General features: G+C 36.4%; 98 protein-coding genes, 1 tRNA gene, 1 pseudogene and 1 riboswitch (1 of these 101 running past the window's edge). Of the genes and pseudogenes, 46 read left to right on the top strand and 54 right to left on the bottom strand.

All coding sequences use genetic code 11. The annotated features are described in order from the left end of the window. Positions 1-442: 442 nt before the first annotated feature. The 4 genes from BXY64_RS19620 (at position 443) to BXY64_RS19640 (ending at position 4,680) form a co-directional block, all read left to right on the top strand. Complete coding sequence (locus tag BXY64_RS19620; protein ID WP_245996714.1) at positions 443-1,171, top strand: polyprenol monophosphomannose synthase; 729 nt, start codon at positions 443-445, stop codon at positions 1,169-1,171. Between the two features lie 31 nt (positions 1,172-1,202). Beyond that, positions 1,203-2,543 (top strand): dihydroorotase, encoded by a 1,341-nt coding sequence (locus BXY64_RS19625; protein WP_120241671.1) that lies wholly within the window; start codon positions 1,203-1,205, stop codon positions 2,541-2,543. A 21-nt stretch (positions 2,544-2,564) separates the two neighbouring features. Then, a complete protein-coding gene (locus tag BXY64_RS19630) occupies positions 2,565-3,053 on the top strand; it encodes a hypothetical protein (RefSeq protein WP_120241672.1) in 489 nt (162 codons plus the stop codon). Positions 3,054-3,738: 685 nt separating this feature from the next. Further along, on the top strand, positions 3,739-4,680 hold the full coding sequence (locus tag BXY64_RS19640) for a 2-hydroxyacid dehydrogenase (protein WP_120241674.1): 942 nt from the start codon (positions 3,739-3,741) through the stop codon (positions 4,678-4,680). 59 nt (positions 4,681-4,739) lie between these two features. On the opposite strand, the gene BXY64_RS19645 is transcribed toward BXY64_RS19640, so the two are convergent. The 9 genes from BXY64_RS19645 to BXY64_RS19685 all read right to left on the bottom strand — a co-directional run bounded on the left by BXY64_RS19645 (position 4,740) and on the right by BXY64_RS19685 (position 17,926). Beyond that, entirely contained in the window at positions 4,740-5,378 is a 639-nt protein-coding gene (locus BXY64_RS19645) for a hypothetical protein (protein ID WP_120241675.1), read from the bottom strand. Between the two features lie 145 nt (positions 5,379-5,523). Beyond that, the gene (locus BXY64_RS19650) at positions 5,524-6,063 is read right to left on the bottom strand and encodes a hypothetical protein (protein ID WP_120241676.1); all 540 of its coding nucleotides are present in this window, start codon (positions 6,061-6,063) and stop codon (positions 5,524-5,526) included. A 119-nt stretch (positions 6,064-6,182) separates the two neighbouring features. Then, positions 6,183-7,142, bottom strand: coding sequence for a methylenetetrahydrofolate reductase (locus BXY64_RS19655; RefSeq protein ID WP_120241677.1), 960 nt, complete (start codon positions 7,140-7,142; stop codon positions 6,183-6,185). Between the two features lie 64 nt (positions 7,143-7,206). Next, the gene (gene metH / locus BXY64_RS19660; protein ID WP_120241678.1) at positions 7,207-10,875 is read right to left on the bottom strand and encodes a methionine synthase; all 3,669 of its coding nucleotides are present in this window, start codon (positions 10,873-10,875) and stop codon (positions 7,207-7,209) included. 52 nt (positions 10,876-10,927) lie between these two features. Further along, positions 10,928-12,187, bottom strand: coding sequence for an aspartate kinase (locus tag BXY64_RS19665; RefSeq protein WP_120241679.1), 1,260 nt, complete (start codon positions 12,185-12,187; stop codon positions 10,928-10,930). A gap of 38 nt (positions 12,188-12,225) precedes the next feature. After that, a complete protein-coding gene (locus tag BXY64_RS19670; RefSeq protein WP_120241680.1) occupies positions 12,226-13,416 on the bottom strand; it encodes a homoserine dehydrogenase in 1,191 nt (396 codons plus the stop codon). Next, positions 13,406-14,440 (bottom strand): homoserine O-acetyltransferase family protein, encoded by a 1,035-nt coding sequence (locus tag BXY64_RS19675; protein ID WP_120241681.1) that lies wholly within the window; start codon positions 14,438-14,440, stop codon positions 13,406-13,408. Before BXY64_RS19675 ends, BXY64_RS19670 begins: the two co-directional genes overlap by 11 nt. A gap of 121 nt (positions 14,441-14,561) precedes the next feature. Continuing rightward, positions 14,562-15,881, bottom strand: coding sequence for an O-acetylhomoserine aminocarboxypropyltransferase/cysteine synthase family protein (locus BXY64_RS19680; protein WP_120241682.1), 1,320 nt, complete (start codon positions 15,879-15,881; stop codon positions 14,562-14,564). A gap of 457 nt (positions 15,882-16,338) precedes the next feature. Beyond that, positions 16,339-16,451: riboswitch (SAM riboswitch) on the bottom strand. 218 nt (positions 16,452-16,669) lie between these two features. After that, a complete protein-coding gene (locus tag BXY64_RS19685; protein WP_120241683.1) occupies positions 16,670-17,926 on the bottom strand; it encodes an aspartate kinase in 1,257 nt (418 codons plus the stop codon). A 289-nt stretch (positions 17,927-18,215) separates the two neighbouring features. Here BXY64_RS19685 and fbp point away from each other — a divergent pair, with 289 nt between their 5' ends. Beyond that, positions 18,216-19,238: a class 1 fructose-bisphosphatase gene (fbp, locus tag BXY64_RS19690; RefSeq protein WP_120241684.1), complete on the top strand. Its 1,023-nt coding sequence runs from the start codon at positions 18,216-18,218 to the stop codon at positions 19,236-19,238. A 566-nt stretch (positions 19,239-19,804) separates the two neighbouring features. Here fbp and BXY64_RS19695 read toward each other — a convergent pair. Beyond that, entirely contained in the window at positions 19,805-20,482 is a 678-nt protein-coding gene (locus BXY64_RS19695) for a hypothetical protein (RefSeq protein ID WP_120241685.1), read from the bottom strand. 1,020 nt (positions 20,483-21,502) lie between these two features. On the opposite strand from BXY64_RS19695, the pseudogene BXY64_RS21785 reads away from it, so the two are divergent. Then, positions 21,503-21,592 (top strand): annotated as a pseudogene (locus tag BXY64_RS21785) (hypothetical protein); the annotation flags it as partial. Between the two features lie 184 nt (positions 21,593-21,776). Continuing rightward, entirely contained in the window at positions 21,777-25,127 is a 3,351-nt protein-coding gene (mfd, locus tag BXY64_RS19705) for a transcription-repair coupling factor (protein WP_120241687.1), read from the top strand. Positions 25,128-25,192: 65 nt separating this feature from the next. Here the strand turns inward: mfd and BXY64_RS19710 are convergent, their stop codons facing one another. Then, entirely contained in the window at positions 25,193-26,659 is a 1,467-nt protein-coding gene (locus BXY64_RS19710) for a PAS domain S-box protein (protein WP_120241688.1), read from the bottom strand. Between the two features lie 205 nt (positions 26,660-26,864). On the opposite strand from BXY64_RS19710, the gene BXY64_RS19715 reads away from it, so the two are divergent. From BXY64_RS19715 to BXY64_RS19740, 6 genes are all read left to right on the top strand, one after another. Beyond that, positions 26,865-27,608: a type III pantothenate kinase gene (locus BXY64_RS19715; protein ID WP_170150716.1), complete on the top strand. Its 744-nt coding sequence runs from the start codon at positions 26,865-26,867 to the stop codon at positions 27,606-27,608. 254 nt (positions 27,609-27,862) lie between these two features. Beyond that, the gene (locus BXY64_RS19720; protein WP_120241690.1) at positions 27,863-29,200 is read left to right on the top strand and encodes a tetratricopeptide repeat protein; all 1,338 of its coding nucleotides are present in this window, start codon (positions 27,863-27,865) and stop codon (positions 29,198-29,200) included. Further along, positions 29,193-29,777 carry an LPS export ABC transporter periplasmic protein LptC gene (gene lptC, locus BXY64_RS19725; protein ID WP_120241691.1) on the top strand — a complete coding sequence of 195 codons (585 nt, stop codon included), beginning with the start codon at positions 29,193-29,195 and terminating at the stop codon, positions 29,775-29,777. The genes BXY64_RS19720 and lptC overlap by 8 nt, the downstream gene beginning before the upstream one ends. A 43-nt stretch (positions 29,778-29,820) precedes the next feature. After that, positions 29,821-30,024, top strand: a complete 204-nt coding sequence (locus BXY64_RS19730; RefSeq protein ID WP_120241692.1) for a hypothetical protein — start codon at positions 29,821-29,823, stop codon at positions 30,022-30,024. After that, entirely contained in the window at positions 30,025-31,284 is a 1,260-nt protein-coding gene (locus BXY64_RS19735; RefSeq protein WP_120241693.1) for a hemolysin family protein, read from the top strand. Positions 31,285-31,518: 234 nt separating this feature from the next. Further along, positions 31,519-33,642: a peptidylprolyl isomerase gene (locus BXY64_RS19740; protein ID WP_120241694.1), complete on the top strand. Its 2,124-nt coding sequence runs from the start codon at positions 31,519-31,521 to the stop codon at positions 33,640-33,642. Between the two features lie 416 nt (positions 33,643-34,058). Here the strand turns inward: BXY64_RS19740 and BXY64_RS19750 are convergent, their stop codons facing one another. From BXY64_RS19750 to mraZ, 16 genes are all read right to left on the bottom strand, one after another. Continuing rightward, positions 34,059-34,505 carry a GatB/YqeY domain-containing protein gene (locus BXY64_RS19750; RefSeq protein ID WP_120241696.1) on the bottom strand — a complete coding sequence of 149 codons (447 nt, stop codon included), beginning with the start codon at positions 34,503-34,505 and terminating at the stop codon, positions 34,059-34,061. Positions 34,506-34,575: 70 nt separating this feature from the next. Then, the gene (gene ftsZ / locus BXY64_RS19755) at positions 34,576-35,799 is read right to left on the bottom strand and encodes a cell division protein FtsZ (RefSeq protein WP_120241697.1); all 1,224 of its coding nucleotides are present in this window, start codon (positions 35,797-35,799) and stop codon (positions 34,576-34,578) included. Between the two features lie 53 nt (positions 35,800-35,852). Further along, positions 35,853-37,163: a cell division protein FtsZ gene (ftsZ, locus tag BXY64_RS19760; RefSeq protein ID WP_120241698.1), complete on the bottom strand. Its 1,311-nt coding sequence runs from the start codon at positions 37,161-37,163 to the stop codon at positions 35,853-35,855. 33 nt (positions 37,164-37,196) lie between these two features. Beyond that, positions 37,197-38,459 carry a cell division protein FtsA gene (ftsA, locus tag BXY64_RS19765; RefSeq protein WP_120241699.1) on the bottom strand — a complete coding sequence of 421 codons (1,263 nt, stop codon included), beginning with the start codon at positions 38,457-38,459 and terminating at the stop codon, positions 37,197-37,199. A 1-nt stretch (position 38,460) separates the two neighbouring features. After that, positions 38,461-39,192: a cell division protein FtsQ/DivIB gene (locus tag BXY64_RS19770; protein ID WP_120241700.1), complete on the bottom strand. Its 732-nt coding sequence runs from the start codon at positions 39,190-39,192 to the stop codon at positions 38,461-38,463. Between the two features lie 4 nt (positions 39,193-39,196). Next, on the bottom strand, positions 39,197-40,561 hold the full coding sequence (gene murC, locus BXY64_RS19775) for a UDP-N-acetylmuramate--L-alanine ligase (protein ID WP_120241701.1): 1,365 nt from the start codon (positions 40,559-40,561) through the stop codon (positions 39,197-39,199). Between the two features lies 1 nt (position 40,562). Beyond that, the gene (gene murG / locus BXY64_RS19780) at positions 40,563-41,663 is read right to left on the bottom strand and encodes an undecaprenyldiphospho-muramoylpentapeptide beta-N-acetylglucosaminyltransferase (RefSeq protein WP_120241702.1); all 1,101 of its coding nucleotides are present in this window, start codon (positions 41,661-41,663) and stop codon (positions 40,563-40,565) included. Beyond that, a complete protein-coding gene (locus tag BXY64_RS19785) occupies positions 41,647-42,837 on the bottom strand; it encodes an FtsW/RodA/SpoVE family cell cycle protein (protein WP_245996716.1) in 1,191 nt (396 codons plus the stop codon). Before BXY64_RS19785 ends, murG begins: the two co-directional genes overlap by 17 nt. Positions 42,838-42,852: 15 nt before the next feature. Next, positions 42,853-44,190, bottom strand: a complete 1,338-nt coding sequence (gene murD / locus BXY64_RS19790) for a UDP-N-acetylmuramoyl-L-alanine--D-glutamate ligase (protein ID WP_120241703.1) — start codon at positions 44,188-44,190, stop codon at positions 42,853-42,855. Positions 44,191-44,200: 10 nt separating this feature from the next. Next, positions 44,201-44,566 (bottom strand): four helix bundle protein, encoded by a 366-nt coding sequence (locus BXY64_RS19795; protein WP_120241704.1) that lies wholly within the window; start codon positions 44,564-44,566, stop codon positions 44,201-44,203. A 27-nt stretch (positions 44,567-44,593) separates the two neighbouring features. Further along, complete coding sequence (mraY, locus tag BXY64_RS19800; RefSeq protein WP_110362763.1) at positions 44,594-45,847, bottom strand: phospho-N-acetylmuramoyl-pentapeptide-transferase; 1,254 nt, start codon at positions 45,845-45,847, stop codon at positions 44,594-44,596. A gap of 2 nt (positions 45,848-45,849) precedes the next feature. Next, positions 45,850-47,307 (bottom strand): UDP-N-acetylmuramoyl-L-alanyl-D-glutamate--2,6-diaminopimelate ligase, encoded by a 1,458-nt coding sequence (locus BXY64_RS19805; RefSeq protein ID WP_120241705.1) that lies wholly within the window; start codon positions 47,305-47,307, stop codon positions 45,850-45,852. A 10-nt stretch (positions 47,308-47,317) separates the two neighbouring features. Beyond that, a complete protein-coding gene (locus tag BXY64_RS19810) occupies positions 47,318-49,435 on the bottom strand; it encodes a penicillin-binding protein (protein ID WP_120241706.1) in 2,118 nt (705 codons plus the stop codon). Then, positions 49,435-49,815: an FtsL-like putative cell division protein gene (locus BXY64_RS19815; RefSeq protein ID WP_110362767.1), complete on the bottom strand. Its 381-nt coding sequence runs from the start codon at positions 49,813-49,815 to the stop codon at positions 49,435-49,437. The genes BXY64_RS19810 and BXY64_RS19815 overlap by 1 nt, the downstream gene beginning before the upstream one ends. A 1-nt stretch (position 49,816) precedes the next feature. Next, the gene (rsmH, locus tag BXY64_RS19820) at positions 49,817-50,722 is read right to left on the bottom strand and encodes a 16S rRNA (cytosine(1402)-N(4))-methyltransferase RsmH (protein WP_120241707.1); all 906 of its coding nucleotides are present in this window, start codon (positions 50,720-50,722) and stop codon (positions 49,817-49,819) included. Between the two features lie 64 nt (positions 50,723-50,786). Next, positions 50,787-51,251: a division/cell wall cluster transcriptional repressor MraZ gene (gene mraZ / locus BXY64_RS19825; protein WP_120241708.1), complete on the bottom strand. Its 465-nt coding sequence runs from the start codon at positions 51,249-51,251 to the stop codon at positions 50,787-50,789. A 207-nt stretch (positions 51,252-51,458) separates the two neighbouring features. Between mraZ and BXY64_RS19830 the strand changes: the two genes are divergently transcribed. Both BXY64_RS19830 and BXY64_RS19835 read left to right on the top strand, forming a co-directional pair. Then, on the top strand, positions 51,459-52,289 hold the full coding sequence (locus BXY64_RS19830) for a 1-acyl-sn-glycerol-3-phosphate acyltransferase (RefSeq protein WP_120241709.1): 831 nt from the start codon (positions 51,459-51,461) through the stop codon (positions 52,287-52,289). Between the two features lie 126 nt (positions 52,290-52,415). After that, a complete protein-coding gene (locus BXY64_RS19835) occupies positions 52,416-53,396 on the top strand; it encodes a GNAT family N-acetyltransferase (protein ID WP_120241710.1) in 981 nt (326 codons plus the stop codon). A 67-nt stretch (positions 53,397-53,463) separates the two neighbouring features. On the opposite strand, the gene BXY64_RS19840 is transcribed toward BXY64_RS19835, so the two are convergent. From BXY64_RS19840 to BXY64_RS19850, 3 genes are read right to left on the bottom strand one after another with little or no spacing between them, the layout of a single operon-like run. Further along, the gene (locus BXY64_RS19840) at positions 53,464-55,365 is read right to left on the bottom strand and encodes an amidophosphoribosyltransferase (RefSeq protein WP_120241711.1); all 1,902 of its coding nucleotides are present in this window, start codon (positions 55,363-55,365) and stop codon (positions 53,464-53,466) included. A 37-nt stretch (positions 55,366-55,402) separates the two neighbouring features. Further along, positions 55,403-55,885, bottom strand: a complete 483-nt coding sequence (locus tag BXY64_RS19845; protein ID WP_147376050.1) for a hypothetical protein — start codon at positions 55,883-55,885, stop codon at positions 55,403-55,405. Positions 55,886-55,936: 51 nt separating this feature from the next. Next, positions 55,937-56,773 carry a universal stress protein gene (locus tag BXY64_RS19850; protein WP_120241713.1) on the bottom strand — a complete coding sequence of 279 codons (837 nt, stop codon included), beginning with the start codon at positions 56,771-56,773 and terminating at the stop codon, positions 55,937-55,939. A gap of 410 nt (positions 56,774-57,183) precedes the next feature. Between BXY64_RS19850 and miaB the strand changes: the two genes are divergently transcribed. Continuing rightward, positions 57,184-58,515, top strand: coding sequence for a tRNA (N6-isopentenyl adenosine(37)-C2)-methylthiotransferase MiaB (gene miaB, locus BXY64_RS19855; protein WP_120241714.1), 1,332 nt, complete (start codon positions 57,184-57,186; stop codon positions 58,513-58,515). Between the two features lie 55 nt (positions 58,516-58,570). Beyond that, positions 58,571-59,089 (top strand): GNAT family N-acetyltransferase, encoded by a 519-nt coding sequence (locus BXY64_RS19860; RefSeq protein ID WP_120241779.1) that lies wholly within the window; start codon positions 58,571-58,573, stop codon positions 59,087-59,089. Between the two features lie 5 nt (positions 59,090-59,094). Here BXY64_RS19860 and BXY64_RS19865 read toward each other — a convergent pair whose 3' ends face one another. Further along, entirely contained in the window at positions 59,095-59,406 is a 312-nt protein-coding gene (locus BXY64_RS19865) for an STAS domain-containing protein (RefSeq protein WP_110362788.1), read from the bottom strand. A gap of 346 nt (positions 59,407-59,752) precedes the next feature. On the opposite strand from BXY64_RS19865, the gene BXY64_RS19870 reads away from it, so the two are divergent. The 3 genes from BXY64_RS19870 to BXY64_RS19880 all read left to right on the top strand — a co-directional run bounded on the left by BXY64_RS19870 (position 59,753) and on the right by BXY64_RS19880 (position 65,160). Beyond that, a complete protein-coding gene (locus tag BXY64_RS19870) occupies positions 59,753-62,953 on the top strand; it encodes a S41 family peptidase (RefSeq protein WP_211334563.1) in 3,201 nt (1,066 codons plus the stop codon). A 392-nt stretch (positions 62,954-63,345) separates the two neighbouring features. After that, entirely contained in the window at positions 63,346-64,410 is a 1,065-nt protein-coding gene (locus BXY64_RS19875; RefSeq protein ID WP_120241715.1) for an ATP-grasp domain-containing protein, read from the top strand. A 153-nt stretch (positions 64,411-64,563) separates the two neighbouring features. Continuing rightward, the gene (locus tag BXY64_RS19880; protein ID WP_147376051.1) at positions 64,564-65,160 is read left to right on the top strand and encodes a hypothetical protein; all 597 of its coding nucleotides are present in this window, start codon (positions 64,564-64,566) and stop codon (positions 65,158-65,160) included. Positions 65,161-65,248: 88 nt separating this feature from the next. Here BXY64_RS19880 and BXY64_RS19885 read toward each other — a convergent pair whose 3' ends face one another. From BXY64_RS19885 to BXY64_RS19950, 14 genes are all read right to left on the bottom strand, one after another. Then, complete coding sequence (locus BXY64_RS19885; RefSeq protein WP_120241717.1) at positions 65,249-66,241, bottom strand: electron transfer flavoprotein subunit alpha/FixB family protein; 993 nt, start codon at positions 66,239-66,241, stop codon at positions 65,249-65,251. Positions 66,242-66,250: 9 nt separating this feature from the next. After that, positions 66,251-67,036 (bottom strand): electron transfer flavoprotein subunit beta/FixA family protein, encoded by a 786-nt coding sequence (locus BXY64_RS19890; RefSeq protein ID WP_120241718.1) that lies wholly within the window; start codon positions 67,034-67,036, stop codon positions 66,251-66,253. Positions 67,037-67,068: 32 nt separating this feature from the next. Next, entirely contained in the window at positions 67,069-68,208 is a 1,140-nt protein-coding gene (locus BXY64_RS19895) for an acyl-CoA dehydrogenase (protein WP_120241719.1), read from the bottom strand. Between the two features lie 122 nt (positions 68,209-68,330). Next, the gene (locus BXY64_RS19900; protein WP_120241720.1) at positions 68,331-69,536 is read right to left on the bottom strand and encodes an acetyl-CoA C-acetyltransferase; all 1,206 of its coding nucleotides are present in this window, start codon (positions 69,534-69,536) and stop codon (positions 68,331-68,333) included. Between the two features lie 4 nt (positions 69,537-69,540). Then, positions 69,541-70,203, bottom strand: coding sequence for a 3-oxoacid CoA-transferase subunit B (locus BXY64_RS19905; protein WP_110362825.1), 663 nt, complete (start codon positions 70,201-70,203; stop codon positions 69,541-69,543). A 33-nt stretch (positions 70,204-70,236) separates the two neighbouring features. Continuing rightward, on the bottom strand, positions 70,237-71,025 hold the full coding sequence (gene kamE, locus BXY64_RS19910) for a lysine 5,6-aminomutase subunit beta (protein WP_110362827.1): 789 nt from the start codon (positions 71,023-71,025) through the stop codon (positions 70,237-70,239). A gap of 66 nt (positions 71,026-71,091) precedes the next feature. Continuing rightward, complete coding sequence (kamD, locus tag BXY64_RS19915) at positions 71,092-72,660, bottom strand: lysine 5,6-aminomutase subunit alpha (protein WP_207784708.1); 1,569 nt, start codon at positions 72,658-72,660, stop codon at positions 71,092-71,094. Next, the gene (kamC, locus tag BXY64_RS19920; RefSeq protein WP_120241721.1) at positions 72,660-74,072 is read right to left on the bottom strand and encodes a lysine 5,6-aminomutase reactivase ATPase KamC; all 1,413 of its coding nucleotides are present in this window, start codon (positions 74,070-74,072) and stop codon (positions 72,660-72,662) included. Before kamC ends, kamD begins: the two co-directional genes overlap by 1 nt. Beyond that, positions 74,059-75,087 carry a lysine 5,6-aminomutase reactivase subunit KamB gene (kamB, locus tag BXY64_RS19925; RefSeq protein WP_120241722.1) on the bottom strand — a complete coding sequence of 343 codons (1,029 nt, stop codon included), beginning with the start codon at positions 75,085-75,087 and terminating at the stop codon, positions 74,059-74,061. The genes kamC and kamB overlap by 14 nt, the downstream gene beginning before the upstream one ends. Beyond that, positions 75,074-76,333 carry a lysine 2,3-aminomutase gene (gene kamA, locus BXY64_RS19930; protein ID WP_120241723.1) on the bottom strand — a complete coding sequence of 420 codons (1,260 nt, stop codon included), beginning with the start codon at positions 76,331-76,333 and terminating at the stop codon, positions 75,074-75,076. Before kamA ends, kamB begins: the two co-directional genes overlap by 14 nt. Further along, positions 76,333-77,367, bottom strand: a complete 1,035-nt coding sequence (gene kdd, locus BXY64_RS19935) for an L-erythro-3,5-diaminohexanoate dehydrogenase (RefSeq protein ID WP_211334564.1) — start codon at positions 77,365-77,367, stop codon at positions 76,333-76,335. Before kdd ends, kamA begins: the two co-directional genes overlap by 1 nt. A gap of 77 nt (positions 77,368-77,444) precedes the next feature. Beyond that, positions 77,445-78,269 carry a 3-keto-5-aminohexanoate cleavage enzyme gene (gene kce / locus BXY64_RS19940; RefSeq protein WP_120241725.1) on the bottom strand — a complete coding sequence of 275 codons (825 nt, stop codon included), beginning with the start codon at positions 78,267-78,269 and terminating at the stop codon, positions 77,445-77,447. A gap of 9 nt (positions 78,270-78,278) precedes the next feature. Continuing rightward, positions 78,279-78,662 carry a 3-aminobutyryl-CoA ammonia lyase gene (kal, locus tag BXY64_RS19945; RefSeq protein ID WP_054718840.1) on the bottom strand — a complete coding sequence of 128 codons (384 nt, stop codon included), beginning with the start codon at positions 78,660-78,662 and terminating at the stop codon, positions 78,279-78,281. A gap of 14 nt (positions 78,663-78,676) precedes the next feature. Then, entirely contained in the window at positions 78,677-79,327 is a 651-nt protein-coding gene (locus BXY64_RS19950) for a CoA transferase subunit A (protein WP_120241726.1), read from the bottom strand. 697 nt (positions 79,328-80,024) lie between these two features. Here BXY64_RS19950 and BXY64_RS19955 point away from each other — a divergent pair. Next, on the top strand, positions 80,025-81,605 hold the full coding sequence (locus BXY64_RS19955; RefSeq protein WP_120241727.1) for a M20/M25/M40 family metallo-hydrolase: 1,581 nt from the start codon (positions 80,025-80,027) through the stop codon (positions 81,603-81,605). 172 nt (positions 81,606-81,777) lie between these two features. Here the strand turns inward: BXY64_RS19955 and BXY64_RS19960 are convergent, their stop codons facing one another. Both BXY64_RS19960 and BXY64_RS19965 read right to left on the bottom strand, forming a co-directional pair. Beyond that, positions 81,778-82,215: a hypothetical protein gene (locus BXY64_RS19960; RefSeq protein ID WP_120241728.1), complete on the bottom strand. Its 438-nt coding sequence runs from the start codon at positions 82,213-82,215 to the stop codon at positions 81,778-81,780. A gap of 193 nt (positions 82,216-82,408) precedes the next feature. Beyond that, positions 82,409-83,086, bottom strand: coding sequence for a zinc metallopeptidase (locus BXY64_RS19965; protein WP_120241729.1), 678 nt, complete (start codon positions 83,084-83,086; stop codon positions 82,409-82,411). A gap of 275 nt (positions 83,087-83,361) precedes the next feature. On the opposite strand from BXY64_RS19965, the gene BXY64_RS19970 reads away from it, so the two are divergent. The 4 genes from BXY64_RS19970 (at position 83,362) to BXY64_RS19985 (ending at position 85,755) form a co-directional block, all read left to right on the top strand. Beyond that, positions 83,362-84,531 carry a 1-acyl-sn-glycerol-3-phosphate acyltransferase gene (locus BXY64_RS19970; RefSeq protein ID WP_120241730.1) on the top strand — a complete coding sequence of 390 codons (1,170 nt, stop codon included), beginning with the start codon at positions 83,362-83,364 and terminating at the stop codon, positions 84,529-84,531. Between the two features lie 104 nt (positions 84,532-84,635). Beyond that, the gene (locus tag BXY64_RS19975; RefSeq protein WP_120241731.1) at positions 84,636-84,851 is read left to right on the top strand and encodes a hypothetical protein; all 216 of its coding nucleotides are present in this window, start codon (positions 84,636-84,638) and stop codon (positions 84,849-84,851) included. Positions 84,852-85,017: 166 nt separating this feature from the next. Then, entirely contained in the window at positions 85,018-85,212 is a 195-nt protein-coding gene (locus BXY64_RS19980) for a hypothetical protein (RefSeq protein ID WP_120241781.1), read from the top strand. A gap of 258 nt (positions 85,213-85,470) precedes the next feature. After that, entirely contained in the window at positions 85,471-85,755 is a 285-nt protein-coding gene (locus BXY64_RS19985; protein WP_120241732.1) for a hypothetical protein, read from the top strand. A gap of 58 nt (positions 85,756-85,813) precedes the next feature. Here the strand turns inward: BXY64_RS19985 and aspS are convergent, their stop codons facing one another. Then, on the bottom strand, positions 85,814-87,565 hold the full coding sequence (aspS, locus tag BXY64_RS19990) for an aspartate--tRNA ligase (protein WP_120241733.1): 1,752 nt from the start codon (positions 87,563-87,565) through the stop codon (positions 85,814-85,816). Positions 87,566-87,773: 208 nt separating this feature from the next. Here aspS and BXY64_RS19995 point away from each other — a divergent pair, with 208 nt between their 5' ends. Together BXY64_RS19995 and deoD are read left to right on the top strand one after the other, a co-directional pair. Next, the gene (locus BXY64_RS19995; RefSeq protein ID WP_120241734.1) at positions 87,774-88,235 is read left to right on the top strand and encodes a nucleoside deaminase; all 462 of its coding nucleotides are present in this window, start codon (positions 87,774-87,776) and stop codon (positions 88,233-88,235) included. Positions 88,236-88,488: 253 nt separating this feature from the next. Further along, positions 88,489-89,205 carry a purine-nucleoside phosphorylase gene (gene deoD, locus BXY64_RS20000; RefSeq protein ID WP_120241735.1) on the top strand — a complete coding sequence of 239 codons (717 nt, stop codon included), beginning with the start codon at positions 88,489-88,491 and terminating at the stop codon, positions 89,203-89,205. A 423-nt stretch (positions 89,206-89,628) separates the two neighbouring features. Here deoD and aroA read toward each other — a convergent pair whose 3' ends face one another. Further along, positions 89,629-90,855: a 3-phosphoshikimate 1-carboxyvinyltransferase gene (gene aroA / locus BXY64_RS20005; RefSeq protein ID WP_120241736.1), complete on the bottom strand. Its 1,227-nt coding sequence runs from the start codon at positions 90,853-90,855 to the stop codon at positions 89,629-89,631. Positions 90,856-90,936: 81 nt separating this feature from the next. Continuing rightward, positions 90,937-91,467 carry an adenine phosphoribosyltransferase gene (locus BXY64_RS20010; RefSeq protein ID WP_120241737.1) on the bottom strand — a complete coding sequence of 177 codons (531 nt, stop codon included), beginning with the start codon at positions 91,465-91,467 and terminating at the stop codon, positions 90,937-90,939. A gap of 315 nt (positions 91,468-91,782) precedes the next feature. Here BXY64_RS20010 and BXY64_RS20015 point away from each other — a divergent pair, with 315 nt between their 5' ends. The 10 genes from BXY64_RS20015 to BXY64_RS20060 all read left to right on the top strand — a co-directional run bounded on the left by BXY64_RS20015 (position 91,783) and on the right by BXY64_RS20060 (position 100,108). After that, the gene (locus BXY64_RS20015) at positions 91,783-92,244 is read left to right on the top strand and encodes a hypothetical protein (RefSeq protein ID WP_147376052.1); all 462 of its coding nucleotides are present in this window, start codon (positions 91,783-91,785) and stop codon (positions 92,242-92,244) included. Between the two features lie 62 nt (positions 92,245-92,306). Then, positions 92,307-92,897, top strand: coding sequence for an outer membrane beta-barrel protein (locus tag BXY64_RS20020; protein ID WP_120241739.1), 591 nt, complete (start codon positions 92,307-92,309; stop codon positions 92,895-92,897). Positions 92,898-92,945: 48 nt separating this feature from the next. After that, positions 92,946-94,052, top strand: coding sequence for a DNA-processing protein DprA (dprA, locus tag BXY64_RS20025; RefSeq protein WP_120241740.1), 1,107 nt, complete (start codon positions 92,946-92,948; stop codon positions 94,050-94,052). Positions 94,053-94,256: 204 nt separating this feature from the next. Then, entirely contained in the window at positions 94,257-95,591 is a 1,335-nt protein-coding gene (gdhA, locus tag BXY64_RS20030; RefSeq protein ID WP_120241741.1) for an NADP-specific glutamate dehydrogenase, read from the top strand. A 121-nt stretch (positions 95,592-95,712) separates the two neighbouring features. After that, positions 95,713-96,480 carry a TatD family hydrolase gene (locus tag BXY64_RS20035; protein WP_120241742.1) on the top strand — a complete coding sequence of 256 codons (768 nt, stop codon included), beginning with the start codon at positions 95,713-95,715 and terminating at the stop codon, positions 96,478-96,480. Positions 96,481-96,491: 11 nt separating this feature from the next. Then, complete coding sequence (locus BXY64_RS20040) at positions 96,492-97,526, top strand: asparaginase (RefSeq protein WP_120241743.1); 1,035 nt, start codon at positions 96,492-96,494, stop codon at positions 97,524-97,526. A 214-nt stretch (positions 97,527-97,740) separates the two neighbouring features. After that, entirely contained in the window at positions 97,741-98,553 is an 813-nt protein-coding gene (locus BXY64_RS20045) for a MotA/TolQ/ExbB proton channel family protein (protein ID WP_120241744.1), read from the top strand. 9 nt (positions 98,554-98,562) lie between these two features. Continuing rightward, the gene (locus BXY64_RS20050) at positions 98,563-99,012 is read left to right on the top strand and encodes a hypothetical protein (protein ID WP_120241745.1); all 450 of its coding nucleotides are present in this window, start codon (positions 98,563-98,565) and stop codon (positions 99,010-99,012) included. A gap of 44 nt (positions 99,013-99,056) precedes the next feature. Continuing rightward, positions 99,057-99,635 (top strand): ExbD/TolR family protein, encoded by a 579-nt coding sequence (locus tag BXY64_RS20055; protein ID WP_120241746.1) that lies wholly within the window; start codon positions 99,057-99,059, stop codon positions 99,633-99,635. After that, the gene (locus tag BXY64_RS20060) at positions 99,635-100,108 is read left to right on the top strand and encodes an ExbD/TolR family protein (protein ID WP_120241747.1); all 474 of its coding nucleotides are present in this window, start codon (positions 99,635-99,637) and stop codon (positions 100,106-100,108) included. The genes BXY64_RS20055 and BXY64_RS20060 overlap by 1 nt, the downstream gene beginning before the upstream one ends. A gap of 97 nt (positions 100,109-100,205) precedes the next feature. On the opposite strand, the gene BXY64_RS20065 is transcribed toward BXY64_RS20060, so the two are convergent. Continuing rightward, positions 100,206-100,279 (bottom strand) — tRNA-Arg (locus BXY64_RS20065). A gap of 211 nt (positions 100,280-100,490) precedes the next feature. Between BXY64_RS20065 and leuS the strand changes: the two genes are divergently transcribed. From leuS to BXY64_RS20085, 4 genes are all read left to right on the top strand, one after another. Beyond that, positions 100,491-103,250: a leucine--tRNA ligase gene (leuS, locus tag BXY64_RS20070; RefSeq protein ID WP_120241748.1), complete on the top strand. Its 2,760-nt coding sequence runs from the start codon at positions 100,491-100,493 to the stop codon at positions 103,248-103,250. Positions 103,251-103,342: 92 nt separating this feature from the next. Then, positions 103,343-104,203 (top strand): YitT family protein, encoded by an 861-nt coding sequence (locus BXY64_RS20075; RefSeq protein WP_120241749.1) that lies wholly within the window; start codon positions 103,343-103,345, stop codon positions 104,201-104,203. 11 nt (positions 104,204-104,214) lie between these two features. After that, the gene (locus BXY64_RS20080) at positions 104,215-105,081 is read left to right on the top strand and encodes a YitT family protein (protein ID WP_120241750.1); all 867 of its coding nucleotides are present in this window, start codon (positions 104,215-104,217) and stop codon (positions 105,079-105,081) included. A gap of 96 nt (positions 105,082-105,177) precedes the next feature. Next, entirely contained in the window at positions 105,178-106,491 is a 1,314-nt protein-coding gene (locus tag BXY64_RS20085; RefSeq protein WP_120241751.1) for a M23 family metallopeptidase, read from the top strand. 31 nt (positions 106,492-106,522) lie between these two features. Here the strand turns inward: BXY64_RS20085 and purN are convergent, their stop codons facing one another. Beyond that, positions 106,523-107,083: a phosphoribosylglycinamide formyltransferase gene (purN, locus tag BXY64_RS20090; RefSeq protein ID WP_120241752.1), complete on the bottom strand. Its 561-nt coding sequence runs from the start codon at positions 107,081-107,083 to the stop codon at positions 106,523-106,525. Between the two features lie 197 nt (positions 107,084-107,280). Here purN and BXY64_RS20095 point away from each other — a divergent pair, with 197 nt between their 5' ends. From BXY64_RS20095 to rprY, 5 genes are all read left to right on the top strand, one after another. Further along, positions 107,281-107,517: an acyl carrier protein gene (locus tag BXY64_RS20095; protein WP_054718918.1), complete on the top strand. Its 237-nt coding sequence runs from the start codon at positions 107,281-107,283 to the stop codon at positions 107,515-107,517. Between the two features lie 21 nt (positions 107,518-107,538). Then, positions 107,539-108,792: a beta-ketoacyl-ACP synthase II gene (fabF, locus tag BXY64_RS20100; protein WP_120241753.1), complete on the top strand. Its 1,254-nt coding sequence runs from the start codon at positions 107,539-107,541 to the stop codon at positions 108,790-108,792. Positions 108,793-108,795: 3 nt separating this feature from the next. Beyond that, positions 108,796-109,536, top strand: a complete 741-nt coding sequence (gene rnc, locus BXY64_RS20105; RefSeq protein WP_120241754.1) for a ribonuclease III — start codon at positions 108,796-108,798, stop codon at positions 109,534-109,536. 525 nt (positions 109,537-110,061) lie between these two features. After that, complete coding sequence (locus BXY64_RS20110) at positions 110,062-111,552, top strand: sensor histidine kinase (protein ID WP_120241755.1); 1,491 nt, start codon at positions 110,062-110,064, stop codon at positions 111,550-111,552. 5 nt (positions 111,553-111,557) lie between these two features. Next, a complete protein-coding gene (rprY, locus tag BXY64_RS20115) occupies positions 111,558-112,244 on the top strand; it encodes a response regulator transcription factor RprY (RefSeq protein ID WP_120241756.1) in 687 nt (228 codons plus the stop codon). 483 nt (positions 112,245-112,727) lie between these two features. On the opposite strand, the gene BXY64_RS20120 is transcribed toward rprY, so the two are convergent. Continuing rightward, a complete protein-coding gene (locus tag BXY64_RS20120; protein WP_147376053.1) occupies positions 112,728-113,432 on the bottom strand; it encodes a hypothetical protein in 705 nt (234 codons plus the stop codon). 528 nt (positions 113,433-113,960) lie between these two features. Then, positions 113,961-115,343, bottom strand: partial view of a translation elongation factor 4 gene (lepA, locus tag BXY64_RS20125; protein WP_120241758.1) — the 3' portion only. Its footprint extends 405 nt past the window's final position; only the last 1,383 of its 1,788 coding nucleotides appear in the window; its start codon lies off the right edge, out of view; the stop codon is at positions 113,961-113,963.

Raw genomic sequence — 115,343 nt, forward strand, 5'->3', positions numbered from 1 at the left:
CATCATGCAAAATCGTGGCAAAACCACCCCTCTCCATCATGTCTTCCCTATCGCCATACCGTTGTAAAGCGGGTGCAAAGATAACGCATACTTTCTCACTATTCCAAATGAAAAATGCAAACTTTTTACCGCAAACATGCTAACAAGTTGATAGTCCGAGAGAAAAGATTCAGAAAAAAACATCAGCGAATGTGTTTTTTGATTGTTTTGAATATCTATTCGCTGATTTTTTCATGCACAATCATTCGAAACAATCCGGTAGGGATAGAAGCGGCATCCTTTTTCGAAGTATGAGAAAAAAATATAGCGTATAGCCCGGCCCGAAGGGTACCAGCATAATTAATGATGGTTTTCACTCTTTTTAACGAATGGAAATGACAGTTTTATTACAGATATACTATCTTCGTGCTAATAAATTGTTTTACACATTAATTCTCTGAAGGTGACAGATAGACTTGTTATTATCCCGACCTACAATGAAAAAGAAAATATTGAAGCCATTGTAAGAAAGGTGTTCTCGCTGGAAACAGCTTTTGATATTCTTGTAATTGAAGACAATTCTCCTGATGGAACAGCAGATATTGTAAAAGTTTTGCAGAAAGAGTTTTCTCAACTACACATTATAGAGCGAAAAGGAAAACTTGGCCTGGGTACCGCTTATATTACCGGTTTTAAATGGGCACTAGAAAACAATTACGAATATGTATTTGAAATGGATGCAGATTTTTCGCACAATCCGGAAGATTTGGTTCGTTTATATGATGCTTGCGCTAATCAAGGTGGTGATATGGCCATTGGTTCTCGCTATGTTTCTGGTGTAAATGTTGTAAATTGGCCTATGGGTAGAGTTTTGATGTCGTATTTTGCATCAAAGTACGTTAGAATTGTAACGGGAATGAAGATTCATGATGCAACTGCTGGCTTTAAATGCTACACCAAAAAGGTACTTGAAACCATAAATCTGGATAAAATTAGATTTAAAGGGTATGCTTTTCAGATAGAAATGAAATTTACTACGTGGAAATTTGGCTTTAATATTATTGAAGTTCCTATCATTTTTACAGATAGAACACAGGGAACCTCAAAAATGAGTGGTGGTATTTTTAATGAAGCTGTATGGGGCGTAATTAAAATGAAACTACGCAGCTTTTTTACCAAATACGAAAGATAGATTTTAAAATACTTAGAACTAAACAACCAAAATGTCGACTTATTTAATACAAAATGCCTTAATCATTAATGAGGGCAAGAAATTTGCCGGAAGTGTTCTGGTGAAAGATCAATTGATTGAAGAAATTTATACATCTACTCCTGAAAGGGTTGATTCATCGTGGAAAGTTATTGATGCTGGTGGAAAATTGCTAATTCCAGGTGTGATTGATGACCAGGTACATTTTCGTGATCCTGGAATGCCGCACAAAGGTGATTTGTATACCGAGTCGAGAGCTGCCGTAGCAGGTGGTACTACTTCGTTTATGGATATGCCGAACGTGAAACCACAAACAGTTACTCAAGAGCTACTTGCAGATCGCTACAAGCTTGGTGCTGAAAAATCGTTGGCCAACTATTCGTTCTACATGGGTGCCACCAATGACAATTTGGAGGAGATTTTAAAAACAGATCCTAAATCGGTTTGTGGAATTAAGATATTCATGGGATCATCAACAGGAAATATGTTGGTAGATGATATTGATACGCTTTCGCAGATTTTTGAAAAAGCGCCTCTTTTAATTGCGACGCATTGCGAGGACACTCCGATGATTGAAAAAAACCAGGCTGAATACGTTGAAAAATATGGCGAGGACATTCCAATGGAATACCATGGAGTGATTAGAAGTGCTGAAGCTTGTTACAAATCTTCATCGAAAGCTGTAGAATTGGCTAAAAAATACAACACGCGACTTCACATTCTTCATTTATCGACTGGAATGGAAATGGATTTGTTCGACAATTCGATTCCATCGAGGGATAAAAGAATTACTACTGAGGTTTGTGTGCATCACTTGTGGTTTGACGACAAGGATTATCTGACCAAAAAATCGAGAATACGTTGGAATCCTGCTGTTAAAACCAAGGCAGACCAGGATAAACTTTGGGAAGCTTTACTTGATGACAGGTTGGATGTAATTGCAACAGATCATGCACCACATACTGAAGAGGAGAAAGATGGCAATTATTTGAATTCAGCTGGTGGAGGTCCATTGGTTCAACATTCGCTTGTAGCTATGTTGGAGCAAGCTCGACGCGGCAAGATTAGTCTTGAAAAAGTGATTGAAAAAATGTGTCACACTCCTGCTGAGATTTTCCAGGTTGAAAAAAGAGGCTTTATCCGTAAAGGATATTACGCAGATTTGGTATTGGTTAATGAAGAAGATTGGACTGCCAACAAAGAAAACACATTATATAAGTGTGGTTGGACTCCTTTCGATGGAGAAAAATTTCAATACATGATTGAAAAAACTTTTGTGAATGGTAACTTGGTGTACGACAATGGTAAGTTTGATGAAAGCACGAAAGGCATGCGCTTAAGTTTCGATCGTTAACAAACACATTATATATAGAACATGAAAAAATTCTATTATACCTCTACAGCTCTGATCATTTCAGGGCTGTTTTTGTTTTCCTGCCAAAGTAAACCAGAAAATTCACCTGCAAAAACTAAAGGTGAGCTTATTGCTGATCCAATTACTTACGAGGTGATTGTAAAAAATCCTAATCCGGATGATGAATGGCTGAATGAATGCCTGGAGAATACCAATAGTTCCTACTTAATAGAGCAAGTTTTGAAAGAAGTACAAGTTGGTAATCTAAAAGCGTATGATTATTACGACAATCACGAATTATCCATTAGTGAAATCGAACAAATTATTACAGAAAATGATTTGAATGGGAGAACAGGCAAAATTCAGTTTGAAGAGAATTGGTATTGGGATAAAAATCAGTTACAACTTAAAAAGGAAGTTAAAAAGTTGATGTTTGGCTTCGAAATATTCGATACTACCGGAAAACTGAGAGGTTACAAAGCCAGTTTTGTGGTTGACTTACAAAAGTAGATGTTAAAACAAGTTACTGACTATTTTTTAATATGAAAATCGCTTTGATTTTAATACGAGGCGATTATTGACTTATGCAATGTGTATATATTTTCGTCCGAGGCCATTGTTAATGTATGCAATGGGTTTGTATTTTCATCCGAGCTAATTGCTAACTTGTGCAATGGGCTTGTATTTTCGTCCACACCCCATGTAAGTTACTTACACACCCCTCGTATTTTCGTTCGAGACCATTGTTGAAACATGCAATGGGTGTGTATTTTCATCCGAGCCGATTGCTAACTTGTGCAATGCGCTTGTATTTTCGTCCGAGACTATTGTAGATTACTTACATACCCCTCGGATTTTCGTCCGCACCTCTTGTATGTACGCTAAAGCATCAGTAAAATCAGGAATTTTATTTATAATGCCTAGTTAAATTATATTTATGAATTAGAAAGCGCAGTTCACCACAGCGGTTTGTTATTTCAATTCTCACCAACCATCGATAAAATGCTCTTTTGATCCACTGCAAAAAGTATTAGTTTTTGCTTTTTCCATTTTCTTCCTAAAGTTCGAAAGCATAATCAAGGTGAAAAAAGTACCTTTGCCTAACTTGAGAATTTCATTCTCAACTCCTAATCCATTACTCTCGATAGTAATCGGGACCATATGCATATAAAACGAACATGTAAAGTTTAAACACATGAAAGTACTATTTATAGATTCAACACACCCTCGTTTATTGGAGATGCTTCAAAATGCAGGCTTCGACTGTACTTATGCTCCTGAAAAGAACAAAGAGGAACTACTTGAAATATTTCCAGAATTCGATGGTTTTATCATTCGAAGTAAATTCAAATTGACCAAAACAGAACTTGATATCGCTTCCAATCTAAAATTTATTGGTAGAGTTGGTGCAGGCCTGGAAAATATTGATGTGGAATATGCAGAAAGCAAAGGCATAAGATGTTTTAATGCTCCGGAAGGAAACCGAGATGCCGTTGGTGAACATGCCGTAGGAATGCTTTTAACTCTTTTCAATAATTTGTGCCGCTGCAATTGGGAAGTTCGCAATGGAATGTGGAGACGAGAAGAAAACCGCGGCATTGAAATCATGGGCAAGACCGTAGGGATTATTGGATATGGAAACATGGGTGGAGCCTTTGCGCAAAGACTAAAAGGATTTGGCTGTAATGTAATTGCCTACGATAAATACAAGTTTGACTATACCGATAAATATTGCCAAGAAAAGCAATTAGAAGATTTGTTTGAACAATGCGATATTTTGAGTTTGCATGTTCCGCAAACCGACGAAACCATGTTTATGGTGAATGATCAATTTCTAAATCAATTTAAAAAACCAATTTTCTTGATTAATACTGCACGTGGAAAAGTGGTTCGTATTGCTGATTTGGTAAAGAATCTAAAATCAGGACAAGTTAAAGGAGCTTGTTTGGACGTATTGGAATATGAAAAAACTTCTTTCGAAGATTTGCATGCATCAGAACTTCCTGCTGAATTTCAATATTTAATTGAAGCTGAAAATGTTTTATTGAGTCCACATGTTGGTGGATGGACCCATGAATCGAACATTAAACTTTCTGAAGTTACTGCACAAAAAATAATTGATGAATTTGCATCATAAAAATCAAAAGCCTCAAGTCTAAAGATTTGAGGCTCTCTCTTATTATTTATAAGTCTAATTCAAAATTGTGCAACCAAATCCGGTTCTCTCATAAAAACTGATTGCTTTTGCAATTGCTCTGCCAAATCATACAAAATTTCAATCTCCGATGAATTGGTAAACCAATTCTGACTTGTATATATTCCTATATACGATCTACCTTTTAACTCTGGCATAAAATCAAGATTTAGCATGTTTATCCCAACTCTTAGTCTAGCATCAAAATCAAAAACTTTTAAGATCAAATTCTGAATCTTGTCATTGGTAAAAATCTTATTAGTACCAATTGCTGTAAACTCATCGAACACTACCTGAGAATCAAACGAATCAACACCTGTTTTGTAGTATTGTTTTTTCCCAAACAGACTCATTTTATCGAACATGTGTTTTTTTCGAACACATATTTTTGTCTCATTTGAAACATCAATAGGAAAAAAAACACCACTATATACTGAATAATTATCCAATTTACGAGAATCTTCAAAACAAGCGAAAAAGACTCTTTTGTAATCATTATCAGGTATGCTTACAAATCTTCGGTGGAAACTTACAGGGTGTAGTGCATTAGAAGGATACGCTTTCTCGCTAAAATCAATTTTACGATGCGTTTTAAGAGCAAAATCTTTTAATTTTTCAATAACAGATTTTTCTTTTTCCATGTGGTAGCTGTGGTTTTAAAGATTAAAATTTATCTAGACATTAATATACTTCAATTTCAATTCAGAATCAAAACACATTATTAACAGACTATTAGCAACATTTCAAAAATGTAATATTTAAACCCAAGCTCCACAATTTTTCCATCTAAAATCCATACGCCATTCCAACTCCAAAATAATGATAAGCCTCATCGGTTAACTCAATTTCCGATTCTATTATTAAGGACCAACCATTACCAACAGAAACTCTTATTCCTAATGGTATCCAAAGAGGAATTTTGGTTTCATTTCCAAAAACAATATCCATATCCAAACCCGTAATCAATTTGGTTCCTCGTGCCAATGGTACGGTAACATTTGCCGTGCCATCCAATGCAAAATCGTGAAAGTGGTGAGCTCCTGCTGATAATGAAAGTGTTTTACTGAAAAAAAATTCAATATCTCCTCCATAATAATTCTCATCTCCAAAAACTCCGAATTTTGCTCCCAAGTCAATATTCTGTCCTAATCCAACACCTGCATGAAAAAACATCATGAATTCCGTTTCTCCATCGTATACTAAAAGAGATGGTTCAAATCCAATAGCAGCCTCTCCACTTTTTAAAATTCCAGAAGTATTAAATACCTGCGCTTTTGCAAAAAACGCCCCACTCATCAGTAACAATAGAATAATTGCCTTTCTCATATCTTCATTAATTATCAATTCTATTTTTAAACTGAGAGAAACTGCCTTTTATTGCAGTTTATGCATAAAAAAATCCCTCTTCAGAATTGAAAAGGGATGTTGATTTATATTATAAATCATTAATAAATTGCCTTTGCGATGTCTCTCACACAATTAGAAGCCATTAATGTATAAAAGTGTAAAGATGGTACACCATGTTGAATCAACTCTTTGCTCTGCTGAATTCCCCACTCTACTCCCACTTGCTTCACCTCATCGTTACTTTTACATTTTCGAACCTCAGCTGCCAAAGCTTCCGGAATTTCAGTTTTAAAAATTTGCGGAAGAACATTTAATTGTGAAAGAGCTGAAATAGGTTTTATTCCAGGAACAATGGGAACTGTGATTCCAGCTTCACGCACTCTTTTCTCAAAATCGAAGAATTTCTGGTTATCGAAAAACATTTGCGTTACGATATAATCTGCTCCGGCATCCACTTTTTTCTTCAGCCAATATAAGTCCGATTCCATATTTGGAGCATTTTCGTGTTTCTCAGGGTATCCTGCAGTACCATAAGAAAATGGTGTTTCAAATGGCTCAACATGAGTTCCATCCAGAAAGTTTCCTTTATTGATGCCATTCACCTGTCCAATTAAATCAATAGCAAATTTGTGCTCTCCTTCACTCGGAATGAAGTCGTGACGTGGTGATTTATCCCCTTGCAAAAGCAATAAATCATGAATACCCAGGAAATTCAGATCCAACAATGCATTTTCAGTTTCTTCAGGAGTAAATCCGCTACAGATTACATGAGGAACAACTGTAAGTTTGTATTTATTCTGAATGGCAGCCGCTACTGCAACAGTACCCGGACGCTTGCGAGTGATTTTTTTCTCGAATCCTCCATTTGGGGATTCCACGAATACCACCTCATCGCGGTGTGCCGTAATATTAATGTACTTGGGATCGAATCCCCGAAGTTTTTCGATGGTATTAAATACCTTATATATACTATTACCCCTTAATGGAGGTAATAGCTCAAAAGAGAAATGTGTGGTTTTATTCTCAATTGCTTGATTTAAATGTTCGATTACTTTCATTGGTTAATTTTAAATGTGAGATTTTATTAAATCTCAAAGATCGTATTCTAATAATTTGATGTTTTTACAAAATTGCCGTCAATAGTTTCTTGGCTTCCTTTTCTGATATCCCCTTTCGTTCAGCATAATCTTTTACCTGATCTTCCTTGATCTTATCAATCGAAAAATAAATTGCATCGGGATGAGCCAATACCAAACCACTTACCGAAGCTGCCGGATACATGGCATAACTTTCGGTTAAAGTTGCACCAATATTCTCTTCAACTTTTAAGAAATCCCATAACACTTTCTTTTCGGAATGTTCAGGCAATGAAGGATATCCAAAGGCTGGACGAATCCCTTGATATTTTTCGCGCAACATTTCTTCAACGCTCAGGTCTTCACCATTTGCATAGGCCCAATCTTCCTTACGGATTTGCTCATGTAATAACTCTGTGTAAGCTTCTGCCAATCGATCTGCCAAAATCTTAATCATGATGCTGTTGTAATCATCATTTTGCTCAGCATATTTTTGCAGGCTCGCTTCTATTCCAAGTCCGGCTGTTACTACAAATGCTCCTACATAATCAATTTTTCCAGATTCAATTGGAGCCACAAAATCGCTCAAACACAAATTACTTAATCCTTTTGAGAATTTCTCCTGCTGGCGAATTTGAGTGAATCGCTTCAATTCCGAACTTCTTGCCTCATCAGAATAAATCACAATATCATCGCCCACTGCATTTGCAGGGAACAATCCATAAACAGCACTCGCTTCCAAAAGATTCTCTTTCTCAATTTGGTCGAGCATTTTATTGGCATCCTCAAAAAGTTTCTTTGCCTCATCCTTGTAATCCGGATCTTCCATGATTTCAGGATACATGCACTTCAACTCCCAAGCTACAAAGAAGAAAGTCCAATCGATATATTTTCTAATTTCACTGATAGAGAAATTATTCTGTACCTGCAAACCTGTTTTCTTTGGTTTATATATTGGTGATTTTATCCAATCAATTGCCTCTGCATTTTCTCTTGCTTCTTCCAAAGAATAGTATTCAGCCGATTTCTGTTTGGCATGATTCTCTCTCACCTTTTGATATTGTTCTTTCACGCTATCCAGGTAATTGCCACGTTTGTTTTTATCACACAATTTCTTGAAAATACCTACCGACTGAGAAGCATCACTCACATGAACAACGCCATTCTTATAATTGGGTTCAATTTTCACTGCCGTATGCAATTCCGATGTTGTTGCTCCTCCTACTACCAAAGGAATATCGAATCCTTCGCGTTGCATCTCTTCGGCAACAAAACACATCTCTTCTAAAGATGGTGTAATCAAACCACTCAATCCTATGGCATCAACATTTTCCTGTTTGGCCACTTCAAGAATTTTCGAGCATGGAACCATTACACCTAGATCGATTACCTCGAAATTGTTACAGCCCAGTACAACATCAACAATATTTTTACCAATATCGTGAACATCTCCTTTTACTGTTGCCATTAATATCTTGCCCGCATTCCTGGCATCGGCAGCATTGCTTTTTTCTTCTTCGATAAATGGCTGAAGATAGGCTACTGCTTTTTTCATTACCCTGGCAGATTTCACCACCTGAGGAAGGAACATTTTCCCATCTCCAAACAGCTCTCCCACTACATTCATCCCATCCATTAAAGGTTTTTCGATTACCTCTAATGCCTTCGTATAATTTTGACGTGCCTCTTCTGCATCCTCTTCTATATAATCAGTAATTCCTTTTACCAATGAGTAAGACAATCTCTCATTTACAGATTTTTCTCTCCAGGTATCAGTTTTTACCTGAGTAGTTCCTGCCGATTTTAATCCTTCAGCAAATTCTATCAGGATTTCGGTTGCTTCAGGCTTTCTGTTTAGCACCACATCTTCAACCTTCTCTAGTAATTCCGGTTCAATTTCATCGTAAATCTGCAACATTCCAGGATTTACAATTCCCATATCCAAACCTTCTTTTATGGCATGATACAAGAATACGGAATGCATTGCTTCACGAACCACATTGTTCCCTCGGAAAGAGAAGGACAGATTACTGATTCCCCCACTGATTTTTGCATGTGGAAGATTCGCTTTGATCCACTTTACTGTCTTGATAAAATCAACAGCATAATTGTTGTGCTCTTCAATTCCAGTTGCAATTGCCAGTACATTAGGATCGAAGATGATATCTTCTGGCGGGAAGCCTACTTTTTCTGTTAGTGTTTTATAAGCTCTTCCACAAATTTCAATTCTGCGTTCATAAGTATCGGCCTGACCTTTTTCATCGAAAGCCATTACCACTGCGGCAGCTCCATACCTTTTTATTTGGGTAGCATATTTAATAAATTCCTCTTCGCCCTCTTTCAAAGAAATGGAATTCACCACGCTTTTTCCTTGCACACACTTTAAACCAGCTTCCAAAACAGACCATTTCGAAGAATCAATCATGACAGGAACGCGAGAAATTTCAGGTTCTGAAACCAATAGCTTCAAGAATACATCCATTTCTTTTTCGGCATCCAACATGGCATCATCCATGTTCACATCTATGATTTGAGCTCCATTTTCAACCTGAGAACGAGCTATTGATAAGGCTTCCTCATATTTTTCCTCACGGATTAATCTTGCAAATTTACGTGAACCTGCTACGTTGGTACGTTCGCCAACATTCACAAAATTGCTTAAAGAATTAATTCGCAACATCTCTAATCCGCTCAAGCGAGTTTCAGTTTCCACAACTGGAATTTCTCTAGGTTCAGCATCTTTAACAGAATTGGCAATAGCAGCAATATGATCTGGTCTTGTACCACAACATCCTCCTACTATATTTACCTTCTTGTTCTCCAGCAACTCCTTTAAATCACTAACCATAGTTGCAGGAGTTTCGTCATATTCTCCCAATTCGTTTGGCAAACCAGCATTAGGATATACACTTACATATACAGGCAATAATGTATCCAATTGTTGAATAAATGGAATCAAATCTTTTGCACCAAAAGCGCAATTCAAACCGATACTCAACAATCTGTCACATTTCATCGAAGTTACAAAGGCTTCCAATGTCTGCCCCGATAAGGTTCTTCCACTGTTATCGGTAATTGTTCCCGAAATCATAATAGGCAGATCCAATCCTCTCTCTTCCAAAAGTTGATCTGCAGCATAAACAGCAGCTTTTGCATTAAGTGTATCGAAAATTGTTTCTATCAATAAGGCATCAACACCACCATCAAGCAAAGCTTTAATTTGTTCGGTGTAGATTTCAACCAAATCATCAAAACTTACATCTCTATAACCTGGATCTTCCACTTTTGGGGACATAGAGGTTGTTTTGTTGGTTGGACCAATGGCACCAGCAATCCACCTTGGAGTATGTGGATCCATTTTCTGAATTTCATCAATTGCTCTGCGAGCATTCTTCACCGCTTCCAGATTCAATTCATAAGCAAGCTCTTCCAATTGGTAATCAATCAAAGAAATGGCATTTGCATTAAAAGTATTGGTCTCGATGATATTGGCACCTGCTTTTAAAAATTCCAGGTGAATATTCTTAATAATTTCAGGCTGAGTCAAGGTCAACAAATCATTGTGACCTTTTTGATCGGCTGAAATATTAGCAAATCTTTCTCCTCTATAATCCGATTCAACTAATTGATATGATTGAATCATGGTTCCCATTGCTCCATCAAGAACCAAAATCTGATTTTTTAATGCCTCTCTTATCGTAAAATTTTGCTCCATATTATAATAGCTATTAGCCTTTAGCAACTAGCTGTTAGTGTTTTTAATAATATCAATTTGCTACTGTCAGGTAGATTGCCGTGTTGCTATTTTTTTGCTCTACCAAAACATGATGCTTGTTTTGAATTTCCTCAATCGTAGCTGGTGTGTAATGTCTAACGGTTATCAGTTCCAAATCTTCACTCAGGTCTACATCATATTTTTTACTCAGTTCGCCAATTAGCTCCTCGATATTTCTTGCTGAACTATTGGCACAAAATGCAAAACTAACAGCGGTGTTTTGAGTAAAATTAAGCTTAATTCTAAACTTTGTCACGAGTGAAAAGATAAAAACCAGATCTTTTTCGCCTATAAATGAAAAATTTAAAGGTTTCAAGTTCACCATCACCTGTTTTTTCTTCACGATATAGTTTGGCAACAAGGGTTGAGCTTGCTCTCCCTTTGTAATCAAGGTTCCTTTTTGCGATGGATCGATAAATGATTTTACCCAAAGAGGAATTTGTTTTGCCTGCAATGGCTTTATGGTTTTGGGATGAATTACCCTTGCCCCATAATACGACAACTCTATTGCTTCATGATATGGAATTAAATCCAATTTGGTTGTTGTATCAAAATAATCAGGATCTGCATTTAATATTCCCAACACATCTTTCCAAATGATCATTTTATCAGCGCCAAGCAAATGAGCAAGGATTGCAGCCGTATAATCTGAACCTTCTCGCCCCAGAGAGGTTGTAAATCCTTTCTCATCACGAGCTATAAAGCCTTGAGTGATGTATAGCGCTTGCGAATCATCAACAAATTTTGCATTTGCTTTTTCCTTTGATGATTCCCAATTGATATTGGCATCAACGTAATTGTCATCCGAATCCAAACAAGTTCTAATATCAACCCATTGATTCTTTTGTCCAGTTTCATTCAAATAACCAGAAATTATGCTTGTTGAAAGTAACTCGCCAAAACCAATCACCTGATCGTATTCAAAATTGAACTGATCAGATGATGGTTTTGAAATTTTGGTTTCCAGCTCGACGAAAAGAGCGTTTACTTCCGAGGCAATTTGCACTGGCACTTCTTCGAATAAATCGTTGAGTACTGAAATGTGGTTCTTTTTCAGTATCTCGAAGTGTTTACAGGCATCATCACTTCCGGAAAAATATGCATCTACCAGTTCTTCAAGCAGGTTTGTGGTTGAACCTATTGCCGAAATCACAACAGTAAGGGGTCGCTTTACCTTAGTTATTATCTGGCAGATGTTTCGTATGGCAGCAGCATCTTTAACAGATACACCACCGAATTTGTATATTATCATGTTACTTCTTGATCTTAGGTGTGATTTTTCACGAGCAATTATTCGTCTCCCAAATAGGCAAGGAAAATATCTCTCCCTTTAATTTGCTGACGAATTTTTATCAATTGGGAAAGATTCAATGTTCCAATCACATAATTGAATTCTTTTCCTGTAAGAGATTCTCTAATTTCTTTGAACTCAAACAAAGCCAAATCGTCTTTGTTCGTATATCTCAAATAAACTTCAACCTCCATATCGTTGGTATACTCTAGGCCTCCGTAATATTTCAGCTTTTTGTACTCATACTTGTAATCGTAAGCCAAAGCTGTAATATCAGACAATACGGCTGATCCTGTTGGATGAGCTCCTGCTCCTTTTCCATACATGAATTGGTTATCGTAGAAATTTCCTTGAATCAACACACCATTGTAATGACTCTCTACTGTATAAGCATGCTCTTCGGGTTTCACAAACTTAGGGGCAACCAAAAGGTTCACATGGTTTCCATTTACCTTGGTTACTTTCCCTAACAATCTGATTTTATACCCTTTCTGCGATGCCAATTCGATATCCTTTGGCGATAGATTCGATATTCCAAAATTGAATACCTGGTCAGGATGAACGAAAAGTCCAAAACCATGCACAGTAAGAATGATTAACTTATATAAGGTATCAAATCCATCAACATCGGATGTTGGATCGCTTTCTGCAAAACCTAGATCTTGAGCTTGCTTTAAGGCAATATCATAATCCAAATTTTCATTAAAAATCTTCGTAAGGATATAATTCGATGAACCATTCAGGATTCCACTTACCGATTGCAACAAATCATTATCGTAGTATTCTTCCAGATTTCTGATAATTGGAATACTACCGCAAGCAGATGCTTCATATACAAATGAAACTTTATGCTGCCATTGCAATTGAATCAGTTCCTCTATATGGTAAGCCAACATTTTTTTATTGGCTGAAACAACATGTTTGCCATTTTGCAAAGCTGTTTTCACAATCTGATACGCGGCATCAGCATCATCAATCAATTCCGCAACAACATTAATTTCAGGATCATTTAAAATATCATCAGGGTTCGTGGTTAAAACTGCTGAATCTAAATCTCTCTCTTTTTCACCATCTCTTACACATACCTTTACAATAGAGGCATCCAAGCCTTTGCTATTTTTCAGAACGTGGGCCAATCCGGAACCAACAACTCCGTATCCAAATACACCTATTTTAAGTTTATTGCTCATTGATTTTGTTTTCGATTAAAAATGATTGTAATACTTTGGTTAATTGTTCTTGTTCTAAAAGGAATCCATCGTGACCATACAGCGAATGGATTTCCAGATATTGAGCTTGCGGAATATTGTCCGCAATAAATTTTTGTTCGTTAATTGGGAAAATCTGATCAGAATCGACTCCAATAACAAGTGTTCTTGATTTGATTCCATTGAGAGCATTGCCTAATCCACCTCTATTTCTTCCCACATCATGGCTGTCCATGATTTTTGACAAGTGCCAATAAGAGTAAGCATTAAATCGACGAGCTAGCTTTTCCCCCTGGTATCTTTGATAAGAGCTTGCCCGATAATCATCCGTCTTATCATTTTCATTCTCTTGTTGTGAATGATCGTAAGTTGCATAGGTTCTGTAACTCAAAAGTGCTATAGATCGAGCCACTCGCATACCATTCAACCCGGCCTCATCATTCGATTCCTTCCAGGTCGGATCCACTTCTATCGACATTCTTTGCGATTCGTTAAAGGCAATCCCCCAAGGTGAGTGCTTGGCATTCGATGCCAAAACCACCAAATTGTCTAACTTGCCATTCAACAAGTAAGCCCACTCCAAGGCTTGCATGCCTCCCAGTGAGCTCCCAATCATCATATGAATGCGCTTAATATTTAAATGTTTTCGTAAAATTTCGTGTGCCGCCACCAAGTCGCGTACGGTCAGTTGCGGAAAATCGTGATAGTAAGCTTGTCCGTTTTCCGGATTTTGAGAAAGAGGTCCCGTAGTTCCATAGCATGAACCAAGAAAATTGGCACATACGATAAAATAATCTTTAGGATTAAAAAAATCATTCTCTCCAAAAAGCCCTGCCCACCAATCAAAAACATCGGAATTGGCAGTAAGTGCATGACAAACCCAAATCACATTGTTTCGCGAAGGATCGTACTCCCCATAGGTGTGATAAGCAATGGTCAACTTTTCCAGGCATTCGCCCGATTCAAGTTGTAAACCTTCTTTATGGATGTAACAATTTGGATTCACTGGTTAAAAATTTTGTTTATTGCTGATTTTGTTTTTTTGATTTCCTCGTTTGTGGTAATGAGGTTAAGAGTATCTCGATCGAAATTCATCTATTAAATTCCGATCGAGATTGCTATAAGAACTAATTAATTGTCTCTACATTTATTGCCTTTTCAACCGCTTGTTTGATGTCTGCCTTAATATCTTCAATGTGTTCAATACCCACTGAAATTCTTAGCAAACCGGGTTCAACGCCCGATGCCTTTTGCTCTTCCAAAGTCAATTGCTCATGAGTTGTTGAACTTGGATGAATGATCAAAGTTTTTGCATCTCCAAGGTTGGCTACATGAGAAAGTAACTCAACTCCATCTACCAATTTATCGGCAACTTCTTTTCCGCCTTTCACTTTGAAAGTAAGTACCGAACCAGCACCTTTTTTGAAATATTTCTTTGCTCTTTCGTAGTATGGACTCGATGGCAAGCCAGGGTAATTTACCTGTTCCACCCAATCTTGTTCTTGCAACCACTCGGCTAATGATAAAGTATTTTCGACATGACGATCCAAACGAAGCGAAAGAGTTTCCAATCCTTGCAGTAGCAAAAATGAATTGAATGGGCTCTGGCTACATCCGTAATCTCTCAACCCTTCAACTCTTGCACGAATTGCAAAGGCGATGTTTCCAAAAGGTCCATCTACTCCAAACACATCAGAGAAAACCAAACCATGATATCCTTCAGATGGCTCAGAAAACTGAGGGAATTTTCCATTGCCCCAATTGTAATTTCCACCATCAACAAGCACACCGCCAACTGCAGTACCATGGCCACAAATCCATTTGGTTGCCGATTCAACAACAACATTTGCTCCATGTTCCAATGGACGGAACAAATATCCTCCAGCTCCCAGAGTATTGTCAACAATTAGTGGCAAATCGTGTTCTTTTGCAATTGCTGATACCTTCTCGAAATCAGGAATTGAGAACTTTGGGTTTGGCAATGCCTCCACGTAAATCGCTTTTGTATTTTCATCGATTAGAGGAAGAATGGTTTCAGGATGATCGATATCAACAAACTTACACTGAATACCCAAACGCTTAAACTGTACCTTAAACTGGTTGTAAGTTCCTCCGTAAATTTGTGAAGCACTAATGAAATTATCTCCTGCTTCCAAAATATTGGTCAATGCCAAAAATTGAGCTGCTTGACCTGATCCGGTTGCAACAGCTGCAACTCCACCTTCCAATGCGGCAATTCTCTTTTCGAAAACATCATTGGTTGGATTCATTAATCGAGTATAAATGTTACCAAACGCTTTCAAGCCAAACAAATCGGCTGCATGTTTCGAGTCATTAAAAGTGTAAGCTGTAGTTTGGTACAAAGGAACTGCTCGTGAATTTGTTGTTGCTTCAACTTCTTGTCCTGCGTGTATCTGTAGTGTTTCGTATCTTAAATTATTTGACATGGCGATTCTATTTTATAGCTGCCAGCCGCAATCTCCTGATAGCTTATCGGGATTGCATATTGTTGTAGCAGCTTAGGATTTAATCCTTGATTTAAAATTTGATTAATTTGGTATTAGAAGCAAAGGCTTCTGATGGTCGCAAATTCTGTATTTATCTTATGTACAAGCAGACTGAACAGTTAGATGGATTCAGTTTTGATTGCATCAATTCCTATTTCTGAAAATCAGAAACCATTGAAAAAATAATTTAGAATTTGAATTCCCTGGTTCGGAGTTATTTTATACGCACCAGCATCTAAAAAATAGGGAAAAAATTTAGACAGAATGCGTTACAGCATACGCATCATTCGCTGCATTCGCATCATAGTGGTAATAGATGCCAAAGTTTGCAACTGAATGTTTTGCTCTGGTTGAGCCTGCTTTTGAATGTGAATTTCTGTCTTCTTCATGATCGTTTAATTTATATTCACCAAATTAAATGGTCAGGATTTGACACCTTTCAGCTTTTGGTTTTTGCCGGGGTTGTCAGAAGGTCATCGAGCCTGTTCTCTCACTTCTTCTGTATAAATTAATGATATCCTCCTGCGAGTATTACCTTAAATATCTGCAACAAATATAGGCATGATTTTTTAATCTCCAAATAAAAGAGGCGATACTCTTAAATTTTATCTCCTGAAAATGTGCTAACTATACCTTATATATGCAAAGGGTATTTTTCTGTGAAAAAAAATTAAAAAAGAAAACCCCGGGTTAAAACCCAGGGCAAGTTATAATGAATTTCTATCTGTTTATACAATCACGAATTGAGCTGTATCTCTGCTTCGTTGTTCCAACAAAATTTCTCTTCCGGCAGTCATTCTTTCCACCGCCTCATCATCGTGATGACGAATGGTAATTAGTTCTACATCATCGTTGTATTTCACTTCAAAATCCTGCGAAATTTCATCCAACAAATTATTCAATCTTCTTTCCGATTTATCGACACATACCGAAAAGCTAATTGCCGAATTTTGAGTTAAATTCACCTTCATTCGATGCTTTGCAAAAAGAGCGAACAAGGAACTTAAATTTTCCTCCAAAATGAAAGAAAAATCAGTTGGTCGAATGGATAGTAACACCTGATCTTGTTTGCGAATATAAACAGGCAATTGCTTTTCCATCTGCTTTGATGCTGTACTAATTAAAGTACCCGATTCGCTATAGTTGATAAATGATCGTACCTGCAAAGGAATCTTCTTTCGCTTGATAGGCTGAATGGTTTTTGGATGAATTACTTTTGCTCCATAAAATGCCAATTCAATGGCTTCCTGGTACGAAATTCTATCCAGCTTCTGAGCATCATCCAACCATTTCGGATCTGCATTCATAATTCCAGGAACATCTTTCCAGATTGATAATTTATCCACATCTAAAATGTAGGATAGAATTGCTGCTGTATAGTCCGATCCTTCGCGACCTAAAGTTGTGGTTTGATTGGTAGTTGTACCGCCCAAAAACCCCTGAGTAACATACACAAAAGTGCTGTTAAAGCTAAAGGTTTGATGCACCAACTTATGCGAAAGATCCCAATCAACTTTTCCTTCTCGGTAGCTATTATCTGTTTTTAAACAAGTTCTGATGTCAATCCATTTATTTGGCGATCCACTTTTGCGCAGATATTCCGATACAATGGAAGTTGAAATTAACTCACCAAACGAAACGATCTGATCGTAATCAAAATCGTAATCCAAAGTTGGTTCTCCTTGCAAATAGGCATGTAGTTGCTCGAATAATCGATTTACTTTTTCATAAATCGCATCTTCCTTATTTGCAAACAACTCATTAATGATGTCAAAATGATAAGACTTTATCTCACGAAACTTTGATTCTACCATATCTGATTTTGCACAAAAATCATTGGTAATATGCTCTAAAGCATTGGTAGTTTTACCCATTGCCGAAAGAACAATTATGGTTTCGTCTTTATAAGATTGAACAATCTTTACAAAATTTTTGACACCTTCGGCACTGTTTACCGAAGCACCACCAAATTTAAATATGTTCATGGAAAATTACTTAAGTTTTATTGTTTTTGGCTTTCGCCACTTTTAATAAAAATTGAAGGTACTAAATAAAGCTTGAGCAAAGCAAAAATATTTTTCAACATTTTGCTTTTTTTACATTTTTTAAGATAAGAAAACACTGTATAGTAGCTCAAAAATGATTTAACCGTAAAAAGCACTATTTTGATTTTAAAAAAACTTTTCTGTCAACGTTTGAAATAAGGGTTTGGCATTAAATAAAAAAGCATAACTTTATGCCACCAAATGAATGTAAACCAAAAGCCTTTTTAAAATGACTGAACACAATAATGTTCAAACCCTGAATCAATTTATTATTGAGCGTCAGTCTGATCATCCGGGAGCAAAAGGAGAGTTATCTCGTTTGCTTCATCACGTAGAAATTGCTGCCAAAATTGTAAACCGTGCTGTAAACAAAGCCGGGTTGGTAGATATTCTAGGCGAGCACGGCGATCAGAATGTTCAGGGGGAAGATCAGCAAAAGCTAGATGTTTTTGCCGATACACACTTTATTGATGCCTTAAGAGCAAGTGGCGAATGTGCTGCTGTAGCTTCGGAAGAGAACGAAGACATTATTATTTTCGAAGATGAGATGTGCAAAAACGGAAAGTATGTTTTCTGTATGGATCCATTGGATGGTTCTTCGAATATTGATGTAAATGTTTCCATTGGAACCATTTTCTCGATTTTTGAACGTATTACTCCACGCGGACAAGTTGCCAACATGGAAGACTTCTTACAAGAAGGAACCAAACAGGTTGCTGCGGGATACATAATCTACGGATCATCAACCATGTTGGTATATACCACAGGTAATGGTGTAAACGGATTTACCCTCGATCCATCAATCGGAGAATTCTGTTTGTCGCATCCAAACATTAAAACACCAAAATCGGGAACCATTTATTCCATTAACGAAGGGAACTACATTAATTTCCCACAAGGAGTAAAAAAATACATTAAGTATTGCCAGGAGAAAGATGCTCGCAGCAAACGACCATTTACTTCGCGATACATTGGTTCTTTGGTAGCCGATTTTCACCGCAATTTGTTAAAAGGAGGTATTTTTATTTACCCACAAACCAATAAAAATCCTGATGGCAAGCTGCGATTGATGTATGAATGTAACCCTGTAGCATTTATTGCTGAACAAGCAGGTGGCCTGGCTACCGATGGAAATGGCAGAATCATGGAAATTACTCCTGATTCGTTACACCAACGTGTGCCTTTCTATACGGGTTCGACCAATATGGTGAAAAAAACAGAAGAGTTTCTACACTTCTTCAACAATATTTGATTTCAACAACTAACCAGAAATCCAAAATGAAAAGCCACTTCTCAATTGAGAAGTGGCTTTGATTTTTTCTGCATTTGATACTCCACTTGGCAATCTATGTATTTCTTCATTCAAAATGAAAGGATACGTAAAGCCAGCATTAATGCTGGCTCTACAAGAATTGTTTTTTATAACTGTGAGTTTAAGGCAATGCTTTTCTCATCTTACATTATTGATACTCTCCCATTAGAGTGAAAGCTTCAAAAACATGTCATCTTTATCTCATTATTTCGATAAAATTGCCTTTACAAACCAACATTGCACCCCACAAAACTATGATGCACCATTTACATGTGTTTAATGCTTACATATAAATTTTCCTGAGCCATTTGCAAGCATGCAACTCTTACTTTTTCCTTTTTGGCTGATGTTTGCATGCCTATACTTTTTACAATTTTTTAATCCTGTACAATTTGCAAGCCTGCAAACAAGGTTCAATTCTTTTCTTGTACCCTTTGCAGACTTGTTGCTTTCAGTTCAAAAAAATAATGTGGTGTATGCAAGCATGCAATGCCTGCATCAACAATTTATGCCTCGCTTTGTTCGGTTGGAACCTCTGGCTCTTCTTCTTTTTTAACCTTAGCTGCTGCCTTAGGGAACAATCTGTCGGCATATTTCTTGCCAAACATTTTTGCAGCATCGTGATAGTTGTACTCATACTGCTTTCTCAATTCAGCCTGTGCACCTTCTTCGTCGGCAATTGCCGTTTTTACTTTTGTATCCTGCACATCCAAGCCATTTATGCTATTGCGTACATTAGCAATGGCAGTGTTTAATGGAGCAAGGCTAGAGTTCAACTCATGTTCAGCACCCAAATTTTCGATACGCTTGGCAATCTGTTCGGCCATTTTCATTTCTTTTGCAATTGGCGCACGAACAATATCGGAATATTTACCATCGGGAAATAGGAGTTGATAAACTGGTCTGCCAGGATTTTTTCTGTCAAACAATTTTGCCTCATCCGATACATTTCGAATTGCATCATCCAAAAGAGCATCGTTATAGATAACATCATCCTGTGCTGCATCCCTCAACTCTTTTTGCTTTTCGGTTTCCAGCTTTTTTGCTTTTAAAGCATCAATCGAAGGCTGAATGTTTGTAACTAATTGATCGGCTCCTTGTGTACGGTTGCACAATCTTACATGACGAGTTCCTTTACTTAGGTGAGTTTGCGACGACATATTGTCATTCAAAAGTGTTGCCATCTTCTTAATTTTTTAAAATTAAACATGTATTATTTGGGTTAGTCAATTTCAATTTGTTTATCAATCATAAACCCCTATCCGCACTCAACCCCAGCAAACATCAATCATTCAACAACAAAACTCCTATATATTTTTTTATGATTCAATTATGAATTTAACATTTATTTTTAAATCAAACATGAAAACCTATGTTTTTTTGATTAAAAAATCCTTTTATCAGGATTATAAAAGCTTTTATCAGGAATTTAAAGCTGTTTAATCCCACTCTAGATAGTTGTAGGTTAAGTGTATAATCACGCACTCTCTATGCGAAAAACAATCAAAAATATTGATTTACCCTTTAGGCAAAAATCAAGAACCAGCACAATCAGTTTGGAAATAATACCGATTCCTATTCAAATTGTGTTATTGACATCCCCCTCACTTTGTTGTAATTTAGCTACACCAATCTCACACCTTCTTATAGCATACCATTTTCACTTAAAATCCTATAGAAATGAAATCGATATGTTTACTATTGGTATTACTTTATTTTGCAATGCCAGCCCAATCGCAAGAAGAAAAGGTAATCATCAACAACATTGAGTTGAACCAAAGTCAAATTGAAGAATTTGAAAAGTATTATGGTACCAAGCCTCTTCCGGGTAATTACTGGTACGATAAAACCAGCGGTTTATATGGGGTTGTTGGCTATGCTTCATTTGGTTTTATGCTGCCCAACCATGACTTGGGCCACTTAAAGCGTGATGCCTCGAAAGGACAAACCAATGTGATTGTAAATGGCAGGGAATTGCCACAAAACGAATGGCTGGTTTGGAGCTATGTATTGGGCTATTACATTCAGCCGGGAAATTACTGGTTTGATCATTTGGGAAATGCAGGCTATATCGGAAATCCAATTCCTACCGTAAATTTATACCTGGCCGCACAACAAAATGGATACAGCGGCAAAGGAAGTGGTGGCGATAATTTTTGGTCGACTCGATTTAGTGCGGGCAATTACGATCAAGGCAATACCAGAGGTTATGTGAGTGTGCCGGGGCATGGACCTGTTGGGTATGGATTTTAGTAAAATCAAATTTCCAAATCATAAAATCCAAACCATTCTAACATTGTGATTTGAGCATTGCAGCTTGGTTTCTGAAACTTTTCCCTAAATTTGCCTTTCAATCAATAAAAAGGGAATCATTGGAACTGTACCGATTATCATTTGTAATATCCATTTAGTACACTGTGTTTCTAAACGGTTTTCAAATGTATATCGGCATAATACCTGCATAATTTAGGGAGATAAATGGTATTAAAAGAACTTAAAAACATTTTTGCTGAACATCCGGCACGATTCAGCATTGAAAAACAATTACATGGCAACAGCAATTTTCACCTACACTTGCGTGGATTGGTAGGATCGGCTTTGCCCGTGATGGTTTCATCATTAGAAAGCCAGGCAAAACCTCAACTGTTCATTTTAAATGATAAAGAGGAAGCTGCCTATTTTTATAATGATTTGTGCAATTTGATTGACGAAAGTTCGGTTCTTTTTTTTCCATCATCCTACAAGCGTTCGGTACAATACGAAAAAACGGATAACTCCAACATTATTCTACGTGCCGAAACTTTAAACAAATTAAATTCTAATCATCAAGCAAGCTACATTGTTACTTTTCCTGAGGCAATTGTTGAGAAAGTAATCAGCCAGGATCAACTAACCGAAAATACCCTTAAAATTAAGATTGGGGAAAAACTCTCGCCTGAATTTGTAGAGGAAGTTTTGGTGGATTATGAATTCGAGCGTGCCGACTTTGTAGTTGAGCCGGGCCAGTTTTCGATTCGTGGGAGTATTATCGATATCTTTTCTTTTTCGGATGAACATCCATACAGAATTGATTTCTTTGGTGAAGAAGTGGAATCCATTCGTGTGTTCAATGTGGAAAATCAACTTTCGATTAAAAAGCTGGATACGGTAGATATCATTCCAAACATTCAGGAAAATCTTTTAAAAAATTCCAGAATCTCATTCCTGAACTTTGCCCCAGACCAATCGGTTTTTTGGTGTAAAAATGTGCAGTTTATCAGCGATAGAATTCAGGCAATCTACGAAAATACCATAGAGAAAGTTCCTACTTTGGAATTGGGGGAAGATACGGTTGCTACAAAAGATTACCTGATAAAAGGTTTGGATTTTATCGATCAGCTGAATCAATATTCGTGTATTGAATTTGGGCAAAAATTCTTTTTCCCTACCGAGAACGAAATTCAGTTCAATCAAGCACCCCAACCTGCTTTCAACAAGAACTTCGATTTGTTGGGCGAGCACTTGCTGAATAACAATGCCAGAGCCGAAAGCAATTACATTCTATCTGATAATGCCAAGCAGATTGAGCGTATTCAAAATATTTTCGATGACAAAGGAATAGAAGTAGAGTTTCAATCTGTGGATCAAACCTTACACGAAGGTTTTTCCGACAGAGATTTGAGAATCTCCTTATTTACCGATCATCAAATCTTCGATCGTTATCACAAGTTCCGATTAAAAACAACTACGGTACACAAGGCCAAGGAATCGGTTACCTTAAAAGAAATCAACCGACTTCATCCGGGAGATTATATCGTGCATGCCGATCATGGTATTGGCCGATTTGGTGGTTTGCAGAAGGTTGATGTGAATGGGAAAGATCAGGAAGCAATCCGTTTGGTATACAAAGACAACGACATACTGTTTGTGAGTTTGCACTCGCTACACAAAATTTCGAAATACAAAGGCAAAGACGGCTCTGCCCCGAAAATTTACAAATTGGGAACCGGAGCATGGCAAAAACTGAAAGAGAAAACCAAGAGCAAGGTTAAAGACATTGCCAAAGAATTGATCGCCCTATATGCAAAACGTAAGGCCGAAAGAGGTTTTCAGTTCAGTCCCGATTCGTATATGCAACAAGAATTGGAAGCTTCATTTATATACGAAGATACCCCAGACCAGGTAAAAGCTACAAAGGCTACCAAAGAAGGAATGGAATCGCCTTTCCCAATGGACCGGTTGGTTTGTGGTGATGTTGGTTTCGGGAAAACCGAAATTGCCATTCGTGCTGCTTTTAAAGCAGTGGCCGATAACAAACAGGTTGCTGTTTTGGTTCCAACAACCATTCTAGCCTTCCAACATTTTAAAACTTTCAGCGATCGTTTAAAGAATTTCCCATGTCGTGTTGATTACATCAGCCGCATGCGAAAAGCAAAAGATCAAAGAGAAATATTAAAAGATTTAAAGGCTGGACAAATCGACATTTTAATCGGAACCCACCGAATTATTGGAAAAGATATCGACTTTAAGGATTTGGGATTACTGATTGTTGATGAAGAGCAAAAGTTTGGTGTAACTGTTAAGGAAAAGTTGAAGCAGATGAAAGTAAATGTAGATACCTTGACGCTTACAGCAACACCTATTCCAAGAACACTGCAATTCTCATTAATGGGTGCTCGCGATTTGTCAATCATCAATACGCCGCCGCCAAACCGATATCCAATTGTAACCGAAGTTCACAATTTTAACGAAGACATTATTCGCGAAGCCATTTCTTACGAGGTGGAACGCAACGGCCAGGTATTCTTTATCCACAATAGGGTTCAGAATATTAAAGAAGTTCAAGATATGATTCACAGAACGGTTCCTGGAGTTTCAACTGTTGTGGCCCATGGTCAGATGGATGGACCAAAGTTGGAGAAAATCATGCTCGAGTTTATTCGCGGCGATTACGATGTGTTGATTGCAACAACCATTATCGAATCGGGCTTGGATATTCCGAATGCCAACACCATTATTATTAACAATGGTCAGAATTTTGGATTGAGTGAATTGCATCAGTTAAGAGGTCGTGTTGGTCGTTCAAACAAAAAGGCATTCTGTTACCTGTTGACTCCTCCTATGGAATCGATGACCCAGGAAGCAAGACAAAGACTACAGGCCATCGAAAACTTCTCTGAACTGGGAAGCGGGTTCAACATTGCCATGCAAGATTTGGACATTCGTGGAGCTGGAAACTTGCTGGGGGGAGAGCAATCTGGTTTCATTACTGACATTGGTTACGAAACCTATCAACGAATTTTGAACGAAGCAATGCTTGAGTTGAAGGAAAATGAATTCAAAGATGTTTTTGCTGACGAAAAGAAAGAGGAAGAAAAAGAGGTCATCCGTTTTATTAACGATTGTCAGATTGATACCGATCTTGAAATTTTATTCCCTGAAGAATATGTAGAAAGTATTTCGGAGAGAGTTCGTCTGTATCGTGAATTGGATAATATCCAAACTGAAGAGGAAATCGAAAAATTCGAAGACCAACTAAAAGATCGTTTTGGCGATTTGCCTGAACCAAGTATTGAATTGCTAAACGTGGTTCGTTTAAGATGGTTGGCTCTTGACCTGGGAATTGAAAAGCTGATTTTAAAAAGCAACAAGCTGGTTCTGTATTTCATTTCCGATCAGGATTCTCCTTTCTATCAATCGACACAATTCAGCAAAGTGCTTCAATTCTTACAAGCCCAAACAATTCCTTGTAAAATGAAAGAAGCAAAAAACAGACTGAGCTTAAGCTTCGAAAAAGTTTCGAATATTGTAGCTGCTACCGATATCCTTATGAAAATAAATCAGGATTAATGATAAAAAAAAGATCGCTCAGGTTAATACTAAGCGATCTTTTAAATATTTTATTGGTGTAAAGTTTAATCTTCAGGTATTTCTCTCACCAAAACCAAAACCTTATCATTTCCCAGGTTGGTAATGCGAGCTTCGTACCAATGTTCACCTTTTGTTGTTTTCATTTCGTATTTGAATTTCTCCATAAACCCAACACTCAAAACTTTCTCTATTTTCGCTTCAGCCAACTGTAAAGCTTCTCCTGAAAATACTTTCTTTAAATGGGCACCAATTATTTCATCTTTAGGAAGAGCTAAAAAAGATTCATCTTCCATTTTATAATCCTCAAAAATGCCTTCTTTATTCACAACAAAAATTAAATCAGGAATGGCATTGATTAAATCTTTGTTTCTGCGTTCGCTTTCCTCAAGCATCAACTGACTTTTCTTACGAACCGTTACATCCCTTACATAGCAAACTATTCCTTTATCGATTCCCTTCTCGTTTTTTAGCATCGAAGAGTATAGCTTTAGATAAGTTTCTTTACCATCGATATCAAATAATAGTTCCACTTCGTAATTGCTATTTTTTTCAGTTGGAATCAACAAATCTTCAGCAAATGATTTTTCTCTGCCCGATAAGGATAAATCGCTATAAGGCTTGCCAATGATTTCATTTTCCTTTTTACCAAATATTCTTTCGCATCCTTTGTTCCATGATTTAACCCTTCCATTTAAATCGAAGGTTACCACTCCATCATGAAAATGATTGATAATATCTGCTTTTTCAGCCAACATCTCTCGATAAGAATATTCCTGGGTAATATCACGAATAATAAATTGAAGATTGTTCTTTCCGTTAAACTCAATATGAGCAGCAGTTAAGCCAACATCAAACGGATCGCCATGAATGGTTTTAAATTTTAAGTGAGTATATTCTATTCCCTGCCCCATTTGAACAGCTCGATCGAACTTTTCTTTAAATTCCTCTTGATACTCTTCACTGATATAGGAAAGAAGTTGAAGTCCCATAAGGTCTTCAATATATGCGGTCCTGAATAATTTTAATCCCAAACAATTTAGATATTCAATTCCACCGGCTTCATTTATAACCAAAATTGCCTCTGGCGAATCTGTAATAAAATTACGAAATCGCTTCTCTCTCATTTTTTGATCCAAATCGAACTGATGTTTATAAAACGCCAATTCAATTGATATTCCCAACTCTTTTTTATCGATTGGTTTTACCAGATATCCATAAGAATGGGTATTGATTACTCTTTGGATGGTAGATTCTTCAGTATCGCTGGAAAGGAAAATAACCGGAATATCAAATTTAGATTTTATCAATTCTGTTGTTTGAATACCATCCAGATCTCCTCCCAAATGAACATCCATAAGAACAATATCCGGATTTAATTTTTCACACAAACGAATGGCTTCTTTACCATCTTCAACAATTCCTAACAAATCGTAACCTAATTCCTTTAAGAACATTCGGAATATTGTCGAAATTAAGTTGTCGTCCTCAACGATTAAAATCTTTTTTTTCATTAAGCAGTAATTGAAAATTTTACCGATACTAATACAATTTAATACCTAGAGCATGGGTTATTCACCTTTAAAATAAACAAAGTGGATTAATCTTCATTAATTCCTTTTGAAAAACCTGTGGGGCACCTAATTTATATGCCTAAAGTTTACTAATTTTAAGCGATTTTACAAGCTATTTATAATAATACACATCAATTATTTTCCATTGAATCTTATAATTGACATAGGCAACACAAAAATTAAAGCTAGTATTTTCCTAAAAGGAGAATTAAATACTACCAAAGCTTCTGAAAAAGTGGATGTCGAATTTGCAAAAGAATTACTAGGTGAATTTACCACAATAGAAAAAGTAATCATCGCTTCGGTTCGTGAATATCCAGATAATTTGATCAGTTTTCTTAAAACAAAAATCCAACATGTTTTCTTCTTTGATTCTAAACTTCCTATACCATTAGAAAACTTATATGAATCAAAAAAGACATTGGGTTACGATAGGTTAGCTGCCTGCATTGGAGCCTATGCAATGGATCCCAATCAGAATATTTTGGTAATTGATGCCGGAACTGCCATCACTTTCGACTTTGTGAATAAACACGGACAGTACCTTGGGGGATGTATTTCTCCTGGTTTAAGTATGCGATATAAAGCTTTAAACCATTTCACAAAGAAACTCCCTCTACTTTCTGTAAATGAAAATTATTCCTTAATTGGAAAAAATACCAAGGAAGCAATAACTGGTGGAGTGCAAAATGGAATTGTATTTGAGATAGATTCATATATCAATCAATTGAAACAGAAATATGCTGATCTAAAAGTAATACTAACAGGTGGCGACGCTCCCTTTTTATACAAGAATATTACCAATCCAGCAACTCTTGAAATGAATGTACTGGCAATTGGGCTAAACCATATCCTTGAATTTAATATTTTGGAACGCTCTAATAATTAACAAAGTTTTTGTTGATTTCCAATTTATTTATAGTTTTGCAAGAAGCTAATTTTTGAGCTTTCAAATGGTTATTTAGAACAAATTCAAAACTTATACTGAAACTTTGGTATGAGTTTTGCAGTTTTAGTTCCAACAAAACTAAAACTTTCGTTATATTTATTCTGACTTAATAGATATGACATTTTTCAGGATATCCTAAAGCCCATTTTTATAGTTTTGCAACAATTAAACTTGATTATAAAAAATTTAATAACATGAAAACAAGATTTACAATCGCAACTGTGGTTCTTTTGCTTTCAAGTATGTTTACCCTTAAGGCACAGACTTTGGAATCAAAATATGGATTGGATAGTGCCCAGACTGTATTGAACGCCTCTCTATATGTTGAGATGGTGAAACAAAAAAATTACGAAGAGGCTCTTCCTGGTTGGAGATACGTTTACAATAATGCTCCAGCTTACGGAAAAACAGCTTACATTAAAGGTGTAACAATTATGCGTGGAATGCTTCGCAAAACCAAAAACCCAAAGTATATTGATACTTTGATGATGGTTTACGATCAGCGTATCAAATATTTTGGAAAAGATCGTAAATATCCTGAAGGTTGGATTCTAGGCCGTAAGGGTGGAGATTTATTCAAGTATAAGAAAAAACACATCCCATCGGTTAAAGAAGCTTACAGTATTTTGAAGAAATCTATCGAAATGCAACAATTAAAATCAGAAGCTACTGTAATTAATTACACAATGGAAGCTTCAGGTATTTTGGTTAAAGCTGGTGAAATTGAGCCAGAAGAAGTAATCGATAACTACCTTCTTTTCATGGATATGGCTAAAAAGCAAATTGATGCTGAAACCAAAGAATCTAAAAAAGAAAACCTTGATAATGCTCGTAAAAATGTAGAGCAAATCTTCTTCAAAGCTGGTGTTGCTGACTGCGAAACATTAAGCAATATCTTTACAGCAAAATTTGAAGCAAACAAAGACGATATGGTTTTGATCAACAAAATCCTTCGTATGTTGAATCGTCAGGAATGTGAAGATGGTGCTTTATATGCAATGGTTGCTGAAAGAAAATATGAGTTAGAACCAAATGCCGATGCTGCTCACAACTTGGCTAAAATGTTTATCAAGAAAAAAGAGTTTGGCAAGAGTAAAAATTACTTAGAGCAAGCAATCGAATTGGAAGAAGATGCTGAAATCAAAGCTGATTTACATTACAAATTGGCTTCTATCCAATTTCTGCAAGGTCAATTAAGCGCTTCTAAATCAAACGCTTTAAAAGCTGCTAAATTGAAACAAAATTGGGGATTGCCATATATTTTAATTGGAAAAACATATGCTTCATACAGTCAAAAGTATGGTTCGTCTGCTCTTGATCACAAAAAAGTATTTTGGGTTGCTGTGGATAAATTTAAAAAAGCAAAAGCTATTGATCCAGAATGCGCTGCAGATGCTCAAAAACTTATCTCTGATTACTCAAAACATTTTCCTGGAAAAGAGGAAGCTTTCTTTGAAGGAATTAAGAACGGTGACGTTGTGAAAATTGGTGATTGGATTAACGAAACTACAAAGGCTAGACTAAATGAATAGTACGCCAAAAAATAAATACAATATTATCAAAAGCATTGTAATCCTTTCGGGGATTGCGATGCTTTTGTCTTGTGAGAACAGCATGAAAGAGGTGCAAAGTCTCACAACTAACGAGAATCTTCCTTTGCAACAAGGCAGAGAAGTTGAGTTTATATTCACCGATTCAACTAAAATTCAATATCGAGCTTTTGCCGTAGAATTTATTGAAACTGATTCGGAAGAAAAAGAAATGCTACAAGAATTTCCTAAAGGTGGTAAAATCATTTCGTACGATAAGGGTGAAAGTGTAGCTTGGGAAATTAAAGCAAACTATGCAAAACACTATCCTAAGGAGGAACTTTGGGAACTAAGAAATGATGTGGTTGCCAAAAGTGCAGATGGCAAAACAATTAGTTCTGAACTGATGTTTTGGGATCACACCAAACAGTTAATTTATTCAAATCAGTACACCAGAATTATTACATCTGATGGTCAGGTATTGGAAGGTTCCAGCTTTTCAATTGATGAAGACATGAATGATTTAAGACTGAAACAAGGCTCAGGAAAAGTATATTTTGAGGATAAAAACGAGCAATAATCAATAAAGCTTATTATCTTGCATACAACAAAACCTGATTAAAGTGAATCAAAAACTACCATTTGTATTGGAAATAGTTTGGTTGATTGTAATGATTAGCAGTGCTAGTCTTGCGGTATACAGAACCATGCAAACCAATTTCTCCGAGAATATTTTATTGTATATTATTGCAATACTAGCTGCATTAATGTATACTTCGCGTAGATACCTTAGACGAACCCGAGAGAAAAACCAACCCAAGAAATAGATGAATGATCTGATCATCATTTTTGCCATGCTTGCGCTTTCCGCCTTTTTTTCAGGAATGGAAATTGCCTTTATTGCTGCCAATAAACTTCGCATGGAACTGGATAGGAATAAAAATACCGTTTCATCCAGAATTATATCCATCTTTTCTCGATATCCAGGTCACTACATAAGTACAATGTTGGTTGGAAATAACATTGCGCTGGTAGTGTATGGTATTATTATGGCAAAAATGCTTGAACCTTCCATCGAGCTTTGGGTTGATTCAGAATCGCTGGTACTTACCATTCAAACTATAATCTCAACCATTTTGATTTTGGTGACAGCTGAGTTCATTCCAAAAACATTGTTTAGGCTTAATCCTAATTTTGCGCTAAACCTTTTTGCTCTTCCAGTAATGTTCTTTTATATCGTTTTTTATCCGGTTACAATAATAACCATGATGCTATCGAAGAACATTATTCACAAACTATTCAACACCAAAATTACAGAAGACGAGGAAACACAGGCTTTTGGTAAAGTTGACCTAGATCATTTTGTACAGGAAGGACAGGATACTCAAGCCATTTCTGAAGATGAATTGCATGATATCAAGATTTTTCGAAATGCACTTGATTTTTCTAAGGTTAAACTGCGTGAGTGTATCGTTCCAAGGAATGAAATAGAGGCCATGGAATTACATGGTGAACTTGAAGATTTAACTCAACGATTTATTGAAACAGGCTATTCACGAATCTTGATTTACAAAGAATCTATTGACAACATTATTGGATATGTTCATTCTTCGGTAATTTTTAAAAAGCCACTAAGTATAAAATCTGCGCTCAGCCGAATTATATTTGTTCCGGAAACTATGGCAGCACATAAATTGCTAAACCTATTTACCAAAGAGCAAAAAAGCATTGCCGTTGTTGTTGATGAATTTGGTGGAACTGCCGGAATGGTAACCATTGAGGATATTATGGAAGAGATATTTGGTGAAATCGAAGATGAACACGACAATATTGATTTGGAAGAAGAAGTTTTATCTGATAATGAATATATGTTCTCTGGCAGATTAGAAATTGACTATCTAAACGATAAATATGATTTAAATTTACCTGAATCTGAAGATTTCGAAACCTTGAATGGATTCATTCTATTTAGTCATGAAAGTATTCCAAAATACAATGAAACCATAAGAATTGAGAACTTTAATTTTAAGATTGTGGAAGTTAGCAATACCCGAGTTGAAAAAATTAAGCTCACCATTATTACTTAGTTATTTATTTCTCATTTACTGAACATTACATATCAATAAAATCTCAAAATAGGGATTACTAGTGCTATGCTACACTGTTCAGAATACCCCCCTTCTGAACTTCATTTTTCAAACATTCATCAAGTAAATTTTACTTTACTATAAAAGACACCAAACTGATAGCTGTAAAAGGCAATCATTTCCCATTTTTTTGTATATTCGTAGCCTAATTAAGAAATATTTAAATCTTTTTCGATGGCAACATTACAGAAAATAAGAAACCGTGGTGTGTTTATTGGGATCATCATTGGGGGAGCTTTGTTTGCATTTATTGCAGGTGACGCTCTAAAATCGGGTGGTTCCTTATTGACGAATTCACGAAATGAAATGGCAGAAATTGCAGGTGAATCAGTGAATATTCGTGATTTTCAGAATCGATTCAACCATAATATTGAAGTAGCAAAAATGATGTCTGGTCAATCTTCTATTCCATCAGAACAAATGGATAGATTAAGAGAGCAGACTTGGCAACAAATGGTTCAAGAAATGGTAATGAATGTTGAATATGATGAATTAGGAATTTCAGTAACTTCTGATGAATTATTCGACATGGTTCAAGGTAGAAATATCGATCCTACAATTCGCCAAATGTTCCAAGGCCAAGACGGAACTTTTAACAAAGAACAAGTAGTTGCAACTCTTCAACAGTTAATTAACGCTCCTAAGGGAACGCCACAAAAGAACTATTGGTTGAACATCGAAAATGCGATGACTACTCAAAGAACTTTAGCCAAGTACAATTCTTTAATTCAGAAAGGTTTGTACATGCCAAATGCAATGGTTAAAGATCTTGCTACCAAAGGAAGCAAAAAAGTAGATATCAATTTCATCGTTAAAAATTACAATTTGATTCCAGATAGCACAATTACTGTAAGCGATTCTGAAATCAAAGAGTACTACAACGAACACAAAGATTTATTCGAACAAACTGAATCAAGAAGAATTGATTACGTTCCTTTTTTGGTTGAGCCATCAACTGATGATTATAAAGCTACTGAAAAATGGGTTGCTGATTTAAAATCGGATTTTGCTGCTGAAAACAACAATGTTCAGTTTGTAGAATTAAATGCTGATACAGATTTCAATCCTTTATATTTGAAAAAAGAAGACATCACAAATGCAGAGTTAGCAGAATTTGCATTCTCAGCTAAGAAAGGTGATGTTACTGATGTATATTCAGAAGGTGATTCATACAAATTGGCTAAAATCAACGAAGTTAAAATGCTTCCTGATTCTGTTAAAGCACGTCACATCTTAATTCGTCCGGTAAACGGTGATTATGCTTCTGCACAAGCTAAAGCAGATAGCTTAAAAACATTACTTAACAAAGGTGCTCGTTTCGATGACTTAGCAAAAGCTAATTCTGATGATCAAGGCTCAGCAGTTAACGGTGGTGATCTTGGATGGTTTAAACAAGGACAAATGGTTCTTCCATTTAGTGAAGCAGCTTTCGATTCTAAGAAAAATGAAATTAAGGTTGTTTTAACTCAATTTGGTGCTCACGTTCTACAAGTAACCAACAAAGGGAAATCTGTTAAGAAAGTGCAGTTGGCAATTGTTGACCGTAAAGTTGAAGCTAGTAATAAAACCATTCAGACTGCTTACGCTAAAGCTCGTACTTTTGCTGGTAACAACCTAAGCAAAGAAGCTTTCTTAAAAGCCGTATCTGAACAAAACTTACAAAGAAGAACTGCTAACCTAAGAAGAGATACCAAGAACATTCCTGGTCTTGAAAACTCAAGAGAATTGGTTAGAGCAGCATATCAAACTGAAGACATGGAAAATGTTTTAATGAACAACGACCAGTCAGCAGTATTCGAATTCGGTGATAAATTTGTTGTTGCAGTTCTTTCTGATATCAAAGAAGAAGGTTTTGCTTTGGTGAATGATGTTGCTTCTACAATCAGACGTGAGATTAGAAAAGAAAAGAAAGCTGAGCAAATGATTGCTGAGTTGAATAAAAACAGCCAGGGAGCACAATCACTTCTATCTGTTGCACAGAAAGAAAATCTTGAAGTAAAGAATGCAACTGGTGTTAGTTTCTCTTCATTCCAGATTCCTGGTGCAGGTATTGAACCAAATGTAATCAGCACTGCTTCTCTTCTTGAAAAAGGAAAAATTTCTGCTCCAATTGAAGGTAACCAAGGTGTTTACATGGTATTAGTTACCAACGAAACAACTGATGAAGTTACTGATAATACAGTTGAAGCTTTCAAAGCAAGATTAGAACAAGGATATCAATATCGTACAAACTATCAAGCATTCCAGGCATTAAGAGAAAATGCTAATGTTGTTGATAAAAGATATAAGTTTTACTAGACAATAGTAAACACAAAAAGAAAGCGAGATGATTCATTCATCTCGCTTTTTTTTTTGTGCAAAATTGTTGATGTATCTACATGGTGTATTTTTCTTGCTGCAGACTGCAGCATGCTTTTTACATACTGTATTTTTCTTCCTGCAGCCCGCAGTACGATTTTTACACACTGTATTTTCTTTCCTGCAGCTTGCAGGAAAGATTTTCAGGGGTGCATTTTTGCTCCTGCAGCCTGCAGGAAGAAAAATACACCTTTGGGTAAAAGATTGTATTAACCTGAGTTTGCCGAAAGTTCATCATGAAATTTAAATGGGATTATTGGTAATCTCACTTAAAGAGAGAGAGTCCCAAGTGGAAGAACAAAAAAAAGAGCTGTCAACAAATGACAACTCTTTTCAATATCGTGCAATAAAAGAATTTACGAAAGTAAAGCTTTTACCTTATCAGCAACAGCTTTTCCATCGGCTTTACCTGCCAATTGTTTTGTGGCCATTCCCATTACTTTTCCCATTTCTTTCATTGATGAAGCTCCAGTATCAGCAATGATTTTTTGAACAGCTGCAGTTAGTTCCTCATCGCTCATTTGAGCTGGTAGATACACTTCAAGGAAACTCATTTCAAGCAATTCCTTTTCAGCCAAATCTTCTCTTCCACCACCCTTATAGGTATCAGCCGCATCTTTACGTTGCTTCACCAATTTCTGAATGATCTTAACTGCTGCCGCATCTTCAATTTCCGAAGCTCCTGTTTTAGTCATTTCAAGTGTAAGAGCAGTTTTTGCAGATCTTATTGCCTGTAACTTATCTTTTTCTTTTGCTTTCATTGCAGATTTCATATCTGCATTAATTTGTTCAAGTAAGCTCATATTGTATATTTTAATGCTTTCAGCTGTTGGCTATCAACAAACAGCTTTTTTATTCCCTTATCATGCAAAATTACTCGTCATCCAGAGTAAATTTAATCACATTTCCTGAATGGTAACGTTTTTGATCTAGTTTCTGTTGTTTTCTTTTATAGGCAGGAATACTTTCAAGCTCATCAATTTCTGCATCTTTGAGATCTGTAAGAACCACCTTTTTTTCTTCTACTTTCGGATCCTCTTCCAAAGCCATTTTAGTTTGTTGAGCTGTGCCTCTCCCACCTCTAAACACAGTAGCTTTAGGTTTTTCTACCTCTTCGGTTATTCCACCATTTTCGAATCCTGTAGCAATAATGGTAACAGAGACTCTATTTCCTAGAGCCAAATCCTGACCTGTTCCCCAAATAATAGATGCACTGTCACCAACGGCTTCTTGAACGTAATCGGTAATTTGACCAACCTCATCCATGGTAACTTCCTCTTCTCCCGAACTAATATTCAGAAGAATATTTCGTGCTCCTCGAACATCATTGCTATTCAACAACGGAGAAGTAAGAGCTTCGCGAATGGCATTTACTGATCGGTCCTCACCTTCTGCCGAAGCTGATCCCATTACCGCGACACCACTATCGGTCATTACGGTTTTCACATCTTCGAAATCCACGTTAATGTATCCGTGCAAGGTAATAATTTCGGCAATCCCCTTGGCTGCTGTAGCCAATACATCATCTGCCTTGGCAAAAGCCGTAGAGAGCTTTAAATCTCCGTATATTTCACTCAGTTTCTCATTATTAATTACCAATAATGAGTCTACATTTTCTTTTAATTTATTAATCCCCTCAATTGCTTGATTTAACCTTTGGCGGCCTTCGAAACGGAAAGGAATGGTAACAATTCCCACGGTTAATATTCCTTGCTCTTTTGCAGCTTTAGCAATTACAGGTGCAGCACCAGTTCCTGTACCACCACCCATTCCGGCGGTAATGAAAACCATTTTGGTATTATCGGCTAAAACCTCATTAACATCATCAATATTTTCAATAGCCGATTGTGCTCCACGTTCAGGTTTATTTCCAGCTCCTCTTCCTTCGGTTAACGATTCGCCCAATTGTATTTTAACAGGTATTTCGCTATTCTCCAAAGCTTGTGCATCAGTATTGCAAATAACGAAATCTACATCCTTAATGCCTTGCTGAAACATGTAATTTACAGCATTACCACCACCACCGCCAACACCAATTACCTTTATAATTGATGATTCATTCTCGGGTAAGCTAAAATCAATTAAATCTTCTGCCATTTTTTATACTTCTAATCTCTCCTAACCAGTAATCATGTTTTCATGATATGATCTTACATGGGAGTATCCTTGTTATCAAATATATTTGAGAAACTTTTTTTGAACCACCCATTCAAACTATCATGTTCCTCCTCATCTTCTTCAACCTGCTTGCTTTCAGCCTCAGGTTCAGGTTTGGATTTTGTGTTGATATTATTGGTTTCTATCTCAAAAATTTCCTCTTCTTTTTCTTCTTCGGAGCGTTTACGCATTAATTCTTCGCGTCGCTGAGTTTCTTCTCTTCTTTTTGCTGCGGCTTTTTCCTCTTCTGCAGCCGGATTTTCAATGATTAGTTCCAACTTTGGAGCATCCTCTTCTCTCTTTCTTGGTTCAATCATTAATTCAGGAATAGGATTTTCAGAAAATCCTGTTGCAATAATGGTAACACTTAATTCGTCACCCATTTTCTCATTGTAACCATTTCCCCAAATCACACTCACATCATCTCCTACAACATCCTGAACGTAATCGGTAATCTGGCTCACCTCTTGCATGGTAACTTCCTCATCACCCGAAATGATATTCAAAAGAATATTTCGAGCACCAACAATATTATTGCTATTTAAAAGAGGTGATGTTAAAGCCTCATCAATGGCTCGAATTGATCTATCCGGACCTGAAGCAGTAGCTGATCCCATTACAGCAACACCACTATTTCTCATTACAGTTTCAACATCTGCAAAATCGACATTTACATATCCAGCAACAGTTATGATTTCAGCAATACTTTTTGCGGCTACCGAAAGAACATTATCAGCTTCAGCAAACGCATCGGAAAGTTTTAAATCTCCATACATTAACCTCAACTTTTCATTGTTGATAATCAATAATGCATCAACATGCTTTTCAAGGTTTTCAATTCCTTCCATAGCCTGTTGAATTCTTTTCTTCCCTTCAAATCTAAAAGGTATTGTAACAATCCCTACCGTAAGCACATCCTGCTGGCGAGCCGCTTCTGCAATAATTGGTGCAGCACCAGTTCCGGTTCCTCCACCCATTCCAGCAGTTACGAAAACCATTTTGGTTTTTTCACTCAAAACCTTATTGATATCGTCTAAACTTTCGATTGCAGATTCTCTTCCTCGTTCAGGCTTATTTCCTGCTCCTCTTCCTTCGGTTAGCGATTTTCCCAACTGAACTTTAATGGGTACAGGACTATTTTCGAGTGCTTGTGAATCAGTATTACAAATTACAAAATCAACCCCCGTAATTCCTTCTTTTAACATGTGGTTGACAGCGTTTCCTCCTCCGCCACCCACACCAATTACTTTTATTATGGATTTTTCTTTTGGTTCAAAATTAACCGGTAATAATTCGTCAATCATGATCTCACAGTATTAGGGTTACAATATCTTTTTTTACATATCCACATCTTGGGTATCAAATAAAGATCCAAGGAATGCTGTAAATCCTTTTTTCTTTTTTGGTTTATTTCCATTTAAATTGGTCTTTTCTACAGGCTTTGTTTTGGGTTTTTCCATGCCTTTTAATAAAAGACCAATAGAGGTTGAGTACATTGGATGATCAATATTTTCTTCCAAATTGACTTTTGAGTTTCTAGGGAAACCAATTCTTACATCCAAATTCGTTCTTTGCTGTGTTAAAATATCTAGGTTGGTGAGTAGACCTCCACCTCCGGTTAACACAATTCCAGCACCAATTTTATCTTTCAAACCTGTTGATTCAACCTGAAATTTCACAGAATCTATGATTTCCTCCATTCGACACTGAATAATTTGAGCAAGAAACTTAAAGGATATGTCCTTCTCGTCCCATCCTCCGGTTGCAGGAATAGTAACTACTTTATCGTCCGAAGTCATATCAGCAACAGCTTCACCAAATTGCACTTTCAATGCCTCGGCCTGTCTTAAAAATACCGAACATGCTTCTTTTATATCTTTGGTTACATGGTCACCACCAAAAGGAATAACCGAAGTATGTTTTAAAACGCCATCAAAATAAACGGTTACATCAGTGGTTCCTCCGCCTATATCAACAAGTACAACTCCTGCCTCTTTCTCTTCCTTAGTTAAAACTGCCAAGGATGATGCCAAGGGTTCAAGAACCAATTCTTCCACATCCAAACCAACTTCACGAACACATTTTTCGATATTTCTGGCTGAAGCGGTTCTACCAATAATAATATTGAAATGACCATCTAGCCTACGTCCTGCCATCCCAAGAGGGTTCTTTATTCCAACCTCTTTATCAACAACAAATTCTTGAGGAATTACATGTAAGATTTGCTCACCAATTTCAACAGGATGTTTGTAATTCTCATTGGTAATTTGCTCAATATCCTCCTTTGTAATTTCTTCAACCGAATTTTCTATATACTTAAACTTCCTCTCTTTAACTATACGAATATGCTGTCCGGCAATTCCCACATAAACTGTAGAAAATTCCTTATTGGTTTTCTCTTTCAAACGAGCCACAGCTTCATTAATAGCCTCGATAGTAAGTTCAATATCATGAATTACTCCACGCTTTACACCTTTAGAAACAGTACGCTCCATACCCAAAATATTAAGCTTTCCATCATTGGAAATCTCACCAAGTATGGCAACAATTTTTGTTGTTCCTATATCAATTGCGGCTATTATATTATTCGTCCCAACCATTCTAGTTCTTTTTTGTACAAACCACCTGATTTTCGTATTTCAGGTTGATTTTTTTGTATCTGTTCCACCCGGTTTTTGTAAATCCATCAGTGTACAAAGCATACAATTTTTCGAATTTCTTCTGATAATTTTCAATGCTTCCCAACTCAATTTTATGTGCTCCTACACGAGGTACTAAAACATACTCTTTTCCGCGTGTAACATGTATTTGAGTTATTTGCGACTTCCAAAATTCATCATTTGTAATAAATTTTACCAAATCAAAAAGCTCTTCTTTTATCAACTGCTCATTTACTGCCCCCGAAACCACCAAAACCCTTGATGTAAATTTAGGGGACAATGGCATTTTCTTTCCTTCCTCATCAATATAATATCCTCTTCCCTGTAAAATACGAACAATTGGATTTCTCTGATGTATCTCAACAATCAGATTTCCTGAAAGCGAAGAATAGATTTCTGACTTTTTCACATATGGAACCCGATTGATCTTATCCTCTAAAACTTCCTTATTTATCGCATAAACAGAGTTTCCTTCCCAGTCTGGATACTGTTTTTTTACAATCTTCTCAACATCCTTATTACTAACAAAACCACTGTCGATGCTATCTTTCACCTTAACTTTTATATCGTTTAGGATAATAGCATCTCTCTTATCACCTACAAACGAGAAGCTTACCAGCAAATATCCAAGTAACGATATCCAAATTAATATGACAGTAATTTTCTTAAGCATGCTTTTATTTTTCTATCAACATATTTTTGATTGGTTCAACCAATTTATCTATATCCCCGGCACCCAAGGTCAAAAGAACTTCCAAATCTTTTTGATCCAACAAATCAATCAACTCTTCTTTTGAGCAAGTGCACACAGGAACTGTAATATTTTTCATGATCATCTCAGAGCTTACCCCTTCGATTGGTAATTCACGTGCAGGATATATATCCAGCAGGATTACTTCATCCAACAGGCTTAAACTTTCCGCAAAACCATCTGCAAAATCTCTGGTCCTGGTATACAAATGCGGCTGAAAAACTCCCGTAATTTTCTTATTCGGATAAATGTCTCTAACCGATGATATACTTTCTTTCAACTCTTTTGGATGATGCGCATAATCATCTATAAAAACCAAATTGTCTTTTCTGATTTGATAATCGAATCTTCTTCTGACCCCTTCAAATGATGACAATGCAGCTCTGATTTCTTCTTCCTTCACTCCTCCTAGAATAGCGACACTACAAGCTCCTATTGCATTTTCCACATTTATTTTCCCTGGATAAGAGAATTTTAACTTTTCAAATACTCCTTTCGGATGAACCAAATCAAACTCATAGAATCCTTCTACAAGTGTTAAGTTTTTAGCATAAAAGTCCGCAACTTCATCAAGAGAATAAGTATACTTTTCAACTTTTATATTTTCGAGATGTAAACCTTTTTTATGCACTAATATTCCATCCTGCTTTATTTGACCAGCATATTCCTGAAAACTCTTTTCAAGTTCAGATTTATCACCATAAATATCCAAATGGTCGGCATCCATTGATGTAATCAATGCAATTTTAGGATGCAACTGCAAAAATGATCGATCAAACTCGTCGGCTTCCAGAATTACCCATGGACTATCTTTACTCAATAAAAGATTAGACTGATAGTTTCTGGAGATCCCTCCCAAAAAAGCATTACAACCCATTTTTGAATTGTAAAAAATATGAGCTGTTATGGTTGAAACCGTAGTTTTCCCGTGAGTACCTGCAATTCCAATTCCATTTAAATCATCCGAAAGCAAACCCAAAACCTGAGATCGTTTCATAATGGTATAGCTATTCAATTTAAAATAGCTCAATTGCTGATGATCTTTTGGAATAGCAGGTGTAAACACCACCAAAGTATTTTCCTTAATCAGAAATTCATTTGGGATGGTATCCAAATCATCTTCGAAAGTAATCTTAATACCTTCTTCCAGAAGCTCACCTGTTAGTTTGGTGGATGTCCTGTCATATCCAAACACATTCTTACCAATGGAATGGAAGTAACGTGCAATTGCACTCATTCCTATTCCTCCAATACCAACGAAATAAATATTTTTAAAATCTTCTAACTTCATATTATATCATTGCAAGAATGTGTTCTGCTATATCATCTGCTGCATCAGGTTTGGCAAGCAACTTACAATTTTTTGCCAACTGAGCACATCTTTCTTCCTTATTGATTAAGTCTAAAGCTTGTGGAATTAAATTCACTTCTGCTTCAGCATCCTTTACCATCACCGCAGCATCTTTATTTACCAATGCCATTGCATTTTTGGTTTGATGATCTTCCGAAACATTAGGCGAAGGCACCAAAATACATGCTTTCTCCACCAAGCACAATTCAGAAATGGTTCCTGCTCCTGCTCTTGAAATTACAATGTCAGCAGCAGCATAAGCCAAATCCATACGGCTCAAAAAATCAGTAAACTTTAAATTAGGCAAATCCCAATTTTCAAGCTCTTTTTTTACTTTTTCTATATAAAACTTTCCTGTTTGCCAAATCACCTGAACTCCTGATTGAGAAATAGCATCAAGTGAATTTAAAACACTATTGTTTATGGTTCTTGCACCCAGACTACCTCCAACAATCAAGATTGTTTTTTTATCAGACTTCAAGTCAAAATGCTTTAAGGCTTCCTCTCTTTTCGATTCAATTTCCATCAAATCCTTACGAACAGGATTCCCTGTCATCACAATCTTCTCCTTTGGAAAGAATCGCTCCATTCCTTCGTAGGCAACACAAATTTTCTTAGCCTTTTTAGCTAGTAATTTATTGGTGATCCCGGCATAGGAGTTTTGTTCCTGAATTAATGCAGGCACACCTAGTTTTGCAGCTACATGTAATAATGGTCCGCTGGCATAACCTCCAACACCAACAACAGCATCAGGTTCAAAGCCCTTCACAATTGCTTTTGCTTTCCATATACTTTTTAACAAACGAGGGAAAAACTTTAAATTCTCCTTCGATAAACTTCTTTGTAAACCGCGAATAGGCAATCCAACTATATCATATCCAGCAGCAGGAACTTTTTCCATTTCCATTTTTCCTTCGGCACCTACAAACAAAATTTCACAATCCTGATGCTTTTGTTTTAAAGCATTGGCAATAGAAATGGCCGGATAGATATGTCCTCCGGTTCCTCCGCCGCTAACTATTATTTTAATTTTCTGCTTCATTTAATCTTTTTTCTTCTTCGTTTGCCCAATTGCTAATACTTAGTATCATCCCCAAAGCGGCACTGGTAAATATCAAGGATGTTCCTCCCATACTTACCAAAGGCAATGGCTGACCTGTTACCGGAATTAAATTCACCGAAACAGCCATATTTGTCAAAGCCTGAAAAACGATACTTAAGGTTAAACCTATGACCAAAAATGCGGGAAATGTTCTACTACATTTCCGAACTATTATTCCAGCCCGATACAGTAAGAACAGATATAAGGCAAGAATTCCAAATCCTCCAACCCATCCCATTTCTTCGAGTATAATGGCATAAATAAAATCGGAATATGGATGTGGTAAAAAATTACGTTGTGTACTATTGCCCGGCATTTTACCAAAAATACCCCCCGAAACAACTGCAATTTTTGCTTGTTCCACCTGGTAGTTTTGATTATTATTTATACTTCGTTCCTCATCAAAAAAGTTCTCGATTCTACTTCGAACCGTTTGAACACGCCCTAAACTCGGAATTACCGGAGCCAATGCAATTAACAACACCAAAACCAGCAATACAGCAGCAATACTACCAAACAAATATTTATAAGCTACACGACCTATAAACATCAAAATATAACAGATACCTCCTAATAATACAGAGGTAGAAAAGTCATCTAAAAATATCAGAAAGCACACTATTCCTATTGGAATAATCAGATGAATAAAAGCTTCTTTACTACATCCGAGCTTTCCTTGAAACCTCGATAAAGTCCTGGAAACATGCAATATCAAAGCCAGCTTTGCCAATTCAGAGGGTTGGAAATTAAATCCAATTCCTGGAATTGTTATCCATCGGGAAGCATCATTCAAATTCGTTCCAATTAATTTGGCCAATATTAGCATCCCAACCGATATTACCAGAATGATGTTTGCAAAACTGGAATAATATCGATGTGGCATGGCATGTACAAAATACATTATAACAAAACATCCACCCAATAAAACCAACTGCTTTATCAAGAAATAAGATGTGTTTCCTCCACGAACTTTATAAGCCAATGTTCCCGTTGAGCTATAAACCACCAGCAACGAAACCAAAGACAATAGTAAAATGACAATCCAAATTACTTTATCGCCTCTTAGTTTAGGATTCTTAATCCAGTTCCACATTCTTGCCAGCCAGTTCTGCATAAACTATTCCTCTTTTTACAGATTTCTTACTTCTTCTTTAAATTGATCCCCTCGGTCTTCATACGATTTAAACAAATCGAAACTTGCACATGCAGGTGATAACAATACTACCTCATCCTTATTAGCAATTTCATAGGATAATTTCACCGCTTTTTCCATCGAATTAGCATCTACTATGGTCTTTACTCTTCCATCAAAAGCTTTATGAATTTTTTCATTATCAACACCTAAACACACAATTCCCTTCACTTTCTCATCAACCAAGTCATAAAGCACGGAGTAATCATTTCCCTTATCAACACCACCAACAATCCATACAACAGGCTCTTCCATGCTTTCCAAGGCATACCAGGTTGAATTAATGTTTGTAGCTTTTGAATCATTGATAAACTGAATGCCACGCACTTTCACAACTTTTTCCAATCGGTGATTTACACCCTGAAAATCACTTAGACTCTCACGTATTGCATCTTTTCTAATGCCTAATACACTTCCGGCAATTCCTGATGCCAATGAGTTATATACGTTGTGTATTCCAGGTAATGATAAATCCTTTTTATCCATAGATATTTTGTATTCGTTACAATCAATTGTTAACAATTCTTTCTCAAGCCATCCACCTGTTTTCAGTTCTTTTTTAACTGAAAAAGGAAATAGTTGAGCTTTAGAGTTCCAATTCTCCATTTCTTTGCTGATGATTTCATCATCGCAACAATACACAAAAGCATCACTTTCTGTAAGGTTCTGTATAATGCGAAACTTCGAATCGACATAGTTCTGCATTTTATAATCGTACCGATCTAAATGATCAGGTGTAATATTCAATAAGATCGCGATATCCGCTTTGAACTGATACATTCCATCCAGCTGAAAACTGCTCAATTCAAGCACATAGTAATCAAAATTTTTCTCGGCAACTTGCCAAGCTAAACTTTCGCCAACATTACCTGCCAAACCAACATTTAAGCCTGCTTTTTTTAGCATATGATAAAGCACTAATGTTGTAGTGGTTTTGCCGTTACTACCCGTAATGCAAATCATCTTTGCATCACTATATCTTCCCGCAAATTCAATTTCAGAGATTACAGGAATACCTTTACCCTTCAGCTTTAAAATTAAAGGCGCCTTATCTGGAATTCCTGGGCTTTTCACTACTTCAGTAGCTGAAAGTATTTTGCCTTCGCTATGTTCTCCCTCTTCAAAATCTATTTTATACTCTTGAAGAGCTTTTTTGTACTTATCACTGATTTTTCCAAGATCAGATACAAACACATCAAATCCTTTCGCCTGAGCAAGAACTGCTGCTCCAACTCCACTTTCTCCTGCACCTAATATGACAATTCTCTTATTCAATGTATAATGCTTAGTTATTAATGTTTAATGATGCTTTAGCAGATTTAATAATACTTGTAATTAGTTTAATGATCTCCACCGCATCTTTATTTATATTTTCATATTGATCCAAACTCAAGTAATCTGTTTCTTTTAAAAGTTCCAACCAATACATTGTTTCATTAATCTCTTTCTGTCCGATAGCCATTTTATGGATAAAATCCTTCTTTGTTTCTGCAAATTCAGCTTCTCTAATCATTGCTCCAACGCTAGTTCCTGATCTTAAAAGTTGCTTCGATAGTATAAATTCCTTTTTCTCTTCGTTCAAGTACCTAAACATTTTCACTATTCGAATTGCAAAAACAAAACTTTTATCTTTTATGGCATTCTCTTTCATTGACCATTAAACCTTAATCATTAAAAATTATCTTATTTTAAGCGTTACAATCGTGATCACCGCAAGGAAAATTCCGATAATCCAGAAACGTGTTACAATTTTTGGTTCCGGATATCCCTTCATTTGGTAGTGATGATGTAAGGGAGCCATTCTAAATATTCTTCGGCCTTCGCCATACTTCTTCCTGGTATATTTAAACCATGAAACCTGCATCATTACCGAAATATTCTCTACCAGGAAGATTCCACATAAAATAGGAATCAGCAATTCTTTATGAATGATAATTGCAAATACTGCAATAATTCCACCAAGTGATAACGAACCTGTATCTCCCATAAATACTTGTGCAGGGAATGAATTGTACCACATAAATCCAATGGTTGCACCAATAAATGCAGCTATAAATACTACCAACTCACCAGAATTTGGAATATACATGATATTCAAATAATCAGCATAAACAACGTGCCCCGACACATAAGCCAGAATCCCCAATGTAGCTCCAATAATTGCTGATGATCCTGTTGCTAAACCATCTAATCCATCGGTAATATTTGCACCATTGGAAACTGCTGTTACAATAAATATTGTGATAATTATAAACACCAACCAAGCCAATTTTGGAGCATGTTCTCCCGCAAAACTTACAAGATATTCATAGTCAAACTCGTTATTTTTAAAGAATGGGATAGTGGTTTTTGTTGACTTCACATCAGTTGTAAGTCTGGTAGCTCCTGGTTCTTCTGAAGTAAATCCTTCATCTACCAACTCTGTTTTTACACCAATTTCGTCAATATCCGCTTTTTCACGAACTACAACATCATCACTCAAATAAAGAGTAAGACCAACAATTAAACCAAGTCCAATCTGACCTGCTACCTTAAACCTTCCCTTTAATCCTTCTTTGTCTTTCTTGAATACTTTAATGTAATCATCAACAAAGCCAATAAAACCAAGCCAAACTGTGGTTATTACCATTAATATGATGTAGGTATTTTCCAATTTGGCAAAAAGTAGAACAGGAATCAAAATCGAAATGATAATGATAATTCCTCCCATTGTAGGAGTACCTTTTTTCTCAAGCTGACCAGCTAAACCCAAATCACGAACTATCTCCCCAATTTGTTGTTTTTGAAGTAATAAAATGATTTTCTTCCCAAATACCGTTGAAATAAACAAGGACAACATAATTGCCATTGACGCACGAAATGAAATGTAATCGAACATTCCAGCACCCGGAAAATCTAACTGATTTAAATATCTGAACAAATAATAAAACATACCTACAGTTTAAAAATTTCTTGTATTACTTCTTTATCATCAAAATGATGTTTCACTCCTTTTATTTCCTGGTAATCCTCGTGACCTTTTCCTGCCACCAGGATGATATCTCCTTTTTGTGCCAACATGTAAGCTGTACGAATGGCCTCTTTTCTATCGGTAATTGCTAAAACTTTTCTCAAGTCACTAGCATCAACACCTTCTTTCATATCCAAAATAATCTGATCAGGTTCTTCCGACCTTGGATTATCCGACGTCAAAATCACCTTATCGCTTAAATTCGCACTAATTTTTGCCATTGTTGGTCGCTTGGTTTTATCTCTATCTCCACCACATCCAACAACAGTTATCACTTGCTCGTTTCTGGTTCGCAATGCCTCTATGGTTTCTAAAACATTTTTCAAAGCATCAGGAGTATGGGCATAATCAACAATAGCCATTATTCCTTCCGGTGATATAATACTCTCAAATCTTCCGTCCACCGAAGTTAGTTCGCTAATTCCACGAAGTACTTCCTCCTTCTCCTGATTTAATAATCTGGCTGCTGCATATACGGCCAATAAATTGTGTGCATTAAAGTCACCAATAAAATTGGTCCAGGTTTCAACACCATCAATCTCCATCAACATTCCGGTAAAGTGCTTTTCCAAAATCTTACATCTGAAATCAGCAAAAGAACGCGATGAATACAAAAACTTATGTGCTTTTGTATTTTGCAGCATCAATTTTCCATTCTTGTCGTCAGCATTGGTAATGGCAAAAGATGTTTTACCTAGATCATCAAAAAAGCGTTTCTTCACTTTTAGGTACACATCAAATGTTTTGTGATAATCCAAGTGATCATGCGTAATATTGGTAAATATTCCTCCTTTAAATTGCAATGCACCAATTCGTTTTTGATCAATTGCATGCGAACTTACTTCCATAAAACAGAACTCACACCCTTCAGCAACCATATCTGCAAGCAATGCATTTAATTGCAATGGATCAGGAGTGGTATGAGTAGCAGCAATTTCTTTCTCATCCACATAATTTCTTACCGTTGACAACAATCCCACTTTGTACCCTAACTTTTTGAAAAGTCGATACAATAAAGTAGCAATTGTTGTTTTTCCATTTGTACCGGTAACACCAACCAGTTGAATATCATGTGTTGGTTTTCCGTAGTAATTGTGTGCCAATTCAGACAATACAGTCAATGAATCTTCAACAATGATATATGTAATTTCAGAGTTGGTAACTTTTGGCAATTCTTCACAAACAATAACTTTTACACCTTTCTCTTCTACTGATGCAATATACTTATGCCCATCACTCACAGTTCCCCTGCAAGCTACAAACAGGTCTCCTTCCTCTACCTTTCGGGAATCAAAATGAATGTTGTTGATCTCAACATCACTCATCCCCTTTAGGCTTTCTATTTTAACCGAACTAAAAAGTTCATTAATATTCACACTCATATCTTATTCTTTAAGATAAATCAATCGTTATTCTATCTCCCGAACGGAAATTGCTACCAGGACGCAAAGATTGTTTGGAAACAGAACCAACCCCACGTACTTGAACTCTCAACCCTACATTTTCCAATATATATAGTGCGTCTTGCACTCCCATTCCTTTTACATTCGGAACCAAAAAGTTCTTTACTCTTCTGTATTTGTATTCAATAACCGAGTCTTTACGAGATGTAACGACCCATTCTGTTTGAATTTTCGGGTTTGTGATATCAATATTCAAATCATCAAAAACCAAATCTAAATCTTCTTTGCTCCCGTTAAGGGAAATTGGCACTTTAGGTCCTTCCTCTTCTTCATTTTTTCTTTCCGGATGCATGGAATAGCTCATTGCATAAACCTTATCAGCAATTGATTTAAAAACCGGACCAGCAACCTGATTCCCATAAAACCCTTTCGTTTTATTTGGACGATTGATCACTACTACACAAGAATACATAGGATCATCAGCAGGAAAATAGCCCACAAATGAAGCTTGATAAACTTTATGACCATAGCCTTTTTTACCATCTGCAATTTGCGCCGTTCCAGTTTTACCTGCAATCTTATAGTTTGAATTTCTCAAGTTCCTGGCAGTTCCTCTCAAAACTACACCTTCCAACATATTCTGAATGGTTTCCAATGTTTGTCCAGAACAAATTTTTGATTTTAAAACTTCTTCATCAAACTTTGAGATCACTTCACCATGATATCTAATCTCCTTTACAAACTTCGGTTTCATCATTTTACCATCATTGGCAATTGCATTGTAAAAAGTTAGCGTTTGTAATGGAGTTTGATGCACCGAATATCCTATGGACATCCATGGCAATGAAATTCCGGACCAGGTTGGATCATCAGGATATTTTATTTTTGGTGTACCTTCACCTCTAATTTCCAGTCCAAGAGGTTCATTTAAACGAAAATCGTACAATCGATTAATAAATTCTCTTGGTTTATTTTTATAGTGCTCATCTACCAATCTCGAAATCCCAACATTCGAAGATTTTTCAAAAGCTTCCTGAACCGTTATCTTTCCATATCCTCCATGATGAGAATCTCTCATTTTTGCATTGTAAAAACGGTAAATTCCGTTACCTGTATCAACCGAATCCATTGGACCAACATAACCATCCTCCAACAACGCCATCATAGATGCCAGCTTAAAGGTTGAACCTGGTTCGGTTGCCTCCCCAATAGCATAGTTATACAACTCGCGATACTCTTTTTTCTTCTCATCATAGCCAATATTGGCGATGGCTTTAATGGCTCCTGTTTTCACTTCCATTAAAATAGCTGATCCATGATGCGCATTATATTTGACCAATTGATGATATAAAGCCGACTCGGCCACATCCTGATAATTGACATCAATGGTTGTAATCAGATCATTTCCATCCTTGGGTTCCACCATGTTTACAGGCAACCATCTTCCCGACATTTTTTGCATGATACTAACACCATCAACTCCTTTCAGCTCACTTTCAAATGCACCCTCCATGCCAACTCTACCAATCAACTTGTTGTTATCCTCTTTATTCAGGTAACCAATCGTTCTTGTAGCCAGATTTCTGTGAGGCTGTTGTCGTTTATTTTCTTGTTCACAAATTAAACCGCCTTTGTTTTTGCCCAATCGGAACAATGGAAAAGTTTTAATCACCTTAAGTTCATTGTAGTTTACCTTACGGCGATTAATCAGGACATATCGGTTGGATTTTTTCTTGTATTTTGAATTCCATAAGAATCGACGATATTCATTCTTCGATTTATCATTGAAAAATCTTGACAAACGAAGAGCCAACGAATCAACTTTCGATTTAAATACTTCATCGGTTAAACCTGAAGCTCTAAAGTCCATTCTTATTTGATAATATGGCAAAGAAGTAGCTAAAATACGTCCGTCTTCAGCACAAATATCTCCTCTATTGGCACGAACAATCACATCTCGTTGTGAGATTTTTTGAGCCTTTCCTCTCCAATAATCTCCTTCGAACAATTGTAAGGTCACAACGCGTCCTACAATCATTAATGCAAAAAACATTACAACTGCATACACCAAACCAACTCGCCATATGATATCTTTTTTTATTGGCACTATTTATCAATGTAAATTTTCACAGGAGGTTCCGTTGATTCAGTCAAACCCAAACCTTCCTTTTGAACTCGTTTTAAAACTTCCGATTGTTTACTCATATACATTAAATCCGAAGCCGTTGTAATCGACTCGAATCTTAGATCTTTCAATTCCTTTTCAAGGCTAACCATATCTCTATAAACCTTTTCTGATTTATATCGATTACTGATATAGAAAATACCAAGGCAAACCAAAAAAAGCACAAATGGCAATTGCTGAACAACTGCCGATTTAGTCAAAATACTACCGTCGATAAAATCCTTTACCGAAGCACTGGAAATCTCTTTCTGTTCTTTGGTAGGACTTACAAAATCGTTGTATTTTTTTCTAAATCTAAACATGCTATTTCAAATTTGGTTTTGCAATTCGAAGCTTGGCACTTCTTGCTCTGCCATTTCTTTCAATTTCTTCTTCGCCTGGCAAAATCACTTTTCTATTTACACTTGTCAGTGGTGTTTGAACATTGCCAAAGAAATCTTTCTCAGCTCCTCCTTCAAACTTGCCATCACGTATGTAATTTTTCACCAGTCGATCCTCCAACGAGTGATAAGTTATCACTACCAATCTACCTTCAGGCTTCAATACATCCGCACACTGCTCCAGCATTTCCTTGAGAACATCCATTTCCTTGTTCACCTCAATTCTTAGTGCTTGAAACACCTGAGCCAAATATTTATGATCTTTAAACTTTGGCACACATGGAGCGATCACCTCTTTAAACTGCTGAATGGTTTCAAAATTGTTCTCTTTGCGATAATTTTCAATCAATTTCACCAACTTACCAGGATTCTTCACTTCTCCATACATTTTGAAAATCTTAAACAAATCTTCAACATCGTAATCATTAAGAATATCAGCTGCCGTAAAATCTGAACTCTGGTTCATCCTCATATCCAAATCACCATCGAAACGGAAAGAAAAACCACGCTCTGCAACATCAAATTCGTGAGAAGAAACTCCTAAATCAGCTAAAATTCCATCGATCTTCTCATACCCCAGGTACTTTACAAAGTTTTTGAAGTATCTGAAATTGTGACGAACGAAAATAAAATTTTCATCATCCGGAACATTGGCTTCAGCATCTTCATCCTGATCAAAACCGATCAATTTTCCAGTAGTTAAATGCTTCAATATTTCTCGTGAGTGACCACCTCCTCCAAAGGTTAAATCCACATAGATTCCCTCAGGATTGATTTTCAATCCCTCAATACATTCATCCAACAAAACTGGTATATGATATTCACTCATTTCTAATCTTTTAATCACTATTTAAATCAAGCGCGAAGAAAGCCAATGTTTTTCTCAAAATCAATTATAATTCAGGATTAATACTCCCTCCTAAAATCTCATTTGCCAGACTGCTAAAATCATCGTCTGACAGTGCTGGTTTTTCGTAGGCTTCAGTATCCCAAATTTCGATCTTATCATCCTGCCCGGCTAAAGTGATATCCTTTCTAAAACCCGCAAACTCAAAAAACTTTTTGGGAATTAAGATTCTTCCATTACTATCAATCTGCACCTCTGCAGTACCTCTGTAAAATTCACGCATAAAAGCTGCATGTCTTTTATTGAAGGTATTTACTCTGGCTCTAACCATCTCAATTTGCCTTTCCCATTCTTTCATCGGATACAAATCAAGACACTTATCATGTAGGTTTTTTCTAAGTACACAACGATTCTCCGAATCTCCATTTAGAAGCTTCCGAAACGCTGAAGGCAACAACACACGACCTTTTGCGTCTAATTTGCATTTATAATCACCTATGAATGTTTGCATTAAAAAAACCGATTTACAATTGTAAAATTAGAGAAAAAAACTCCCACTTTCAACCACATAGTCCCACTTTTATTGTATTGTTGATAACTTTTCTTTGCTACAACAATTATTTATTATGCAGGATGCTCTATTATGTCCCTAAAATTAGACTAACAATGCAATAAATTTGCGATATTTGCAGGTCTAAATAATCTATGCTAAACTTTTATGGAAAGTAATTCAGATAATTATTTGAAAATTGATATAGAAAAAGTATTTGCAAGCAAAAGCGAAAAACTAGCAAAGCTTCTTCCTGGTTTTATTGTGAGATATTTAAAACGTATCATTCATCAAGATGAAATCAACGATTTTCTATCTAGAAATTATCAAAAACAGGGCATTGAATTTGCCGATAGCGTTTTGGAAGAACTTGATATCAAATTCAAAGTTGTAGGGCTTGAGAATATTGATAAAAACGGAAGATATTTATTTGCATCCAATCATCCACTTGGAGGTCCTGATGGAATTATTCTAATTAGCATATTTGGAAAAGAATTTAGCAATATTAGGTTCTTGGTAAACGACATCTTAATGAATATCAAAAATCTAAGCGATATATTTATTCCAATAAACAAACATGGAGGACAAGCAAAAGCTGCTGCAATTTTATTAGAGAGTGCATATCAATCCGATTCTACTATTCTAACATTTCCTGCAGGTTTAGTTTCACGAAAACAAAAGGGGAAAATTGAGGATTTAGAATGGAAGAAAAGTTTCATTGCAAAAGCAATAAAGCACAAAAGAGACATTGTACCCATACACATGGATGGCAGAAACTCTAACTTTTTCTACAATTTAGCCAATTTGAGAAAATTCTTTGGATTAAAATCTAATTTGGAAATGTTATATTTGCCAAACGAACTATTTAAGCAAAGAGGTAAAACCTTTACAGTCAGAATTGGAAAGCCTGTTTCTTATAAAACTTTTGATAAGAGCTTATCGTATGATAAGTGGGCCGACAAAATGAAAAGAGAATCATACAAACTTGCAGATCACTAAAAACGAAAATTACTTTTATCAAAAAATAAATAACATTAATATTATTTGTTTCGATTAGTGATTAATTTCGTTGCCCATTAATACCAAAAATAAAACCATCCTACTTAGGATTAACACCACTTTAAAATGAAAGAAATTATACCCCCTGTACCAAGAGAAGAGCTTGAAAAGGAGCTAACAGAAGAGAGATTTGTGCGCAAGACCAACAAGGGGTCTAATGAAATCTATTGCTTTACTCATCATGATTCGCCTAACTTAATGAAAGAAGTTGGTCGACTAAGAGAAATTACTTTTAGAAAAGCTGGTGGTGGAACCGGAAAAGAACTTGATATCGATAAATTCGACATTGATGAAAAACCGTATCACCAATTAATCGTTTGGGATCCTAAAGCCAAAGAAATTTTAGGTGGTTATCGTTATATTTTGTGTAGCGAAGCTCCTGTTGATGAAAATGGAGATACCTATTTGGCAACATCGAGACTTTTTAACTTCTCAGATGATTTTAAAAAGAACTATATACCACACATGATTGAGCTTGGCCGCTCTTTTGTTCAGCCGGATTATCAATCAATAAAAAAAGGCAGAAAAAGCTTATATGCTTTAGACAATTTGTGGGATGGACTTGGTGCTTTAATTGTTGATTATCCTGAAATTAAATATTTCTTTGGCAAGGTTACCATGTATCCTGATTACAATAGAGATGCAAGAAATCACATTCTGTATTTCATGAACAAAATGTTTAATGATGTAGAAAAATTGGCTTGGCCAACTACTCCGCTTCAAACAAACATGGATGAAGAACAATTGGCGAAAGATTTTTGCGGTGAAACTTTCGATGAGAATTATAAAATCTTATCACAAAATGTAAGAAAAAACGGGGAAAATATTCCTCCGCTTATCAATGCTTACATGGGTTTATCACCAACAATGAAATGTTTTGGCACTGCAGTAAACAAACACTTTGGCGATGTTGAAGAAACAGGAATCATGATTACGATTGCAGATGTTTACGATCAGAAGATAGACAGACACACATCGTCATATTTATCGTTTCTAAAGATCAAATTACCTAAGAAACCAAATCTGAATATCTTCAAGAAAAAATAAAACTAAGTGTTATAAAATAAAAAAGCCGATCGATTTGATCGGCTTTTCTTTTCTATTTTTTTTCTTATTAATAAGATCTCTTATCGTTTCCTTCCACGTAGTTAATGAATGAAGTATTCACAACTTTGTTTCCTCCTGGAGTTGGATAGTTTCCAGTAAAATACCAGTCACCATTATTCTCAGGACAAGCTTCATGAAGATTTTCTATTGATTGATACACAATCTGTACTTCAGCTTCAATACCTTCCGGCGTAAGTAATTCTGCAATTTTCGCTGAAATTTCCTCTGCAGTAAAAGGCTTGTAAATTTCCTTTACGTAATTCACAATCTCTTCTTTTGGAAGATTTTCCTGAGCTTTACACTTTTTGTAAGTCTCCTCAATAATATGCTCCATTCCACGCTCTTTAAGCATAGCAATGGTTGCGTTAAAGGCAATAAATTCACCCATTCTTGTCATATCTATACCATAACAGTCAGGGTAACGAATTTGCGGAGCCGAAGAAACAATAACAATCTTTTTAGGATGTAAGCGATCTAAAATTCTTAAAATACTTTTCTTAAGCGTAGTACCACGAACAATAGAGTCATCAATCACAACAAGATTATCTTCCTGATTCTTCACAACTCCATAGGTTACATCATAAACATGACCAACCAAATCATCTCTTCCTTCGTCGTTGGTAATAAAAGTTCTAAGCTTAACATCCTTAATTGCAATCTTCTCAACACGAGGCTCTACAGAAATAATTTCCTGTAATTTCTCTTCAGTCCAACTGCCATTTAAGTCGTGAATCTGCTCTTTTTTCTCTTCCATTAACTTCTGACGAACCCCTTCCATCATACCATAAAAGGCAGTTTCAGCAGTGTTTGGAATAAAAGAAAATACTGTATTCTTAATATCATGATCTACCGAATCAAGAATAGCAGGAGTCAACAATTGACCTAATTTCTTTCTTTCCAAATAGATATCCTTATCGCTACCTCTCGAGAAATAAATTCTTTCGAATGAACAAGATCTTCTTTTCTGAGGCACACGAACTGGAACCTCTTCTATCTTACCATCTTTCTTGATGATAACCGCATTACCAGGAGCAATTTCCTTAATTGTATTGGCACGAACATTAAATGTTGTTTGAATTACTGGTCTTTCCGAGGCAACAACAACAACTTCATCATCCTGATAATAAAATGCTGGACGAATTCCCCAAGGATCGCGCATTACAAATGAATCGCCATGACCAAACATACCTCCAACTGCATAACCTCCATCCCAGGATCTACTTGCACTTGAAAGAATTTTTTGAATATCAATACTGTCTTCAATTAAAGGAGAAATTTCTCTATTTGAATATCCATCATTTTTATACTGACGGAACAACATTTGATTTTCTTCATCCAGATAGTGACCAACTTTTTCTAAGATTGTAACTGTATCGGTATAATCTTTAGGATGCTGTCCCAAATCAACCAAAAGATTAAAAAGTTCATCAACATTGGTTAGGTTAAAATTCCCTGCCAACACTAAATTTCTCGACTTCCAGTTGTTTTCACGCATAACAGGATGAACAAAATCAATACTGTTACGCCCAAAAGTTCCGTATCTCAAATGCCCCAAATACAATTCACCTGCAAATGGTAAGTTTTCCTTCGCCCACACAGGATCTTTAAAGCTTTCAGGATTATTCTTTTCTCCTTCACGCAATCTTCCATAAATGTTTTCGAAAACTTCTTTAATAGGTTGGTTCCCACAAGATCTTTCTCTGGAAATGTACTTTTCTCCAGGAGTTTGATCTAACTTCAAACCAACAACACCTGCACCTTCTTGTCCTCTATTGTGTTGTTTTTCCATCAACAAATAAAGCTTTTGAATACCATATTGCCAGGATCCATATTTTTCCTTGTAGTATTCAAGAGGTTTAAGCAGTCGGATCATTGCTATCCCGCACTCATGCTTTAATTGGTCACTCATTCTTTTATTCTTAAATGGTTATTTAGTATGTATTTTGCTATTCTATATTGTCATCAACAATTAGCTCTTTCTCTTCTTTTAATGGTTCCATTTCAGAAAACATTATCTCCGTTTTCACCGGATAACAATTTGGGTAAAATTCAGCACATGCTTTATACAATTCTATTGATTCAAGTTTTGTTCTAAAATTACCAACACGCACTCTAAAATCAGGAGCTGTATACACTACATAAGCTCTTTCTTCTGGAAATAATTCCAAAAACTCATCTTTTATTTGGAAAGCCTTTTCTCTATCGGTACTCCCTCCAAAAAATATCTGAATTCTATATCCTGTGAAACTTTGTTTCTGAGAATTAATGATACTATCAGTTTCAAGCAATTGATCAATTCTTTCATCTTGAAGAATATTAACTGTCCCAATTGAATCACTCTTCGTTTCAACACTTTCATAATTCTGAGCTTTCGCAGAACCTCCAATCAACATGAAAACAAAAATTGCTATAAACCAACAGTACTTCATACATTGTATATTTAAAAATTATAAATAGCTTCTACATCTATAACCAATTGTCTATTTCCAATTCGGAACAGAAAGAATTGGCACTTCCGATTTATTAACCATTTGCTCTGCATAAGATCCAAAAAACATGCTAAAAGTTGTTTCGGCCTGTTCAGTCATAATGGCAATTAAATCTGCATTAATTTCTCTTGCATACTCAAGAGCGGTTGTGGTATTATTATCTCCTTTACGGATATCTTTTACCACTTCTATATTTTTCTCATTCAAATATTCTTCAGCCTGTCTCATATAGTGCTCAATCTTTCCAACAATGGCAGTGTCGGATGATTCATGAACACCTAAAACATGAACTTTTGCTTTACAAGCTTCAGCCAATTCAGCTACATAAGGGATTTTCTTTCTGGTTTCATTACTGGCATCAAATGGCATTAAAATCGTAGCAACCCCACTCTTCGACAATTCTTCGCGAACCGTAATCACAGGACAACTTGCATTGCTTACCACCTTAAAAGCATTGCTTCCAATAAAAAACTCTTCAAATCCCGATGCACCATAAGCTCCCATCACAATCAAGTAAGAATCGCCATACTTTGCCTGGTTAACGATCTCTCTATACACACTACCGGTTCTTATTTTAAAATCAAAAACTCCATTCTCTACTTGGTAAGCAGGCGAATGAAGTTCTATCAGTTTTTCAAAATATTCTTGAACGGTATGCACTATTTGATCCTCAAATTCATTAAAGTGAAATGGAATCTCAAATTTCTTTGATTTTTTCACATGAATCATTCTCAAATCCGTACCGAGATGGTTTGCCAAATTAAGCGCAAACTTCAAAGCCTTGAGCGAATCACCGGAAAAATCTACTGGAACCAAAATACGTTTCATCTTTCTTAGTTTTTCATTATTCTGTGATACAAATACAGTTCCCAACTTCAATTTACATAAACAAAATTGGCAACAACGAGAGAATTCATTTCTAAACCCACTCAATATCAAGGCCTTTTAAAAAGCTGAATTTGCGGGATAAAAATACACAAAATTATTTAGCAACAAACACAATTTTCAATCCAAGACATTCTTAAAAAAAGAACAAATTGAATTGGAGAAGAATAAAAGCCAGCACCATTAAATTTACAAATTTATCGGGGAACAAAAGACATCTATTTTTCTAACTCAAACTCAATTAATTCCCAAGCAATAGTGTTTTTAAAACAATTCTAAATGATCGCACTACCTCTTGTTAATCAATTGAGATAATGTACCTTTGCACGAAATTTTAAACTGAGGATATCAGAATGAGCGAAATTAGCAAGAAATTGTTTTTGGAGACTTACGGATGCCAAATGAATGTGGCAGACAGTGAAGTGGTTGCTGCTATTATGCAACACGATGGATTTGAGATTACCAAAACAAGAGAAGAAGCAGATGTAATTCTAGTTAATACATGTTCGGTACGTGAAAATGCTGAGCAGAGAGTTAGAGGAAGAGTTCAGGGATTTTCGGAACTTAAGAAAAAGAACCCTAAACTATTGGTAGGAGTTATTGGCTGCATGGCAGAACGTTTAGGTGATAAACTTTTTGAACAAGAGAAAAATGTAAATATTGTGGTTGGCCCTGATGCTTATATGGATCTACCTATGTTGGTAAAAAAAGCAGAAACTGGAGAAAAAGCCATAAATATAGAATTGTCGCTAACCGAAACCTACAAAGACATCTGTCCTTCAAGAATTGATGAAACTGCTATTTCAGGATTCGTTTCAATTATGCGTGGTTGTAATAATTTCTGTACCTATTGTATTGTTCCATACACAAGAGGTAGAGAAAGAAGCCGTAACCCGGAAAGCATTATAAAAGAGGTTAGAGATTTGGCTGAGAAAGGTTACAAAGAAGTTACCTTACTTGGACAAAATGTAAACTCATTCAAATTTAAAAACTCGGTTTCAGAAATCAGCTTTCCTGAATTATTGGAAATGGTTGCCAAGGCAGAACCTAACATGAGAATTCGTTTTGCAACTTCGCATCCAAAAGATATGAGTGATGATACCCTAAGAGTAATTGCGAAATATCCAAATATCTGCAAACACATTCACTTGCCGGTACAATCTGGTAGCGATTCGGTTCTTAAAGACATGCGTAGAAAATATACTCGCGAATGGTACATGAACAGAATTGAAGCCATTCGTGAAATTGTACCGGATTGTGGTATTTCTACTGATATTTTCTGTGGTTTCCACAAGGAAAGTGAAGAAGATTTTACACAAACTTTAGACCTAATGAAATGGGCAAAATACGATTTGGCCTTCATGTTTAAATACTCTGAAAGACCAGGAACATTTGCTTATAAAAATCTGGAAGACAACATTCCTGAAGATGTTAAAAGTGAGCGTTTAACTCAAATGATAGAACTTCAGAATCAATTATCATTGGAAAGTAACCAAAAAGATATTGGACAAGTTTTCGAAGTTTTAGTTGAAGGTGTTTCTAAAAAATCTGAAGAAGAACTTTTTGGAAGAAGCTCTCAAAATAAAGTTATTGTATTCCCAAGAAAGGATTATAAAGTTGGTGATTTTGTTCAGGTAAAAGTCACCGATTGTACTCAAGCAACATTAAGAGGAGAATCAGTATAATTCCATTGAGCCATGCAAAATGTATGGCTCATTTTTTATTTTCAAAACATCTACAATGAAAATCTCTATCCGTCCGGAAAATAAAAATGACTACTCTACAATATCAATGGTAAATGATATGGCTTTTGGTCAGGAAGCAGAAGGCAAATTGATAGAGAAATTAAGAAAGAATAAAAAGTTTATAAAAGATTTGTCATTAGTAGCCTGTATGGGCAACGAAATCATTGGCCACATTCTTTTCTTTCCAATTACAATTAAGGGAAATGAACAAGAATTCAACACTTTGGCATTAGCGCCAATGTCGGTTATTCCAGAATTACAAGGCTTGGGAATTGGAAGCCAATTGGTTGAAAAGGGTATTGCCAAAGCAAAAAAACTAGGTCACGAATCCATAATCGTATTAGGTCACGAAAATTACTATCCTAAATTTGGTTTTAAACCAGCTAATACATTTAATATCAGCGCGCCATTCGATGTTCCCGAAAATGTATTTATGGCTTTGGAAATGGTCAAAGGTGCTTTGTCAACAGTTGAAGGAACCGTTGAATATCCAAAAGAATTTGATGAAGTTTAGCAGCTTCAGTTCTTGCCAATAGCGAATGATTCTTTCATTCCAACAAGATCTACCAATTCAATAACATCATCGGAAAGGTTCGCTAAAGAAAACAATTTCTCATTGGCTTTGGCTAGCTCTGCAATGGCTTTTAATGCCGAAAATCCTTGCGAATCAATAAAGCTTACCCCATTTAAATCCAGCACAACTTGTTTTCCGGATTTTTCAATAAAATCAATGATTTCTTTCTTCACCATTTCCGAAATCATACTATTAATTCTGCGCGTTCCTTCTAAAGATGCAATTACAGATTGTTCTTGTATTCGAAAATTTAACATTGCAATTCTAATTGATGTTTAACTATATCGTATCAAAGAAAACGGAATTTCTCTAAAATCCAATTTTATCATTCTTAACGTGAGTACGATTCCAATAGCATAGTACGATACCGAACATGATTTTGTTCACATTCGAACAACTTTTTTTTTCAAAACAATATTTTAATCAATAATTCACCTAATAATCACTTCATTATGTTTTTTGGTATAGTATCTGATAAGAATGCTTTGTCAAAAATATATCAAGTCACAATTTAGAGTTTTTAAACTAGACCAATTCGTTATGATTAAAAAACTGTTTTTTCTTACAACCTTTTTAATTGCGCTAGCAAAAAGTTTACTCGGAATGGATACACCTTTATGGCTTAGGTATCCGGCAATCTCTCCAAATGGTGAAACCATTGTTTTCGAATACGGTGGCGATCTATTTACTGTTTCGGCTGAAGGTGGTGTTGCATACCCACTAACAACTAACACAGCATACGATTACAAACCAGTATGGTCACCTGATGGTTCTACCATTGCTTTTGCATCGAACAGATTTGGGAATTTCGACATTTACAAAGTTGGCGTTAATGGAGGTACTCCTGAAAGGCTAACATTTTATTCTGGTAGCGAATCTCCATCTTCTTTTACTCCTGATGGCAAGCACATTTTATTCTCAGCATTAATTAGCGATGATACAAAAAATGTAATGTTCCCATCTGGTGCTTTATCTGAACTTTATAGCGTACCTAGCAATGGTGGAAAAATATCACAAATTCTTACCACTCCGGCATTGGATGCCAAGTACAGCAACAATATGGAATATATTCTATATCGCGACAGTAAAGGATATGAAGATCACTGGAGAAAACATCATACATCTGCGGTAACAAGAGACATTTGGTTGTACAATACCAAAACTCAAAAGCACAGCATGTTCTCTGAATTTAATGGCGAGGATTTGTATCCGGTATTTAGTGCTGATAACAATGAGATTTACTACTTATCAGAAAAGTCAGGTAGTTTTAATGTTTGGAAAGCTCCTGTTGATAATAAATCTGAATTGACTCAAATATCAAATTTCGATAAGCACCCTGTTAGATTCCTAAGTATTTCAAACAATAACAAACTATGTTATTCCTACAATGGTGAGATTTACACTCAGGAAAAAGGCAAAGATCCTGTCAAGCTGAAAGTAAGTTTAGCTACAGATAATAAAGAGAATGCCGTTAATTTCGAAAGGTTAAGTGGCGGAGCCAGAGAAATGAGCGTATCTCCAAATGGCAAAGAAGTTGCTTTTATTGTGAGAGGTGAAGTATTTGTAACCTCTGTAGAATACGGAACTACCAAAAGAATTACCAATACTCCTGAACAAGAAAGATCAGTTAGCTTTAGTCCCGATGGCAAAGCATTATTATACGCATCGGAACGAAATGGAAGTTGGAACCTATATCAAACCAAATTGGTTCGTGAGGGAGAAACTCAATTCTCAAATGCAACTACACTAAAAGAAGAAGTGATTTTAGAATCTCCTGCTGCAACTTTCCAACCTAAATTCTCTCCAGATGGAAAAGAGGTAGCTTTCCTCGAAGAAAGAGTAATTCTTAAAGTGATAAATCTGAAAACAAAGAAAGTTCGCGAAATTTTAGGCAAAAAATACAACTACTCCTACTCTGATGGAGATCAGCATTACGAATGGTCGAACGATGGAAAATGGTTCTTGGTTGACTTTTATCCTCACACCATTTTTATGTCGGATGTAGCAATTGTAGATGCTCAAGGCAATGGCAAGATGATCAATATTACCGAAAGTGGTTATAGCGATTCAAATGCGAAATGGTCGCTTAAAGGCAATGCAATGATATGGTTCACCGACCGAAGAGGCTATCGTTCTCATGGTAGTTGGGGTTCTCAATCAGATGTTTACATTCAGTTCTTCAATCAGGAAGCAATAGATGATTTCAAACTTTCGAAAGAAGAGAAGGAACTAGAGAAAGAGGAAGAAAAAGCGAAAAAGGAAAGTAAAAAAGAAGAAGAGTCTGATAAAAAAGACAAGAAGGATAAGAAAGACAAAAAAGATAAGAAGGATGATGAAAAGACTCCACTTGATATTGAATTCTCAGGAATGGAGGATCGTCAGATTTGTCTAACCATAAATCCTTCGAATTTATCGGATGCAATTTTAACTCCTGATGGTAAAAAATTATTCTACCTAAGTAAATTCGAAGATGGATATGACCTTTGGGTTAACGATTTGGAAGAAAAATCAACTAAAAAGGTACTAGATTTGAAAGGTGGCGGTGGAGCTATGCAGTTCGATAAAGATGCGAAGAATTTATTCTTAATGTCAGGCAGAAGCATTATTAAAGTAGATGTTGCTTCTAATAAGCGCAAAAACATCAGTTACGCTGCCGAGATGTATCTTGATAAATCAAAGGAAAGAGAATACATGTTCAACCATGTTTGGACAACCATGAAGAAAAAATTCTACGATCCGGAGATGCATCAGCTTGACTGGGAATTTTACAAGTCGGAATATGAAAAGTTTTTACCACACATTAATAACAATTTCGATTTTGCAGAAATGCTAAGTGAATTGTTGGGAGAATTAAATGCCTCTCATACAGGTTCTGGCTATCGTCATAACTCAAAAAATGCAGATAGAACTGCAAAACTAGGTGCATTCTACGATTGGAATTATGAAGGTGATGGATTAAGAATTGCTGAAATCCTTGAAAAAGGTCCTTTAAACCAAGCTGATTCTAAAATTAAGCCAGGTGTAATCATCGAAAAAATTGATGGTATTGCAATCACAAAGGATAAGAGTCATTACCCAATGCTTAACCACAAAGCTGGTAAAAAGGTATTATTGAGCTTATATAGTCCTTATACAAAAGAGCGCTGGGAAGAAGTTGTAAAACCTATTTCAAGTGTTAGGACTTTGCTTTACGAACGTTGGGTAAAAAGCCGTCAAGAAGAGGTTAAACGCTTATCTGATGGTAAAATTGGATATGTTCATGTTCAAGGTATGAACTCTCCAAGCTATCGCAAAATCTACTCTGAAATGTTGGGCAAATATGGTACTTGCGATGCAATTATCGTTGACACTAGATTTAACGGTGGAGGATGGTTGCACGATGACCTTGTTACCTTATTGAGTGGTCAAATCTATTCAACTTTATCACCTCGAGGACAAGACTTTGGTACAGAGCCAATGTTCAAATGGAAGAAACCATCAGCTGTTTTAACCGGTGAAGGCAATTACTCTGATGCATGTGCATTCCCATACGCATATCAAACTTTAAAAATTGGTAAGTTAATTGGTATGCCTGTACCAGGTACAATGACTGCTGTTTGGTGGGAAACTTTACAAGACAGAAGCTTGTATTTTGGAATGCCTATGGTTGGTGTAAAAGATATGAAAGGAAAATATATCGAGAACCAACAAATTGAACCTGACATTAAAGTTCGTAACGATTACGAAATGGTTATTCAAGGACGTGACCAGCAACTTGAAAAAGCTGTGGAACATTTGCTTGAAGAGGTTAAAAAGAATAATTAGTCTGTGTAGTCAAGATACCCCGCAAAGCACAGCTCACAATGAGTTTGTGCTTTCGGGAAATCTTAATTGCCTGCAAAAAATAAGAGGCAAAGCTCAATACTTCTCATTTCACCTCAAATGATTTGAGCTTTGTCCTCGCTTTAAATGAACAATAACAAACATACCCCCTTCCAAAGATAACTCACTTTGGAAGAGTCTGTTCCTCCCTCCTCTTCTATACATTGAACGGACAAAATAAAACCGAAAATTGCACAGCATAGGGGCACCGCAATTTTCGGTTTTTTATCTATACAACATCAGTATTAAAAACAGCTCTCTATTAGCATCGTCACATCTGGATTTCTCTTTGAGCTTTGCGGATTTCTGTGATATTTACTAACTTAACTAATAAGATGACCACTAACGTATTATTAATAGATGATTATGGAGGCCCAAATTTATTGGACACCATTCGCTGCCTGAGTTATGAACAGGCTGTTAATATCTTTGTGGTTTCTCCCGAAAGGAAAACTTATTTTAATACCATTCCCTATTCGAAATATGTATCAAAATATCAATATCTAAAGTCTTCAGATCCCCAAAAGATCATTCAAGAAATAAGTGCATTGGAAAAAGAATGGGATATCAATCTTATTTTACCCGTAAAGTACTCCAACTATCAATTCATAACGAAATATAGAGCACTATTCAATGGTTCGGTTTTTCCACCAATGCCTACCCAAAGTACATTTGCTACCGTTACCAATAAGCTTTTTCTTGCAGAGTTTTTAGTAAACAATTCTTTTCCAAGTCCTAAAACTAAAGAAATATCAGCCGACAATATTCAGCAGTTTAATTTTCCATTACTTCTTAAACCCAGAACTGATTACGAGGAAAACAGAATTATGGAATGTAAGTCGAGAGAAGAATACGAAGAAAAAATCAGCAATCTTGATTTTAAAGCAGATCAATATGTGATTCAGGAAAAGTTGAACGGAGAAGATATCGATATCAGTTTCATTGCTGAAAATGGCGAAATTCTAGCCTATACCATCCAAAAAGGTTTGGTACGCGAAGCCTTTTCTTTTGCTACTGGGATAGAGTTCCTGGAAAACCAAAAACTATTGGATGAGACAAAGGCCATAGTCAATAAACTTAAATGGAGTGGTATTGCGCACCTCGATTTTATTTACCGAAAGGAAACAGATTCCTATTTGCTTATTGACTTCAATCCAAGAGTGTGGAGTACAATGATTGGTTCATTGTATGCCGGAGTTAATTTTCCCGGCTTAATGATTTCCCGGGCAAATCATAAAGAAATTAATTTTGAAGGATACCAAAAGACCAAATTTTACCTGGCCAAAGCAGCTCTACAAAGCAAAAGTTTCTCTGCTCTTAAAACTTCATCCTGGCCATACATTCTAAAAGATCCATTGCCAGAAATTGCAAAGATCATTGGTAAATTCAAATCAAGGTGAAAACTTCTTAATCTCTTCTTCTATTTAAAATTATCACAAAATAATAAAACACTCTAAATTACTAATAATCAAAACTTATTTCATTACCTTTATGATAGACTAAACCTTTTAAAATAATTTAGAAAAATACTTACAATTACTACTCATAAAGCTATGCGCAAAGATCTCCTAAGCCTATTGGATGGTAAATCGAATCTCTGGAAGAGGTTAATGTTAGATTACCCAGCTAAACTTGAAAAGGAATTAACAGAGGAAGATGAAGAATTACAAGTATTTCTTTACTATAGCGTAATGGCTTTGGATACCTGCTTTGAGCCATCGGGAGAAGAAAAACTTTTCGATCTGGATGTCTATCAAATTGATCCTGTAGACTTAATGTTTTCATTTAGAGATATAGTTGAATCCTTAATGTGTTTTTATTTTTTCCAACACGGTTATCATCCCTATTTGGTTAAAAGATATGTAGAGATCAGAAGTAAAATACACCCAGGAAATGGAGGTGAAAACTACATTAAAAGTATGTTTGAAAATGCTTCAACTATTGGTAGTATTACCAGAGATTGCTTTTTGAATCTTTCTGAATATTTTGACATTCCCCAAACAGATGAAAAAGTTATGCAATTGTTTTGCATTCTACAAACCTATTACGATCAAATAAAAAAGGGACTTAAAAAAAATGATAAAAGCTCAACTAAAGGTCTTTATCTGATAAAGTATGCATATGATATGGACAACAATTCATCCTGCTAAATGATTTTATTATTTGCAAAGCAAAAAAAGACCTGCCAGAATGATTCTAAGCAGGTCTTTCAACTTTTAGTTAGTGGTTACCCCAAAATTACTTTTCCAATCGCTCGGTAAGCTTTTTGATGATTTGTTTAGCATCCCCCACGATACCCAAATCTGCTACCTGGAAAATTGGTGCATCCTTATCTTTGTTCACTGCGATAATCAAATCTGATTCTTCCATACCAGCAACGTGCTGAATAGCTCCAGAAATACCAAAAGCGAAATACAAGTCAGGACGTACAGTTTTACCTGTTTGACCTACCTGACGCTCGTGTCCGATATAACCAGCATCAACCATTGCACGAGAAGCTGAAACTTCTGCTTCCAATGTCTGAGCCAATCCGTCCATTGCTTTGAAACCTTCCTCGTTTCCGATTCCACGACCACCCGAAACCAAAATTCTAGCTTCGGTAATGTCGATCAAATCGGTATCTTTTTTTACAGTTTCCAACAACTTCACTTTGAACTTAGCAGTGTTGAATTTCACTTCGTAGTTCACAACTTCACCAGTACGGTTTTCGTCAGCATCCATTGCAAACAATACTCCCGGACGAACAGTACCCATTTGTGGACGGTGGTTCTTACATGCAATAGTTGCCATTAGGTTACCTCCGAAAGCAGGACGAGTCATTAACAACTCTCCTTTTTTACCAATTTCAATCTTAGTACAATCTGCTGTTAAACCAGTTGCTGCACGAGCTGATACTCTTGGTCCCAAATCACGACCTAAAGTCGTAGCACCGATCAACATCGATTCTGGTTTTCTGTCTTCAATAATCTGGCAAATTGCCTGTGTATATGGTTCTGTAGTATACTCTGCCAATTCAGGAGCATCAACAACAATCACCTCATCAGCACCACTTGCAATTAAGCTCTGTGCCTGATCAGCAATATTGTGTCCCAATAACATTGCATACACTTTGTCGTTCAACTCATCAGCTAATTTTCTAGCCTGTCCTAACAACTCTAAAGCTACATTCTGAATAACACCTTCACGTTGTTCAATGAAAACGTAAATCCCTTTGTAATCTTCTAAATTCATGGCTATATATTAGTTAAGAATGAATTTCTCTTTTAATTTCTTGATGATGATTCCTACTGCCTCATCAGTCTCTACCTCGTACAATTCACCTGCTGGTTTCAAACCACGTGCAAATGCTTTGTGTACACTTGTTGGAGAACCTTTCAATCCAAGGTTTTTCTCATCAACTTCAATTTCGTTGAATCCCCAAACTTCTACTTCCTTCTGGTAAGCATCAACAATACCTCCAACGTTCATGTAACGTGGGTTGTTAGCCGATGAAAGAACAGTTACCACACAAGGTGCTTCTACCTCTAGCATTTGGTAACCTTCTTCGATATGACGCTTCATGGTGAAAGTCTTGTCACCGTCGAATTTCAAATCTTCCAAATATGATACCTGTGGTAAATCAAGGTGTTCAGCAATCTGAGGACCTACCTGTGCAGTATCACCATCAATCGCCTGACGACCTGTGATCAATAGATCAAAATCGATCTTTCTTAATGCACCTGCCAATGCGTGTGAAGTAGCCAAAGTATCTGCTCCGGCAAATTTTCTATCTGTCAAGTGGATCGCACGATCAACTCCCATAGCATAAGCCTCACGAAGAATCAAATCAGCCTGAGGAGGTCCCATGGTAATTACTGTTACGTGAGCTCCTTTTTCATCTTTCAATTGAAGTGCCATCTCCAAACCACTCTTATCATCCGGGTTCATGATACTTGGCACACCATCACGGATCAAAGTTCCCGTTTTTGGATCTATTTTAATTTCGGTAGTATCCGGTACCTGCTTAATACAGACAACTATTTTCATTTCTTTTATTATTTACGTAATAATAGCCTTAATTACTTCAGCATATTCGCTGAAATTACCATTCTCTGAACTTCTGAAGTTCCTTCGTAGATCTCAGTGATCTTCGCATCACGCATCATACGCTCAACAGGATATTCTCTTGTATATCCGTATCCACCGTGAAGTTGAACTGCTTTGTTGGTAACTTCCATTGCTGTTTCAGCAGCGTAAAGCTTACACATTGCAGCATCAACTGAGTAAGGAACTTTTTGATCCTTCTTGTTGGCAGCTTTGCGAACCAACATACGAGAAGCTTCAGTTTTGGTATTCATGTCTGCCAACTGGAACTGAGTGTTCTGGAAACCAGAAATTGGACGACCGAACTGCTTTCTTTCCTTTACGTAACGAACAGTTTCGTTGATCGCTCCTTGTGCAATACCCAATGCCTGTGCAGCGATACCAATACGACCACCATCCAAAGTTTTCATTGCAATACCGAACCCTTTGTTCAATTTTCCTAACATGTTCTCTTTTGGAAGAACTACATTTTCGAAAATCAACTCACAAGTTGCCGATCCACGGATACCCATTTTCTTCTCTTTCTTACCGATTGAGAAACCTGGAGTTCCTTTTTCAATGATAAAAGCAGTAATACCACGAGTACCTTTCGACTTGTCAGTCATTGCAAAAATCACATAAACATGAGCGTATTCAGCATTGGTAATAAAGATTTTACTACCATTAATGATATAGTTGTCTCCCTCTTCAACAGCAGTAGTTTGCTGACCTGCAGCATCGGTACCTGCGTTAGGCTCTGTTAAACCAAAAGCACCAATCCACTCACCTGAAGCCAATTTTGGAAGGTATTTTTGTTTTTGTGCTTCTGTACCATTCTCCATAATAGGAGCAGCACACAATGAAGTATGAGCTGATACAATTACACCAGTGGTAGCACAAACAGCTGATAATTCTTCAACAGCCATAGAGTACATTACATTGTTACCACCAGCTCCACCATATTGTTTAGGAATTGGAATCCCCATAATTCCAATTTTTGCCATTTTCTCTACAGTTTCGATAGGAAAACGTTCCTGCTCATCAACCTCAGCAGCTAAAGGCTTTACCTCTCTCTCAGCAAAATCTTTAATCATTTGCTGAAACAACACTTGTTCTTTTGTTAAGCTAAAATCCATATTTTTTATTAGATGTTAGTAGGTTTAATGCAATTCACCCCTATTCTCATCTCAAAAATGCCCATAAACAGGGCATTTGAGATAAGATATTTTTTTACTGCGCTTTACCTACTCAGTACTAATTACACGTTTTTCAAAATTAATGCGGTACCCATACCACCACCGATACAAAGTGAAGCCAAACCGTACTCTTTACCAGTACGCTTCATTTCGTGAATCAAACTTACAGTGATACGTGTTCCTGAAGCACCAATTGGGTGGCCCAAAGCGATTGCACCACCGTTCACATTACATCTCTCTTTGAAGAAATCCATGTCAACTTTGTGATCTTCGCACAATTGCTTCACAACTCCTAATGACTGAGCAGCAAAAGCTTCATTTAATTCAAGAACTTCCATTTGTTCAAGAGTCATATCAGCTTTCTTCAATACATTAGCAACAGCAGGAACTGGTCCCATACCCATAATTGCAGGATCTACACCACCTTGACCAGTAGCTACGATTTCCGCCAATGGAGTTAAACCATGCTCTTTAACTGCCTCTTCTGATGCAACCAATACAAAAGCAGCACCATCGTTAATACCCGATGCATTACCAGCAGTTACAGTTCCATCTTTCTTAAATGCAGGACGTAAACCAGCTAATTTTTCTTCGGATGTTCTTCTGTTGATAAATTCATCAGCATCAAATACAATTGTTTCTCTGCGAGATTTGATCTCAACAGGAACAATTTCATTCTTGAAGTTACCATTGTCTTGAGCCGCAACTGCTTTTTGCTGAGAAGCAAAAGCAAAAGCATCCTGCTCTTCGCGAGTCAAGTTATATTTATCAGCAATATTTTCTGCTGTAATACCCATGTGATATCCTTCGAAAGCATCAGTTAAACCATCAAATACCATGTGGTCAACCGCTTTCAAATCCATCATTTTGTGTCCGCCACGAACTTGTCCAGGCATCACAAAACCGGAACCAGACATAGATTCTGTACCACCGGCAAGAATCATATTTGCTTCACCTGCCTTGATATTTGCATAAGCCAAGTTTATGGTTTTCATACCAGAACCACAAATCATGTTGATTCCATAAGCAGGAATTTCTTGAGGAATACCCGCTTTGATAGAAGCTTGACGAGCAATTCCCTGGCCTTGACCAGCCATAAGGATGTTACCTACCACAACTTCATCTAAGTTTGCGGGGTCAATTTTAGTTTCCTCAACAATATTTTTAATTACTGTAGCAGCTAAATCAGCAGCTTTTACAGGAGTTAATGTTCCTAAAAATTTTCCAACTGCAGTACGTTTTGCTGCAACAATATATACTTTGCTCATATCTTTAGTTTTTACGCATTTCAATTAAATCTTCAGCAATAATCAATTTTGCATCAGTAGCTTCCTGAATTTGCTCCAAGGTAAATAAAGGGTTGTATTCCTTAAGTACGATACCTTCAGGTACAACTTCCATTACTCCCATTTCAGTAATAATCATATTAACCTGACCGGCAGCTGTTAATGGAAGATTACACTCTTTTAAGATTTTGTGTCTTCCCTTAGCCGTGTGCTCCATTGCAAGAATTACACGCTTAGCACCCACAATTAGGTCCATAGCACCACCCATTCCAGGTGTTAATCTTCCAGGAATGATCCAGTTGGCAAGGTTACCTTGCTCGTCAACCTGAAGAGCTCCCAAAATTGTTACATCAACATGACCTCCTCTAATGATTCCAAAAGAAACAGAGCTATCGAAGCTACTAGCTCCTTCTTTGCAAGTAATGTATCCACCACCAGCATTTACAAAATCAGGATCTTCTTCTCCCTCAGCAGGAGCAGCACCCATACCAAGCATTCCGTTTTCCGATTGTAAAGTCACGTTAACATCTGCCGAAACATAGTTAGGGATTATTGTAGGCAAACCAATTCCTAGATTTACCACATCACCGTCGTTTAATTCGAGAGCAGCTCTTTTAGCAATTACCTCTCTGATTTCTTTTTTATCCATGTTTTATTAGTTATTGGTCAGTTTGACGATATACTATCCATTCAATCTTCTGCTTAATTCCTGAGCAGCATAAGATGCTACATCATCAGCATACTTGTTCATTCCGAAACCTGCATCGTAACCAAGTTCTTTTGCAAGTTCGTGTGAGATACGTGGGCCTCCGCAAATCAAGATTACTTTTTCACGCAATCCTTCTGCTTCTAAAAGCTCCACAAGTTCAGTTAGGTTTTTGATATGAACATCCTTTTGAGTAACTGTTTGCGATACCAAAAGAACATCTGCTTCCATCTCGATTGCTTTCGCGATGAACTCTTCGTTTGGCACCTGGCTACCCATATTTAAGGCTTCCATCATGTCATATCTTTCCAAGCCATAATGACCTGCAAAACCTTTCATATTCATAATTGCGTCGATTCCTACTGTGTGTGCATCAGTACCAGTACTTGCACCAACCACTCGAATCGGACGTCCAATATTTTCTTTTACAAACTCATCAGTTTCATGCATATCCATAGTAGTCGATTCTACTTTTGGAACATGAATACTTGTGTAATCAACAGTGTGAGTACAGTTACCGTAGCAATTGAAGAAAGTAAATCCTTCCATCAACTCCTGAACCATTACCACCTGAGGATTTTCAAAACCCATTTTACGCATCATTTGCTTGGCAGCTTCAATGGCTTCTTCGCCCTTTGCAACAGGAAGCGTAAAACTAACCTGAGTTTTACCATCATTCATGGTATCGCCGTAAGGCTTGATCTTGCTTAGATCTAACGTTTTATCAAAATCGTTGGAATCAGTTGAATAAAGACCTCCACTCATTTTATTGTCTCCTTTATTTAAGAAGTATCAAATTAGATGTTCGATACTTTGTACTTTCTAATTAATTTATTTCTTATGCAAAATCTCGATAAATGGATTGAAGTAGTTGCTTCCTTTTTCCACAACACCATCTAAACCTTTACCACCATCTAAAGGACGCTTGATGTCAGCGAAAATTCCTTTTTCAAGAGCGGTAAACAATCCTTCTTTCTCAATCTTTTCAACCAATTCAGTTGCATCATCAAGAACCTTGGCAGCTCTCTGACGGATGATACCACCTTCTTTGAATTCCATTTCATCGCCAATGCTCTTCATGTTGCTGAAGATGTACTTGGCATTTTCAATAGAAAGGTATCTGTCAGACATGAAAGGAGTGTGAATTGCTTCTGTTAGCATACCAAGCAATTGAATTCCTTGTCCTGTCCAAATTGAAATCTGGTTGAACAATGCATCCTGAACATTTCCTTTGAAAATGTTACCAGTCATAAATTTCGTTGGAGGCATATATTTTAGAGGAGCTTTCGGGAAGATCTCTCTAATCATTTGTGCTTGCGCAAGCTCATAAAGGAAACCATTCTCCAAATCAGGAGTCATTTCGAATGCGTGCCCAAGTCCCATTTGTTCTTCAGGTAAACCTGCTACCAATGCCAACTGCTCGTTAATAAAGTCAGAAGCCAATACAGTGTGAGCCTCATCAAAAGCATCTGCAGTAGTCAGGTAGTTATCTTCACCAGTGTTAATGATTACACCAGCAAAACCATTTAATAATCTTGAGAAGTACTGGTCAACAATTGTACGCTGCATGTTGATATCGCGGAAAAGGATTCCGTAAAGTGCATCGTTCAACATTACATCCAAACCTTCCAAAGCACCCATTGCTGCAATTTCAGGCATACACAATCCAGAACAGTAGTTACACAAACGGATGTATTTGCCTTCTTCCTCACCTACCTTATCAAGCGCTGCACGCATGATACGGAAGTTTTCCTGAGTAGCAACAGTACCACCGAAACCTTCAGTAGTCGCACCGTAAGGAACGTAGTCAAGTAATGACTGACCAGTTGTACGGATTACAGCGATAATATCAGCTCCCTGGCGTGCTGCAGCTTCAGCCTGAATAACATCTTCGTAAATGTTACCGGTTGCTACAATTACATACAAGTAAGGTTTTGGACCTTCACCAATTGTATTAAGGTAATTATCTCTCTTCGCTTTACGTTCTCTGATTTTTGTGATATTCTCATCAACAAATGGCTGAATCGCATTCTTAATATCTTCAGCAGGACGAACCGGAAGAGTAGTGATATCCAATTCTCCTTCAGCAATCTTTTCAGCAATTTGCTGTGGATTCAAGCCTGTTTCAAGAACAGCATTACCAATGAAGAACATTACCCCTTCACTTAATACTCCTTTATCCTTGATAGAATCAACCACCACGTTTGGAAGTGGCACCTCGTTGTTATCAACTCCATCGATTCCTAACAAACGACACAAAGTACGCTCAACAGCAACGGTTGAGTAGTTGTCTACGAATTTCTGAACATCGTCTGCAATTCGTTTAGACACCTCTTTGGCGTGTCCAACTTTTTCAAAGTCAAGACCTAGTTTACTCCTTTGCATATTCAATTTATCCATTATAAAATTTCTTCCTTGCTAGCCTTCTTATTCAATTGGTTTTGTGCTCCTTCAACAATCTCTTTGCTGATTCCCAGTAAAGAGGCAATTCGCAGCGCTTCGTGAGGAACTTCCCCTGTATTATCCTCCACCAATGAATAATCCATGTAACTGTTTATATTCTTTTGGGTAATGATTTTATCACCCAAATCCTTATCCAGACCTTTCACCCGTAGTTTTCTGAAATAAGAATTTAATCCACTATAGTGAGTGGTAATCACACTTCTGATATTGTTCTGATAGAAGATATCAGCAACGGCATTCACAATTGCCAAGCCTTCTACCGGATTTGTTGTTCTCGCCAGTTCATCAACCAGAATCAACACATTGCTGTGCTTTTTCGATTCCTCAACCATTTTGCTCACGTTCATCATTTCTGATGCAAAAGATGATAAGCCACTTAGTTCTGATTGCTCATCGCCTACCGAAAGTAATACCTGGTCTACCAAACTGATTTGCGCTGATGTGGCAGGAACAAAGAACCCAAATTGACACAGATACTGGCAAAGAGTCAATGTTTTTAACACGACTGTTTTGCCTGCCATATTCGCACCTGTAATCAAACAAACAGATTTCTGCAACTCAATGTCAATTGCCTGATATTGCTTGTTCTGTTTTTCAAGTTCATGCTTAACCATTGGGTGAAACATCCCAATGTAGCTTGTGCTTTCTTTGACCAATTCCGGTCTGTTAAAATTCAGTTGAATTGCCTGCATTGCCTTTGCAATCAACAAGTCCAAATGAGCAAGTTTTTTGATGGCAATCTCCAAATCGCTTGCAAAGCTTCGAATCTTGGTACAGATTTCTTCACGAACTTTCGACTCAATTTCCTGAGCTTTGCAGAACAAGTCTTCCAACTTGATGTCTGAATCTCCGTTCGTTGATTTGGCAACTCTCAATTCTTTTCTTGCTTCTGCCAGTTCCAATGAATAATCATCGTAGATGTAGAAAGAAGGGATTCCGGTATTTTGCGGGTCAAGAATTTCAATTAAACCACTAAGGTTTGGCAATTCAATCACCACCTGTTTCAATTCCTTTTGCAGATTTAAAACCCCGTGACAATTCATTGCAAATGATTTGATTTCAAACAACTCAACATCATCTAAAACCAGGTTACTTTTCAAATTGTCAACACTACCACGAATCTCTCTCAGGTGAGACTGTTTGGATTGAATATCTGAGATTACCCTTTGATCGGCCTTTACAGCTTGTATGATTTGATCAAGCAAGCCATACTCAATATTCAGTTCAGCTTCGGAACAGAACATATCAGTATCCATGAGAAATCTTTTTCCCATTGGTGATTTCAAATCCAACTCTTCAGCCAGATATTGTAATCCTTTAATTTCTGATATTGCTTTACGAAACTGCATCTGCTCCAACTATTTTCTTTACATCGTAAACCGGCACTTGTAGTTTTGATTCCAAAGCCAGTTGTAATTCTTCTGAATTTAACTTGTAACCATCTGGCGAAACCGGATTAATGGTAATCGCCAACAAATTGGTTTTATCTAACACCTGAATTCTACCACCTCTTTTTACAAAGGCATAGTAGGTTTCAGGATTTGCAAAGACTCTTGTAAAGTCCCTGGTAATTAATTTGATTTCACTTACCTGCTTTTGATTTTTCAGGAAATCCAAAAACTGATCAGTTATTGCTCCACTCACAAAAAAATCGGTACCATACTGAAACAGTTGGTCCTTTCTATTTTTGATCATCATTACAGAGGCAATACCTGTATCCTTTATCTCTCCTTCTTCATCTATGGCCCAAATGCCATTTTCAATGCCTCTCAGTTTTGTTTTCAAGTCGGATTCAATTTCAGGTAACTGAATCAAATCATACACATATTGTGTTTTGAACACCAACTGGGGAATATTTGCCGATAAGGCTGCTCCAGTTGCCAGAATCATGGCCTCTGTAACAGCAGGAGATCCCAAACTCTTGCGCGATAATGCACCGTCTACAATCGTAAGGTCAACACCCTTTGTTTTCAAATCAGCAATCAACCTGATAATCTCAGTATTGTTTGCAGGTCCTGACAACATCACTTTCCCGGGATGAATTGCTTTTGCCGTCACCAATCTTCCCAAACTTGTGGTTTGGTTGGAAACATCAACAACTTCTGAAAACAGTCTGCGTTTGGCATAGTGAATTTCGGAAGTTACGAACATCATTCCTTCGCTTAGTTCTATCTCAGGCTTATGTGTTTGTGTGACTTGATCACGGTTTTCACCGTCGATACCAATGGAAGTCAAAGCAATTTGTTTATGGCTGTCCCTTAATCGGGACAGCACATAATTCAAACACTCGGTTTTCCCGGTATTCTTTTCAAGTCCAACAATCGAAAGACTTTTATATTTTTTTATGTCCTTAAGAAAGGGCATCTTCCTTTTTGTTTCTTTCTTTTCTTGCCAGGTGATCTGGTTCTATCGATAATTTCTCACCATGTAATAATGAGGCAACACCTTCACGTTTATCATTCAAACATTCCGGACAAGTACAATTACCTTCATAGTGAGTAGGCTCAGTATAGGTTGTAATTACCCCTTCGAAGTTTCTCAACACCACTTTACCAGGACTTTGTGAAACTACATATTGAGGCATTACTGGAGTTTTACCTCCTCCACCTGGAGCATCAACAACGAAAGTTGGCACAGCAAAACCAGAAGTATGACCACGAAGGTTCTCAATAATCTCGATACCTTTCGACACTGGTGTTCTAAAGTGCTCTAATCCCATTGAAAGGTCGCACTGGTAAATATAGTATGGACGAATTCGGTTCAACACCAGTTTGTGCATTAATTTTTTCATTACATGAACACAATCGTTTACACCTCTCAATAATACTGATTGATTACCCAATGGCACACCTGCATTTGCCAAACGTGCAACAGCTTCTTCCGCCTCAGGAGTAATTTCATTTGAATGATTAAAGTGAGTATTCAACCAAACTGGATGATACTTCTTCAACATATTCACTAAACCATCAGTAATACGTTGTGGCAATACAACAGGTGTACGACTACCAATACGGATAATTTCAACATGAGGAATATCTCTCAAACGGCTAATGATGTATTCTAATTTATCATCGCTGATCAATAAAGCATCACCACCAGAAAGAACAACATCACGAACTTGTGGAGTATTTGCAATGTATTCAATTGCTTTCTCGATATTATCTTGTGGAGTTGAAGCATCTGACTGACCTGCAAAACGACGACGAGTACAGTGACGACAATACATTGAACACATATCAGTAATCAAGAACAACACACGATCCGGATAACGGTGAGTCAATCCTGGAACTGGTGAGTCCTCATCCTCATGTAATGGATCCAATAGATCAGCATCTGCCTTATGAACCTCTGCTGCAGTAGGAATCGCTTGCTTACGAACAGGACAATTTGGATTTTCAGGATCAATCAAAGTCAAATAGTATGGTGTAATTGCCATACGCAAAGTTGCCAATGATTTTTTAACTCCTTCTTCTTCTTCCTCTGTAAGGTGAACATATTTCTTTAGTTGCTCTAAAGTTTCAATACGGTTTCTCACCTGCCATTTCCAATCGTTCCACTGAATGTCGGTTACCTCTGGAAATAATTCTTTTCTTCTACTGTTGTTAGCCATTACACGTATAATTTTTCGAACAACTCTCTAATTCCTTCTGATTTTCTAATAATATCTAAAGTTAGGTCGGCATGCCCAATTGCATATCCATTACCTACAATCATGTCAACATCTTTACCAACACCTTCAGCTCCTAAAGCAGCCTTAGTAAATGATGTAGCCATTGAGAAGAAGTAAACGCACCCTCTGTCTTTAGTGATCAAGATTGATGACATCTCGGTTGAAGCAACATTCACGTTGTTAATTACAACATCACATCCTTCTTCACCAGCAATTTCAGTAACTCTTGTGTAAACATCCATTACATCCGTTGCATCACCAACAAGTACTTCGTGAGCCAATCCAAGATCCTTAATACGCTGTGCATTCTCTTCAGAATACTCTACAACGATAACTTTTCCTTTAGGACCAACTTTTTCCATAGCCTGGTAGCAGCAAAGCACACCCGATTTACCACCACCACCGATGATACAAACCGTGTCGCCTTCCTTAACCAAACGATCAACCTGAGCAGGAGCACCAGCAACATCTAAAGCTGCCAAAGCTAATTTTTCAGGAATATCAGTTGGAAGAACTGCATACAAACCACTCTCGAATAAAATTGCTTCTGCATCAACATCAACCTGATCATTAGAAACATTAATATTCTTGATTTTATTAATTTTTAAAGGAGTTAATGAAAGAGATACCAAAGTTGCAATCTTATCACCAACCTTTAAATTCTGATTTGGGAAATTAGGGCCAACCTCTTTGATGGTACCAATCAACATTCCACCAGAACCTGTAACAGGGTTTTGCATTTTACCTCTCTCGCCAACAATAGAAAGAATCATTTCTTCCATTTTAGCGGTATCAGCATCGCAAGCACCTTTGATCTGAGTAAAACTTGCAGAATCAATATTCAAAGTCTGAACATCAATCAACAATTCATTGTCGTAAATCGACATTGTGTTATCCAACTTTTGAGCTGGCTGTGGAAGAGTACCTTTTGGTTCAAGTACCCTGTGAGTTCCGTATTTATTTCCTTTGTTCATTTTTATATTATAAAAGCTCTTGGCAGTTAGCCATTAATTATTTACATCATATAAATCGCTAAAAGCCATGGGCATTTTTATCTTTGTTTCAATCCTAAAATTTCTCTTGCCTCAGTTGGATTAGCAATTTCGCGACCTAATTCTTTAGCCAAACGAACCACTTTCTCAACCAATTGACCATTCGATTCTGCAACTTGACCTTTAGCAATCATTGTATTGTCTTCGAATCCTACACGAACGTGACCTCCATCGATGATAGCAGCAACAGCCAATGGGAATTCAAAACGTCCAATTCCTGCAACAGTATATGTAGCATCCGCAGGGATACTTTCACGCAAGAAAACAAAATCACGAAGTGTACCGGAAATACCTCCATTTACACCCATTACAAAATCAAAATGCATTGGCGACTGAATGAATCCCTTCTTGTGTAGACGAAGTGCCATATCAATCATTGATTTATCGAACACTTCCAACTCAGGCTTAATGCCTCTTTCGATCATCTTTTCACCGAAGTATTTGATTGTATTTTCGGTATTTTCGAAAATTTCATCTCCACCAAAATTCAATGTACCGCAATCCAAAGTTGCCATTTCCGGATTTAACTCTGTTGGCTGCAATCTTTCATCATTGCTCATCCCAACAGCTCCACCAGTTGATGGCTGAATGATTACATCTGGATATTTAGCATGAATTGCATCCATAACCGCTTTAAAGCGATCTTTACTTTGAGTAGGCGTACCATCATCTTCACGAACATGAAGGTGAATAATACTTGCACCAGCTTCGTAAGCTAAACCTGCTTCACGAACACATTCTTCAATAGTATAAGGCACATTAGGATTGTGCTCTTTGGTAACTTCAGCGCCGCAAATAGCAGCCGTGATGATCAATTTTTCCATGGCAATATATTATTTACGTTGACAATTTTTAGGAGTAACACATGTTCCTGTAGCACGACATACTACTACTGGTTCTTCAAGAAAATCTGCTGCCGATTCAGAGATATCAGTTCTAGGAACGATCACCTTGCGAGCTTCGAAAGTCATTTTACGACTTGAATTTCCTTCTTTAATGATTTCACCAACTGCTTCGATGTAATCACCAGCATATACAGGAGCTAAAAACTCTACATTTTCGTAACCTGCGAATAATCCTTCGTCACCATCACGACGGATTAATAATTCTGTTGCTACATCACCAAATAACTGAAGCATTTTTGCTCCATCAACAAGATTTCCACCATAATGTGCGTCATGAGAACTCATACGCATTCTAATCATTGCCTTTTCCATTTGTCTATATTAGTTTAGTTGTTGTTAACGATATAATCCACAAAAATTGAAGGAGTTCTCACCTGCTCAGGGCTAATCTCTCCAACTTCAACCATTTTTTCTGCCTCTGCAATTACCAGGTCAGCTGCCGTAGCCATCAACGGATTAAAGTTTTGAGTTGTTCCTTTGTAAATCAAGTTTCCTTGCTTATCACTAATGCTTGCACCAATCAATGCGATATCAGCACGTAAAGGTTTCTCAAGCAAATACTCCTTGCCATCTACGATTACAACTTCTTTTCCTTCAGCTATAATAGTACCTAAACCAGTAGGCGTAAGCACACCTCCCAGGCCAGATCCACCTGAACGAACACGTTCTGCAAGCGTTCCTTGAGGGCTAAACTCAACCTCAATATCACCATTATTCATCTGCTCGATAGTTGCAGGATTGGTACCAATATGAGAAGTGATTACCTTCTTCACTTGCTTATTAGCAATCAATTTACCAAGACCTTTATCTGCAAAAGCAGTATCATTACATATGATAGTTAAATTTTTAACACCAGCTTTTACCAGCTGATCAACCATATTATTTGCAGTTCCTACCGACATAAAGCCTCCAATCATAAGAGTCATTTCGTCTTTTACTTTCGATACTGCTTCGTTAATTGAGATTATCTTGTTCATCGAAATAATTTTTTGGAAGACCTCCTCAATTCCCTAATGTTTTAAGGAAAATCAGAAATCACATTGATTAATTCAATGACAAAGATAACGGAATATTCATTTCTTGAAAACGATTGCAAATCTTCATATTAAGACTGATTCTAAACGGAAAAATCAAGAAACACCCCTTGCGTAAAACCATTCTAAACAAGATCAAAAACGAACGATTTTTCGTTAAAAAACTCAATTATCTTGTTATATTTTTAACTATTAATCTATAATTATAACAACTAATCATAGGTATTCGGAAAAATTAACTGCTGTAAAACATGCAATACAAAATCATTCTAAGCCTATGTTATAGAGCAGGAAGCATCAAAACAGGAAAATCAAACTCATTTTTCAAAATCTGATCGAACACTCCACTGTTGCTCTCAGTGTTCCTCCATACTTCTTTTTTTAACCACAGAGGAACACAGAGATAATTTTATTTTCAAATGGTAAGCTATTCAAGTACAGAACAACTAAAAAAGTACAAAAATCAAATACTCCACTGTGTTACTCTGTGGTTATATTTTTAAGCACGCAGAACACAGAGTTAAAAACAATCACATCAAGTTGCCATTCAACATATTTGAAAATCACATCAACTCGGTTGTTTTAACTACTTTTAATGCTCACAATTCAACCTTAAATTAAACAAGCAAAACACACTTTTATGAAACGTAAGCTAAAACTCATCCTCATTGCCATTTTCATCCTGGCAGTTCACAATTCCTATGCGCAAAAAGATCCTGTGGTAAAAAAAATTATCGAGATTGGAAAAACCAACAACCAGTGCATGGATCACCTGGATATCCTGAGCAACCGCTTCGGAGGCAGACTAATTGGTTCGAATGCCTATGACAATTCTGCTGCATGGGCAGCAAGCAAATTCAAAGAATGGGGCATGGAAGTGATCATGGATGAAGTTGGCAGTCTACCCGTAGGCTTTAATCGTGGTCCATGGTTCGGAAGAATGCTTGGCGGAGACAACATGCACCTGCACTTTGCAACTCCTTCCTACACAGTGGGAACAAAGGGTGTACAAAAAGGGCATGTGCTGTTAGAACCCAAAACTCAACGTCAATTCGATCGCATGAAGGGCAAACTAAAAGGTGCCTGGGTGCTTATTGGTGGACAAAACAAAGGGTGGCCAATCGATTATTCGGAAAAAGCAGAAGAACGCAGAGCAGAAATTCGTGCAGAAAATGCAAAAATTGAGAAGAAAAACGACAGCATCAGAAGAATTAACTGGAGAAACAGACATGGAGAACAAGTTGAATTGATTCCCCTAAAAGAAGAGCCAGCTTTATTCTACAAACAAATGGTAGATGCTGGTATTCTTGGAATTATTCAGTCGGCTAAACTTCCAATTGCTGCCATGTACGACAGAAAGAACCTGATGGATATGACTTTCGAGACGCTTCCCGAGATTCCGGACATCAAACTAAATGAACATCAATACAAAACCATTGCCCAAATGACAAAAGAACGCCAGCGATTTGAACTGGAGTTCGACATTCGCAATCATTTTAGAATGGGACCTGTGAAATACCATAGTGTAATTGGTGTCATCAAGGGAAGCAAATACCCAAATGAGTATGTAATTATGGGTGGACACCTTGATGCTTTCGATATTGCTACAGGAGGTGTTGATAATGGGTCGGGAGTTAGCCCTGCCATGGAAGCTGCCCGCCTGATCATAAAAGCAGGAGGAAAACCAAAGAGAACGATTTTGGTTTGCCTTTGGGCCGGTGAAGAATTTGGCTTACTGGGTGCAAAGCACTGGATCAAAACCAACCCAGAAAAGTTGGATAAAATTGCCAACATGTTTAATCGCGACAGCGGTCCAACAGCTACCACCAGCCTGAGCGTTACGGAGGCCATGTGGGACGATATGGAGAAGATCTGTAAACCACTCTCAACCATTAACCCGGACATTCCATTTACACTGAAAAAGCGCCAGGCAACAAAACGTCCAAAAACACCATGGGGAACTGATAGTGGTCCGTTTGCAGTAGCAGGCGTTCCTACAATGGAATTTGGAAAAACCGATCATTTTGGATATGATTTCAGCTACAGGGAAATCTGGCATACCGAGAGAGATTTGTACAACATGAGTATTGCAGAATACCAAGAACACTCATCAATCGTAACAGCCGTTGTGGTATATGGAATTGCGAACCTGAATCATCTTCTCTCCCGTGAAGGATATTATATAGAAGAAGGGGATAAGAAGGAGATGACGGAGAAGTGAATGAGTAAATAGGTGAATGTATATAGAACTCATTTCACCCTTTTACCAAAAGAGAGAAAAAACAAAACAAGCCAGGGTAAGAAATCTGATAAACTTCAACCCTGGCTTTGTATTTTCAAATCAATATCACTGCCACTTGCAAGGACATCATCCTCAATTTCATTACTTTTCCTTACAGGTCCTTATAAATTTTAACTTGCCTGAAACCAAGAACAAAAAGAGCAAGTAACTTGATCACTTCCATTACTATATACATTAAATGAACCGAGCTTTTTTCGGCCTGCATTCCTTGTACGATTAGTTGTGTGTGCTCATTAAGTTCTGGCAGGAGATAACCCGATTGTGCCACAATAAATGTAAAGATTGTGATCCCTGTCACCACTACCACCTTATCGGTATAATATACAAACAGGTACACCAGCATAATGGCGGTAAAAATCCGCTCAACAAAATTCAATGCCCCAAACACATACATTCCTACCTCTAAAGCCGTTGGAGTATCTAGTGATTCTGCACGAAATTTAACCCAGGCCTCCATAAAACTAATGGCAAGAACAAAACCTGCCCAAATAAAAGTGACTACAAAACCGTATTTTATAAATTTACTCATATTTTATTATTTTGAATGAATAAAAATAAGAAAAGAATCATTAGCTCAAACAAAAAAAGAAGTACCGATTCAAAAAAGTCATTGAGAATCCGAACTCCAGTCAAAGTCTCAAACTGCTAAAATTTAAATCCGTACAAATTCACAAAAAAGGCCTCATTAAAAATGAAGCCTCTCCTTTATCTTATAAAAATCATTAATCTCTTCTACCCATGTACATCATCACGTAATACATTAGCGTAGCCAAAGAAGATAATGCAGCAACAATGTATGTATATGCTGCCCATCGCAATGCATCATTTGCACTTTTTTGCGACTCATAAGTTGTAATGCCTGTTGTCTTCAACCATTTTAGCGCCCTGTTACTGGCATCAATCTCAACTGGCAAGGTAATGAAGCTAAACAATGTTGTTGCAGCAAACATTACAATACCTGCAAGCAATAGCTGAGGAAAAGAATTAATCATGATGATACCAGCCAATAATATCCACTGCACCCATTTCGAACTAAAACTCACCACTGGCACCAAAGCCGATCGCATTTGCAACCACGAATAAGCCTGTGCATGTTGAATTGCATGACCTGTTTCGTGAGCAGCAACTGCTGCAGCTGCCACATTTCGTCCATGATAAACTTCCTGGCTCAAATTAATTGTTTTCTCAGCCGGATTGTAATGATCTGACAACTGCCCACTCACCGATCCGATCCTAACTCCTGTTACCCCATGATCCCTCAACATTTGCTCTACCACCTCTTTTCCACTCATTCCATTTGAGGTAGGAATTTGAGAGTATTTTTGAAATCGTGACTTCAACTGATGACTCACCAGCCAACTCAATAAAGTAAATCCTATAAAAACTATCCAAATACTCATATTCTCTCATTTTATTATTTCAATTCAAGGGGATCAAATTCTTTGCCAATATATAATCATTTCATATTAGTGCCGATTTGTCAGTCACAACTTTGAGCACATGCTGTTTGTATCACTATCAAAATCACACCCCTAAACCTGTTATCCTAAAATCCAAATCTTTGAATTTCAGACAGATTTAAGAGCTTGAAATCCAAAAAATCGCTACATTTTCTTAGATTTACACATATAATGCTTATTTTTGCCACTCCTTAAAAAACTAATTCAACCAAAGAATGATCACCGAATCAGATTTTGATGACATAAGACCATATAACGATTCAGAGGTAGTTGAAGTAATTAATCGTCTTCTTCAAGAAGAAGCGTTTATTAAGTTTGCGCAGCAACTTTTTCCTGGTTTCACAAAAGAAATGATAGAAAAAGCCTTGAGCGAAGTGAAAACCATCAAGGAATTTCAGGGTAATTTTATTATCCGATTGGCGCAACACATTATCGACAACACAACCAAAGGAATCACAATTGACGGATTGGAAAACTTAGACCCTAACGAAAGTTATCTATTCATTTCTGATCATCGTGATATTATCCTTGATTCAGCATTGCTTAATGTAATGATGCATCACCATGGTTTTGAAACTACTGAAATTGCAATTGGAAGCAACTTATTAATTCAGCCTTGGATTGCTGATTTAGTAAAGCTGAACAAAAGTTTTGTCGTAAACAGAAATGTAACCGTTCGCCAAATGTTGGAAAGTTCAAAACAACTTTCCAATTACATTAACTTTGCCTTAAACACCAAGAAATCTTCAATTTGGATTGCTCAGCGTGAAGGTAGAACAAAAGATGGTGATGACAGAACCCAACAAAGTCTTTTAAAAATGCTACAAATGAGTGGCGGAAAAGAATTTTGTTCTCACTTTAAAAACCTAAGAATTGTTCCTGTTGCCATTTCTTATGAATATGAACCTTGCGATGCAATGAAAACGCTTGAGGTTCATTTAAAAGAAACTGAATCTGGGTATCAAAAAACTGCGAAAGACGACTTAAGAAGTATGATTCGCGGAATGATCAACGAAAAAGGTCGTGTTCACTTCAATATTGGCAATCCAATATCGCAAATGTTGGATACCATTGAAGATATGGATGAAAGCAAAGATAAATTCAAAGCTCTTGCTGATTTAATTGATTACAGAATTCACAAAAACTACAAATTGTGGCCTGATAATTATATTGCTTACGACATTGTTAACAACAGCAAAGAGTTTCTTGACAAATATACCATTGAAGAAAAGGAATTGTTCCTTAAACACATGGAAAAGAAAATTGCTACAATCGAAGATCGTGCAGAAAACATGGAAAGATTACACCAGATCTTCTTTGAGATTTACGCGAACCCTGTAAAAAACAGGCTAGAATTAACAAAACCAGAATTTGTTGAAGATTAAATAACTCAAAAGGCTTTCATAACGAAAGCCTTTTTTATTGCTTTTTCTTTTTATTGAACGAGAATTTTAATAATTTCGGTCAACGAAAAATCAACTATACAATTATGAAATTGATAAAGTTTCTTCTGATCATGTCTACCTTTTTAATAATGGTAGCCGCAATTTTTAATCTTTTAAATGCTAATGCAGAAGCGCCGGATAGAACAGGTGTTTACATCGAACTTGTTGTAATGTTCGTTCTTACGCTTACGATGGTATTATTGAACAACGTAGAAAAAAAGATGAAAAAATTGGAAAACAAACAGGATCAGGAGCTTTAATAGCTCCTTTTTTTATGCCTAAAACTTGCAAATTACAGACATTCAGAAACCATAAAAATTGAGTTACCCAAATCCTAAATAATGTTAAGGCTTGTTAATGCTTTCAATATTTCAATAAAGATTTTGTTATATTCGAATGCAGGCTCAAAACAAAAAGAAAAAAGTAATGCTTGAACAAACAAAAATTGTACTAGCTAATGTCAGCTTTGACTTAGGCTTATTTCGAAAAGAACTTATTAAGGCTCTTAAATGGTTACAACCATCAGAAGTTGCCGCTCTTAAAAACTGGTGTTCGGAAAATTTTTCAGGAAGGTTCGATGAAATCGCAACTGAAGTTCTCCACCCACAATTATCTTTATAATATTAAAACAAGCAATAATACGGAGAGGTGCAACACACCTCTCTTTTTTTTGTGTTTGTAATACCGATTATTAATTAATATGAGCCTTTTGTTCGCATTACTCCAAAAGACTAACTAATTATATATCGGCATTTCAATTTAATATTCCACAGTTTCGCTAAAGCTCACTCTGAAATTTAAATGGTATAATTTACTATCAGTGACCTATTTCCAATTCGAAAAATTAGCTTAACTTCGCAGCTGATAAAATTTAAAAGGATGATAAAGTTTAAACGTCATATTAAAGTTGATGATCAGGTATTCGAAACCTGGTTTGGGATGGACATTAAGAAAAAAGGTGGAAAGCCTAATGTGAGTATATTTTACTATACCGATGATCCAAACGAAGAATTAAGTGTTCACCAACTAATTAAAGGGAATTTTACAAGCAAAGATGAAGCTGTAAAATACGGTACCAGATTCATGAGAAGAATGTACCAAGACATGATAAAAAGAGAAGCTTCTTCTTCTAGTGAAGAAAACGAAGAAGAAACAACACTATAAATTACCTCATAAAAAAACCCGATCAATTGATCGGGTTTTTCTTTATCTGAATTTTAAATTATTCTTTTCTGTAATCAAGGCCTAACTCCACCATTTGCTCATCAGCAATGGTTGAAGGTGAATCAATCATCACATCGCGACCTGAATTGTTTTTTGGGAATGCAATTACATCACGAATTGACTCAATTCCTGCAAACAAGGATGCCAAACGGTCGAAACCAAAAGCAATACCACCATGAGGAGGTGCACCATACTGGAATGCATCCATCAAGAAACCAAACTGAGCTTTTGCTTCCTCATCGGTAAATCCAAGATGCTTGAACATTTGAGCTTGCAAATCGGTATCGTGAATACGGATAGAACCACCACCAATTTCAACACCATTAATAACAAGGTCGTAAGCATTTGCACGAACTTTTCCTGGTTCTGTTTCCAACATGTGGAAATCCTCTGCCTTAGGAGAAGTAAATGGATGGTGCATTGCGTGATATCTTTGAGAATCCTCATCCCACTCCAAAAGAGGGAAATCAACAACCCACATTGGTTTGAATACATTATTATCGCGTAAACCCAGTTGTGTACCCATTTCCAAACGCAGCTCACAAAGTTGAGATAAGGTTGATTTCTTATCACCAACCAAAATCAGCATCAAATCACCTGGTTTTGCATTACAAGCTTCGGCCCACTTTTGTAAATCTTCAGCACTGTAGAACTTATCTACCGATGACTTAAATGAACCATCTTCGTTGTATTTCACGTAAACCAATCCTTTAGCTCCAATTTGTGGACGCTTTACAAAATCGGTTAATTTATCCAATTGCTTACGAGTATAGTTTGCACATCCTTCGGCGCAAACTGCCCCAATATATTCTGCTTCGTCGAATACTTTAAAGTCATTTCCTTTTGCAATAACGCTTAAGTCAACGAACTCCATACCGAAACGGATATCTGGCTTATCGCTACCGTATTTTTCCATTGCTGTAGCGTAATCCATGCGTGGGAAATCGTAATCGATATCCACATTCTTCAATTTCTTGAATAAGTTTTTGGTCAATCCTTCGAAAGTATTCAAGATATCATCTTGCTCAACGAATGCCATCTCGCAATCAATCTGAGTAAACTCAGGCTGACGGTCGGCACGTAAATCCTCATCGCGGAAACATTTTACAATTTGATAATAACGGTCGAAACCAGAAATCATCAACAATTGCTTAAATACCTGTGGCGATTGTGGCAATGCATAAAACTCCCCCGGATTCATTCTCGATGGAACAATAAAGTCACGGGCTCCTTCAGGAGTAGATTTAATCAATACAGGAGTTTCTGTTTCGATAAAATTCAATTGATCAAGATAGTTGCGAACCTCGATACCCATTTTGTGACGCATCACAAGATTTTCGCGAACACAAGAACGACGCAAATCAAGGTAACGATATTTCATTCTTAACTCATCACCACCATCGGTATCATCTTCAATTGTGAATGGAGGCAAAGCCGATTTGCTCAACACCTCAAGTTTTTCAGCAATAATTTCTACATCGCCAGTAGACATTTTACTGTTTTTGCTTTCTCTTTCTGCAACTTTACCTGTAATGGCAACAACGAACTCACGTCCTAGCTTACGAGCTTGCTCACACAATTCAGCATTTGTTTCCATATTGAAAACAAATTGTGTAATGCCATAACGATCTCGAAGATCGACAAAAGTCATTCCACCCAAATCGCGTGCTTTTTGCACCCAACCACTTAATGTTACCGTTTCGTTTACATTCTCAATTCTTAATTCTCCGCAAGTATGAGTTCTGTACATCTTTTACCAATTAATTGAATTAAACTAGCTTTTAGCCTTTAGCTATTAGCTCTTAGCTTTTAAAATTCCTCACCAGAACATCCAAATCACACCATCAATTCTAAAATGGAATTCATTCTTTGTTACTGGTTTTGTTAACTTTGCGAAAATACTAACAATTTGTGAAACAGAATAGCTTTCATTAACAGATTTATAAAAAAGATTATTTATGAATTCGAACGATACAATTACTCCCTTCTCCGATGAATATTTTATGAAACAAGCCATACAGGAAGCCTACAAAGCTTTCGAAGAAGATGAGATTCCTGTGGGTGCTGTAATCGTTAGTAACAATAGAATAATTGCCCGTTCGCACAATTTAACCGAACGATTGAACGATGTAACTGCACATGCCGAAATGCAAGCCATTACTTCGGCCGCAAATTATTTGGGCGGAAAGTATTTAAAAGATTGCACCCTTTACGTTACTTTGGAGCCTTGCAACATGTGCGCAGGCGCTTTGGCCTGGTCGCAAATTACCAGAATTGTTTATGGTGCTGGCGACGAAAAAAGAGGCTTCACAAGATTTACGCCTTCTCCTCTTCACCCAAGAACCGAAGTGGTATCTGGAATATTAGAAGAGGAAAGCTCAGAACTTATTAAAAGCTTTTTCGCAAAAAAAAGAAACTAGCTTTAAAAAAATCAAATCAGAATTACTTATTTACAAAAAAAGATTACTTTTGTGCTCGGCTTTAAATTTTTAAGCAGATTGTGTTAGAGATAATTTCATCTGCTTTAAAATCAAAAAGCATACTACCGTCCAATCCATTTTATAATCCATTCTCTTTTTTTAGAAAGCGAGTAAAGCGCAATATTAATTGCGGTATGATTCATTTTATACGTAAAACGATTATCTTTATTAGTAATTTTTAAAAAAGGATACCATGAGTGCACACAACGAAGCAAAAATGGGCGAAATTGCCGAAACTATACTTTTACCAGGCGATCCACTAAGAGCAAAATACATTGCTGATAATTTTCTGGAAGATGTAGTATGCTACAACCAAGTAAGAAACATGCTTGGATTTACCGGAACTTACAAAGGAAAAAGAGTTTCGGTTCAAGGAACAGGAATGGGAGTTCCATCAATCTCTATTTACACTCATGAGTTAATCAACCAATATGGTGTAAAAAACTTGATTAGAATTGGAACTTGTGGTTCATTCAACAAAGATGTTCACGTACGCGACGTAATTTTATCGATGACATCATGTACCGATTCTTCAATTAACAAGAATTTATTTAGAGGAATGGATTATGCTCCATGTGCTGATTTTGGCTTGTTAAGTGATGCGCACAAAGCTGCTGTTGAAAAAGGTGTGAATGTAAAAGTTGGATCAACTTTAACTTCTGATATTTTCTATCACGACCTTGACAACAATCCTGAACCATTTAAACTATGGGCAGATTATGGAGTATTAGCTGTAGAAATGGAAGCTACTGCTTTGTACACTCTAGCTGCTCGTCATAACGCAAAAGCACTAGCAATTATGACTGTAAGTGATCACATCCTTACAGGAGAAGAAACAAGTGCTGATGAGCGTCAAACCACTTTAAACACAATGATTGAAATTGGTTTGGAAACTGCAATTAGGCAATAATTTAGATCAGATACATTTTTAATGTACGGAATGGAGGGGCTATCGGGGCTCCTCTTTCTTTTTGTGAAAATTCTAAAATGGCCTTATTTATTCCTCAAGTTTTTTTTTTAATACAGTAACAAGGCGAAAAAACACTTTCCAACTCTTTTGAAAACTTTCGAACATTGTGGTTTTCACCTCCCAGTTTTTTTTGAACAAAACAAAAAAGCACGAAAGCATAACTTAAACCTTTTGAAAGCCATCAACAAAACAGGAAAGCTGTTTTTTATTTTATTTAGCCTCACCAACACCTAACAATTGGACTTGTGAACTTTTTTGAAGCCCATTCCAGCTGACGGCTTTGCATTCAAAAGATTTAAAACACTTTTCCATCAAGTGTTAGTGAGTATAAAAAAAGCTCGGAATCAAACCGAGCTTCTAATATTATATTTCTTTTACCTCAAAGTTTAGAGACTTTAACTGTTCCCAAAACTCAGGGTAAGATTTTTTCACTACTTGCGGATCGTCAATCAAAACATCGTTTCGTAAGATGGCAACCGGAGCAAATGCCATGGCCATTCTATGATCGTGATAGGTTTCGATCACAATTTTCTCATCCTCCTCTTTTCGTTCGCCATCCCAGGCCAACTCTCCTTCTGCTGGCTCATGAAGCACATATCCCAATTTGCCCAACTCGGTAATTAAAGCATGAATTCTATCGGTTTCTTTAATCTTTAAAGTTTCTAATCCTTTAAAGTGAAATGGAATTCCTTTTAAACAGGAACACACGGCAAAAGTCTGAGCCAAATCGGGCATTTGCAAGAAATCATACACCAACTTTTTACAATCGCTCTCCTTCTTCTCTATAAACATGCCTCGCTTCGAGAATTGTGTTTTCGCACCCAACTTTTCGAACACAGGCACCAAACCCGAATCTCCCTGGAAACTTCTTCTTCTCAATCCATCCAAATACAATTTTCCTTCACTGGCCAAAGCCATAAACGACCACCAGTATGATGCACCCGACCAATCGCCTTCAACCGTATACGGAATTCTTTGGTAAGCTTGTTTGGCAACAAATATCTCCTGTCCTTTAAATTCCGATTTCACACCAAACTCTTCCATAATATTCAGAGTCATTTCGATGTAGGATCGTGAAACTACATCCCCTTTTAATTTAATGCGCAATCCATTTTCCAGAGTTGGTGCAATTAATAAAAGTGCCGATATGTATTGTGAACTGGTATCACCTTTCAGCTCTACTTCTTTACCAGTGATATTTGATCCAAAAATCTTTAAAGGCGGATATCCTTCTTTCTCCAGGTAAGAAATTTGAGCTCCCAATGAATTTAATGCATCCACCAATACACCAATGGGACGTTCTTTCATTCTATCAGATCCTGTCAAAGTCCATTCTCCAACAATTTTCGACAAGTAGGCAGTCAAAAAACGCATGGTTGTTCCGGCATGCCCCACATCAAAAGTATTGGTATTCGAGAATAAAATATTTTGCATTGCTCTCGAATCATCACAATCAGATAGATTTTTAATGGGTTCAAAACTATTGCTCAAAGCATTAATTATCTGAACTCGATTCGAAATACTTTTCGACGATGGAAGTACAACTCTTCCTTCCAGAACTTTATTGGTTTTAGAAATGGAATATTGCATGGTCTATTGATTTTGTATTACAAAAATAGGCCAACAATTAAGAATGATTGTTGGCCGACATATCATTAAAAGTAAAACTCTTTAAAAGTGGAATAAAGAATCTACTTCGAAATTCGTATTTAGCTTATCGCGACCTTTTAAAAAGTCAAGCTCCACAAGGAAATTTACAAAAGCCTTGTTCACACCACATTTAGCAAGTAGCTTGATAGAAGCTGCTGCTGTACCTCCTGTTGCCAACAAATCGTCATGCAACAAAATAACATCATCTTCATTTAAAGCATCCTGATGAATGTGAATTTCATCCTCGCCATACTCTAATGTATATTTTTCAGAATAAGTTGCAGCAGGCAATTTACCTGGTTTACGAATTGGTACAAATCCAGCATTTAATTTGTAAGCCAACACTGTTCCCAAAATAAAACCTCTACTCTCTAATCCTACTACCTTGGTAATTCCTTTGTCTTTATATTGCTCGTATAATGTTTCTACCAATGTTGCCAAATGCTTTTCATCTTTCAACATTGTAGTAATATCCTTAAAAACGATTCCTTCCTTTGGGAAGTCAATCACATCTCTGATTGAATCTTTTGCTTCTTGAAGTCTTGCTTCCATTATTAATTTATTTTTCCAGGTGTAAAAAACACAAATCCGAGTTGGCTAAAAGGCGCAGCAAATCGGAAGAAGTGGAATATTCACCCCCTCATCACTTAATTATTCAAAATATTTACTTGATAAAGTGTGGGATAATTCCGGGTAAAAATAAAAAAGTTGGTTTAAATAAACACTCTAAATTGCAAAAATTGCACAATCTTTTTACAGATATTTAAATAAAGACTATCAACAACATTTGGAAAGATATTTTCGATCAGTTGTTGTCGAATATATCCATTAGTTTTTACCTTTGATATGGAATTTTACACACATGCCATGACAATAAACAATCAAAATCGCGCAAGCTGGATTAAACTAGCCTACTATTTATTAATATTCCTTTTTTTAGCTTCTGTTATTCTTTTGTTGTATTTAAATATCAACAAACCATACCAGGTAATCGGAATAATAAGTGCATCTGTTATTTCGGTAATTATCTTTTCCTTTCATTTGAATTTTAATTTCATCATATATAAGGAAGGAGATGATAAAATCATTCTTCGATACTATCCTCTTCATCCCTTTCATGATAATTTTAAATCCATTGAAATTCCTAAAAATTGCCTTGCCAAATACGATTTGGAGACAAAAACATTTGGACTTAAACCAATTGTTACACTATATCAATTAACCGAAAAAGGGATTGCAAAATATCCATCGGTTTGTTTGTCTGCACTTTCCAAAACTGAAAGAAAGAAATTAATTGAATCTTTATCCCGAAACAGCCTGAATAAATAATTAAGAGCATACTATAATTATATATTAAGCGTTAGCCATACCATTAACAAATACTATTAGGAATGAAAATTAAAACTCTAGTAGCAATATTGCTATGCACATTATCTTTAAATACACTTGCTCAAAACAACGATTTAAGTCTTAATATAGGAATCCCTTTAGGCAAGTATGGCAAGTTCGATCACAACTTTGCAGGATCTAATGAAACCAACCATCCTTCAATACTAATACAACTTGAAAAAGAATGGCAGGACAATTTAAGCATAGGTGCATACATTGGTTATGCCGGACAGAAACATGAATACGATTTTGGCCATAGCGAAATCAATTACAATTATTACAGATTGGGAAGTGTACTTACTTATGAATTGAACGATTGGCTATCGGATATGAATATCTCAACAGGTTATGATGTTGACCTGTACACTTCGGTAAAAGCAGGTATTTCTTTGGAGCACAAGAAATATGAAAACACAAGCCCCAATGCCAGTTCAAATCCAGTATATTCTCACAACTCATCAAATGATTTGTTGTTTGATTTAGGAATTGTGCTAGGTGCACGCTATCATTTTTCAAATCAATTTGGGTTATTTACAGAATTAGGTTGGGCTAATGCCGGATTTTTAACCATTGGAACCACATTTACTTTATAAATCTTTTGTAAATTCATATCCATATTGTGGTACTCCTATTAATAAGGTATGAATAGAATTTACAAAATCGCTTTAAGTTTTATAAATGGCTTTGGACCTGTAAATCTTAAAAAGTCTATTGCCTATACTGGCAGCCTGGAGGCTTTCTTCACAGAGAAAAAGCAAAACCTTACAAAAATTCCTGGCATAGGCCAGGCATTCATCCAAAAATTAGACAGAAAATCAGCTCTTCTTCAAGCCGAAGAGGAGCTCAAATTCATCGAGCAGAATGAAATTCAAATAGCATTCTACTTAGATGCCGATTATCCACAAAGACTACTTAATTGTTCCGATTCTCCTTGCACGCTATATTATAAAGGCAATGCTGATTTCAATGCCAGCAGAAATATCAGCATAGTTGGCACAAGAAATGCCAGCGATTACGGGAAAGAACAATGCAACAAATTGGTTAAGGATTTATCAGAAAAATCGATAAAAACAACCATAATTAGTGGTCTGGCTTATGGTATTGACATTTGTGCACACAAAGCTGCCATGCAATATCAACTTCCTACAATTGCCGCTATTGGTCATGGTTTTCAGCAAATGTATCCTGCTCAACACAGAAACTATGCCGAGGAAATCATCCATAAAGGTGGAGCAATTGTTAGTGAATTCACATCAAACAGCAAGTTTGATCCAAAAAACTTTGTCCGACGCAACAGAATAATTGCTGGTATGTCCGATGCAACCATAGTAATAGAATCTGCCAGAAAGGGCGGTTCATTGGTAACCGCCGACATTGCTAATTCATACCATAGAGATGTATTTGCTTTTCCTGGAAGAATTAGCGATAAATATTCCGAAGGTTGTAATTTTCTAATCAAAACCAATCAAGCTAACTTAATAGAAAACGTCTCAGACTTGGAGTATATCTTAGGTTGGGACGATCAAACTCAAAAAACAAAGGAAATTCAAACGAAACTTTTTGTAGAGCTAACAAATGAGGAAGAACAAATAATATCGGCACTTCGAGATTTAGAAAAAACACCGATAGATTTGATTTGTTTGAAGAGTTCATTTCCGATGAGTAAGGTGTCAAGTTTGCTCTTAAAATTAGAATTTGATGGCATGGTGAAGTCACATCCGGGAAAAATCTACTCCCTAAATTCCTGAAAATTGTCAATTTTTATGGTTTCATGTTGTAGAACAGAAACCACGCCTTTGTATCTGTCTGATTCCCTGCATTTTAATTTTTACGAAAACGTTGTAAAAAAAATCAGCTTTTAATTTGTGATTATGAAAATTTGTATACATTTGACACCAAGAACTAATAATTAAAACACAACAAACAATTTTAATTTCATAACAAGTTTGGATATGGAAGCAAAAATAATTGAATTCATGGATAGCCTTAAGGCTAAAACTCCAGGTGAAGCTGAGTTCCATCAGGCAGTACAAGAAGTAGTAGAAACAGTTTGGGATACTTATGATGCAAATCCTAAGTATAAAGCTGCAAAGATTCTTGAAAAAATGTGTGAGCCTGAGCGCGTAATCATGTTCCGCGTACCATGGATCAACGATAACGGTGAAGTTGAAATCAACCGTGGTTACCGCGTTGAATTCAATAGTGCAATTGGACCTTACAAAGGTGGTTTACGTTTCCACCCTTCTGTAACGTTAAGTGCATTAAAATTCTTAGGTTTCGAGCAAACTTTCAAGAATTCATTAACTACTCTACCTATGGGTGGTGGTAAAGGTGGTTCTGACTTCAACGCTAAAGGAAGATCAGATAACGAAATCATGCGCTTCTGCCAAAGCTTTATGACTGAGCTTTGCAAGCACATTGGTCCTAACACTGACGTACCAGCAGGTGATATAGGTGTAGGTGGTCGCGAGATCGGATACCTATTCGGACAATACAAGAGAATCCGTAACGAATTTACTGGTGTATTAACTGGTAAAGGTCTTGAGTACGGTGGATCATTAATTCGTCCTGAAGCTACTGGTTTTGGTGCTGTATACTTCGCTCAACACATGTTGGCTGAAAACAACGAAGATTTCAAAGGAAAAACTGTTGCTCTTTCAGGATTCGGTAACGTAACTTGGGGTGCTGCTCTTAAATTGGTTGAGCTAGGTGCTAAAGTTGTTACAGTTTCAGGTCCTGACGGATATGTATACGACAAAGAAGGTTTAGATGCTGAAAAGATTGAATACTTATTGGATCTTAGAGCTTCTAACAACGACGTTGTTGCTCCTTACGCTGAAAAATTCGGTGCTGAGTTCTTCCCTGGTAAAAAACCTTGGGAATGTAAAGTTGACCTAGCTTTCCCTTGTGCAATTCAAAACGAATTGAACGAAGAAGATGCTAAGCTATTGGTTGAAAACGGATGTAAGTATGTAGTAGAAACTTCTAACATGGGTTGTACTGCTGAAGCTATGATCTACTTGGTAGAGAATTGTGCATTCGCTCCTGGTAAAGCTGCTAATGCTGGTGGTGTAGCTGTTTCTGGTTTAGAAATGTCTCAGAACTCTATGCGTTACAACTGGTCAGCTGAAGAAGTTGATGAAAAATTGGGTCGTATCATGAAAGACATTCACGATACTTGTGTACGTTTCGGTAAAGAAAACGGTCATATCAACTACGTTAAAGGTGCTAACGTTGGTGGATTCGTTAAAGTTGCTGAAGCTATGCTAGCTCAAGGTTGCGTTTAATATACAATCACGCCTAATATATAAAAAGCCGGCTCTGCCGGCTTTTTTTTTAACTAATTTCTGTTCTAATTCCTTTTGTATTCCTATTGCGATTCAATAAGTTTGCACAAAAAGTAAAAACATGAATCTAATCGATACGCATTCACATATTTATTCCGAAGATTTTAATGGTGACATTAATCAAATCATTGAAAATTCGAAAGAGGCTGGAGTTGAAAAAATACTTTTGCCAAACATCGATTCTCAATCAATTGATCCAATGCATTCTTTGGAAAAAATGTTTCCGGGATATTGTATTCCCATGATGGGATTACACCCTACATCGGTAAAGGAGAATTATCAGAATGAATTAGACATTTGCAAAAATTGGTTAGACTCAAGAAAATATTGTGCAATTGGTGAAATTGGAATTGATTTATATTGGGATAAAACATTTGTAAAAGAACAACAAATTGCTTTTGAGACTCAAATTAATTGGGCTTTAAAATTCAACCTGCCAATCGTAATTCATTCCAGAGAATCTTTCGATGAAATATTCGAGATATTAGAGAATTATAAGAATACTAACCTAAAGGGAGTATTTCATAGTTTCTCAGGAAATCTTGAGCAAGCAAATAAAGCAATGGAATTGGGTTTTTTACTTGGTATAAATGGCATTGTAACTTTTAAAAATTCAGGTTTAGATAAAACCGTTGCTGAAGTACCTCTTGAAAAGTTAATTTTAGAAACTGATGCCCCTTACCTGGCTCCTGTTCCAAAAAGAGGAAAACGAAACGAAAGCTCATACGTAAAGTACACCGCACAAAAAATTGCAGAAATTTATCAAACCAAAACAGAAACAGTGGCAGAAATAACTAGCCACAATGCAAGAAATTTGTTCAACTTATAATACCTCTCTCAATGGACAAAAAACAAACTTCTATTCTTATATTATATACCGGAGGTACAATCGGTATGGTAAACGACCCTGAAACAGGTTCGTTAATTCCATTTGATTTTGATCATATCCTAAAACAAGTTCCAGAATTAAAAGAATTTGGATACGAACTTACTTCCATTGCCTTTGATCCATTAATCGATTCTTCTAATTTAAATCCTGAAGTTTGGGTAAAAATTTCAAAACTGATTAAGGAAAACTATAATAACTATGACGGATTTGTTGTACTTCACGGAACAGATACAATGTCTTTTACTGCATCTGCATTAAGCTTCATGCTTGATAATTTGCAAAAGCCAGTAATATTAACTGGATCGCAACTTCCAATTGGAACCTTAAGAACTGATGGGAAAGAAAATCTAATCACAGCTATTGAAATTGCTGCGGCATATAAAAATGGACAAGCAATGGTACCGGAGGTTTGTATTGTTTTCGAAAACCAATTGTTCAGAGGAAACAGAACCACAAAACACAATGCAGAACATTTTAACGCATTTTATTCCTACAACTATCCTGATTTGGCAAAAATCGGAATCAATATTAATTACAATTATTCCGCAATCCATTATCCAAGTCAAACAAAACAACTTGAAATAAGTACCGAATTTGATACCAATATTGCAATTTTAAAAATCTTTCCAGGAATCAATAAACAAGTAGTAGATTCCATTTTAAATATTGAAGGATTAAAAGGAGTAGTAATGGAAACTTATGGTGCAGGAAATGCTCCAACCGACAAATGGTTTATCGACTCCATTAAGGAGGCAATCAGCAGAGGAATAATAATATACAATATTACTCAATGTGCAGCGGGAAGTGTTGAAATGGGCCTATATGAGACAAGTTTAGAGTTACTTAACGCAGGCGTAGTAAGCGGACACGACATCACTACAGAGGCTGCCATTGGCAAACTCATGTTTATCCTTGGTAAGAAGTTAAACATAGAACAAACCAAATTGCTTTTAAATAAATCTTTAAAGGGCGAATTAAGCCATTAGAATATTTGTTTTTCACATTTTTTTTGTAATTTGGTGCACTGTTTAAAGCTTTCTATATTACATAAATCCAAAAACAAGGACCTTTAAAAGCATTGAAAACAGAATAGTTTTAAAGAATAATACACAAACAACTAAGGAATTAGTTGTTTATGAGATCGCAATCGTTTAATTTTGTAAAAAATAATTTCGTTAATTAAAATTTGAAAAACAGACTATGAAAAAGTTATTTGCATTTATAGCAGTTATCGGGATGCTAAGCTTAGGAGCATCATCTTACGCAGTTGCTCAGGATGAGACAGCAGAAACTACCGTAGACACAACTCAGGTTGCAGAAGAAACTACTGTTGAAGAGCCTGCAGCTCCAGTTATGGAAGAAGAAGCTATCGAAAGCACATCTTTCCACAAAGTTGTTAAGAAGCAATTCATCCAAGGTGGTGCAATGTTTATGAGCTTCGTATTGCTAGCTCTTATCTTAGGTCTTGCTTTGTCTATTGAAAGAATCATTTACTTGAACCTTTCAACTACAAACACTAAGAAATTAATTGCTAACCTTGAAGATGCATTGAACAACGGTGGTGTTGAAGCTGCTAAAGAAGTTTGTAGAAATACTCGTGGTCCTATCGCAAGCATTTTCTACCAAGGTCTTGACCGTATCGACGAAGGTATTGAAGTAGTAGAAAAATCAGTTGTTTCTTACGGATCTGTTCAAATGGGTCTTTTAGAAAAAGGTCTTTCTTGGATTGGTTTGATGATCGGTTTGGCTCCTATGTTAGGATTTATGGGTACTGTAATCGGTATGATTGACGCTTTCGACTCGATTCAGTCTATGGGTACTATTTCTCCAGCAGCAGTAGCAGGTGGTATTAAAATCGCTTTGATTACAACTGTATCTGGTTTGATCGTAGCAATGATCCTTCAAGTATTCTACAACTACTGTACTGCTAAAGTTGACAGTATTGTAAACAACATGGAAGATGCTTCTATCTCTCTTCTTGATATCCTTGTAAAATACAACATGAAAAAATAATTATAGACTATGTCAAATACATTGAGTAAATATTTAAATATTCTTACCTATGTAATGATTGGTCTAACAGCTATTTTTGTGATCATGTTTTACTTAGGTGGAGAAATCCCAAACCAAGCACACACAACTCCAGTTTACACTGATCTTTTGATCAACTGGGCTAAAGTATTGTTTATTGCATCTGCTGCATTATCAATTCTTTTCCCAATCATTCAGATCGTTGTTAACCCTAAAGGAGCACTTAAAGGTTTGATGGGATTAGTAGTACTTGGATTAGTAATCCTTGTATCATACAGTATGTCAGATGCTACTTTGTTAAACCTTCCAGGTTACACAGGTACTGACAACAACCCTGCTTCACTTCAATTTGCTGATACAGTACTTTACACTATGTACATCTTAGGTATAGGAACTGTAGCTTCAATTGTAGTTACTGAAATTATTAGAAGATTACGTTAAGAATATGATCCGAATTTAAGGATTCGGATCGCAATACCTTTATTATGGCAAGAAAAACACCAGAGATTAACTCAAGTTCGATGGCCGATATTGCATTCTTGTTGCTGATTTTCTTCTTGGTATCGACTACGATGGATGTGGATACTGGTATCTATAAAAAGTTACCTCCTATCCCTGAAACGGATCAACCTGATGAAGAAATTAAGGTAAAAAAACGTAATGTTTTAGCGATATTGGTAAACCGTAACGATGAGTTGTTGGTGAATGGAGAACTTTTAGACATTTCACAATTGCGTGAAAAGACCAAAGAGTTTATCTTGAATCCAAACAATAGTGAAGACCTTCCTGAAAAACATGTTAAAACTGTTCCATATTTTGGAGATGTTATGGTTTCGAAAGGATTGGTTTCATTGCAGAACGACCGCGGTACGAGTTACGAAATGTATATTAGAGTACAGGATGAGCTAGCCATTGCTGCACGTGAATTAAAAGACGAAAAAGCAATGTCGAAATGGGGGAAGGTTTACAGCGAGTTGGACAAAGAACAACAAGATGCTGTAAAGAAATATGTCCCAATGGCAATATCCGAGGCTGAACCTAAAAACGTAGGAGGGAAAAGATAATGTCAAAATTTAGAAAAGACGGAGGCAAAGACACTCCGGAAATTTCAACAGCGTCACTTCCTGATATCGTATTTATGCTTCTGTTCTTCTTTATGGTATCAACTACCATGCGTGATGTAGAATTGAACGTAAGCTATGTACAGCCACAAGCTAAGGAATTGACAAAGCTTGAAAAAAAGGATTTGGTAAGTAACATCCATGTTGGTGTTCCTTTGAGAAAATACCAAAAAACTTTTGGTACTGAATCAAGAATCCAATTAAATGACAAATTTGCGACTGTTGATGATATTCAAGCTTTCATTGCTTCTGAAAGAGAAGCAAGAAAAGAAGAATTACGTAACAAGTTGACAACATCTCTAAAAGTTGACAGATACACTAAAATGGGTATCATTGTTGACATTAAACAAGAGTTAAGAAAAGCAAGTGCTTTGAAGCTGAACTATTCAGCTCTTCAAGGTGCTGATGAAAACTAAGAATTTTCGCGCTTAAAATATAAAAGGAGTCCATTAGGGCTCCTTTTTTTATGCAATAAATCGTATAAAAAAAGCTTGGAAATACATCCAAGCTTTGTGACCCGTACAGGATTCAAACCTGTGACCTTCAGAACCGGAATCTGATGTTCTATTCAGCTAAACTAACGGGCCAATGTGTTCACAAATTTAAAAAATTATTTTATTCTCTTTTCCTACTCCAACATTCAATCTATAATTGATTTTCAATAACTCTTCTAATCCTCTATTAACCAATTTTTAATAATAACATCAGTTCACTCAAAAACAACCCTTTTATTTATAAATTTTACTAATTTTGCGGACTGAATACATTGAAATAACCATATTTTATCAAAATATTACAATGGAGTACACATTTAAAGAAATAGAACAAAAATGGCAGAAGTACTGGAACGACAATAAAACCTATAAGGTTGATGTCAATGCAGACAAACCAAAATTTTATGTGCTTGATATGTTCCCATACCCATCAGGAGCGGGATTACATGTTGGTCACCCACTAGGTTATATTGCGTCTGATATCTATTCTCGTTACAAAACCCTCAAAGGTTTTAATGTACTCCACCCAATGGGATACGATGCATATGGATTGCCTGCTGAGCAATATGCTATTCAAACAGGGCAACACCCAGCAATTACCACTGAGCAAAACATTACACGATATAGAGAACAATTGGATAAAATTGGATTTTCATTCGATTGGGACAGAGAAGTGCGCACTTGTAATCCTGAATATTATAAATGGACACAATGGGCATTCATTCAAATGTTCAACCACTATTTCGATAACGAAACTGAAAAAGCTCAACCAATTTCAGCATTGGTAGCAAAATTCGAAACAGAAGGAAATGCAAAAATCAATGCTGCTTGTTCTGAAACGGAAATATTCACAGCTGAACAATGGAAAGCTCTATCAAATACAGCACAGCAGGAAATTCTTTTAAATTATCGCTTGGCCTACCTTGCAGATACAATGGTAAACTGGTGTCCTGAATTAGGAACCGTTTTAGCCAATGATGAAGTAAAAGATGGTTTATCTGAACGCGGTGGGCATCCTGTTGTACAAAAGAAAATGCGTCAATGGTCACTTCGAGTATCTGCTTATGCAAAAAGATTATTGGATGGTCTTGACAATTTGGAATGGACAGATTCTTTGAAGGAAATTCAGAAGAACTGGATTGGCCGTTCTGTTGGTGCAGAGGTGAATTTTGGAGTGAAAGATTCTGATATCAAAATGGAAATCTTCACCACTCGCCCTGACACAATCTTTGGAGTTACTTTTATGGTATTGGCACCAGAAAGTGAATTGGTTGATAATTTAACCACTACTGAGTGCAGAGAAAAAGTTGATGCATATATTGAAGCTACCAAGAAAAGAACCGAAAGAGAACGTTTGGCTGATGTAAAAACCGTTAGCGGTGAATTCACAGGTGCTTATGCAATTCACCCATTCACAGGTGAAGAAATTCCAATTTGGGTAAGCGATTACGTACTAGCAGGATATGGAACTGGAGCAATTATGGCTGTACCTGCTCATGATAGCCGTGACTACGCTTTTGCGAAACATTTTGATTTGCCAATTATCCAGGTTGTTTCTGATGGTGATATTTCTGAGGAATCATATGATGCCAAGGAGGGAAAATCGATGAACTCTGATTTCCTAAACGGATTAGATGTTAAAGATGCTATTGTAAAAGCAAATGAAGAGGTAGAAGCAAGAGGCTTAGGAAAGAAAAAAATCAACTATAGATTGAGAGATGCTATTTTCTCTCGTCAGAGATATTGGGGTGAACCATTCCCAGTGTATTTCAAAGAAAACATGCCATACATGATGGAAATGGACCAGTTGCCTTTGGAATTACCTGAAATTGACAAGTACTTGCCAACTGAAAGTGGTGAACCACCATTGGGACGTGCTAAAGATTGGAAAACAGCAGATGGTCACCCAATTGAATTGAATACAATGCCTGGTTTTGCAGGATCATCGGCATATTATTTGCGTTATATGGATCCACGCAATAACGATGCGTTAGTTTCTAAGGAAGCAAATGAATACTGGCAAGATGTTGATTTGTATATCGGAGGAACCGAGCATGCAACTGGTCACTTGATTTATTCACGTTTCTGGAACAAATTCTTATTCGATATCAACGAAGTTTGCAAAGATGAGCCTTTCAAGAAATTGATCAACCAAGGAATGATTCAAGGTCGTTCGAACTTTGTTTACAGAGTTAAGAACACCAATAAATTTATTTCTTATGGATTGAGAAAAGAGCACGATACCACTGCAATTCACGTTGATGTAAACATCGTGAAGAATGATGTATTGGATACAGAAGCTTTCAAAGCCTGGAGACCAGAATTTAAGGATGCTGAATTTATTCTTGAAGATGACAAATACATTTGTGGTTGGGCTGTTGAAAAAATGTCGAAATCGATGTTCAACGTTGTTAACCCGGATGTAATTGTAGAAGAATATGGTGCTGATACACTTCGTTTGTACGAAATGTTCCTTGGACCATTGGAAGCTCACAAGCCTTGGGATACTAATGGTATTGATGGTGTTCACAAATTCTTAAAGAAACTTTGGAGATTATTCTACAAAAGTGAAAACTTTGAAGTTTCTGATGCTGAACCTACAAAAGATGAATTAAAAGTTCTTCACAAAACCATCAAGAAAATTCAGGATGATATCGAAAGGTTTTCTTTCAACACATCAATTTCGGCTTTCATGATTTGTGTGAACGAATTAAGTAGCTTAAAATGTAACAATAAGGCTGTACTAGAAGACCTATTAAAACTTCTTGCTCCTTTCGCACCACATATTTCTGAAGAATTGTGGAACAAATGTGGTAACAAGGATAGTATAACCAAAGCAAGTTTCCCTGAATTCAATGAAAGCTTTGTTGCTGAAGATACTCACTCATACCCAGTGTCATTTAATGGTAAAATGAGGTTTAAGCTAGAGCTATCATTAAGTATGAGTAAGGATGAAATTGAACAGGAAGTCCTGAATTGTGAACAGGCTCAAAAATGGATTGATGGAAAAACACCTAAGAAGGTGATTATCGTTCCTAAAAAAATCATCAACATAGTAGTATAAAGTAGAAAACAATAAGCACAATTTATAATCAGGCTTCGTTTTTCTAATAAACGGAGCCTTTTTTCTTCACATTGAATTATTTTTAAATTACAATGAAATTCTCTATTAATGAATTAAAATCATATGCTATTATTACACTTGGCTTGTGTGTTTATAGCTTTGGATGGACTGCATTTTTGATTCCTTCAGAAATTGTAGCAGGAGGTGCCGGTGGTATTGGAACCCTTATTTATTACGCATCAGGTGAAACAATTCCTGTTGGGTACTCCTATCTTGTAATTAATGTTTTTTTAATTTTAATTGCTTTACGTGTACTTGGAAGCAAATTCGGGATAAAAACCATATTTGGAATTGTTGTAGGTTCCCTTTTATTAACATTGCAACAAAGAGTATTTTCAGAACCTCTGGTAGATGACAAATTTATGGCAACCATTATTGGAGGAATCCTAGGCGGTGCTGGTATTGGAATCACTTTTACACAAGGAGGAAGTACAGGAGGAACTGACATTATTGCAATGATGGTAAACAAATATTACAATATCAGTCCTGGCAGAATCATTCTCTATTTAGATATTTTTATCATTGCATCTTCCTATTTTCTTTTTAAAGATATTTCTACCATTGTATATGGATACGTAGTAATGGGCGTTGCTGCTTATACCATAGATATGATGATTTCCGGTTCAAAACAATCGGCTCAGCTTTTTATTATTTCTAAAAACTACGAAGAAGTTGCAGCTAAATTAAGCGAAGAAACCGGACGTGGACTCTCGATGGTACATACAACAGGTTGGTATACTCGTGAGGAAACCAAGATGTTAATGCTTGTAATTAGGAAGCATGAAACGCAGCACGTATTTAAAGTAATTAAGGAAGTAGATCCACAAGCATTTATCTCCATGGGAAGTGTAATGGGCGTTTACGGATTAGGTTTTGAAGAAATTAGAGCATAAAAAAAGAAATAATGGCTACTCAGAAAATCAGTTTATCAGAAAACATTCGTTCCTATTTAATTATTACCATAGGATTGCTTATTGGTTCTTTGGCATGGACCGGTTTTATTATACCATCTGGAATTGTAGGATCGGGCGTAAGTGGAATTGCAACCATGATATATTTTGTAACCGGAATAAAGGTTGGTTATAGTGTATTTTTAATCAATACAGTATTTCTACTGATATCATTACGTGTACTTGGCTTCTCTTTTGGAATAAAAACATTGTATGGAATTACCGTAATTTCATTTTTCCTATGGTTGTTTCAATCCATTATCACCGAACCTCTGGTTTCCGACAGGTTTATGTGTGCTATTATTGGAGGTATTATGGCTGGAGCTGGTGCAGGAATGATTTTATCGCGTGGTGGAAGCACAGGCGGCACCGACATTCTTGCCATGATGATCAACAAGTACAAGAACTACAGTCCAGGCCAGTTGCTTTTAACTATCGACGTAATAATAATATCATCTTCTTATTTTTTGGAGAATTCGATAGAACAGGTCGTATACGGATTTGTTACCATGGGAGTAAGTGCTTATTGTGTAGATATGATTATTGAAGGAAGCAAGCAGTCTGTTCAAATAATAATATTTACTCAAAAACCTGAATTAATTCGCAAGGAAGCAATTTACAATTTAGATCAAGGACTTACTGTAATAAATGCCACTGGAGGTTATAGTAATGAGGATGTAAAAATCCTGATGCTTCTGGCTAAAAAACGTGATTCACAGACCATTTTAAATATGATAAAGCATGTAGACCCAGATGCATTCATATCTATGGGCAGTGTAATGGGGGTTTACGGTCAAGGTTTCGACAAGATCAAATCTTAAAACTTAAAAAAGCTTAAATCCTATAATCATTAGATTATCCAGTTGTGTGACTATAAAAATAGTTATACCTTTAGGCTCGAATTCAAAATTTCCCAAATGAAAAAGTTCTTCAACTATAAAACTCTAATTATTGCAGCGCTTGTAATGGTTGGTCTATTGCTTTTTAAAAACTTTAAATCGGATGTACCCGAAGAAGTAAAAAGCGATAGTCATGAATTGATTGATTCAACAGCATTAGAGCCTATCAATTTAAAATATGGATTTCCGATTGATGATTTTGAACATGAAGAAGGCAAAGTAAAAAGAAATCAGAGTTTGTCTACAATACTAAGACAATACGATGTTTCATACGCTGCAATCGATAAAATTGCCAAAAAAGCCAAAAAAGTTTTTAATGTAAGACGAATTAAATCGGGACGCGAATATTCGGTTTTATTCTCTAAGGATAGCTTAAGAACTCCTGAATACTTTGTATACGAAAACACACCAGTAGAGTATATTGTTTTTGATTTACGAGATACTTTGCATGTATACAAAGGGGAAAAAGAGATTATTTATAAGCGTAAACAAATCAAAGGAACCATTGAAAGTTCGCTTTGGAATGCCATGGTTGAAGCTAATGCAGATCCTGTTTTATCTATCGAATTGTCTGAAATCTATGCCTGGACAATAGATTTTTTTGGAATTGGTAAAGGCGATGAGTTCAATATCATTTATGAAGAAGCTTTTGTAGATGATAAACCAATAAGTGATATCAAAGTACTGGCTGCGAACTTTATTCATCACAAATCAGATAATTATGCATTTGCTTTTAAAGAAGGTGATAAAGATGGATTTTTCGATGAAGAAGGAAAAAGCTTACAAAAAGCATTCTTAAAAGCTCCTTTGCGTTATTCCAGAATCAGTTCCAGATTTTCTAACCGAAGATACCACCCTGTTTTAAAAAGATACAGATCACATCATGGGGTTGATTATGCTGCACCAACGGGAACTCCGGTTCACACAATTGGAGATGGAGTGATTATTAAGAAAGGCTACCAAAAAAGAGGCGGTGGAAGATATTTAAAAATAAAACACAACAGTGTATACACCACAACCTATATGCATTTATCTCGTTTTGCCAAAGGAATGAACACAGGTGTTAGGGTAAAACAAGGGCAAATCATTGCTTATGTAGGTTCTTCAGGCTTATCAACAGGGCCACATCTCGATTTTAGGGTGCATAAAAATGGAAGTCCAATTAATCCATTAAAAATGAAATCACCTCCTGTCGCTCCTGTCAAGAAAGAAAATCAAGCTCAATTTGAAATTCTCAAAAACAAATTGATGAAAGAATTGAATGGATTAGACAGTATTCCTGAGCCATTAATTCCTGATTCAATAAATAATACTCTTACTTCTATAAAGTAAAAGACTGTCCAAAAATAATAGAGCAATTACTTTAAAGTAATTGCTCTATTATTTTTGGGAAATGTTCATATTCTAATTTGTGAACTTTATTTGCAACATCCTCGGCTGTATCATCAGGTTCGACCGCACATTTTGCTTGAAATACAATTTCACCTTCATCATATTTCTCGCTTACCAAGTGGATGGTTATACCTGATTCTGTTTCCTGATTTTCTACTACCGATTTGTGAACATTCATACCATACATCCCTTTCCCACCATATTTTGGCAACAAAGCAGGATGTATATTAATAATTCTACCTGCAAATTCTTTTAGCAAACTTGTAGGTATCAACCATAAGAAACCAGCTAACACAATAAAATCAACTCGCTTTTCTTTTAAATAATCCACCACTATTGATGTTTCTTTAAAATCTGATTTAGAAAAAACTAAAGAAGGGATTTTTAATTTTTCTGCTCGATTTAATACAAAAGCATTAGGATTATTTGTAAGAACACTAGCAATCTCAACATTCGAATTATTTTTAAAATACAATGCTATATTCTCCACGTTAGTTCCTGATCCAGAAGCAAATAAGGCAATTCTTTTCATGGGTAATTTGTTGTTTAAAAAGTATGTTCAAAGGTATATAAAAGCCATTGGATGTAAAATAATTTCGCTAGAAAAGGAAAAAGAATTACATTTGTCCCCAACTTTGTGAAAAAGATTTGAATTTTTTCAAGTAAATTTATTTCTTTGCACAGTTGAAAATTAATTAGTTTAATATTAATCATTTAAATTTTAAAGTTATGTCTGATATTGCATCTAGAGTAAAAGCTATCATTGTTGATAAGTTGGGTGTAGACGAAACTGAAGTAACTCCAGAAGCTAGCTTCACTAACGATCTAGGAGCTGACTCATTGGATACAGTTGAGCTAATCATGGAATTCGAAAAAGAGTTTAACATCGCTATTCCAGATGATCAAGCAGAAAACATCGGTACAGTAGGTGACGCTGTTTCTTACATCGAAGAAAACGCTAAGTAATTATTAACCAGACCCTTTTTTATGGAATTTAGAAGAGTAGTTGTAACTGGGCTCGGAACAATTAACCCAATTGGTAATAGTATTGCCGAATATTGGGAGAATTTGGAGAATGGTGTAGGCGGTGCTGGAATGATCACTCATTTCGATGCCTCTAAATTCAAGACTCAGTTCGCTTGCGAAGTTAAAAATTTCGATGCTAAAGAGCATTTTGATCGCAAAGAAGTTCGCAAACTGGATTTATATACTCAGTATGCACTTGTAGCTGTTAAAGAAGCTATGGCTGATTGTGGTTTAGATCTTGAATCGGAAGATTTAACAAAAGCCGGAGTAATTTGGGGTTCTGGTATCGGCGGTATTAAAACTTTCTTAGATGAAGTTAAAGGATATGCAAACGGGGATGGAACTCCTCGTTTCTCTCCGTTTTTCATCCCTAAGATGATTTCGGATATTGCTGCCGGCCATATTTCGATGAAGTATGGATTCCAAGGACCAAACTACGGTACAGTTTCTGCATGCGCCTCCTCTTCACACGCTATCATTGATGCGATGAACTACATCCGTCTAGGTAAAGCTGATGTCTTTATCACAGGTGGATCTGAAGCATCAGTTAATGAAGCAGGATTAGGTGGTTTTAATTCAATGCAGGCATTGTCTACTAACAATGAAGAGTTTGAAACTGCATCTCGTCCGTTCTGTAAAACTCGTGACGGTTTCGTTATGGGTGAAGGAGCAGGCTGTTTAATTCTTGAAGAATATGAACATGCCAAAGCACGAGGAGCTAAAATTTATGCTGAAGTTGTTGGTGGAGGAATGTCCGGTGATGCTTATCACCTTACTGCAACTCACCCTGAAGGTAGAGGAGCCATTAACTCAATGAATATGGCTTTGAATGATGCTGATTTGAAACCAGAAGATATCGACTATATCAATGTTCACGGAACATCAACTCCAGTTGGTGATATTCCTGAAACAAAGGCGGTACAAACTGTTTTCGGCGAGCATGCATATAAATTAAACATTAGTTCTACAAAATCGATGACAGGACACTTGTTAGGTGCTGCTGGATCTGTTGAAGCAATTGCTAGTATCTTAGCAATGAACAATCAAACAGTTCCTCCTACCATTAATCACAAGGAGCAAGATCCACAAATCGATGAAAGACTAAACCTTACACTTCACAAAGCTCAAAAGCGCGAAATCAGAGCTGCTTTGAGTAATACTTTTGGTTTTGGCGGACACAATGCATCCGTAATTTTCAAATCATTTAGTGAATAATTTGTGATTAAGTCTATTATTCAATCCATAAAACTTTTTTTCTTTCCTAGGAGGGAGTTTTATGGATTGTTATTTGATTTTCTAGGGTTTTATCCTAACAAACCCGACCTGTATGAATTGGCTTTCATACACAAATCGGCCAGTATACCTAAGAATGGCTTTAACATGAATAATGAACGTCTGGAATATCTGGGCGATGCAATTCTTGGTGCCGTAATTGCCGATATCCTTTACAAGTATTTCCCTAACAAAGACGAAGGTTTCCTAACTCAAATTCGTTCTAAGATTGTTAGTCGTGAATCACTAAACAAACTTGCCCTTAAAATTGGCTTGGACAATCATGTTGTATCCAATGTAAATATGAACAACAACAAACATATTTATGGGGATGCATTTGAAGCCTTAATTGGAGCAATTTATCTTGACCAGGGATATCTTAAAACCCGCACTTTTATTGAAGATAAAATCTTTAAGAAATATATCAATTTAGAAGAAGTTGTTACAGTAGAAACCAACTTTAAGAGCAAATTGATTGAGTGGGCGCAAAAGAATAAAAAAGACGTTTTCTTCGATACACAAGAAGATGGTGTTGATAAAACATTGCGTTTGCCGTTATTTATTTCTGAGGTTGAAGTAGAGGAAGTGAAAATGGGTAAAGGTATTGGTACTTCAAAGAAAGAAGCACAACAGAAAGCTGCTCGTGAAGCCTTGAAAAGAATCAACCAGAAAGAGCTGGTATCCTAATTCAATTTATTTTTTGTGTAATTAATATTCTTCAGGTTTGAATGAACCTGACAGAAATTGCCATATCCAATTGTTAGCGTCTTTTGGTAAATAATAGGTACAAAAAAAGGACGGTAACCACAACCGCCCTTTCATCTAACTATTAACCAAAATTTTTAATCAAGGAGATTGTTCCTTATAGATTCGCTCTCCGATAGCAAATATAGTATCAAATTATAAACTTCAAATAGCTTTTCAGTAAAAATTTGTTAAAATAACGAATTTTTGCCTTAATTATAATCAATCCTAATTTAGAGAAGCTTTATTTCATTAAAATTTTCTAATATCCTGATCAATACCAAACTTATACATCTCTTGTGTTAAAGATTGTTAAGTGTTAATTGTAGGATAATGATTTTTTTATCTTTGTATACGTGAAACAAGCATGATTAAAATAATTATTCAAAACACACTACGGTAATTGTTTTTATCTTGCAGCTTCCTCCCAGTAATATTGGGATGACTAGTGGAAGAAAATAAAAAAAGATGAATCAGAAGTACATTTGGTTAGTTACGATTGTTTTGTGTATATCATTGTTTGGATTGATTTTGGTCCAAATAAATTACTTTCAATCTGCATCAAAACTTAAAGAAGAACAATTTGCTTTAACCGTTAGCAAAGCTTTAGATCAAGTTGTTAAAAAGTTGGAACATGATGAAAAATGGCATTCCATAGTAAAAGGGAATGGCACGAATAGTTCTAGTACTTCCGGACAAACTTCCATCATAAATGAAAGTTCAAAGTTTACCTATACCATGGATCCAAAACACGACATGGCGACCTTTAGTATTTCTCATGAGAATAAAAATATTAATATCGCTTCAGGACCATTAAAATCGGGTGGATTAGCTAATTTTCAGCAGCAATTCAATAAAGCTCTAAGAAGCAGTGGTGGTAATATTGGTCAATTTGCATCCAAACTAAGAAACGAAAATTTAAAATTAAACGACCGCATTGACCTTAAAGAACTTCCGAAACTAATTGAACAGATTCTGAGAGATAATGGTATTAAACTGAATTTCGAGTATGCCGTTAAAATAAACAATATCAAATTTGAAACCGCATCAAAAAATTATTTTAGAAATCCATCGGCTATCAAGTATACAAAATTAATGTTCCCGAATGATGTTTTTGCCAGTTCAAATGTTTTACACATTTATTTCCCTGGCCAACAAAAGCATATGCTTCAATCATACACAATGCTGCTTCCTTCATTTATTCTTACCTTGGTATTGATACTTTGTAGTGCTTTTACAATTTTCATCATCTTCCGTCAGAAAAAATTGTCAAAAATCAAAAACGATTTTATCAACAATATGACCCACGAGTTTAAAACTCCAATTTCGACAATTTCATTGGCATCGCAAATGCTGAAAGACAATAGTGTTGCAACCACTCAAAGCTTTATCGATCATATTGCAAAAATCATAAATGATGAAAGTAAACGATTAACTTATCAGGTTGAAAAAGTATTGCAAATGGCAGTATTTAATGAAGCCAGAATGAAGTTAAAGTTGAAACCTATAAGTGTTCATAAAATAATTCAAAATTTATTACCTAACTTTACTATTAGAGCAGAAGATAAAAGTGGTAACATGTATCAAAATTTAGACGCCAGCCAAGATACAATTATGGCGGATGAAGTTCATGTTAGCAATGTTATCTCGAACCTGTTGGACAATGCAATTAAATATTGCAAGGACAATCCAGAAATCAGTATCAGTACACGAAACAAAGACAAGGGAATTGTTATTTCGATTACTGATAATGGCATAGGAATATCAAAAGAAGATCAGAGAATGATTTTCGAACGTTTTTTCCGTGTTCATACAGGAAACGTGCACGATGTTAAAGGATTTGGCTTGGGCTTATCCTATGTGAAGAAAGTTGTTGATGCTCACCATGGTGAAGTAAATGTAGATAGTGTTCTCGATAAGGGATCCAAATTTGAAGTATATCTTCCTTTAAAAAAATAGACGCAATGGAACAAGTTAAAATCTTATTAGCCGAGGATGATGCAAATCTAGGCCTTTTGCTTAAAGAATATTTAATCGCTAAAAATTATAACACTACTCTTTGCGAAGATGGTGACAAAGCTTACGATGAGTTCTTAAAAAATCCTTACGATCTGTGCATTTTTGATATCATGATGCCACATCGAGATGGTTTTACACTTGCAAAGGATATTCGTTTAATCAATAGCGAAATTCCAATTATCTTTCTTACTGCAAAATCGATGAAAGAAGATGTTCTGGAAGGATTCAAACTTGGTGCTGATGATTATATGACCAAGCCATTTAGTATGGAAGAACTTTTGGTAAGAATTGAAGCTGTATTGAGGCGAACTTCGGGAGTAAAACCTGAAAACAACCAGGAAGAATTTAAATTAGGCCGTTACACTTTCGATGCCAAAAAACAATATTTGGTTGATGGAGATGAAACCATTAAACTAACAACCAAAGAATCGGAACTTTTAAAGCTACTTTGCAACAATGTAAATAAGGTATTGGAGCGAAATCTGGCATTAAAAACCATTTGGTCCGATGATAATTATTTCAATGCGCGTAGTATGGATGTTTACATTACCAAACTTCGTAAACACTTGAAGGAAGAACCAAATATTGAAATTATTAACGTTCACGGAAAAGGTTATAAATTGATAATGTAATCCACTAGATATCAAAAAAGCTGCTTTAAAAAGCAGCTTTTTTTTGGTTCTATATGGAATCTGGTGCGTAACTAAATCGAATATTAATTGAAAAGAACAATCCTAGGATTCTTAATTTTACCCTGCTCAAGCCGCATGGCTCTTACTTTTTCCATTGATGAAAAAGTAAGCAAAAAATCTAGGGCGTGTAAGCACAAACTCCTTCTACTTGAAAACATTAAATTTCCCGAAGCATCGGGAGGGTGATCTTCTCTCCCGATTATGAATTTTGTTGCATTTGGCTCCCAAATGCTTACAAATTCTATTTCGGGACGAAGCTTCCCCGTCTCTCTAAATGTTTTCTACGGATAAGAAGCTTGTCCTTCCAATGCCCGACAATCCCACACGAACAAAGTAGATTATTTTTTACTTATAAGCTATATAATTTCATGAATCACCCACTATAAATCATACAGAGCTTTTTTTGATTATGAGAGGAAGAAACTACTCCTTTTGTTTCTTCGATTTCTTTCTTTTAATCTTTTTCACCTTCTTTCCATCCTTCTCCTCAACGGTAAGCTCAACTTCCACTTCGTGTTCTCCATGCTTTTCAATCCAAACATTGTCTTTGCCTGAACTCTTTATTTTAATGATTTTCACACCATCCTCATCAGTAATTTCAACATCATCTGAATCTTGAATGATGATAATTTTTTCCGCTTTTTTCCCATGAAATGGAAGCACTTTCAATTTGTGTTTACCTCCTTTAAGCATTTCAATATGGATGTCTTTAGAAATACAAGAATCGCCTGAGTGGAAAATAAAATTCCCATCCTCATCCGAGAACTTAAATTTCTTCATCATTTTTATTGCATCACCATCAAAAGTAGAATCTACACTAAAAACAAAGCTCTCGATCTTTTTGGAGTGCTTTCCATGCTTTTTATCATCACCAGAGTACCAAACCATATGCTTTCTCATTAAAGAATCCGGCACACCCTTTAATTCTATAATTTTCATGATCTCATCATGATCTTTGTGCTCGTGGAAAATCGTATCAATAACCGTTTCTTTTCCGTCTTCAATCACTTTTACCTTCACATGAACCTCATGTTTTTCCTTTTTCTTACCCTTTTCTTGAGCAAAAGTAACTTGAGACACAAGCAAAACTGCACAGCACAGGCTTAGTAAGAGTCTAAATCGTTTCATAACCATTGTATTTAAATTTGACTTGAATTATCTACATTCAAAATTATCATACAACTGAAAAAAAGGCAGTTAAGCTTTAGCTAAAAAGAGTTAAGGAAAGGTTAAAATAGCTATCTGCAGTCAGCTTTCAGCTACAAGCCCCAAGCTGTAAAACTTATTGCGCTCGACATTATATTATAAGCTCTTTTAGGACTTGAAGTAAAAAACATTAATGATTAAAGGGAAAACACCAACAAAAATGAAATTTACAGTGTTCTGCACCTAAGTAGTCACTTAGATGATCAAACTACAAATATTACGCAGTTCTGCTGCTTTTCTCATGAATTTAACTGAGTATCACCTAGGTGCGGAGCACCTTGATATTTATAGATAGCTTGATAATTAACAAATATTAAGGTACAGAGTACCGTTATCAATTTCATTAAGATTTTGTAGGCTTTCAGAAAAAAAGCTGCCCGAAAAATCGAACAGCTCTTCAAATATTTTAGAAGTCAGAATTTATAATTCATAACTATCATATATCATTGCTTAGTCTAACTTAAGAACCGCAAGGAAAGCTTTTTGTGGTACTTCTACGTTACCTACCTGTTTCATACGCTTCTTCCCTTTTTTCTGCTTTTCAAGAAGTTTACGCTTACGCGTGATATCACCACCATAACACTTTGCGGTTACATCTTTACGAACAGCCTTAACGGTTTCACGAGAAATAATTTTGGCTCCAATTGCCCCTTGAATGGCAATATCGAACTGCTGTCTTGGAATCAGTTCTTTCAGCTTCTCACACATTCTTCTACCAAATGCCTGTGCATTATCGAAGTGAATTAAAGTAGAAAGTGCATCCACACCTTCACCATTCAACAAAATATCCAGTTTCACCAATTTAGCAGGGCGGAATCCAATCTGGAAATAATCGAAAGAAGCATAACCTTTCGAAATACTCTTTAACTTATCGTAGAAATCGAATACAATCTCACCCAATGGCATTTCGTAAGTAAGCTCTACCCTGTCGCTGGTCAAATATTGCTGATTGGTCATGATACCACGTTTGCTCATACAAAGTGTCATCAACGGACCAACAAACTCCGATTTGGAGATAATCTGAGCTCGAATAAAAGGCTCTTCGATAAAATCCAATGCATTTGGATCTGGCATATCCGACGGATTGTGCATCTCGAACTCATCGCCTTTGTTGGTGTGTGCAATATACGATACGTTAGGAACCGTTGTAATTACGTTCATATCGAACTCACGATCCAAACGTTCCTGTACAATTTCCATGTGCAATAGTCCAAGGAATCCACAACGAAAACCAAAACCAAGTGCCAATGATGATTCCGGCTCAAAAGTCAATGAAGCATCATTCAACTTCAATTTTTCCATTGCTGCACGCAAATCTTCATAATCTTCCGAATCGATTGGGTAAACCCCGGCAAATACCATTGGTTTTACTTCCTCAAAACCTTCAATGGCTGCATCGCAAGGATTCGCTTTATGCGTAATGGTATCCCCTACCTTTACCTCGGTTGATGTCTTGATACCTGAAATAATATAACCTACATCACCCGTTTTCAGAACCTTTCTTGGTTCCTGAGTCAATCGTAGCACACCAATTTCATCGGCCTGATATTCCTTCTCGGTATTCACAAATTTTACCAAATCACCTTTGCTAATTTCTCCATTCAAAATACGGATGTAGGTAATGATACCACGGAACGAATTGTATTCCGAGTCGAAAATCAAAGCTTGCAATGGTGCATCAGGATTTCCTTCCGGAGCAGGAACACGCTCAACAATGGCTTCCAAAATATCAGGAACTCCCTCTCCGGTTTTTCCACTGGCTGCCAAAATCTCGCTCTCGTCACATCCCAATAAATCCACAATCTGATCTTTCACATCTTCAGGATTTGCATT

This window comes from Marinifilum flexuosum (assembly GCF_003610555.1).
Classification (GTDB): Bacteria; Bacteroidota; Bacteroidia; order Bacteroidales; family Marinifilaceae; genus Marinifilum; species Marinifilum flexuosum.

Coding starts and splice junctions, on each gene's coding strand:
- BXY64_RS20085 (WP_120241751.1), top strand. CDS start 105,178: ATGAAAAAGTTCTTCAACTATAAAACTCTAATTATTGCAGCGCTTGTA.
- BXY64_RS19850 (WP_120241713.1), bottom strand. CDS start 56,773: ATGAAACGTATTTTGGTTCCAGTAGATTTTTCCGGTGATTCGCTCAAG.
- BXY64_RS19995 (WP_120241734.1), top strand. CDS start 87,774: ATGAATTCGAACGATACAATTACTCCCTTCTCCGATGAATATTTTATG.
- BXY64_RS19805 (WP_120241705.1), bottom strand. CDS start 47,307: ATGAGTGTGAATATTAATGAACTTTTTAGTTCGGTTAAAATAGAAAGC.
- BXY64_RS20120 (WP_147376053.1), bottom strand. CDS start 113,432: ATGAAACGATTTAGACTCTTACTAAGCCTGTGCTGTGCAGTTTTGCTT.
- BXY64_RS19960 (WP_120241728.1), bottom strand. CDS start 82,215: ATGAGTAAATTTATAAAATACGGTTTTGTAGTCACTTTTATTTGGGCA.
- BXY64_RS20050 (WP_120241745.1), top strand. CDS start 98,563: ATGTCAAATACATTGAGTAAATATTTAAATATTCTTACCTATGTAATG.
- BXY64_RS19955 (WP_120241727.1), top strand. CDS start 80,025: ATGAAACGTAAGCTAAAACTCATCCTCATTGCCATTTTCATCCTGGCA.
- BXY64_RS19735 (WP_120241693.1), top strand. CDS start 30,025: ATGAATGATCTGATCATCATTTTTGCCATGCTTGCGCTTTCCGCCTTT.
- BXY64_RS19720 (WP_120241690.1), top strand. CDS start 27,863: ATGAAAACAAGATTTACAATCGCAACTGTGGTTCTTTTGCTTTCAAGT.
- BXY64_RS20020 (WP_120241739.1), top strand. CDS start 92,307: ATGAAAATTAAAACTCTAGTAGCAATATTGCTATGCACATTATCTTTA.
- rprY (WP_120241756.1), top strand. CDS start 111,558: ATGGAACAAGTTAAAATCTTATTAGCCGAGGATGATGCAAATCTAGGC.
- miaB (WP_120241714.1), top strand. CDS start 57,184: ATGAGCGAAATTAGCAAGAAATTGTTTTTGGAGACTTACGGATGCCAA.
- fbp (WP_120241684.1), top strand. CDS start 18,216: ATGACTGAACACAATAATGTTCAAACCCTGAATCAATTTATTATTGAG.
- kdd (WP_211334564.1), bottom strand. CDS start 77,367: ATGAACAAAGGAAATAAATACGGAACTCACAGGGTACTTGAACCAAAA.
- BXY64_RS19815 (WP_110362767.1), bottom strand. CDS start 49,815: ATGTTTAGATTTAGAAAAAAATACAACGATTTTGTAAGTCCTACCAAA.
- BXY64_RS19900 (WP_120241720.1), bottom strand. CDS start 69,536: ATGAGCAAAGTATATATTGTTGCAGCAAAACGTACTGCAGTTGGAAAA.
- BXY64_RS19895 (WP_120241719.1), bottom strand. CDS start 68,208: ATGGATTTTAGCTTAACAAAAGAACAAGTGTTGTTTCAGCAAATGATT.
- BXY64_RS19830 (WP_120241709.1), top strand. CDS start 51,459: ATGGAAAGTAATTCAGATAATTATTTGAAAATTGATATAGAAAAAGTA.
- BXY64_RS19890 (WP_120241718.1), bottom strand. CDS start 67,036: ATGAAAATAGTTGTCTGTATTAAGCAGGTACCGGATACTACCGAAATT.
- ftsA (WP_120241699.1), bottom strand. CDS start 38,459: ATGGTTGGGACGAATAATATAATAGCCGCAATTGATATAGGAACAACA.
- BXY64_RS19950 (WP_120241726.1), bottom strand. CDS start 79,327: ATGAACAAGATAATCTCAATTAACGAAGCAGTATCGAAAGTAAAAGAC.
- BXY64_RS19710 (WP_120241688.1), bottom strand. CDS start 26,659: ATGAAAAAAAAGATTTTAATCGTTGAGGACGACAACTTAATTTCGACA.
- dprA (WP_120241740.1), top strand. CDS start 92,946: ATGAATAGAATTTACAAAATCGCTTTAAGTTTTATAAATGGCTTTGGA.
- lptC (WP_120241691.1), top strand. CDS start 29,193: ATGAATAGTACGCCAAAAAATAAATACAATATTATCAAAAGCATTGTA.
- BXY64_RS20095 (WP_054718918.1), top strand. CDS start 107,281: ATGTCTGATATTGCATCTAGAGTAAAAGCTATCATTGTTGATAAGTTG.
- leuS (WP_120241748.1), top strand. CDS start 100,491: ATGGAGTACACATTTAAAGAAATAGAACAAAAATGGCAGAAGTACTGG.
- purN (WP_120241752.1), bottom strand. CDS start 107,083: ATGAAAAGAATTGCCTTATTTGCTTCTGGATCAGGAACTAACGTGGAG.
- BXY64_RS19880 (WP_147376051.1), top strand. CDS start 64,564: ATGCGCAAAGATCTCCTAAGCCTATTGGATGGTAAATCGAATCTCTGG.
- ftsZ (WP_120241698.1), bottom strand. CDS start 37,163: ATGATTGACGAATTATTACCGGTTAATTTTGAACCAAAAGAAAAATCC.
- BXY64_RS19985 (WP_120241732.1), top strand. CDS start 85,471: ATGATAAAGTTTAAACGTCATATTAAAGTTGATGATCAGGTATTCGAA.
- BXY64_RS20060 (WP_120241747.1), top strand. CDS start 99,635: ATGTCAAAATTTAGAAAAGACGGAGGCAAAGACACTCCGGAAATTTCA.
- murG (WP_120241702.1), bottom strand. CDS start 41,663: ATGAAGCAGAAAATTAAAATAATAGTTAGCGGCGGAGGAACCGGAGGA.
- BXY64_RS20010 (WP_120241737.1), bottom strand. CDS start 91,467: ATGGAAGCAAGACTTCAAGAAGCAAAAGATTCAATCAGAGATGTGATT.
- kamE (WP_110362827.1), bottom strand. CDS start 71,025: ATGAGTGGAGGTCTTTATTCAACTGATTCCAACGATTTTGATAAAACG.
- BXY64_RS19655 (WP_120241677.1), bottom strand. CDS start 7,142: ATGAAAGTAATCGAACATTTAAATCAAGCAATTGAGAATAAAACCACA.
- BXY64_RS19625 (WP_120241671.1), top strand. CDS start 1,203: ATGTCGACTTATTTAATACAAAATGCCTTAATCATTAATGAGGGCAAG.
- BXY64_RS19740 (WP_120241694.1), top strand. CDS start 31,519: ATGGCAACATTACAGAAAATAAGAAACCGTGGTGTGTTTATTGGGATC.
- BXY64_RS19975 (WP_120241731.1), top strand. CDS start 84,636: ATGAAATTGATAAAGTTTCTTCTGATCATGTCTACCTTTTTAATAATG.
- BXY64_RS19845 (WP_147376050.1), bottom strand. CDS start 55,885: ATGAAGTACTGTTGGTTTATAGCAATTTTTGTTTTCATGTTGATTGGA.
- BXY64_RS19680 (WP_120241682.1), bottom strand. CDS start 15,881: ATGTCAAATAATTTAAGATACGAAACACTACAGATACACGCAGGACAA.
- BXY64_RS19835 (WP_120241710.1), top strand. CDS start 52,416: ATGAAAGAAATTATACCCCCTGTACCAAGAGAAGAGCTTGAAAAGGAG.
- kce (WP_120241725.1), bottom strand. CDS start 78,269: ATGGAAAAATTGATCATCACGGCTGCTATTTGCGGCGCTGAAGTTACC.
- BXY64_RS19670 (WP_120241680.1), bottom strand. CDS start 13,416: ATGAGCAATAAACTTAAAATAGGTGTATTTGGATACGGAGTTGTTGGT.
- BXY64_RS20045 (WP_120241744.1), top strand. CDS start 97,741: ATGAAAAAGTTATTTGCATTTATAGCAGTTATCGGGATGCTAAGCTTA.
- BXY64_RS19885 (WP_120241717.1), bottom strand. CDS start 66,241: ATGAATTTAGAAGATTACAAAGGGATTTACGTTTTCATTGAACAACGT.
- BXY64_RS19665 (WP_120241679.1), bottom strand. CDS start 12,187: ATGATAATATACAAATTCGGTGGTGTATCTGTTAAAGATGCTGCTGCC.
- aroA (WP_120241736.1), bottom strand. CDS start 90,855: ATGCAATATTCCATTTCTAAAACCAATAAAGTTCTGGAAGGAAGAGTT.
- BXY64_RS19870 (WP_211334563.1), top strand. CDS start 59,753: ATGGATACACCTTTATGGCTTAGGTATCCGGCAATCTCTCCAAATGGT.
- BXY64_RS19640 (WP_120241674.1), top strand. CDS start 3,739: ATGAAAGTACTATTTATAGATTCAACACACCCTCGTTTATTGGAGATG.
- BXY64_RS19645 (WP_120241675.1), bottom strand. CDS start 5,378: ATGGAAAAAGAAAAATCTGTTATTGAAAAATTAAAAGATTTTGCTCTT.
- ftsZ (WP_120241697.1), bottom strand. CDS start 35,799: ATGGCAGAAGATTTAATTGATTTTAGCTTACCCGAGAATGAATCATCA.
- deoD (WP_120241735.1), top strand. CDS start 88,489: ATGAGTGCACACAACGAAGCAAAAATGGGCGAAATTGCCGAAACTATA.
- BXY64_RS20035 (WP_120241742.1), top strand. CDS start 95,713: ATGAATCTAATCGATACGCATTCACATATTTATTCCGAAGATTTTAAT.
- kamB (WP_120241722.1), bottom strand. CDS start 75,087: ATGCCCTTTCTTAAGGACATAAAAAAATATAAAAGTCTTTCGATTGTT.
- BXY64_RS19795 (WP_120241704.1), bottom strand. CDS start 44,566: ATGAAAGAGAATGCCATAAAAGATAAAAGTTTTGTTTTTGCAATTCGA.
- fabF (WP_120241753.1), top strand. CDS start 107,539: ATGGAATTTAGAAGAGTAGTTGTAACTGGGCTCGGAACAATTAACCCA.
- BXY64_RS19865 (WP_110362788.1), bottom strand. CDS start 59,406: ATGTTAAATTTTCGAATACAAGAACAATCTGTAATTGCATCTTTAGAA.
- BXY64_RS19840 (WP_120241711.1), bottom strand. CDS start 55,365: ATGAGTGACCAATTAAAGCATGAGTGCGGGATAGCAATGATCCGACTG.
- kamC (WP_120241721.1), bottom strand. CDS start 74,072: ATGCAGTTTCGTAAAGCAATATCAGAAATTAAAGGATTACAATATCTG.
- mraY (WP_110362763.1), bottom strand. CDS start 45,847: ATGTTTTATTATTTGTTCAGATATTTAAATCAGTTAGATTTTCCGGGT.
- kamA (WP_120241723.1), bottom strand. CDS start 76,333: ATGGCTAACAACAGTAGAAGAAAAGAATTATTTCCAGAGGTAACCGAC.
- kamD (WP_207784708.1), bottom strand. CDS start 72,660: ATGGATAAATTGAATATGCAAAGGAGTAAACTAGGTCTTGACTTTGAA.
- BXY64_RS19905 (WP_110362825.1), bottom strand. CDS start 70,203: ATGGATAAAAAAGAAATCAGAGAGGTAATTGCTAAAAGAGCTGCTCTC.
- BXY64_RS20110 (WP_120241755.1), top strand. CDS start 110,062: ATGAATCAGAAGTACATTTGGTTAGTTACGATTGTTTTGTGTATATCA.
- gdhA (WP_120241741.1), top strand. CDS start 94,257: ATGGAAGCAAAAATAATTGAATTCATGGATAGCCTTAAGGCTAAAACT.
- BXY64_RS19630 (WP_120241672.1), top strand. CDS start 2,565: ATGAAAAAATTCTATTATACCTCTACAGCTCTGATCATTTCAGGGCTG.
- mraZ (WP_120241708.1), bottom strand. CDS start 51,251: ATGCAAACATTCATAGGTGATTATAAATGCAAATTAGACGCAAAAGGT.
- BXY64_RS20040 (WP_120241743.1), top strand. CDS start 96,492: ATGGACAAAAAACAAACTTCTATTCTTATATTATATACCGGAGGTACA.
- BXY64_RS20015 (WP_147376052.1), top strand. CDS start 91,783: ATGACAATAAACAATCAAAATCGCGCAAGCTGGATTAAACTAGCCTAC.
- BXY64_RS20055 (WP_120241746.1), top strand. CDS start 99,057: ATGGCAAGAAAAACACCAGAGATTAACTCAAGTTCGATGGCCGATATT.
- BXY64_RS19650 (WP_120241676.1), bottom strand. CDS start 6,063: ATGAGAAAGGCAATTATTCTATTGTTACTGATGAGTGGGGCGTTTTTT.
- metH (WP_120241678.1), bottom strand. CDS start 10,875: ATGGAGCAAAATTTTACGATAAGAGAGGCATTAAAAAATCAGATTTTG.
- BXY64_RS20080 (WP_120241750.1), top strand. CDS start 104,215: ATGGCTACTCAGAAAATCAGTTTATCAGAAAACATTCGTTCCTATTTA.
- rsmH (WP_120241707.1), bottom strand. CDS start 50,722: ATGAGTGAATATCATATACCAGTTTTGTTGGATGAATGTATTGAGGGA.
- BXY64_RS19980 (WP_120241781.1), top strand. CDS start 85,018: ATGCTTGAACAAACAAAAATTGTACTAGCTAATGTCAGCTTTGACTTA.
- BXY64_RS19875 (WP_120241715.1), top strand. CDS start 63,346: ATGACCACTAACGTATTATTAATAGATGATTATGGAGGCCCAAATTTA.
- BXY64_RS19970 (WP_120241730.1), top strand. CDS start 83,362: ATGATCACCGAATCAGATTTTGATGACATAAGACCATATAACGATTCA.
- BXY64_RS19770 (WP_120241700.1), bottom strand. CDS start 39,192: ATGCTTAAGAAAATTACTGTCATATTAATTTGGATATCGTTACTTGGA.
- murC (WP_120241701.1), bottom strand. CDS start 40,561: ATGAAGTTAGAAGATTTTAAAAATATTTATTTCGTTGGTATTGGAGGA.
- BXY64_RS19685 (WP_120241683.1), bottom strand. CDS start 17,926: ATGAACATATTTAAATTTGGTGGTGCTTCGGTAAACAGTGCCGAAGGT.
- BXY64_RS19965 (WP_120241729.1), bottom strand. CDS start 83,086: ATGAGTATTTGGATAGTTTTTATAGGATTTACTTTATTGAGTTGGCTG.
- BXY64_RS20075 (WP_120241749.1), top strand. CDS start 103,343: ATGAAATTCTCTATTAATGAATTAAAATCATATGCTATTATTACACTT.
- BXY64_RS19695 (WP_120241685.1), bottom strand. CDS start 20,482: ATGGCAACACTTTTGAATGACAATATGTCGTCGCAAACTCACCTAAGT.
- mfd (WP_120241687.1), top strand. CDS start 21,777: ATGGTATTAAAAGAACTTAAAAACATTTTTGCTGAACATCCGGCACGA.
- aspS (WP_120241733.1), bottom strand. CDS start 87,565: ATGTACAGAACTCATACTTGCGGAGAATTAAGAATTGAGAATGTAAAC.
- kal (WP_054718840.1), bottom strand. CDS start 78,662: ATGGAAAAGGCAATGATTAGAATGCGTATGAGTTCTCATGACGCACAT.
- BXY64_RS19750 (WP_120241696.1), bottom strand. CDS start 34,505: ATGAGCTTACTTGAACAAATTAATGCAGATATGAAATCTGCAATGAAA.
- BXY64_RS19785 (WP_245996716.1), bottom strand. CDS start 42,837: ATGCAGAACTGGCTGGCAAGAATGTGGAACTGGATTAAGAATCCTAAA.
- BXY64_RS19860 (WP_120241779.1), top strand. CDS start 58,571: ATGAAAATCTCTATCCGTCCGGAAAATAAAAATGACTACTCTACAATA.